Genomic DNA, 112,163 nt, shown 5'->3' on the forward strand with positions numbered 1-112,163 from the left:
TGCGGGTCGAGCGAGGTGCGGATCTCCTTGGCGCGCTCCTGGCCGTAGAAAGTCGCGATCGTGCGATACAGCTCGCGGTCGCGCACCAGCTTGACCACGACATTGGCCGCGTCGTTGTTATCGGTCATCGCGATGTCGAGATGCTGCACCTTGGTTCGGATGTCGGCAATGACCCTGGCGAGCTGGACCTTGCGGTCGGCGCGGTTGCCGTCGGCAAACACGCGCACCGGCCTGTCGTATTTGCGGATGCGGTCGACCCGGCCGGCGAGATGATATTCGGCGCCGAAGGCGGTCTTCAGAAAGCCCTCGACGATCTCGGCATCGGTGAAGACCTTCTTCTCGTTGCGCTGGCGCGAGGCGATGGCCGGAATCTCTGCGCCCGTCGCCGGAGCGATGGCGTCGGTGAGCGAGATGGTGAGCGCCGCGGCGAGCAGCAGCAGGATCGGCGAGCAAGGTTGGCGCATTCGAACCACGCTGCCGCAATGCGCGCGGCAGCGCAAGGCGGGATCAGCGATCTTGTCGGATGGAAGCGCCTGGTTCCGTTGAAATCGACGCGATCAGTTCTTCACCACCACGGTGGTGCCGACCGAGACGCGATCATAGAGGTCCTTGACGTCGTCATTGGTCATGCGGAAGCAACCCGACGAGACCGCCTGGCCGATCGTCTCGGGCTCGTTCGAGCCGTGGATACGGTACAGCGTCGAGCCGAGATACATCGCGCGCGCGCCGAGCGGGTTCTCGATGCCGCCGGCCATGTGGCGCGGCAGATCGGGGCGGCGGCGCAGCATCTGCGACGGCGGCGTCCACGACGGCCATTCCTTCTTCGCGCTGATACGGTGGACTCCGCCCCAGCGGAAGCCGTCGCGGCCGACGCCGATGCCGTAGCGCAGTGCCTGGCCGTTCGCCAGCACCAGATAAAGCCGGCGCTCGGCGGTGTTCACCACGATGGTGCCGGGGGCATAGTTGGTCGGGTAGTTGACGGTGGTGCGCGGGATCGGGCTCGCGCCGCCACCGCCGAAGAAGCTCGAGGCTTCGGTCTGGTAGCCACGGGAGTCGAAGAACTGGGCGTGGGCCTGGCCGGCACCTGCCAGGATCGTGAGCGCGGCAAAAATCACGGCAATCGGGCGCATCGTCGTCGTCCTCGCGAACAATCAAATATGCAGCCAAAAAGGCCACAATCGCCGGCCTTTCGCAAGCGACGAAGCCGTGACTTCAGGCACTTTCGAACAAGACGGTTTAAAAAGGCAACAGACCGGAAGCGATAGCTGCATTGTCCGGCCAAACCTTTGACGAAGCGGATGAAGAATGGTTGATCTGGAGCCACCTCAAGAACATCTCGAAACGGGAGCGTGAGCATGAACGGTGCGGAAAGTCTGGTGCGGACATTGGTCGCAGGCGGCGTGGACGTCTGCTTTACCAATCCCGGCACCTCGGAGATGCATTTCGTCGCAGCACTGGACAAGGTCCCCGGCATGCGCTGCGTGCTCGGCCTGTTCGAAGGTGTGGTGACCGGTGCGGCCGACGGCTATTTCCGCATGAAGGGAACGCCGGCCTCGACGCTGCTGCATCTCGGGCCCGGCCTTGCCAACGGCCTCGCCAATCTGCACAACGCCAAGAAGGCGCATTCCGGCATCGTCAACATCGTCGGCCAGCACGCGACCTACCACATCGGTTACAACGCACCGCTGACGTCCGATATCGAAGGCCTGGCGCGGCCGATGTCGTCCTGGGTGCGCACGTCACCCGATGCCAAGTCAGTCGCCGCCGATGGCGCGGCCGCGATCGCCGCGGCCAAGAGCGCGCCGCCGCAGATCGCAACCTTGATCCTGCCGGCCGACACCGCCTGGAACGAGGCCGACGGCATCGCCGAGGTGGCTGTCGATACGCAGCGCCCGAGCTATTCGCCGCAGGCGGTCGACGCCGCGGCAAAAATCCTGCATGGCGATGCCGCGCACACGCTGCTGCTGGTCACCGGCAGCGCGCTGACCGAGCAGGGGCTGGCGCTCGCCGAGCGCATCGCCGGCAAGACCGGCTGCACCGTGATGGGCCAGACCTATCACCCGCGCATGGCGCGCGGCCGCGGCCGCTTCTCGATCAACCGCATCCCCTATGTGATCGAGCAGGCGCTGCCGATCCTGAAGAATTTCCGTCACATCGTGCTGGTCGAGGCCAACGATCCGGTGGCGTTCTTCGCCTATCCGAACAAGCCGAGCATGCTGAAGGCGGAAGGCTGCGAGGTGCATCGCATGACCGCCTGGGGCGAGAATTCGGTCGCAGCCCTCGGGGCGCTCGCCAATGCGCTGCATGCGACTGCGCAGGACGTCAAGCCGCAGCAGCACCAGGAGCTGGTCAAGCCGACCGGCGCGCTGAACCACACCACGATCGCGCAGGCGATCGCGTGCGCGATCCCCGAGAACGCCATCATGGTCGATGAATCCGTCACCACCGGCCGGGGCTTCTTCCCGCCGACGGCGGCGGCCGCGCCGCACGACTGGCTGCAGAACATGGGCGGCTCGATCGGCTTCTCGACGCCGGTCGCGACCGGCGCCGCGGTTGCCTGTCCGGACCGCAAGGTGATCTGCATGGTGGGCGACGGCAGCGCGATGTACACGATCCAGTCGCTGTGGACGCAGGCGCGCGAAGGGCTCAACGTCGTGACCATCGTGTTCGCCAACCGGATTTATCAGATCCTGCGCGGCGAGTTCGACGGCGTCGGCGCCGGCGAGCCGGGCAAGCGAGCGCAGGACATGCTGAAGATCGATCGGCCGACGCTCGATTTCGTCGCGCTCGCGAAGGGCATGGGCGTGCCGGCGGTGCCGGTGACGACTGCCGACGAGTTCAACAAGGCGCTGGCTGATGCCGTCGCCGAGCCGGGCCCGCGGCTGATCGAAGTGCAGATGTAGCAGCGCGATTTGAAGAGGCCGCGGCGGCGGCCCAGTCCAGTCGGAGGCGCCAATGCAGACCGAGCTGAACAAGGTGATCGCCGCCGTGCAGGAGTTTTACGCGCAGGAAACGTTCCTGCTGGAGCGCGATCTCGGCGAGCGAACGCTTACTCACCGGTTGGGTGTCTATGTCGAGCGCCAGTTTCCCGGCTGGCAGGTCGACTGCAACTATGATCGGCTCGGCGAGCGCACGCTGCGGCTGCCGCGAGGCTCGGGGAGCTCGACCGACGACCATCTCGGCAAGTCGATCTACCCCGATATCGTCGTGCATCAGCGCGACATCCCGAACAACCTGCTGGCCATCGAGCTGCGCAAGGACAGCAACCACCAGCCGCTCGAGCACGATCAGCGCAAGCTGCAGGCGCTGACCGATCCGAATGTCTGGTTTGCCTATGCAATGGGCGTTCTGGTGATCGTCGGACGGCACGGCGTGAGTTCTTCCGAAGTCTATGCCGGCGGCGCCATCGACAGCGCCACGTCGCGCTGGTTTGCGGAGCGGCTACGCGAGAGCGGGCTAGCGGGCAGGCGCGACGATGGCGCTCAGCATTGAGCCCATCGATGAATCTTTCGACGCATCGCGGTGATAGCCCGTTTGGATCATGCGTTGCCGCTGCACCCGCGTCACAACAGAAAATGCGGGAGGTGGAGCAATTCCTGGAGCTGGTGGTCAATTTTCAGAACGATCCGATGGCGGTGCGGATTATCGGCTCTGCGCCTCTTTCGCTCCCTCTCCCGCACTTTAATTTTCTGGTTCAATTCTCACTGGTTCAATTTTGGCTTGCCCAACAATCACTGCCCCAAGCGGTCGGCGCATTTGATCGCGACGCGACGGGTGAGGCGGCATCCGCACCGAGACAGCAAGCAAAAAGGCCGCCTTCGGGGCGGCCTTTTCCGTGATCGCCAGATCCGTGATCGGCTACCGCGATTGTTTCTGTTTATTGCTTGGCCGCATCGTCGCCGGTCGTGGCGGCGCCAGCCTTGGCGTCTCCCTTGGTGCCTCCCTTGGCGCTCGATTTCTTTGCGGACTTCTTGGCTTTCTTCTTCGGCGCCATCTTGGTCGCCTCGCCCTTGGTCGCCGTGTCGCCGCTTTGCGCTGCGGGGGCCGGGCTGCTGCCGGCCTTGTCCTGCGCGAGTGCGGTGGACGAGACGAAGGCAAGCGCCGTGGCGGCGAGGATCAGTGTTCGCATCGGATGGTTCTCCCAAGTTGGTTTCCGGCGCCCCTCAACGGGACAGAATGTCGCAGGTTCCGCGACCCCGATCAGCAGTCCGTGAGCTGTGCGTGAACGGCGCAGTCGCCGCGAAAGAGCCGGAACCGGGAACCGCGAGCCGCGTTATGTCGCTGGGCAGGAGTTCCGAGGAGAGACGCCATGCGCTGGCGGTCAATGACGGAAACCACCAATACGGTGCTCGACACCGCCCCCGAGGATACTTTCTACACGGTGGGCTGGACCATCAGCGGGCTGGCGACACTGGCGACCATCGTCGCGGTCTGGATGTTCGGGATCTGAGGGCGAACGATCCGCGCAGGCAACCGGCTTGCCGGCGCCGGCGGGCGCTCGCGGCCTGCGCCGGTCAGCTATTTCCGCAAAATGGCCAGCGCTTCCCGGTAGAGCTGGGAGAAACCGAGCAAGAGCGCACTCGACAGCAGGAACGTCGCGATGCTGTCATAATCGTCGGCCGTCGGCCAGGCGAACTCGAAGTAGGGGGGCATGAACACCCACCACACGATCGGTACCGTGATGATGGTGGCAAAGGCGCCGGCCGGCGCGCCGCCCATCAGCCCGGCGATCAGGATCGCCGGCACGAAGGCCGCGAAATAGAACTGCATGCCGAAGCTTGCGAACATCTCCTGCGTCGCGGTGGCGAGCACCACGGCCAGCAGGGCGACGACGAACGTCGACAATGACCACGGCCGCAGCTTCAAAATGTAGTCGTTGCCCTTGCGCATCGAGACGTCCCGGCCTCCGCGAGTTCCGGGAAGGTAACCGAGGAAGCCTGCAAACAAAACCCCGTAGGACTCCGAGGGTCAGCGTTGTGCTCGGCACAGTGAAAAGGAACTGTCCCGGTCAAGCCGCTGCCGCATTGTCGCGCTTATTGCGTTGCGGCAGGGTGAGGGTGGGACGACACAATGGTGGAATTTGTGATTGTCGTGCTCGTCATCGGGATCGGGTTCGTATCCGGATACGGCGTGCGCGAACTGATCTCCCGCCGCAAACGGCGGTCTCCTCTCGGCGTTCACGCGCCTAAGGTTCGCGCCGCGCGGCATTGGGCACGGAGACGGCACGATGATGACGCCGACGCGCTCCTCGCCGCGAACGACGACATCTCCGCCGGTAACCTGCGACAGCCGCCTGGCACGCAGCAGCACGGTCCCGCCACCCCGCCCGACGAACTCGACGGCGCGGTTCGCGACCTGCTCGGTGAACTCAGCCGACGCACCGCCAAGCCGTCATCCGCCCCGCGCCGCCGCCGGCACTGAGCCGGGACGGCGCGGCGAACGGCGGTCAGGCGCCGCTCCGGCTTGCGTTGGCTACTTTGCATGGGGTTGTTTTCGACATTCTTGATCAGGCGCGGTCCCGAAGGGCAGCAGAATGTCGACAATCGTCCGCAACTGGCGGTTCAGGAAGGGGAATGGTGGACGCACAAGGGATCGAACCTTGGACCTCTCCCGTGTGAAGGGAACGCTCTCCCGCTGAGCTATGCGTCCGGGATGTGACGTGCCAAAAGCCGCTGGTCGGCGGCCGGTCGACAGTGGCGCTTCGTCAGAGCGTGCGATTTACGAAGTGCCGGGTAGGGGTGTCAAGCCAAACCCTGCGGGAATCAGGCGCCTTGCTGGCGGGCGCGGGAGGCGTGCGACTGCAGTGCCCGAATGCGCTCGGCGAGCGTGCCGCCGCCTTCCGGCATCCCGCTGCCCGCCGAAATGCCATTTGCGGCACCGTTGGCGGGTCTGGCGGCCGCCTTGGCCGGCACGGTCGGCTCCGCCGCCAGCATGGCCTCGATCGCCGAATTGGGGCCCTCGAGCTGGATCGCGAGCTTGGCCACCTCGGCGGCGATGTCGTTGATGCGCTCGCGCAGCAGCGCGTTCTCCATCCGCTCGGTCGCCCAGGAGCTCTCGGCCTGCTGCTGGATCGCGTTGATGTCGCGCTGCAGCTTGCCGCGCTCGTCGCGGGCGATGCGCAGCTGCTCCTCGACCGCTGCCTTCTCCTGCCGCAGCTTCTCGAGCACGGACGATTTGCCGCCGCCGGCAGCAGCGATCTCCTCGCGCAGCTCCTGCACGGTCCGCTCGGCAGCGGCGTTGGCCTGCTTGAGCTGGCCATTCTCGAATTCGCGCTCGGCGAGCAGCTTGCCCTGGGTCGCAAGCCGGGTCTCGAGGTCGGTGACGCGGTTGCCGAGCATCTCGGCTTCCTTGACCTGGACGATCAGCTGGCGGTCGAGATCGGTGACCCGCTGGCTCAGATTCTCGACCCGGCCGCGCGCGTCGGCGAGCTCGCGCGTTGCGGTTTCCGACTGGTTACGCTCCTGGGCGAGGCGGGCTTGGGTTGCAGCAAACTCCCTGGCCGCATCGCCGACACGGTTCTTCAACTCCTCGACCTGGGTCCGCACCGCGACCAGCTCGATCTGGCGGCTGTCCGCCGTCATCGAGCGGTCGTTGAGCTCGGCGTTGATCTTGCCAAGCTCGCTTTGCTTGTCGGTGAGCGCCTGCTCGGCGTTGCGCAACAGCTCGGTTTTGGCGGAAAACTCTTCCTCGGTGGCGCGAAGCTGCTCCTTCATCGCCTTCTCGCGCGCCTCCAGCGCGAAGATCGCGGCGTTCTTCTCGCCGAGCTCGATCTTCATGCGGTTGATCGCATCGGTCTTCTTGCCGAGCTCGGCGAGCTGGCTCGTGGTCTTGCTCTTGAGCTGGTCGACGCTCATCTCGAGCCGGCGGGCCGACATGGCGAACTCGGCGCGGAGCTGGTCCTTGTCGGCCTGGATCTCGGCCATCGACAGCGGGGTGGCCGCTTCCATGCGGCGCGTGGTCAGCCGCACCGCCCGGTTATGCACCAGCGGAACGATCATCAGGCCGCACAGCATCGAGATCAGGAAACCGATCGCCGCGTACATGATCGGCTCGATCATGAAGGGTCACTCCAAAGAAAGAAGGAATTTGTTAATCACAATGCCACGGCGGGCCGGCCAAAGGCCAGCCCGTTTGCCGCGTTAACCTGAATCGCTAACCGTGTCGGATCAACCGGCGCCGCGATCATCCCGTCCGGGCTCAAGACCTAGAACGGGTTCCAGGTCGCGCGCGGAGTGAATTTGAGATAGCCGACGCTGGCACCGAGCCGCAAGCCGATGCCCGAGCGAATCGGCACCAGCACGATGTTGTTGGCGGTCAGCGCCGTCATGCCGAAGCCGCCGACGATATAGGCCGAGCCGTCGATGCCGACGAAGCGCTGATAGATCGCCTGCGTCGAGGGCAGGTTGTAGACCAGCGTCATGGTGCGAGCGCCGTCGCCACCCCAGTCGAAGCCGACCGAAGGGCCTTGCCAATAGACCCGGAGGTCGCCGGCGTTCTTGGTGTAGAGCGTGCCTTCGCCATAGCGCAGCCCGGCCACGAAAGCACCGGAGCCTTCCTCGCCGAGCACGTAACCGTTGGGCAGGCCCCATTGGCTGACCGCGCGCTCGATCACCGAGGCCAGCCCGCGCGAGACGTTGCCGAAGAACTTGTGTCCGGCGCCGACCAGTTCGTCGGGCCCGTAAGTATACGGTGTCGGTTCACGCTGCGGCGGCGGATATTGCGTTGGCTGCTGCGCGGACGCCCCTGCGCTCCAGCACATCAGCGCGGCAAACGCGACCGCGGCAAGGCGTGATGCGAAAGTCATAAAGAACCCCTGCTATCGAAATCCGGGCGTTGCCCTTTAACCTGATGCCAACAGGCACGGCTCTAGGTTGCGCCCAGTGTCCCCTCGACTCGGATGTTATCGGTATCAACTATGACGGCACAACGGCAGGAAAGATATGGATCGTGCCGGGGCATGGCGTTTTTCGGCCTGTTGGCAGGCATTTTGGCGGCCATCTGGCCCTCTTTGCCTGTTCAGGCCACGACGACCGAGCGCGTGGTGACGAACCGCTACTCTGGCCTCGCGATCGAGGGATTCGATCCCGTCGCCTATTTCACCGATGCCGCCGCCACCCAGGGGCGGCCGGAATTCGAGGCTGCTGAAAGCGGCGTGGTCTGGCGTTTCCGCAACGAAGGCAACCGCGCCTCGTTCGTGGCGCATCCTGAAATCTATGGGCCGCAGTTTGGCGGTTACGATCCGACCGATCTGGTGCGGGGCGTGACCTGTGCCGGCAATCCGCGGTTCTGGGCCGTCTTCGGCAACAGGCTTTATCTGTTCAACCGGGAACACAGCCGCGACGCCTTCGCTGCCGATCCCGCGCGCTTCCTGAAGGAAGCCGCGGCGCGCTGGCCGGAATTGGAAGAAAGTCTCGCGCAGTAATCACAATGCTGCGGCCGGGTCGCCCCACGCAATGAATTCGGGCACCAGAAAGTCCTTGCGGCCGAGCCCGAAACACAACTGGCGCCCGTTCGAATCGGTCACCTTGCCGCCGGCCGCGACGACCACCGCGTGACCGGCCGCCACATCCCATTCGGACGTCGGCGAGAGGCGGGGATAGATATCGACTGCACCCTCGGCGACGCGGCCGAACTTGACGGCCGAGCCCAGCACGGCGCGGACCGCGCCGCCGCGTTCGTCGATGAAGGCCTCGGTGCGCGCGTCGCCGTGTGAGCGGCTGACCGCAACGGTCCAGGGCGCGCCGCGCGGCGGACAGGGACGGGTCTTGATCGGCACTGCCTGCGAAACCGCGCCATTCTGCAGCGTCAACCGCTCGGCGCCCTTGCCGACGATGCCGCGCCAGATCAGCCCCAGCGCGGGCGCACCGATGATGCCTAGCAGCGGCACGCCCTGCGTGACCAGCGCTACGTTGACGGTGAATTCATTGCGGCCGGCGACGAATTCCTTGGTGCCGTCGAGCGGATCGATCAGGAAGAAACTGTCCTTGTAGGGCGGCGTCGCCAGTTGGACGCGTTCCTCCGACAGCAGCAACACATGCGGCGTCAGGCGGGTCAGCCCTTCGACGATGATGGTGTCGGCGGCGAGATCGGCCTCGGTGACCGGCGAACCGTCACTCTTGCCTGTGACGTTCATGGCGGATCGGTTGACCGCAAGAATCGCCTCGCCGGCCTGAATCACCAGTTCGGTCAGCGATTCGAGCAGCGTGGCGGCGGCTTCGCAGCCGATCAGGGACGGCTTTGCCTTATTCATGGGCGGGTCTCATATCCTGTTTGTGTTCCCTGAGATCATGATGCGATGACGAGGCATCGCATCATTGATCTCATCCCCTTGTTTGAGCATGATCTTTTCGGAAAACCGGTTTCGACTTTTCCGGATCATGCGTTATCAGTCCCGCCGCAAGCTGGCAGCATCCGTCTGCGCGGTGTATCAAGCCGACAGGCATGCGTGATTCGCACTCCTCCCGCGGCGTGCGGCTTTCCAGGAAACAATTGATGTCTGGCACTTCGTCTCCCGGTCCCGCTCCCGATGCACTCGAGCTCGCGGCGCTGCTGTGTTCGCGGGTCTGTCACGATCTCATCAGTCCGGTCGGCGCGATCGTCAATGGGCTTGAGGTCCTTGACGACAATCCCAAGCCCGAAGACCGCGACTTCGCGCTCGATCTGATCCGCAAGAGCGCCAAGACCGCTTCGGCGCGGCTGCAGTTCTGCCGGCTGGCGTTCGGTGCCGCGGGTTCCTCCGGCGCGCAGATCGACCTCGGCGATGCCCAGAACATGGCGAAGGGACATATCGAGGACGGCAAGGTGACGCTGACCTGGAATTTGCCGCGGCTGCTGCTGCCCAAGAACCGGGTCAAGCTGCTGCTGAACATGCTGGTCATCGCGCAGCAGACGATCCCGCGCGGCGGCACGCTCACCATCGATCCGGTCGGCGAGGGTGAGACGATGAGCTTCCGCATCCTGGCCGCGGGCCTCAATGCGCGGGTGCCGCAGAACATCGTCGACCTGCTCAATGCAAGCTCGTCGAACACGGTCGATGCGCATGCCGTGCAGCCGCATTACACGCGCCTCTTGGCTGAAGCCTGCGGGTTGAAAGTGACGCTCGCGCTCGACGGCGACAAGGTCGTTATCTTGGCGTCCTGAACGCGGCCGCGGGAACATCATTAAGCAAAGGTTACGACTGGCCGCGCGATTCGATCGTGCGGCCTTATCTCTTTGTTGATCCCGTTCTTTTCCAATTACTCAACCAAACTTAAACGCTTTGCGGACAAGCTGACCTAAGTTCCGGCCGGCGCGTCGATGTCGCGCGCCGCAGCGTTTTCGGCGTTTTTCGAAGGTTGGTTTCATGGACGATCTGTTGCGCGAGTTCCTGACGGAGAGCAGCGAGAGCCTGGATACGGTCGACAACCAGCTGGTGCAGTTCGAGCAGGATCCGAACAACGCGAAGATCCTGGATAACATTTTCCGGCTTGTGCACACGATCAAGGGGACCTGCGGCTTCCTCGGGCTGCCGCGGCTGGAAGCGTTGGCGCATGCCGGCGAGACCCTGATGGGCAAATTCCGCGACGGCATGCCGGTGAAGGCGGAAGCCGTGACGCTGATCCTGTCCTCGATCGACCGCATCAAGGAGATCCTTGGCGGGCTCGAGGCGACCGAGGCCGAGCCTGAGGGCAACGACCGCGACCTGATCGATCAGCTGGAAGCGATGGTCGAGCACGGCATGGCGGCGATGGCTGTTGCTGAAGAAGATGTGCCCGTCGTCGAAGCCCCGTCGGTGCAACCGGCCATGACCGAAGGCACGCTGGTGGTGCAGACGCTGGAGCGTCCGCTGCGCCCGGGCGAGGTCTCGCTCGACGAGCTCGAGCGCGCCTTCCGCGAGACCGAGATCGAAGTCGCAGCACCCGCGCCGGTCGCGAAGCCCGTCGCCGCTGGCCCCGCAGCCGAGCCGGCTGAAGCTGCGAAGAAGCCGGCCCGCAAGGCCGCCACCGAGGATGTCCAGGAAGGCGACAAGATCGCCAACCAGTCGATCCGGGTCAATGTCGACACCCTCGAACACCTCATGACCATGGTCTCCGAGCTGGTCCTGACCCGCAACCAGCTGCTCGAGATCTCGAGGCGCAACGAGGACACCGAGTTCAAGGTGCCGCTGCAGCGGCTCTCCAACGTCACCGCCGAGCTGCAGGAAGGCGTCATGAAGACGCGCATGCAGCCGATCGGCAATGCCTGGCAGAAGCTGCCGCGCATCGTCCGCGATCTCTCCGGCGAACTCGGCAAGCAGATTGAACTGGAAATGCACGGCGCCGACACCGAGCTCGACCGCCAGGTGCTCGACCTGATCAAGGATCCGTTGACGCACATGGTGCGCAACTCCGCCGATCATGGCCTGGAGACCACCGCCGAGCGGGTCGCTGCCGGTAAGCCCGAACAGGGCACCATTCGCCTAAGCGCCTATCACGAGGGCGGCCACATCATCATCTGCATCGCCGACAATGGCCGCGGGCTCAACACCGAGCGGATCAAGGCCAAGGCGCTCCAGAACGGTCTCGTCACCGAGACCGAACTGGAGAAGATGACGGAAGCCCAGATCCACAAGTTCATCTTCGCGCCGGGCTTCTCGACCGCCGCGCAGGTGACCTCAGTGTCCGGCCGCGGCGTCGGCATGGACGTGGTGCGCACCAATATCGACCAGATCGGCGGCACCATCGACATCAAGAGCGTGGCGGGCGAGGGCGCTTCCGTCACCATCAAGATCCCGCTGACGCTTGCGATCGTCTCCGCCCTGATCGTGGAAGCCGGCGGCGACCGCTTTGCCATCCCGCAGCTCTCGGTGGTCGAGCTGGTGCGGGCCCGCGCCAACTCCGAGCACCGCATCGAGCGGATCAAGGATACGGCAGTGCTGCGGCTGCGCAACAAGCTGCTGCCGCTGATCCATCTGAAGAAGCTCCTGAAGATCGACGACGGCGCGACCAGCGATGCCGAGAACGGCTTCATCGTGGTGACGCAAGTGGGCAGCCAGACCTTCGGCATCGTGGTCGACGGCGTGTTCCACACCGAGGAGATCGTGGTCAAGCCGATGTCGACCAAACTGCGGCACATCGACATGTTCTCCGGCAACACCATTCTGGGCGATGGCGCTGTCATCATGATCATCGACCCCAATGGGATTGCCAAGGCGCTCGGCGCCTCCAGCGCGGCGGCCCATGACATGGCCGACGACAATGCCGCCGCGCATACCTCGAGCGGCGAGCAGCTCACCTCGCTTTTGGTGTTCCGCGCCGGTTCGAGCCAGCCCAAGGCGGTGCCGCTCGGCCTCGTCACCCGGCTGGAGGAGATCGCAACCGACAAGATCGAGCTCTCGAACGGCCGCTACATGGTGCAGTACCGCGAGCAGCTGATGCCGCTGGTGCAGATGGCCGGGGTCGAGGTGCAGACGCAGGGGTCGCAGCCGATCCTGGTGTTCGCCGACGACGGCCGCTCGATGGGGCTCGTGGTCGACGAGATCATCGACATCGTCGAGGAGCGGCTCAACATCGAGGTCGCGGGCTCGCAGGACGGCATTCTGGGCTCGGCCGTGATCAAGGGCCAGGCCACCGAGGTGATCGACGTCGGCCACTTCCTGCCGATGGCGTTCGCCGACTGGTTCTCGCGCAAGGAGATGCGCCCGTCGGCCTCGGCGCAGTCGGTGCTGCTGGTCGATGACTCGGCGTTCTTCCGCAACATGCTGGCCCCGGTCCTGAAGGCCGCCGGCTACAAGGTCAGGACCGCGGGAGGCGCGCAGGAAGGGCTCGCCGCGCTGCGCTCGGGGCAGGCTTTCGACGTCGTGCTGACCGACATCGAGATGCCCGAGATGAACGGCTTCGAGTTCGCCGAGAACATCCGCTCTGACCACAACCTCATCGGGCTGCCGATCATCGCGCTGTCGGCGATGGTGTCGCCGGCGGCGATCGAGCGCGGCCGCCAGGCCGGCTTCCACGACTATGTCGCCAAGTTCGATCGTCCCGGGCTGATCGCGGCGCTGAAAGAGCAGACCGCCGAACTGCGTCGGGCGGCATGACGGAATCCAGGGAAACAGCATCGATGAGCAGCAAGACCGAGACCAGCGAAGGCGCGATGGCCGAATACGTCACTGCCGTGATCGGCGGGCAGCTGTTCGGGCTGCCGATCTCGCGGGTGCAGGACGTGTTCATGCCGGAGCGGCTGACGCGGGTGCCGCTGGCCTCCAGCGAGATCGCCGGCGTGCTCAATCTGCGCGGCCGCATCGTCACCGTGGTCGACATGCGGGCCCGGCTCGGCCTGCCGAAGGCCGACGACGGCACGCCGCCGATGGCAGTCGGCGTCGACCAGCGCGGTGAATCCTATGGCCTGCTGATCGACCAGATCGGCGAGGTGCTGCGGCTGCCCGACGACAGCCGCCAGGACAATCCGGTCAACCTCGATCCCCGCATGGCCAGGCTCGCCGGCGGTGTTCACCGCCTCGACGGCCAGCTCATGGTCGTCCTCGATGTCGATCGCGTGCTCGAACTGGTGCCTGATGCCAAAGCGGCCTGAGACGGCCGACTGAATCGAAGAACTGAAACATCCCACCGGGGATGAGGAAGTAGAGGTCGCAGATGAGAACGTGTCTTGTTGTCGATGACTCAAGCGTCATTCGCAAGGTTGCCCGCCGTATCCTGGAAGGGCTCGATTTCCAGATCGTCGAGGCCGAGGACGGCGCCAAGGCGCTCGAGGCCTGCAAGCGCGCGATGCCCGAGGCTGTGCTGCTCGACTGGAACATGCCTGTCATGGACGGCTACGAGTTCCTCGGCAATCTCCGCCGCATGCCCGGCGGCGATCAGCCCAAGGTCGTGTTCTGCACCACCGAGAATGACGTCGCGCATATCGCACGCGCGCTGCATGCCGGTGCCAACGAATACATCATGAAGCCGTTCGACCGGGACATCGTCACCGCGAAGTTCCAGGAAGTCGGTTTGATTTAACTCTACGTTCGATCCGGCGGCAGAAGCCTTCGGCTCAACGGTTGTTGTGCGTCGTGTTGCGTCGCTGGTGAAGTCATGAGTGTTGCGTTGACAAGTACTGCGGTCCCGACATCGACCCGTTCCGACAAGGTGCGGGTGATGGTCGTCGACGATTCCGTAGTCATCCGAGGGATGATCTCGCGCTGGATCGGCGCCGAACCCGACATGGAGGTCGTGGCCTCGCTGCGCACCGGCCTCGATGCCGTCAACCAGCTCGAGCGCGTCAACCCCGACGTCGCGGTGCTCGATATCGAGATGCCCGACCTCGACGGCATCTCGGCGCTGCCGCAGCTGCTGGCGAAGAAGCGCGACCTCGTCATTATCATGGCCTCGACGCTGACCCGCCGCAACGCGGAGATCAGCCTGAAGGCGCTCTCGCTCGGCGCGTCCGACTACATTCCGAAGCCGGAGAGCACGCGTGAGGCGACCGCCGCGGAGACTTTCCGCCACGACCTGATCCAGAAGATCCGTCATCTCGGCGCCAAGGCGCGGCGCAGCACGGTGCATACGGCGGTGAGCCCGCCGCTTGCGCCCGGACACGACAAGCCGCGCCCGGGGCTGCCTCCGGCCGCCGCGCCCGCCCAGGTCGCGCGTCGTTCGTTCGGCCTGCTGCAGCCCAAGGTGCTGCTGATCGGCTCCTCCACCGGCGGTCCGCAGGCGCTGATGACGCTGGTCGCAGAGATCGGCCCTGTGATCGATCGCGTCCCGGTGCTGATCACCCAGCACATGCCGCCGACCTTCACCACCATTCTCGCCGAGCATCTGGCGCGCACCAGCAAGCGGCCGGCGCATGAGGGGATCGACGGCGAGAGCATCAAACCGGGTCAGATCTATCTGGCGCCGGGCGGACGCCACATGCGGATCGCGCGCCACGGCATCGATGCCACGATCGCGCTCGACGACGGGCCGCCGGTCAATTTCTGCAAACCCGCGGTGGATCCGATGTTCACCTCCGCGATCGATGTCTGGCAGGGCAGCATCATGTCGGTGATCCTGACCGGCATGGGCTCCGACGGCATGCGCGGCGGCAAGGACATCGTCGCCGCCGGCGGCAGCGTGATCGCCCAGGACGAAGCGAGCAGCGTGGTGTGGGGGATGCCCGGTGCGGCGGTCCATGCCGGCATCTGCGCCGCCGTGCTGCCGCTCAATCAGATCGCATCGAAGCTTGTTCGCGTGTTTGCCGGAGACCGTTCGTGACGCCGCTGGACTATGAGTATCTGCGTAAGCTGCTGAAAGAACGTTCCGGCCTCGATCTGTCGGCCGACAAGCAATATCTCGTCGAGAGCCGCCTGCTGCCCTTGGCGCGCCGGTCGAACCTCGCCGGCATTCCCGAGCTCGTCCAAAAGATGAAAGGGGGCGCCGAGATGCTGACGTCGGAGGTGGTCGAGGCGATGACCACCAACGAGACGTTCTTCTTTCGCGACAAGATCCCGTTCGACCATCTGAAGGAGGCGGTGCTGCCGGCGCTGGCACAGGCGCGCGCCGCGCGCCGCAGCTTGCGCATCTGGTGCGCGGCCTCGTCGACCGGGCAGGAGCCCTATTCGATCGCGATGCTGCTGAAGGAAATGACCGCGCTGTTCACCGGCTGGCGCATCGAGATCATCGCCACCGACCTGTCGCAGGCGGTGCTGGAAAAGTCGAAGGCCGGCCTGTTCAGCCAGTTCGAGGTGCAGCGCGGCCTGCCGATCCAGCTGCTGGTCAAGCACTTCGTGCAGAAGGGCGAGCTCTGGCAGCTCAATGCCGATATCCGCGGCATGGTGCAGCACCGCCAGCTCAATCTGCTGCAGGACATTTCGCATCTCGGCACCTTCGACGTGATCTTCTGCCGCAACGTGCTGATCTATTTCGATCAGCAGACCAAGGCAGGCATCTTCGGCAAGATCTCCCGGATGCTCGAGCCCGACGGCGTGCTGGCGCTTGGCGCGGCGGAATCCGTGGTCGGCATCACCAATCTGTTCAGGCCCTATCCCGACCGCCGCGGGCTCTATCAGCCCAGCACCGCGCCGGTCGCGCGCGCCGGCGCCGCGCATGTGCTGAAGGCGGTCGCGTCCGCGGCGCGCTAAGCTGGAGTTCTCCGATTGGCTGCGCGATACTGCTTGGTCCGTCATCCTGAGGAGGCCGCAACGCGGCCGTCTCGAAGGATCGACGGCCACCAGCCGGGCCGTTCATCCTTCGAGACGCGCTACGCGCTCCTCAGGATGACGGATGAAACCGCAACCGCGTCGACGCTCTACAAAATCGCGTGCGGCAGGAAGCGCGATGTGTTGCCGGTGATCGGGTTCTCGTCCTCGCGGATCGACAGCCCGCAGGACGTGTGATCGACCAGCCAGCTGCCGAGCACAGGATACTGCCCGGAGAAATTCGGCAGCGGCGCGAGGGCCTGCCGGATGAAGCCCTCGGCGCCGTAGGGGCCTTGCTCCGCGACCAGCGTGATGCCGGCGCTGACCAGTTCGACATTGGCGCCTTCGCGCGAATAGATCGGCTTGCGCACGAACGAGGTGCCGAGCTGCGCGGCCTGCGGGTCGTCCTCGAAATAGGCCGGCAGCAGGTTGGGGTGGTTCGGGAACATCTCCCACAGCAGCGGCAGGATGCCCTTGTTGGACAGGATCGCCTTCCAGGGCGGCTCGATCCATTGTGTCGGCGCCGTCGCGAGGTTCTTGCCGAACGCGTCGTGGAACATCCACTCCCATGGATAGAGCTTGAACGCGAGCGCGATCGGGCTTTCGTCGAGGTCGACGAACTGGCCGTCATTGCGCAGTCCGATCTGTTCGATGTCGAGCAGCGTGGTCTTCAGCCCGGCCTGCGCCGCGGTGTCCTCGAGATAGGCGAGCGTGCCGGCGTCCTCGGCGTTGCCGGTCAGCCCGGTGAGATGCAGCGGATGGGTCGCGCCGATCGTCTTCCAGGCCTCGATCAGCGCCTCGTGGATCGAGTTGAACTGGTCGGCGCGCTTCGGGATGATGTTGCGTTCGATCGCTTGTTCGAGCCAGGTCCATTGAAACACCGCCGCCTCGAAGATCGAGGTCGGCGTGTCGGCATTGTATTCGAGCAGCTTGGCCGGGCCGTTGCCGCTGAATTTGAGGTCGAGCCGGCCGTAGAGGCTCGGCTCCTTGCGGCGCCAGCTCGCCGCGATCAGATCCCAGAACGCTTCCGGTATCTTCAGCCGGCGCAGATATTGTTCATCCCTGACCGCGTGTCCGGCGAGCTCGAGGCACATCGCGTCGATCTCGCCGGTCGGCGCCTCGATATCGCGCTCGATCTCGTCGAGCGTGAAGGCGTAATAGGCGCGCTCGTCCCAGTAGCGTTCGCCGTCGATGGTGTGGAAGGTGAAGCCGGCGCTTTCGGCGGTTGCCTGCCAATCGTCGCGCTCGGAACATGCGATGCGTTGCATGAAGGGGTCCGTGATCTTCAGACGATGTGTGTCGGCTCGGTGTCAGCCGCCGCCATGCGAGGGACCGTTGTCGTAGTGGGCGATGGTGCGCGGCGCGCCGCCGAAGCCGCCGGAAGGTAACATTTGCTCGGGCTTTCGCTTCGTGTGCTCCGGATGACGGTGGTGAATGCGGGCATGGCCTGGTGCCAGGCCCATCGAGGCCGTGCCGATCGCGACGCTTCCCATCAATTTCAGCCAGACCCGTCGCGAGCGTTTCATGGACGTGATCCTTGCCTTCTGTCTTGTCGTTTGCGAGCCGCGGCGAGTCTCCATCAGCTCCGATCGCCGGGCAAGTGAAAGCGCATGACGACACGGCAAAGTGCTTGTCAGCCGCCGCCGAAGCCGAACGCGTGCGCGAACGAGCCGAAGCCGCCGCGGCTCACTGACGAGCTTGACGACGAACTCGACGAGGATGAAGAGCCGCCCGACGATGAGCTGCCGCTGTAGAAGCTGCTGTGCGACGAGCCGCCGCCGCTGCCGCCCGACCCGGACGACGAACTGCGCGGCGCGCAATCGGCGCCGGGTTGCAGGGGCGCCGGCGTGGTCACGCCCGGTGGCGTCGGCTGGATCGGCTGGCAATTCTGCCGCGGCATCAGCGCGTAGGCGCTGCCGCCGACCGCGAGCGTGCCCATCATGAGCAGCGCGACATGGCTGGAGCGCTTGGAAGGCGGATCCGGCCGCGGCGGCACCGCCGGCACCAGCGGTCGCCGTTTGCCGAATTCCGGGTTCGGTTTGCGCGCCATGGTCAGCTCTATGGCTCAATAGATCATGCAGGCGGCGTTCAGCGCGCCTGCGGCCAGCGAGGACAGCCCGAGCCAGATCGCCGCCGCCATCTCGCCGGAGGCGATCCGCGCCGACAGGTTCGGCACCGGGATCTTCACGATGTAATAGACGATGATCTGCACGATCAGCGCGATGATGCTCCAGATCAGGCAGTCCACCACATTGGCGGAATGGGCAATGGCGCTGACCACTGGCAGCACGAAGCCGAGCAGGCTCAAGCCCAGCGCAATCGCCGCCGCCGGGTCGTTATCGCGGATCAGCTGGAATTCGTCATGCGGGGTGACGCGGGTGTAGACGAAGAGGTAGGCGACCACGGCGATCAGCGCCGTGCAGAAATAGACCAGGAACGCCGGGAGGCCGGCGAGGGATTGCAGGATCATGTGATGCGCCCGAACAGCCCTAGATGGCCATCCTATAGCTGATAGGTCGCGGTTCGCGAAGCTTCGGTTCGATCCAACCTGTGGGCTCCGTTGGCCGCGGATAACCGCCGGCAAATTGCTGCGCAAGGGTGTGAGCCGCTTCACAGCGGCTGCTGCGATGGTCGCCTATACGATGTGCAACCAGAAGTGCATGTCGCGAATGGGTTCGGTGATCCCGATGACGACCAGCTTTGGCAACGACATCCTGCCGATGTTTCGACCGGGCGACATCGCCTGCATGACCCCAAAGGGCGTTCGGCTCGGCGACGCCGGCTGGATCTGCGACCCGGCCGGCAATGATGACTTTGCCGATCACGCCAATGCACGCCGCGTCTTCGCTGCGCTGTCGTCCGGCTTCATGCCGCCCGGTCACCGATGGTCGCAGGACGCGCTCGATACCTATGCGAACTGGATGGGGGACGGATTCCAACCTTGAACCCGATGTGGAGAGCAAGATGAGAAGGTCGATCGATACGCTGCTCGTCTGTGGTCTGCTTGTGCTTCCCGCGCTGCCCGCCGCGGCGCAATCGTCGCCGAATCCCGCGATGACCGCGCCGGATCAGGTCGCCTGGCAGCTCTTCATCCAGGCCAATACCCGCGCCGGCGGCAGCAATTCGACGTTCGAGACCTGGGCGAGCGATACCGATCTGTTCCAGCCCAATCCGCAGTTTCCGGCCGCCGCGACGCCGCCGTCGCTGCGTCCGCCGATCCTCCCCCAGGTGGCGCGAGAAGGTGTGCAGGAGAGCGGTGGTTTGCTGCCGGCGCTGCCGCCCGGCGCGGCGCAGGGCCAGATGGAGGAAACGCGTCACAACAAGCCGACGTTCGACTTCGTCGTCCAGAACAACCTCTACAAGCGCTCGGGCGTGAAGGCTGCATTCGGCAAGGCGCTGTCGTTTCCGGTCGACTCCATCGAGGTGAAGGGGAATTGGCTGCCGGTCAGCGACATTCCGCAATTCACCAACAACAAGGTGACGGTGGCGCAGGCGCCGGAGCTCTATCACGTCAACAGCGCGGCCGGCGTGCAGTACGCCCTGGTCTCGATGCACGTGATCAGCAAGCAGGTGCCGAACTGGACCTGGGCGACGTTCGAGCACCGGTTCAACCCGAGTCGCTGCGACATCATCGGCTGTCGTGACAATTTCGGCGCGCAGACCGCGTTCGTGCCGTCGAACCGGACTGCCGGCCAGGGCTATCCGGATTGCGTGAAGACGGCTGCACTGGCGGCGATGCTGTCGAGCGCGGATATCGATCCGGTCTACAGCAACTATTGTTTGAAGGGATCCCAGGCCGATTTCGTCGACAGTGTCGGGCTCGACGTCAGGGTCGGCAATTCCGTCACCGAGGACGGCTTCGTCGCAACATCGTCCTGCATCACCTGCCACGGCCGCGCGGCCTTCAAGGCGGACGGCACGCCGTCGTCGCAGGCGGGATTCCTGTCGTTCGGCCCGAATGGTCCGGTCGCTCCGCTCGGGCCGCTGCTGCCCGAATGGTACTGGAAGGTCTCGGGCCAGCCGCCGATCTTCGAAGGCAAGCCCGGTCTCACGCGCATCGCGACCTCGGCCGACTTCGTGTGGTCGACCCCGTTCTGCGCCTACGACGATACGCAAACTCCGGTGCAGCCGACGCCATGTGGCGGCAAGTGAGGTCGCATCGATGGCGAGCACCTCCGAGCGCAGGGTTCCGCTTGTCGGCAGCAACCGCGCCGCGCCTGATGGCGCGACGCTGGTCGGCGATGTCGATCCGGACGAGCGGATCCCCATTGTGGTCTATGTCAAGCGACGCACGCCCGACAAGTTTCCGCCGGGCAGCGCCGGGGATTTCGCCCGGCTCGCCAGGCCGATCACGCGGCACCAGCTCGCGACGCAGCGCCATCGCAGCCATGCCCGTGCCGTCGCCCGCGTGGTGCGGCTGGCGTTAGAGCGGGGCTTGACCATCGGCCGCACAGATTCTGTCGCGCGCACGGTCGAGCTGGAAGGCACGGCGCGGCAGATGGCCGAAATCTTCGGCGCGACGCTTCGCACCTACCGCGACGGCGAGCGCGCGTTTCGCGCGCGCGTCGGCGGCCTGACGGTGCCGGCCGAGATCGCGCCATGGACCCGCGCCATTCTCGGCTTCGATCAGCGGCCGCTGCGGACCAGGACGCCGCTTGTGCAGGCCCAGGCCGACATGGGCAGCGGCAGCGGGCTGTGGCCGACCGATATCGCGGTCCTCTACGGCATTCCGCTGGATCGCGACGTGTCGTCGATCTGCGTCGGTATCATAGCTCTCGGCGGCGGCTATCTCGCGAGCGATCTCGCCATGGCGGTGGCCGGCATGAACCGCTCGCCGCCGGTTGTCGTCAATGTGCCGCCGACCGGCAATGATGGCACCTTCGGCAGCAACGATGTCGCCGATCAGGAGATCGCGCTTGATCTCCAGGTGCTCGCCGGCCTGCTGCCGAAGGCCAAGATCGTCGTCTACTTTGCCGAGAACTCCGCCGCCGGTCTGACGGACGCGATCCATCGGGCGGTGTTCGATGAAGAGCATGCGCCTCAGGTGGTCTCCGTCAGCTGGGGCAGTGCCGAGAAATACTGGACCGGGCGGGGGCGCGACGCGATGCAGGCGGTGCTGGCCGATGCCGCGCGGCTGCGCGTCAGCGTGCTGTTCGCCTCCGGTGATCAGCTCGCAACGAGCGGCCTGACCGACGGCAAGGTCCATGTCTGGTTTCCCGCCTCGAGCCCCTATGCGACGAGCTGCGGCGGCACCCAGCCCGTGCTTGCCGCGGGCAATGGGCCGGCCGCAACGGAGGCGGTCTGGAATGCCGGTGCGGTCGGCACCGGCGGCGGCATCAGCGACGCGTTTCCGGTCCCCGATTATCAGTCGCATTTGACGCTGCCGAAATCGCAGAACGACGGCGCCACCCGGCGCGGCGTCCCGGATGTCGCCTGCGCGGCCGCGGCAAGCCCGGGCTACCGCATCATCGTCAACGGACAGGCGATGGCGATGAGCGGGACCAGTGCTGCGACACCGCTATGGGCCGCGCTGGTCGCGATTGCGATCGCCGCGCGCGGCGAGCAGATCGGCTTTCTCAACGCTGCGCTCTATTCCAACCGCGGCGCATTCCGTGTGGTCGAGCAGGGCAACAACCGCGTCGGCGGCAAGGGCTACGATGCCGGTCCCGGCTGGAGCGCCTGCACCGGGCTCGGTGTTCCGAAGGGCGCTGATCTGCTCGCCGCTTTGACTGCGATCCCCGTGGCGTAACATCCCAAAAACAAAAACCCCGCCATTTGCGGCGGGGCTCAAGTCGAAAGCGAAGTCGGAACGCGGCGGGCCAGAAGGTCAGGCGGGGATGCGCTCGTCGGCCTCGTGCGGCTCGCGCAGCACGTAGCCGCGGCCCCACACGGTCTCGATGAAATTGCGGCCCTCGGAGGCGTTGGCGAGCTTCTTGCGGAGCTTGCAGATGAAGACGTCGATGATCTTCAGCTCCGGCTCATCCATGCCGCCGTAGAGATGGTTGAGGAACATTTCCTTGGTGAGCGTGGTGCCCTTGCGGAGCGAGAGCAGCTCCAGCATCTGGTATTCCTTGCCGGTGAGGTGCACGCGCTGACCGCCGACCTCGACCGTCTTGGTGTCCAGATTGACCACGAGATCGCCGGTCTGGATGACCGACTGGGCGTGCCCCTTGGAGCGGCGCACGATCGCGTGGATGCGGGCGACCAGCTCGTCCTTGTGGAAGGGTTTGGTCATGTAGTCGTCGGCGCCGACGCCGAGACCCTTGACCTTGTCCTCGATGCCGGCGAGGCCGGAGAGGATCAGAATGGGAGTCTTGATCTTCGAAACCCGGAGCTGCTTGAGCACGTCGTAGCCGGACATGTCGGGCAGGTTGAGGTCGAGCAGGATGATGTCGTAGTCGTAAAGCTTGCCGAGATCGACGCCTTCTTCACCGAGATCCGTCGTGTAGACGTTGAAACTCTCGGATTTGAGCATCAATTCGATCGACTGCGCGACGGCGCTATCATCTTCAATCAGCAAAACGCGCATGCCAGTCCCCTATAGTCGCCGCTCCGGGCGTCAGGTCGGCCGCACTTGCGGCACTCACAAAACGCCTTTGAACAACTGATTCGGATCCTGACGAGATATGGTTAACAAAAACTGATTCCTCGACGCAAGCTCTAACCGTGCAATTTTTGTCGAATCGCCCTAAGATATTGCGTAGAAGAAGCTTTTCCTAACCGCGCTCGTTCAGTTTCCACATTAAGAGCCGGGCTTAACCGACTCTCGCGACTCGCCCTTCTTCTGAATGGGCGAGCGACCTCAGTCACCAAAGACAGTGACGCAATGATTAATGATGCGGGTAAACACGAAGTTAAGCGGCCGGCGCAAAATTGCGGAAACTTAAGGTTTTCGCAATGAAGGCGCTCGCGGAGCAGATCGGCGACATCGACGGCGTCAATATTTATGGCCGTGTGGTCGGCGTCCGCGGGCTCATGGTCGAGATCGCCGGCCCCATTCACGCGATGTCGGTCGGCGCCCGCATCGTGATCGACGTCGGCGCCGGCCGCTTCATCCCGGCCGAGGTGATCGGCTTCTCCGGCGAGAACGCGGTGGTGATGCCGTTCGGCGGGCTCGAGGGCGTCAGGCGCGGGTGCCGCGCCGTGATCGCCAATGCGGCGAGCCAGGTGCGGCCGTCACCGGCCTGGCTCGGCCGCGTCGTCAACGCGATGGGCGAGCCGATCGACGGCAAGGGGCCGCTGCAACAGGGCGCCTCGCCGATGTCCTACCGCAACTCGCCGCCGCCGGCGCATTCGCGCAAGCGGGTCGGTCCGCCGCTCGATCTCGGCGTGCGCGGTCTCAATACTTTCCTGACCTGCTGCCGCGGCCAGCGGCTCGGCATCTTCGCCGGCTCCGGCGTCGGCAAGTCGGTGCTGCTGTCGATGCTGGCGCGCAATGTCGATGCCGCGATCTCGGTGATCGGGCTCATCGGCGAACGCGGCCGCGAGGTGCAGGAATTCCTCCAGGAGGATCTCGGCGAGGAGGGGCTGGCGCGCTCGGTCGTGGTGGTCGCCACCTCCGACGAGCCGGCGCTGATGCGGCGCCAGGCGGCGTATCTGACGCTCGCCATCGCCGAATATTTCCGCGACGAGGACCAGGACGTGCTGTGCCTGATGGACTCGGTGACGCGCTTTGCGATGGCGCAGCGCGAGATCGGCCTCTCGGCAGGCGAGCCGCCGACCGCCAAGGGCTACACGCCGACCGTGTTCACCGAATTGCCGAAGCTGCTGGAGCGGGCAGGGCCGGGCACCGGCGTCGGCACCATCACCGCGATCTTCACCGTGCTGGTCGACGGCGACGATCACAATGAGCCGATCGCGGACGCGGTGCGCGGCATCCTCGACGGCCATATTGTAATGCAGCGCGCGATCGCCGAGCGCGGCCGCTATCCCGCGGTCAACATCCTCAAATCGGTCTCACGCACCATGCCGCGGTCCGCCGACCCCGACTTCCTGCCCTTCATCAACAAGGCGCGGCAGGTGATGGCGACCTATGCCGACATGGAGGAACTGATCCGGCTCGGGGCCTATCGACCGGGTTCCAGCCCCGAGGTCGACGAGGCGATCCGGCTGCACGAGCCGCTGGAGAGCTTCCTGCGCCAGGCCAAGGACGAGGCGACCAGCCTGGGCGACGGCTACCGGCAACTCGCTCAAATCCTGTCGGGTTTGGAAACGGAACGCTAACTTTGTCAGGCCATCATCCTCGGCACACCATAGCTATGCCGGCGGGGCCCAGGGGGGAGCCGGTTCTGTCCCGCGTTCAGAATTGGGACTTCTGGGGAGTATGAGTCGATGAAGTCACGTGAAACGCTGATCCGCCTGAAGAAGTTTCAGGTCGATGAAAAGCGCCGTCGGGTTACCCAGATCGAAGGCATGATCGCCGACTTCCAGCGCATGTCCGTCGAGCTCGAGCGCGAGATCCAGACCGAGCAGGAGCGCGCCGGGATCAATGATCCCTCGCACTTCGCCTATCCCACCTACGCCAAGGCCGCGATCCAGCGCCGCGAGAACCTGACCCGTTCGGCCGACGAACTGCGTGCCCAGCTCGACGACGCCAAGGCGCTGCTGTCGGAAGCATTCGAGGAACTGAAGAAGGTCGAGCTGCTGGACGAGCGGGACCAGGCGCGCGAACGCGCGGAGGAAAGCGCCCGCGAGCAAGCCGACATGGATTCGATCGGCCTGATGCGGGCCCGGCTCGGCGTCATCGCCTGATAACTCGTTCCCTCCGCTGACCAGATTGAGAGCCCGGGCCGACCGCCCGGGCTTTTTGTTGGGCGCTGTCCACAAGCCGGCCCCTCGTCGGCCACTTGGCGGATCGTGCTGTCCCAAAATATGCTACCACCGGTCCGGACCAGATGACGATCGGCGGCGCGGTGGCAATGGGGCGATGGGGAATGCAGGCTTGGAGGGCGCTGAATGCTGACGCCGGCTGAGCTCGTCTGGCTGATCGCCGCCGTCGCGAAGGGGGATCAGGACGCCTTTGAGCGACTGTACGCCGCAACCCGCTCGAAACTCTTTGGCGTCGTACTCCGTATCTTGCGGCGTCAGGACCTCGCCGAGGAGGTCATTCAGGAGGCTTACGTCAAGATCTGGAACAGCGCCGGGCAGTTCAACCCGGCCCTGTCGTCCCCGATCACGTGGATGGCGTCGATCGCGCGCAACCGCGCCATCGATGTCGTGCGCAAGCGAGGCGAGTCCTCGCTGGAAGATGAGCCTGCGGCGATGGAAGTCGCCGCCGACTCGCCCGATCCGCTGGCGCGACGGGAAATGACGGAAGAGTTGAAGCGGTTGCTGGAGTGCGTCGGTCGTCTCGAGCCCGATCGTCAGAAGCTCGTGCTGCTCGCCTATTACAATGGCTGGAGCCGCGAGCAGCTCGCCGCAAAGTTCGAGACACCGGTGAACACGGTGAAGACCTGGCTGCGCCGCAGCCTGATGGATATCCGGGAGTGTCTTGGACTCTGATTGATGGCCTATAGCGAAGACCATATCGCGCTCGCCGCGGAATATGCGCTCGGTACGCTCGATGCCGACGAGCGCACGCAGGTCGAGACCATGATGGCCGTCGACACCGAGTTTGCCGCGCTCGTGCAGGCCTGGGAGTTCAGGCTCGGGCCGCTGAACCAGATGGTCGGCCTGGTCGAGCCGCGCCCGGTGGTCTGGGAAAACATCAAGGCGTCGATCGGCCATGCCGGCGCGTCGCAGGCGCCGCTGGTGCTGCCCGAGACGCCGGCTGCGACGGTGACACCGCCGCCACCGATAACCGACGATCCCGAATTTGGCTCGGCGTTCGATCCGGAGCCCCCGCAGCCATCCGAGATCCGTCGGCCGGCCGAGATCCGCGAGCTACCGGTCCAGCCACCGATCGGCGCGGGCGACAGCAACGTCGTCGCGCTTGCGAGCCGCGTGAAACGCTGGCGCGGCATCGCCTCAGTCGCGACCGCGATCGCGGCCGCGCTGCTGGTCACGCTCGGCCTGCAGGTCTACCGGCCCGACGCCTTGCCGAATGCGATCCGTCCGAAGCCGCGCATCCAGACCGTGGAAGTGAAGACGCCGGCGCCGGCGCTCGCGCCGTCGGCGCAATATGTCGCGCTGTTGCAGGGACAGAACGGCGGGCCGGCCTTCATCATGACCATCGACGGCGCGACCAAGAATTTCACCGTGCGTAAGGTCGGCGCTCCGTCCGAGCCCGGCAAGAGCTTTGAGCTCTGGCTGATCTCCGACAAGCTGCCGCAGCCGCGCTCGCTCGGCGTGATCGGCGCTGATGATTTCACCGTGCGCCCGGTGCTGTCGGGCTACGATCCCGACGTGATCAACGGCGCCACCTACGCGGTGACCGTCGAGCAGGCCGGCGGTTCGCCGAATGGCCAGCCGACTTCGGCGCCGATCTTCACCGGCAAGCTGATCGAGACGGTGCCGCCTGCGTCGGGTTCGACGCCGCGTTAGACGGTGTTTCCTCATTTCTGCTCTGCGCCAGGGCTGAAAATCGTTGGAGTCCCGTAATTGCGAGGAGCGTTAGCGACGAAGCAATCCATCGTTCCGCGTGCTAAAGCGCGATGAGATTAGGTTGAATCGTCATCGCGCATTAGCTCTTTGTTTGAACATGATCTTTTCGGAAAACCGCTTCGCACTTTTCCGGATCATGCTTTAGGTGACAATGGATTGCTTCGCTTCGCTTGCAATGACGTGGAGAGCCATGGCGACGATCCACCATCCGCACAAAAAAGAAAACGCCCGTGGGGAGCGGGCGTTTTCGATAGTCAACTTGGGGTAGTTGGGGGTCTTAAATATCCACGCAGCGACTTTGGGGGGCTGTAAAGAACACTACGTGAATTCGTGAAACTCTCCTCTTAGCGGACCAGCGAGTTGCTCGTGCTCGTGATCGCGACCGGCTTGCCGGCCTTCATGATACGTGCCGTCTGGGTGTAACCCTCGTCCGACGAATTGTGCGCGGTGATGCCGAAACCAGCAACCAGGATACCGGCGACCAAGGCCACGACCACAATCTTCAGGTGCGTCGTACGATCAGCGCTGTAGATCGAGTGGTTCATGGAAGTCTCCTTCCGCCTTCCTGCTCTCAGTAAATCTGTCGGTTCGGTCTGTTGTCCGGTTCAACGTCTCGTCCCTCTCCAACGTAGGATTTGCCGATTCCGTTCCCTAGGGGGCATCACAAGGGCGTGATGAGACGTGATCGGGCGCGATCAAAAACTGTCTCCGGCTCCCAAAACCAACATTAACTGGATGTAATATCAATAGCTTGGTTGGAAGCCGGATCATGTTACCCTAGATAGGGCCGTTCCGGACAGTTCCGCATAAATCAGTTGCCTGTGGCGAGAAAGCACAGGCGAAAACGCAAATGATTTGCGACGGCTAGAGCGTTTTCGAGCGAAGTGGACGCCGGTTCGCGTGAAGAAAACGCGTCCAAACAAGAAGCTCTACACGCTGCCGACGGTCTTCAGACGGGCCCGGGGATGGATCTCGGCCTGCGACAAAACGGTGGTTTGCGAGCGGAACCGCTCCACCAGCGAGCGAACGAACGGCCGGATCGCGGCCGAGGTTACCAGCACGGGCGCCTCGCCCTCGCGCGCCGCCTGCTCGAAGGCGTTGCGCACGGCGGTCATGAATTCCGACAGCTTGGAGGGCTGCATCGCCAGGCTGCGGTCGTCGCCCTGGCCGACGATCGATTCGGCAAATGCCTGTTCCCAGCGCGCCGACAGCGCGATCAGCGGCAGATAGCCGTTCGGCGAGGTGTTCTGGGCGCAGATCTGGCGCGCCAGCCGGGCGCGGACATGCTCGACCATGGTGGCCGGATTGCGCGAGAACGCCAGCGCGTCGGCGATGCCCTCGAGGATGGTGGAAAGGTCGCGGATGGAAATCCGCTCGGCGAGCAGCAATTGCAGCACGCGCTGGATGCCCGACACCGTGACCTGGCTCGGCACGATGTCCTTGATCAGCTCGCCCTGCTCCTTCGGCAGGTCCTTCAGCAGCTTCTGCACCTCGCCGTAGGACAGCAAGTCCGACATGTTGGTCTTGAGCAACTCGGTCAGGTGCGTCGACAGCACGGTGGCGGCGTCGACCACGGTGTAGCCCTTCAGCGCGGCCTCTTCCTTCAGGCCGGCATCGACCCAGGTCGCCGGCAGGCCGAAAGTGGGCTCGATGGTGTGGATGCCGGGCAGCTGCACCTGGTTGCCGGCGGGGTCCATGACCATGAACTGGCTCGGCCAGATCTTGCCGGTGCCGGCGTCGACTTCCTTGATCTTGATGGCGTAGCTGTTGGCCTCGAGCTGCACATTGTCGAGGATGCGCACCGCCGGCATCACGAAGCCCATCTCGATCGCGAGCGAGCGCCGCAGCGCCTTGATCTGCTCGGTGAGGCGGTCGGTGCCGTCGGGACCGTTGACCAGCGGCAGCAGCGCATAGCCGAGCTCGATCTTGAGGTCGTCGATCTTCAGCGCGGCGGCGATCGGCTCCTCGGCGGCGGCGGCCGCCGCGGCAGCGGCTGCAGCGGGGGCGGCAGCGGCGGCGGCCTCGGCGGCGTTGGCGACCCGCTTCTTCTTGCGCGCGTTCCAGGCCAGCGCCGCGGCGCCGGAGCCGAGCGCCAGAAACGGCAGCGTCGGAATGCCCGGCAGCAGCGCCAGCACCAGCATGACGCCGGCCGACATGCCGAGCGCCTGCGGATAGCCGGAGAGCTGACGCATCAGCGCCTTGTCGGCGGCGCCGGTGATGCCGGCCTTGGAGACCAGGAGGCCGGCTGCGGTCGAGACGATCAGCGCCGGCACCTGGGTGACGAGGCCGTCGCCGACCGTCAGCACGGTGTAGGTGCGGGCGGCTTCACCGAACGAAAGACCCTGCTGGGCGACGCCGATGATGATGCCGCCGACGATGTTGATGCCGACGATCAAAAGCCCGGCGATGGCGTCGCCGCGGACGAATTTTGAGGCACCGTCCATCGCGCCGAAGAAGCCGCTTTCGTCTTCCAGCGCCTTGCGGCGCTCCTTGGCGGCCTTCTCGTCGATCAGGCCGGCGGACAGGTCGGCGTCGATCGCCATCTGCTTGCCGGGCATCGAGTCCAATTGGAAGCGCGCCGCGACTTCGGCGATACGGCCCGAACCCTTGGTGATGACCACGAAGTTCACGATCACCAGGATCGCGAACACGATGATGCCGATCACGAAGTTGCCGCCCATCACGAAGTTGCCGAACGCCTCGATGACGTGGCCGGCGGCCGCCGTGCCCTCGTGGCCGTGGCTCAGGATCAGCCGGGTCGAGGCCATGTTCAGCGACAGCCGCATCATGGTCGAGATCAGCAGGATGGTCGGAAAAGACGAGAATTCCAGCGGCGCCTGGATGAACAGCGAGGTCATCAGGATCAGGATCGAGATCGTGATCGAGACCGCCAGAAAGAGGTCGAGCACGATCGCGGGCAGCGGCAGGATCAGCACCACCAGGATGGTGAGGACGCCGAGCGCCAGCGCGAGATCGCCGCGCTTGAGGATGTCGCCGATCTCGCCGAGGCTCGGCAATCCGCTCTTGCCTGCCGTGCCCTGACCCGCCGTGACGTCGACCATGGTTGCCGCTCTCCCCCGCGACTGGCGGCCGCGGCCGCCAAGCGTCTGCGCGACGGCCGCAGGGCCGCCGTTCCGAAAGTGAGGCACCGCGCTGGCGTTCACGGGGATCTCCGCCCGTTAGACGCGTTCGACGACACTCGACTTCACTGGGCAATTCTTGCCGGGTGTATGGTTAGCAAAGGGTTAATAAGTGCGTTTTGCGGGGGCACGGGTCGTCGCAGGCGCCGGGCATGGGGGATTTTCGGCCGCGAGGGGCGGCGGGACCGGTCGAGGGACGTTCGCAGCCTCTATCTCAGCATACCGATCACGACGCCCGATGCGGCGATGAGGCCGAGCGTGATGACGCTGGCGCGCCACAGCAATTGCTGCCGGGCGGCGCGCTGGTCATGAAAGGCCAGCCAGTCGCGAACGAAACCCGCGGGAATGTCGAACACCACGGCAAGCTCGTCGCGATGGTGCGTCTCATGCTCGCAATACATCGTCCGGACCGTGGGCACGCCCAGCCGCTCGAGCTCGCAATGCCACTCCCAGGCATGCTTGCCGTTGGTCCAGCGATTTTCGAAGGGGATCACGTGTGATTCCATGACGAGCCTCCTGGCCCACCCTTGAACCTCACGTGACAAGTCTAGCCCAATATCCGGACCGGCGCGAGATCGGCGTCGGCTGGCCGAGACCGATCATGGCGGCGTCAATTGGCTGAGAGCATCCATCTGCGCCAATGCGTCGGCTGGATGTCGAGATGCCTGCTGCCGGCATGATCGACCCATTCGGCGCCGTCCCGGTGGCACGGGAACATCAGCGCGTGGACCATGCCGTCATAGTCGAGGACACAGACCTCGAGCTCCCGGTCCGACGGCGCTGACGCAACGGGTAACCACTCTGCTGACGACGAATGCATGACGATCCTCCGACGATGTGCGTTCCTTTACCTTGCGAGCTGCGCGCCATCCGGGCGGGATGATAGGTCCGGACCGTGAGCCGCCAATGTGAACCGGCTCGCATTGTAGCAGTTTTTCTCGTCAGCATGGATCACCGCTCGACGGACGATATTCCCGGCCGATCGGTCCGCTGCGGTGCACGATGCGGATTGAACTTTCGCGGCCCGGCCTTCGACTAAACGCCAGCAACGCCATCAGCCGCCAGAGGCATCCATGTCGAACCGGGCAGGTCGAACCATGACAGCAGGCTTTGCTGCCGCGATCGCGCTGCTGTTGGCGCCGGCGTCCGCCGTGACGCTGCCGGACGACCGGGCCTGGATGATCCGCATGATCGCCTGCAAGGGTAACGGCGTCCTGATGGAGGTCTACCTGCCGCAATCCGTTGTCTTCGCGCCGCATGGCGGCATGGTCGCGGGCAAATCGGCGGACGGCTACTACACGCTCGATCTGACCGAGCTCAACAAGGGCAAGGACCTCGAGCCGGTGCATGTGACGATGAGCGCGGACAAGAAGTCTGTGACCGTCGACCAGTACACACGCGGCTTGCCGCCGACCCGCATACCGGTCGGCGGCGGCACCGTGGATTTCGATCAGCGCTTCGGCATCGGTGCGAAGTGCGGTCCGTTCCAGGCGCAGGATCCCAACTACGGCAATTGAGCCGTCTCACGCGCCGGTGAAGGCAATGCGTCCCCTCGCTGGCGCATGCCTAATCTCTCGGCAATGTGGCTTGACCCGGAGGCAAATGCCGACGAAGTTCCGCGCGCCGTGGTAATTTCTTCTGAATTTTCCCCTGAAGCCGCAGTGTTCATTCCCGACTCGCGCCGGGCATGGCTGCGTCTTGCCGTCGCCGTGGTGATCGGCTCGCTCGGCAGCGTCGGCATGTGGTCGGTCGTGGTGGCGTTGCCGGCAGTGCAGACCGATTTCGGCGCGACCCGTGGAACGGCGTCGCTCGCCTTCACGATGGTGATGCTCGGCTTCGGGCTCGGCCAGATCGTGACCGGCAAGATCAGCGATCGCCACGGCATCGTCGCTGCCATCGGCGCCGGGATCGGCATTCTCGGCCTCGGCTATATCTGCGCCGGCTACGCGGCGTCGATCTGGGCCTTCATCCTGCTGCATTTCGCGATCGGCCTGTCGTCGGCCGCGACCTTCGGCCCTCTGATGGCGGAGGCCTCGCACTGGTTCGAGCGCTACCGCGGCCTCGCGGTCGCGATCGCCGCGAGCGGCAATTATGTCGGCGGCACGGTGTGGCCGCCGCTGGTCAATTTCGGCATGCAGAGCATCGGCTGGCGCACCACCCATATCGCGATCGGCATCTTCACCGCGATCGCGATGGCGCTTGCGCTCGTGGTGCTGCGTCTGCTGATGGGCGCGGCGACCCGGCGCAGCCATGTCAACGCCGCGCCGCCGCGGGTCGACATGCGGCTCTCCACCAACGCGCTCACCGCGATCCTGTCGCTCGCATCGATCTCCTGCTGCGTGGCGATGTCGATGCCGCAGGTTCACATCGTCGCCTATTGCGGCGATCTCGGCTACGGCGTGGCGCGCGGCGCCGAGATGCTGTCGCTGATGCTGGGCTTCGGCATCATCAGCCGGATCGGCTCCGGCTTCCTCGCCGACAGGATCGGCGGCATCCGCACGCTGCTGATCGGCTCGATCGCGCAGGGCGCGGCGCTGCTGTTCTATCTGTTCTTCGACGGCCTGACCTCGCTCTACATCATCTCGGCAATGTTCGGCCTGTTCCAGGGCGGCATCGTGCCGAGCTACGCCATCATCGTGCGCGAGGCGATGCCGGCCTCGGAAGCCGCGACCCGGATCGGCATCGTGATCTTCGCCTCGGTGTTCGGCATGTCCTTTGGCGGCTGGATCTCGGGCGTGATTTTCGACGCCACCGGCTCCTATGCCGCGGCCTTCACCAATGGCCTGGCCTGGAACCTGCTCAATGTCAGCATCATCCTGCTGCTCCTGATGCGGTCGCGGCAGCGGCTGGCGATGGCCTGACCCTCGATCATACGGCCTGACCGGCCTTCAGCAATGAGCAGCCGGTGATCTTCAAGCTGCCGTCGGCCTGCCGCTCCAGCGTATAGAGCGCCTCCCACGCCTCGCCATTGGCGTCGACGATGTGAACGCGTTGCGCGATCCGGTCGCCCGCGCTCTGTGCCTCGCCGAACTCGAAGCTCCTGTGGCGATAGACCGGCGCGTATTGGTTCTGCACCATCGACATGAAGACATCGGCCTGCGGAAAGATCTGGCGGATCGCGGGGGCGGCATAGGAATAGGCCGCCGTGGCGTCGTCGCGGCCGAAGGCCTGCTCCTGGGCGCGGATCACGTCCTGCGCGGCGCCGACATCGTCGGCCATGGCCGGCGAGGCGATGGCGAACAGAATGGCGGCAATGAGGGCGATCGCGCGCATCGGAAGGCTCCCTGGTCGATCCTTGAGCTTACGCGGCAAATCCGGCGTGGTTTCACGCGCGATCGATTCCCGTCGAAAAATTGATCTGCCGCAAGGCTTCCTCCGGCCGGCGCACTAACCCTTGTTTTGCCAACCTTGGAGGACCGCCATGACTCTGGATACCATTCTCGTCGTCATCGCCGTGACCATGATGTTCGCGACGGTCGCGTTCGTGATCGCCTATGGCGACCACCAGACCCGCAATCTGTGATGGCGCAGCCGTCCGGCCGCGCTGCTACCTGATCGAGCCCTTGAAATTGTCGATGTCGGGCGAGGGGCGGGCTGGCCGTGACATGCGGCCCTTGCGGCTTAGGTCGCGCAGCGCCTGCGCAGGGTTCAAAATGTCGGCGGCGTACAGGCCGAAATCACCTCGCACGGCTTGGCGCCGATGCAGCGGAAGCGGTGGGGGCGGCGGCTTTCGAAGTAATAGGCGTCGCCGGCGTTGAGCACCCGCCGCTCGTCGTCGACCGTGACCTCGAGCCGGCCCGAGACCACGATGCCGCCTTCCTCGCCTTCATGCACCAGCGGCACCCGGCCGGTGTCGCTGCCGGGCTCGTAGCGCTCTTTCAATATCTGCAACGCACGTCCGAACAGGCTGTCGCCGATCTGGAGGTAGGAGATCGGCTTCTTGCCGATCTCGGTCAGCTCATCGGCGCGGTAGAACGCCTTGCGCGGCCGCTCCGGCTCGATCGCGAAGAATTCCGCAAGCCCCATCGGGATGCCGTCGAGGATGCGCTTGAGCGCGCCGACCGACGGGTTCATCTGGTTGGATTCGATCAGCGAAATCGTCGAATTGGTCACGCCGGAGCGTTTGGCGAGCTCGCGCTGCGACAGCTTGTGCCGTGCGCGGATGAATCGAAGCCGACCGCCGATGTCGACGCTCATGACAGATCCCTGTTGCAGGTGTTGCGGATCGAACAAATCTTCGCAGACCGCCTCAACAAGATCAATGGCTTGCGGTGCGACAGAAAAGGACTTGTTGAGTGCCGGGAAGAGTGGTCCGACTAGGCGTAGTCAGCAATGGAGCGCCGCCGTGACCGTTCATCAGATTCCGAACACCATCAAGACCGATTCGTTCTGGATGCCCTTCACGGCCAACCGGCAGTTCAAGAAAGCGCCGCGGCTGTTCTCCTCCGCCAAGGGCATGTACTACACCTCGGTCGACGGCCGGCAGGTGATCGACGGCTCCGCCGGTCTCTGGTGCGTCAATGCCGGCCATGGCCGCCCGCAGATCGCGGCCGCCGTCGAGCGCCAGCTCTCCACGCTGGACTTCGCGCCCTCCTTCAACATGGGCCACCCGCTGGCGTTCGATTTCGCCGAGCGCCTCGCCGAGATCGCCCCGAAGGGGCTGGATCGGATCTTCTTCACCAATTCGGGCTCTGAATCGGTCGATACCGCGCTGAAGATCGCGCTGGCCTATCATCGCGCCGCCGGCCAGGCGACCCGCACCCGCTTGATCGGCCGCGAGCGCGGCTATCACGGCGTCGGCTTCGGCGGCATGTCGGTCGGCGGCATGGTCGCCAACCGCCGCCAGTTTGCGACCCATCTGCCGGGTGTCGACCATATCCGTCATACTCATGATCTCGCCCGCAACGCCTTCGCCAAGGACCAGCCGGACCACGGCGCCGAGCTCGCCGACGATGTCGAGCGGATGGTCGCGCTGCATGGTGCCGACACCATCGCGGCCGTGATCGTCGAGCCGGTGCCGGGCTCCACCGCGGTGCTGCCGGCGCCGAAGGGCTATCTGCAGCGGCTGCGCGAGCTCTGCACCAAGCACGGCATCCTGTTGATCTTCGACGAGGTCATCACCGGCTTCGGCCGCCTCGGCACGCCGTTCGCCGCCAACTTCTACGGCGTGACGCCTGACATGATGACGACCGCCAAGGGCATCACCAACGGCACCGTGCCGTGCGGCGCGGTGTTCGCCAGCCGCCAGGTCCATGATGGGCTGATGGTCGGCCCGGACAACGCCATGGAGCTGTTCCACGGCTACACCTATTCGGCGCATCCGGTGGCTTGCGCCGCAGGTCTTGCCACGCTCGACATCTACAAGGACGAGGGTCTCTTGACCCGCGGCGCCTCGCTCTCCGACTACTGGCGCGATGGCCTGCACTCGCTGAAGGGCCTGCCGAACGTGGTCGACATCCGCAATCAGGGCCTGATGGGCGCGGTCGAGCTCGCGCCGCGTGACGGGGCCGTCGGTGCGCGCGGCTACGACGTCATGGTCGATTGCTTCAATCGCGGCCTCTACTTCCGCATGAGCGGCGACTCGTTGGCGCTGTCGCCGCCCTTGATCGTCGAGAAGACGCATATCGACGACATCGTCTCGATCCTCGGCGACGCCATCAAGCGCGGGGCCTGATAATTGCTAGCTAAACTTTAGCTAGCTCTACAAATTGCTGTCGCCGTTGCGAAGCAGAGTGGTTTCGCAGCGGCGATTGCGTTTTCGCTGCAGGATGTGAGGAAAAGTGAAGGTCCTTGTTCTCGGCAGTGGCGTGATCGGCGTCACCTCGGCCTATTACCTTGCGCGTGCCGGCCATGAGGTGACGGTGATCGATCGTCAGCCGAAGCCTGCGCTCGAAACGTCGTTCGCCAATGCCGGCGAAGTCTCGCCGGGCTATTCGTCGCCCTGGGCCGGACCTGGCGTGCCGGTGAAGGCTGTGAAGTGGCTGCTGATGAAGCACGGCCCGCTGGTGATCCGCCCGAAGCTCGATCCCGTGATGTGGCTCTGGCTGCTGAAGATGCTGCGCAACTGCACCACGTCGCGCTACGCGGTGAACAAGAGCCGGATGATCCCGATCGCGGAATACAGCCGCGACTGCCTGCAGGCGCTGCGCAATGACATCGGCATCCGCTACGACGAACGAGCGCAGGGCACACTGCAGCTGTTTCGCGAGCAGGCCCAGCTCGATCACACCGGCGACGACATCGCCGTGTTGAAGCAATACGGCGTGCCGTTCGAGGTGCTCGACCGTGACGGCTGCATCAAAGCCGAGCCGGCGCTGGCCGGCGTGAAGCAGAAATTCGCCGGTGGGCTGCGGTTGCCGCATGACGAGACCGGCGACTGCCACATGTTCACGCAGGCGCTGGCGCTGGAGGCCGAGAAAATCGGCGTACGCTTCAATTTCAATGTCGGCATCGACGGACTGAACGCGGATGCCACCCGCATCACCGGCGTTGCGACCAGCGCTGGTCTGATGACGGCGGATGCCTATGTGCTGGCGCTCGGCAGCTACTCGCCGCATCTGGTGCGGCCGCTCGGCATCCGGCTTCCGGTCTATCCGGTGAAGGGCTATTCGATCACGGTGCCGATCAAGGACGCGAGCGGCGCGCCTGAGTCGACTGTGATGGACGAGAGCTACAAGGTCGCGATCACCCGGCTCGGCGACCGCATCCGGGTCGGCGGCACCGCCGAGATCTCGGGCTATTCGACCAAGCTCTACGACGCGCGGCGCGCGACGCTGGACCATTCGCTGACCGACCTGTTTCCGCGCGGCGGTGACCTTCCGAAGGCTACCTTCTGGTGCGGCCTGCGCCCGATGACGCCGGACGGCCCGCCGGTGATCGGCGCGACACGGTTCGCCAATCTGCACCTCAACACCGGCCACGGCACGCTCGGCTGGACCATGGCCTGCGGCTCGGGCCGGGTGCTGGCCGACATGCTCTCCGGCAAGAAGCCCGAGATCGACACCAAGGAGCTGTCGATCAATCGCTACGATCACCGCTTCGGGTAAGCCGCGTCGTCGCCCGCAAATGGCTATTCGGCGGCGTTCTTCACGGATGGTTCGACATCATCGGGCGTCTTCGTTGCCGTCCAGTTCGAAAGCGCGTTCGACAGCCGGTCGAGATAGAGATACACGACCGGCGTGGTGAACAGCGTCAGCGCCTGGCTCACGATCAGTCCGCCAACCATCGCATAGCCGAGCGGCTGACGAATTTCCGCCCCTGTTCCGGTGCCCAGCATCAGCGGTACGCCGCCGAGCAGGGCGGCCATCGTCGTCATCATGATCGGGCGGAAACGTAAGAGCGCCGCTTTCCGGATCGATTCACGCGGCGACAAATGCTCCTCGCGTTCGGCGGCGATCGCGAAGTCGACCATCATGATGCCGTTCTTCTTCACGATCCCGATCAGGAGGATGATGCCGATCAGCGCGATCAGGCTGAAATCGAACCCGAATGCCATCAGGATCGCCAGCGCACCGACGCCGGCCGACGGCAGCGTGGAAAGGATCGTGAGCGGATGGATGTAGCTTTCATAGAGCATGCCGAGGATCAGATAGACCACCACCAGCGCAGCCAGGATCAGGAGCGGGACCGAGCTCAGTGATTGTTGGAAGGCCTGCGCGGTGCCCTGGAAGCTTGAACTCAGCGTCGCCGGAGCGCCGAGATCGGCGACGGCGTTCTGGATGGCATCGGTGGCCTGGCCGAGCGCGACCCCTTGCGCGAGGTTGAAGCTGATCGTGGTCGCAGGAAACTGGCCCTGGTGGGCGATTGCGAGCGGGCGCACCGGAACCGTCGTCCACTTGCAGAACACCGAGAGCGGGACTTCGTCGCCCGTCGTCGGCGACTTGATGTAGAGCTTGTTCAGCGTGTCGAGCTTGCCCTGCAACTCGGGGAGGATCTCCAGGATGATGTGATAGCTGTTGAGTTGGGTGAAGTATTGGGTCACCTGGCGCTGGCCGAACGCGTCGTACAGCGTATCGTCGATCAATTGCGGCTGGATGCCGTAGCGCGACGCGGTGTCGCGATCGATGGTCATCGTCAGCGTCGTTCCCTCAGTCTGCTGGTCGGTCGCGACGTCGCGCAATTGCGGCAGCGTCTTCATCTTGGCCAGGATCTTCGGCGCCCATTCGTTCAGCTCGGCGAGATTGGCATCCTGCAGCGTGTATTCGAACTGCGTCCGCGTGGCGCGTCCGCCGAGCCGGACGTCCTGGGAGGCCTGCATGTAGAGGCGTGCACCCTCGACGGCCTCGAGCTTCGGCCGCAGCCGCGCGATGATCTGCTGCGCGTCCGCGTCGCGCTCCTCGTGCGGCTTCAGCGTGATGTACATGCGGCCGGAATTCAGCGCGGTGCCGCCGCCGCCGATGAACTCGGCCATGCTGTCGACCGCGGGATCGGCCCGGACGATCCGGCTGAGTTCTTCCTGATGCTGCTTCATGTCGGCAAACGAGATGTCCTGGGCCATCTCCGACACGGCGTTCAGGAAGCCGTTGTCCTGTTGCGGGAAAAATCCCTTGGGTATGATCACGAACAAATAGACCGACAGTGCCAGCGTCGCGAAGAAGATGCAGAGCGTGGTCCGGCTCCAGCTCAGCGCCAGATCGAGGCCACGCTCATAGCCATGCAGCATCTTGTCGAATGCCGCCTCGCTCCATTGGTAGAGCCGGCCGTGCCTGGTTTCGCCATGCGCGCGCAGGAAGCGCGATGCCATCATCGGCGTCAGCGTCAGCGACACCACCAGCGAGACGAAGATCGCCATCGCCAGGGTCACCGCAAACTCGCGGAACAGCCGGCCGATAACGCCCCCCATCAGCAGCAACGGGATCAGCACCGCGACCAGTGAAATGCTGATCGACAGGATCGTGAATCCGATTTCGCCGGCGCCTCGCAATGCCGCGGCGAGCGGCCGCTCGCCCTGCTCGACGTATCGCGTGATGTTCTCCAGCATGACGATGGCGTCGTCGACCACGAAGCCGACCGCAATCGTCAGTGCCATCAGCGAAAGGTTGTCGAGCGTATAGCCGAACACCCACATCAGCGCGCAGGCGCCTAGCAGTGCGAGCGGTACCGTGACGGCGGGAATCACCGTGGCCCAGAAGCTGCGCAGGAAGACGAAGATCACCATGACGACCAGAACGATGGTGATCAGCAGCGTGATCTGCACGTCCTCGACGGCGGCGCGGATGGTCAATGTCCGGTCGCTGATGATCTTGATCTTGATGGCGGGCGGAATCGCGGCAATCAGTCTCGGAAGCTGCGCCTTGATCCTGTCGACCGTCCCGATGACATTGGCGCCGGGTTGCTTGAAGATGACGAGGAAGACGCCGCGCTTGCCGTCCGCCCAGGCGGCCTGCTTCATGTCTTCCGGCCCGGCGACGGCCCGGCCGATGTCGCGAATCCGCAACGGGCCGCCGTTGCGGTAGGCGACGATGACGTCATTCCAGTCCTTGGCATCCGGGAGCTGATCGTTGGCGTAGATCGTGTAGGCGCGGCTCGCGCCGTCGATGTTGCCCTTCGGGCTGTCGACCGTCGTGATGGCGATCTGGCTGCGGATATCTTCCAGCGAGAGCCCCTTGGCGACCAGCTTGGCGGGATCGATCTGCACGCGGATCGCGGGCTTCTGCTGTCCGCCGATGAAGACCTGGGCGACGCCGGAAATCTGACTGATCTGCTGCCCGAGTTGGGCGTCGACCGCATCGCTCACCCTGATCAGTGGCAGGGTGTCGGAGGTCGCCGACAACAGCAGGATCGGCGAGTCCGCCGGGTTGACCTTGCGATAGGTCGGCGGCGACGGCAGGTTCTTGGGCAGCTGGCCGCCGGCGGCGTTGATCGCGGCCTGGATGTCGTTGGCGGCGCCGTCGATGTTGCGGTTCAAATCGAACTGAATGGTGACCGCGGTCGACCCGAGCGAGCTCGTCGAGGTCATCTGGGCAATGCCGGGAATCTGCGCGAATTGCCGCTCCAGCGGCTGCGCAACGGAGGAGGCCATGGTTTCGGGGCTGGCGCCCGGCAGGCTTGCCGAGATCTGGATGGTCGGAAAGTCGACCTGCGGAAGTGGTGCGACCGGCAGCAATGGATAGGCGACCATGCCGACGAACAGAATGCCGGCCATCAGCAGCGAGGTGCCGATAGGGTAGCGGATAAACGGAGATGAGATGCTCTCGTCCATTTCGGCAATCCAAATGAACGGCACGCGCACCATTTTCCCGAATGCCGGGACTCGCCCTCGAAAAGGTCGAGCGCGAACGCGCGTTTCCTCGCCATGGCCAATCGGCAGATCGCGGAGTTCGCGTCTACCCGTTTTTTGCTAGCATACTCATTCCCGGGGACGGCGCGCGAATGGAAACACCGGGTCCCTCATTCGACCTTCGTTCAATGGCCGGAATCCGCGCGCCCAAAACGTGTCCTCTTCGCGAAATATATCTTATTCCGATATATTTGTGGCAATGGGCTCGGCCGGCGAGGGGGCCCGATATCACCACCGGCAGAATGGTGCGCGGGCTTATGCCGCTCATATGCCGCGGAGCCCGCGGCGCTCTCGAATTCATATCCCGTCCTGAAGATATTGATCCCCATGCAAGCGTTCCCGCAGACGACAGGCCGCCGAGGCTCGGCCGGACGTGCGAGAGTAAACGGGTACAGGTGATGTCATGTCTTCGCTTCAGGTTGCCGCCGGCGACAGAATTATTGAACCGATGATTGCGCTGGCCGGTTGTTCGACCCAGCAGCGCATCGTCGTGGTCGGCGCGAAGAGCACGGAATTGATGTTCGAGCTGCACCGGCGCGGTTTTTCGCGCGCGGCGTCATCGGGTAATTGCGGTCGCCCGGCCGGTCAGTATGACGTCGCGCTGGTCGATTGGCGGCGGCGCACGCTTCTCGCACTCGAACCGTCGCTGGACTGGCTGACGACCTTCCTCAATGCCCGCGCGGTGCTGGTGGTCTGGGTCGATGCGCAGAAGGCCTCGGCCAACCAGAGCCTGCGGGCGTCGCTGGAGCGGCGCGGCTTCGTCGTCGAGCAGGGCATCGTGCACGAATGCGGTTGTGCGCTGTCGGCCCGCCGATCGCAGGCTCATCCGCTTCGGCTGGCGGCCTGACGCGCTGCTGATTGTGCGCAACGGCGAACGTCGCTCGTCCTGAAAGGAAATTCCCATGTCCAAGGTCCGGCGCGCCGTCATTCGCGAATGGATGTTGCTGACGCGCGAGAAGCGGTCTTCCAGCGAGCAGGCAGCGGCTTTTGCCAAGGCTGCGCTGCAGCGCCACGACTTGCCGCGCAGCCGGCGAACGCCGCACGCGATCATCATGCGGTGGCTGAGCCCACGCACGGGACGTCCCTGATTTCACTGCGGCGGTTGGCGACGGGCCTCGACGGCGGAGCCGGATGAGCCAACGGGTCGCGCGAATGCGCGCCCGATGACAGGCTCCGCGATATCCGGGGCAGTCGGTCCCGCATGTCGCTTCGCTCATCCGGGCTACTTCACACCGCTGGCTAGCGTGACGGCTTGGAGCTGGCTTTCTTTGGCGCCGGTTTTGTCTTGCGCGATTCCGTCATGTTGTCGGCCGGCTGCACCCGCAAGCCATCCACGAACACATCCAAGAGCCTGAGCGCCGTGGTCTGCCAGCCCGGCTGGTCGTGCATGTAGCACATCCCGATCAGCGCACGCAGCACGTCCTCGGCGCTGATGTCGTCGCGAATGGCGCCGGCGGCGACGGCGCGCGCGAGCAGGGTGCCGATCGCCTTGGTGAGGCGGTCGAACGAATAGGCGTGCAGCTCGGTCGAGCCGTGGGCGACCAGCGCGAGTGCGGCGACCATGCCCTTCTTGGTCGCGACGAATTCAACATTGGCGCGCAGCCAGCGCCGCAGCGCTTCGACCGGTTCGGGCGCGCATTGCAATTGCTCGGCAAGATCGCCGAGCTGCTCGACCTCGCGGCGATAGACCGCCTCATACAGCGCCTCGCGGGTCGGGAAGTGGCGATACAGCGTACCGATGCCGACGCCGGCATGGCGCGCCACGGCCTCGAGGCTCGCCTCGCTGCCGCCGGCCGAGAACACGGCCTTGGCCGCTTCCAGCACGCGCTCGCGATTGCGCACGGCGTCGGCGCGCGGCTTGCGGACAATTTCTGGTGATGAGCCGGCCATTCCTTTTTCTTTTCACCCTCCCTTGTAAACGGAGGATGCCTCCGTATATGGCGACCAGCACCGGGCCTGACAAGGCGCGCCGATCATGCATCGGCGGCCACGGGTTCGCGTTGCCTCGATTCCACCCGACCATACACGGATCGGAGCGCCTTGCATGAATCTCCCCATCAGTCTCACCATCAACGGCGTCCGCCGGGATATTGCCCTCGACGACCCCCGCGTCACCCTGCTCGACCTGTTGCGCGAGCGGCTCGACCTCACCGGAACCAAGAAGGGATGCGACCGCGGCCAGTGCGGTGCCTGCACCATCCTGGTCGACGGCCGCCGCATCAATTCCTGCCTCGCGCTCGCCGTCAGCCATGACGGCGCCGAGATCACGACCATCGAAGGCGTCGGGCGCGGCGGCGAGCTGCATCCGGTGCAGGCCGCCTTCATCGCCCATGACGGCTTCCAGTGCGGCTTCTGCACCCCGGGCCAGATCATGAGCGGCATCGGCCTGATCCAGGAAGGGCAGGCCGGCGACGATCCGGAGCGCGTGCGCGAATGCATGAGCGGCAACCTGTGCCGTTGCGGCGCCTATCAGGGGATCACCGAAGCCGTGCTCGAGGCACAATCCAACATGACCGCCAGCAAGCAGAGGCGCTCCGCATGATGAACTTCGATTATGTCAGGCCGGCCAGCGTCGCGGACGCGGTCGCGGCGGCTTCCGAAAAGGGCGCGAGCTATCTCGCCTCCGGCACCAACCTGCTCGACCTGATGAAGGGCGGCGTCAGCCGGCCGAGCCGTCTCGTCGACGTCACGCGGCTGCCCGGGCTCGATCGCATCGAGCATCTCGCTGACGGTAGCTTGCGCATCGGCGCGCTGGTGCGCAATGCCGATCTCGCCCATGACGCCGCGTTCGCGCGCAACTATCCGGCGGTCGCCGAGGCGCTGCTGTCGGGCGCATCCGCCCAGCTGCGCAATGCCGCGACCGTCGGCGGCAATCTGATGCAGCGGACGCGCTGCGCCTATTTCTACGACGCCGGCAGCGCCTGCAACCGGCGCTGGCCGGGTGCCGGCTGCGACGCGTTGAAGGGCGAGAACCGCCTGCACGCGGTGCTCGGCTGGAGCGAGGGCTGCATCGCCACGCATCCGTCCGATTTCTGCGCGCCGCTGGTCGCGCTCGATGCAATCGTCGAGATCGAGGGCAAGGCCGGCCGGCGCGAGCTGCCGCTCGAGGCGCTGCATCGTCTGCCCGGCGATACGCCGGAGCGCGAGACCGCGCTGGAGCGCGGCGACCTGATCGTCGCGCTGCGGCTGCCGACCGAGGCGCAAGGTTTCGCCAGGCATGCCCGCTACATCAAGGTGCGCGAGCGCACATCCTATGCCTTCGCCGTGGTCTCGGCCGCGGCGGCCTTACGCATCGCGGATGGCAAAATCGATGAGGCGCGGCTCGCGCTCGGCGGCGTCGCGGCAAAGCCGTGGCGTGCGCGCGAGGCCGAGCAGGTGCTCGCAGGCGCCGCGCCCGATGCGGCGGTGTATCGCGAGGCGGCGCGCGCCGCGCTCGCGGACGCAAAGCCATCCGGCGACAACGCCTTCAAGATCGAGCTCGCGCAGCGCATCGTCGTGCGCGCGCTCACCCTTGCTGCCGCAGGCACGCCGGACCGTATTGCCGCGCTGCCCGGCTCTCCCTTCTCCTCCGTTGCAGGAGCGTAACGCATGACGGTTGAACTCAGTCTGACCCGCGACCCCGCCCATATCAGGCATGGCTCGAACATCGGCCAGCCGATGACCCGCACCGACGGCGTGCTGAAGGTCACCGGCAAGGCGCGCTATGCCGCGGACAATCATCCGCCCGGCATGGTCTATGCCGTGATCGCAACCAGCTGCATCGCGCGCGGCCGTGTCACCGCGCTCGATGTTGGCGCCGCCAAGCGTCATCCCGGCGTCATCGACGTGATGACGCCGGCGCACAAGCCCGAATTGGCCGAAGATCCCGATGCCAAGGGCAATCCGTTCGCCTTCCGCATGGAGCTGTTGCAGAGCGACGAGGTGCGCTACGCCAACCAGGCGATCGCGGTCGTGATCGCCGAGACGCTGGAAGCCGCGACCGAAGGCGCGGCGCTGCTGTCGCCGCGCTACCAGGTTGAGATCGCGCGCGTCGGCCTCGACGCCGGCGAGGCCTATGCGCCACCGGTGGTCGGCATCGGCAATCCCGCCGAAGTCCGCCACGGCGATATCGATGCCGGCATGGCCGCAGCCGCGAAGCTGACAGATTCGACCTACGAGACGCCGGCGCAGTATCACAACGCGATGGAGCCGCATGCGATCGTCGCGGTGTGGGACGGCGACCGCCTGTTCATCGACACGCCGAGCCAGGGCATGGGGTTCGCCCAGATGCGCATCGCCGGGCTGTTCGGCATTCCGCCGGCGAACATCCACATCAACAGCCCGTTCCTCGGCGGCGGCTTCGGCTCCAAGGGGCTGATCTCCGGGCCGCAGGTGCTCGGCATCATGGCCGCCAGGCTGATCGGCCGTCCGGTCAAGCTCGTGCTGCGCCGCAGCCAGATGTATGGCCCGGTCGGCCATCGTCCGCCGACCCGCCAGCGCATCCGGATCGGCACCGACGATGCCGGCCAGCTGACCGTGATCAATCATGAGGCGCGCGTCACCACGTCGAGCTTCGACGATTTCTACGAGCCCGCCGCCGACGCCTCGCACACGCTCTATGCCAGCCCCGCGATCCGCACCGCGCATGAGGCGGTGCGCGTCGACACCGGCACGCCGCTGTTCATGCGCGCGCCGGGCGAGGCCACCGGATCGATCGTGCTGGAGAGCGCGATCGACGAGGCGGCGTTCGCCTGCGGCATCGATCCGCTGGAGTTTCGGCTGAAGAATTACGCCGAGGTCGAGCCGACCACCGGCAAGCCGTTTTCATCCAAGGCGCTGCGCCAGTGCTACGCAAAGGCTGCCGAACGCTTCGGCTGGGCGGGTCGTCCGTTGCAGCCAAGGCAGATGCGGGATGAGAACGGCTTTCTGGTCGGCTGGGGCATGGGGACCGCGACCTTCCCGGCCATCATGTTCCAGGGCAATGCACGCGCGGTGATCCGCGCCGATGGCAAGGGCGTGATGGAGACCGGCGCGCATGATATGGGGCAGGGCGCTTGGACCGCGCTTGCGCAGATCTCGGCCGACTCGCTCGGTCTCGATTTCGATCAGCTGACGTTCCGCTCCGGCAGCTCCGATCTGCCCGATGCCGGCATTGCCGGCGGCTCCGGGCATACCGCAACCGTCGGTGCCGCGATCCACAACGCAGGTGCGGCCGTGATCGCAAAGCTCGCCGAGCTCGCGACCTCGGATGAGCGCTCGCCGTTGTTCGGCGCCGGTAACGCCGGCGTGGTGGCGCGGGCCGGTCGGCTGCATCGCCGCGACGATGACGCGCGCAGCGAAAGCTACGCCGACATCCTGGCGCGCGCCGGCGTCGCCGAGGTCGACGCCACCGGCAGCGGCGCGGCCGATGCGGCGGCACAGTCGCAATATGCGATGCACGCGCATGGCGCCGTCGTTACCGAGGTCAAGGTCGATCCGGAACTCGGCCAGATCCGCGCCACGCGGCTGGTCGGCGCGTTCGCGGCCGGACGCATCATCAATCCGCTGATGGTGCGGAGCCAGCTCTACGGCGGCATGATCTGGGGCCTCTCGTTCGCGCTGCACGAGGAGGCGGTGATGGACCATCGTTCGGGGCGCATCCTGAATGCGAACCTCGCCGAGTATCATGTGCCCGTGAATGCCGACGTGCCGCCGATGGATGTGATCACGGTCGACGAGCATGATCCGCATGTGAACCCGCTCGGCATCAAGGGCGTCGGCGAGATCGGCATCACCGGCAGCGCCGGCGCAGTCGCCAACGCCGTCTTCCACGCCACCGGCATCCGGGTGCGGAATTTCCCGATCAAGATCGAGGAATTGGTGATGGGGTTGGGAAGTTAGCGGACGTTTCGCGAGTTATCCGCGCTGTCGTCCCGGCTTTCGCCGGGACGACGCGGGATGGTTCGGGCCTCACCCCGCCGCCGTCACGCAATTCACCCACAGCACCACGGCATTGGCGTCGCCGGCCGGATTGGAGAACCGATGCGGGCGGCGGCTGGCGAAGCGGAAGCTGTCGCCCTGCTTCAGCGTCCAGGTCTCGGTGTCCACCGTCAGCGTCATCTCCCCGGCAAGCACGAGGCCGGCCTCTTCGCCGTCATGGGTGTAGAACTCGTCGCCGGTGTTGCCGCCGGGTTCGAGATGCACCAGGAACAGATTGAGCCGGCTCTCGCTGCTCGCGGGGCTCAGCAGCTGCTTTGAAATGCCGGTGCGCCACAGTTTCAGCTCGGCGCGCTGCACCTCGCGGGTCACGACGCCGCCGGCGCCGTCATCCTTGGGCGTCGCGCCGAACAGCGCGGCGATGCCGACGCCGAGCACGTCGGCCAGCGTCGCCAGCACGCGCAGCGAGGGCGACGACAGGCCGCGCTCGATCTGGCTGATGAAGCCGATCGACAGGTCGGTACGCGCGGCAACGGTTTCCAGCGACATCTGCTTGGTGCGGCGCAGGTCGCGGATTCGGCGGCCGACCTCGAGATCCATCGCCGGCTCGGCCGGCTTTTTGGCCGCGCGGCGTGGCGTCACGGGCCGCGCTGCCGCGCCTTTGCGCATTCTCTTGCCGCCGCTCACGTCAGTCCGCTTCCTTCATGTGCATGAAAACCGCTTGCATTGGCCGCGGTTTCGTGACCACAATTTCATATTGGTGAAAATAGGCCGGAACGGCGTCGCCCGCAACATCTAGCTCGAAAAGCAGGGCGATGCGGCGCTTAGGCCAGCTTCGGGAGGTGTGCGATGTCGTTTCAGCGTCTCGTCCAGGCAGCGGTTGCGGCGCTTGCCCTTGCCTTGAGCGCGCCGTCAGGCGCGCAGCAGGTGCTCAAGGTCGGCTCGACGCCGACCGGCATCCCCTTCACCTTCCTCGACACCAAGACCAATTCGATCCAGGGCATCATGGTCGATCTCGCCACCGAGATCGGCAAGGACGCCGGCTTCTCGGTGCAGATCGAGCCGATGCAGTTCTCGGCGCTGATCCCCTCGCTGACCGCAAACAAGATCGACATCATCGCGGCCGCGATGTTCGCCACCGCCGCGCGCAAGGAGGTGATCGACTTCTCCGAGCCGGTCTACACCTATGGCGAAGGCCTCGTGGTGCCGAAGGCCGATACCAAGGCTTACGCCTCGCAAGAGGATCTGAAGGGCACCGTGGTCGGCGCCCAAGTCGGCACCGCGTTCGTCGACGCGCTGAAGAAGACCGGGCTGTTCAGCGAGGTCAAGGTCTACGACACCATTCCCGACATCCTGCGCGACGTGAATGCCGGCCGCCTCAAGGCCGGCTTCGCCGACTATCCGATCCTCGCCTACAATCTGCAGCAGGGCAATTTCGCCGACGTCCGGCTTGTCGACGGCTACAAGCCCGTCACTGTCGGCACCGTCGCGATCGGCGTCCGCAAGAGCGACACCGAGCTGTTGGCGAAGATCAACGCCTCGCTGGCGAAGCTGAAGGCAAACGGCACGATCGCGAAGATCCTGGAGAAATGGGGCCAGAAGGCCAGTGCGTCGTGAGCGCACAGTGCTCCACTGGGCTTGCCGGGCTACGCAAGTTCAATCACCCGTCATCCTGAGGAGCGCGTAGCGCGTCTCGAAGGATGCACGGCCCGGCTGGTGGCCGTCGACCCTTCGAGACGCGCTACGCGCTCCTCAGGGTGACGGAAATAATATTCGAGCACGTGACGGGACTGGATACGTTGAGCCGATGCAAAAGTTCTTCCATGACGCCGTCGAGTTCGTGCCGATCCTGTTGCAAGGTGTCTGGCTGACCATCGTCGTCACCGTCGGCTCGCTCCTGCTGTCGACCGTGCTCGGGCTGGTGTGGGCGTTGATGCGGGTGTCGGGAATTCGCATCCTCACAGGCCTCAGCGCCGCGCTGATCAATCTGATCCGCGGCATCCCGATCATCGTGCTGCTGTTCTACATCTATTTCGTGATGCCCGATTTCGGCATCGCGCTGTCGGCGCTGCAGGCCGCGATCATCGGGCTCGGCATCGCGTACTCGGCCTATCAGGCGGAGAATTTCCGCGCCGGCATCGAGGCGATCGACAAGGGGCAGATCGAGGCGGCGCAGACCATCGGGATGGGCTGGTGGCTCACCATGCGCCGCGTGGTGCTGCCGCAGGCGGTCAGGATCATCCTGCCGCCCTACGGCAACATCATGATCATGATGCTGAAGGATTCCTCGCAAGCCTCCACCATCACGGTCGCCGAGCTCGCGCTGCAGGGCAAGCTGATCGCTTCCTCGACCTTCAAGAACACCAGCGTGTTCACGCTGGTGGCGCTGATGTACCTCACCATGAGCATCCCGCTCATCCTGCTGGTTCGGCACTTCGAGAACAGGGCGAACCGCAAATGATCGAGCTGCGCGACGTCCACAAGAGCTTTGGCAAGGTCGAGGTGCTGAAGGGCATCACTGCCTCGGTCGCCAAGAGCGAGGTGGTCTGTATCATCGGCCCGTCGGGCTCCGGCAAGTCGACCATCCTGCGCTGCATCAACGGGCTCGAGAGCTACGATCGCGGCGAGATCAGCGTTGAGGGTGCGCGCGTCGATCAGGGCGACCGCTCGATCGTGGCGATCCGCACCCAGGTCTCGATGGTATTCCAGCGCTTCAACCTGTTTCCGCATCGCACCGCGCTCGAGAACGTCATCGAGGGGCCGCTCTATGTGAAGAAGGAGCCGCGCGAGCAGGCGATCGCGCGCGGCCGCGCGCTGCTCGCGCAGGTCGGTCTCGCCGACAAGGCCGAGGTGCATCCGCCAAAGCTCTCCGGCGGCCAGCAGCAGCGCGTCGCGATCGCGCGGGCGCTGGCGATGCAGCCGAAGGCGATCCTGTTCGACGAGCCGACCTCGGCGCTCGATCCCGAACTGGTCGGCGAGGTGCTCTCGGTGATGCGCAAGCTCGCCGACGACGGCATGACCATGGTCGTCGTCACCCATGAGATGGGCTTTGCCCGCGACGTCGCCGACCGCGTGCTGTTCATCGACGGCGGCGTCATCGTCGAGCAGGGCGCCGCCAAATCCGTCCTCAACCAACCGCAGCACCCGCGCACCCAGGATTTTCTGCGCCGCGTGCTGCACCCGTTGTGATCAGGTCAGCTTCAATGAACGCGCCCACCCGCCTGCCGTTGCCGCCCAGCCTTTATGCCGACACGGCCGTGGAGGCGACGCCGACGCCGCCGCTGACGTCAGACAAGAGCGTGCCGGTCGCGATCATCGGCGGCGGCTTCACCGGACTGTCGACCGCGCTGCATCTCGCCGAGCAGGGCGTGCTTGCGACCGTGCTGGAAGCACAGGAGCCGGGCTGGGGCGCCTCCGGCAACAATGGCGGCCAGACCAATCCCGGGCTGAAGCACGACCCCGATCAGATCGAACAGGATTTCGGCGCCGACCTTGGCCGCCGCATGATCGAATTCTCCTACGGCACCACGAATTTCACGCATGACCTGATCCGCCGCTACCAGATTCCCTGCGAGGCGCGGCAGAACGGCACGCTGCGCGCCGCCTACAATGAAGCCAGCGCGACCGCGATCGAGACCACGGCGAAGCAGTGCATCCGGCGCGGCATGCCGGTGAAGCTGCTCAATGCCGCCGAGATGCGCGAGATGACCGGCAGCGACCGCTATCTCTGCGCCATGCTGGATGCGCGCGGCGGCGATCTGCATCCGCTGAGTTACGCGCGCGGCCTGGCGCGCGCCGCGATCGGCGCCGGCGTTGCCGTCCATGGCGAGACGCCGGCGCTGTCGTTGCGCCGTGACGGCAGAAGCTGGCGGATCGAGACCCCGCGCGCGGTCGTGCACGCCGACAAGGTGCTGCTCGCGACCAATGGCTTTACCGATGATCTCTGGCCCGCGCTCCGCCGCACCATCGTGCCGGTGTTCTCCTCGATCGCGGCGACCGCGCCGCTGTCGGACGAGATCGCGCGTGCGATCATGCCGGGCCGTCCGGTGCTCTACGAGAGCGGCCATATCACGGTCTATTACCGCATCGACCAGCACAACCGGCTGCTGATGGGCGGCCGTGGCCCGATGCGCTGGATCAGCAAGCCGACCGACGTCGCCTATCTGATCCGCTACGCCGAGCGGCTGTGGCCGCAGCTCAAGGGCGTCGGCTGGACCCACGGCTGGAACAGCCGGCTCGCCATCACCGCCGATCACTATCCGCATGTCCATGCGCCCGCAGAGAATTTGCTGATCTCGCTCGGCTGCAACGGCCGCGGCGTCGCGCTCTCGACCGCGATGGGCGCGCAACTCGCCCGGCGCCTGATCGGAGGTCCCAAGGCCGAGATCGACATGCCCGTGACCGGCATCAAGCCGATCCCGATGCACGCCTTCTGGCGCGTCGGCGTCACCACAGCGGTGCTGACCGGCCGGGTACGCGACAAGCTCGGGGTGTAGCGGCCGCTATCGCGTCCCGGCTTCGCCAAGGTGCGTTCTGAAGAACGCGATGGCCGCGGCGTGGAAGCGCTGATGGAAGGCGAGGCGATCGAATCCCGGCGCGTCGGTGCAGATGGCAGCCATCTTCGCTGTCTCCTCCGGCGTGCAGGTTGCGAGGAAGGAGAAGTGCTTCGCATCCTGCACCAGGTGAAACTCCGGTCTTGACGGAAGCCTGTCGTTGATCGCGGCCGCACAGCACCCGGAGAGACCGTCGCCATTCTGCGCGGGGTCCGAACTCCACAGTTGAATCGGGATCGTCACGGCTTTCAGATTCTCGGCGGCAAAGAACAGCACAGGAAAGGGATCGACGATGATCGCGGCCTTGATCCGCGGATCGTGGATGACCGGTCCGCTCGGCCTCTCGCCGCCTTCGAGCTCCTTGCAGGCCCGCAAGCTCGACGTCTGGCAACTCGGCAAGCCCCGGCGGAGATCGGGCTCACCGCCAATCGCCGCGAGGCCCGTATAGCCGCCCCAGGAGAAACCAAAGAGACCGATGCGTCCGGCATCGATGCGAGCTGCATCGGGCCAGCCTCTGAGCGCATTGTCGATCGTGCGCTTGATGTCGGCGGGCCGCTCGACCGTGACGGCAAGGCTATCGGTGCCGCTGGTGTCGCGCTCGGTATCGGTCGGATGATTGATCGTCACGACGATGAAGCCGGCATCCGCAAGCGCTGCGGCCGTGTCATGGTGGCCGCCGAGCCAGCCGCGCCTTCCATGCGAGATCACGATCAGCGGCAACTTGTCTCCCACGATCGGGCAGTCGTTGACGCCGAAGAACGTTCTGCCGCCGCGGGCGTCGATCTCGTGCGGGGGCTCGGCGCAAGGGTGCCAGACCACCCCTCTGATCGCGGGCCCGTCGGGACCGGCGGGAACGTCGAAGTGCCGGAGCCCAGCCGCCTGCGCCGCCGAGACCGCGAGCAGCAACAGGGCTGACAACGCGAAGGGAGCACAACGCATGGCTATCGCTTGTCCAGAATCCGCAATTCGGCCGTGGCGCTGGCAACCGTCAAATTGTCGGCGTCGATCAGGTCGGCCTCGACGATCATGTCGGTCTGCGCGACGACCTTGGCCTTGGCCGTGATCGGACCGACGCGCGCCGGCTTGAGAAAGCGGGTGGTGAGAGCTCTGGTCACCACGGTCTTGGTTGACGGGAGTACAGCGAGGGCGCCGAGGCCCGTCGCCGAATCCAGCATCGCGGCAAGGAAGCCGCCCTGGATCGTCCCGTGCCGGTTGGTGAACAGGGGCTGCGCCACAAAGCGCATCGAGGCGATTTCGCCGTCGAAGCCCAGCCACTCGCGTCCCAGGAGCTGGGCGCCGGGCGGCACGTCTGCGCTTGCATCACTCAAGCCGTCACCTCGGTTGTTGTCCGGTTAAATGTATCAGCCCGTTCGCGGCCTGTAACGCCTGCCCACGCGCCATCGCGAAAACGCCAGTCGCTGGGTTGCCTGGCGGCCCGAGCCCCCGCGGCGATTGCATCGTCATGTCGACCGGCGTCTCGCGGAAAGACGGCGAAAAGTAGCTGAATCAAAGGCTCACGGCATCAGACGTTCACCTTTGATATAGACAGCGGTCAATGTTTCGGGCCACCTTGAGATGCTGACCATCCCCATCGTGCGCGACCCATGATCGGGCATTTTTGTTCTCGGCGTTTGCGTGGAGTAGACTCAAATTCCCGAATTGACTGCATCGGACCTGGACAAGCCGTCAGCCGCCGCGACGACAGAGCTCCCCGCTGACCTGAAGGCTGACATCCTGGCGATCGGCCGGATCGATGCAGTTCCGACCATCCTCGACGTCGTGTGCCGCAGCACAGGCATGGGCTTCGCTGCGGTGGCGAGAGTCACGGAAAGCCGCTGGATTGCCTGCGCGGTGCGGGACGACATCTCGTTCGGACTGAAGCCCGGCGGTGAGCTGAAGGTCGAGACGACGATCTGCGACGAAATCCGGGCGAGCGGACACGGCGTTGTAATCGACCATGTTGCCGAAGACCCGGCCTTTCGCGACCACCGCACGCCGGCGATGTACGGATTTCAAAGCTACATTTCGATTCCGATCGTCCTCGCCGACGGCACGTTTTTCGGGACGCTCTGCGCGATCGATCCGAACCCGTCGAAAGTGAACACGGCGGAAGTCGTCGACATGTTCAAGTTGTTCGCTTCGCTGATCGCGTTTCATCTGCAGGCGCAGGAGCGGGTCGCAACCAGCGAGGCCGCGCTGCTGAACCACCAGCATGCGGACGAGCTTCGCGAACAATTTATCGCGGTGCTCGCGCACGATTTGCGCAATCCGCTCGCCTCGATCGACGCGGGAATGAGGCTGTTGCTGAAGGAGCCGCTTAACGAAAAGTCGATGACCTATGTCGGGCTGCTTCAGAACAGCGTGAAGCGCATGGCGACCCTGATCGACGATGTCCTGGACTTCGCGCGCGCTCGTCTGGGCGGCGGCTTCAAATTGAAGCGCAGCGCCGACGCGCAACTGCTGCTGGCGCTTGAGCAAGTCGTGAACGAGTTGCGTGCGGCATGGCCTGATCGCGTGATCCAGACCGATTTCGCCATCAATCGCGGTATTGATTGCGATCCTGCCCGGATCGCGCAATTGCTGTCCAACCTGGTCGGCAATGCTCTGAAGCATGGCGATGGCAATTCGCCGATCAGGGTGTCTGCGGCAACCGACAGCGAGGGCTTTGAGTTGTCGGTCGCCAACGGCGGGGCGCCGATCGCTCCGGCGGTTATCGAGAGGTTGTTCCAGCCCTTCTTTCGCGTTGCACACCAGTCCACCTACGAAGGCCTCGGTTTGGGCCTCTACATCGCTGCGGAAATTGCGCGCGCCCACAACGGCAAGCTTGACGTGACGTCCTCCGCTGCCGAAACACGGTTCACCTTTCGGATACCGCGCTGCTGATCGAACCGTGCTCATGCGTCGCGAGAATGCCTACATATGACTCACCGGCCGTGCCACATCCTCGGTGTCGTCCCGGCTTTCGCCGGGACGACGGTGGTGCGTGAGGTGCGACCGTGAGGCGCAGCGGCCGTCTCGAAGCACCACGGTCCGCGCCGCGATCATGTGTCATTCCGAGGACGGCCACCACGGATACTGGCTCGGCATGTCCTGCGAGACCTTGCCTGGAAACGCCGGCTTCCGCTTCTCGATGAAGGACTGCACGCCTTCGCGCACGTCGGCGTGGCCGCCGCGCTCGACCGACATCGGTTTGTCGATCGCCAGCAATTCGAACGGATCGGGCGCGCCGGCGAAGCGCCAGAGCATCTGGCGGGTCAGCGCGACCGACACGGCCGACGTCTCCGCCGTCATCTCGTGGGCGATCTGCCGCGCCCGCTCGAGCAGGGCGTCCGGCTCGACCACCTCGCTGACGAGGCCGCCGGCCAGCGCCTCGTCCGCATCGAAGGTGCGGCCGGAGAGGCACCAGCGCAGCGACTGCGGTAGGCCGACGAGCTTTGGCAAGAACCACGCACTGCCGGCCTCCGGCACCAGCCCGCGGCGCGCGAAGATGAAGCCGATCTTGGCGCCGCGAGCGGCGATGCGGATATCCATCGGCAGCGTCATGGTGATGCCGACGCCGACCGCAGCGCCGTTGATCGCGGCGATCGAGGGCTTACGGCAGTTGAAGATCGCCTCGACGAAGCGGCCGCTGCGCTGGCCAGAGCTTGCAAACACGCCCGCGCCATGGCTGCCGGACGTATCGAAGCTCTTGGCGCCGCCGGAGACGTCGGCGCCGGCGCAGAACGCACGGCCCGCGCCGGTGACGACGATCGCGCGGACGCCGTCGTCCGCGTCGGCACGCTGGAACGCGTCGGCAATCTCCGCGCCCATGGTACCGGTGTAGGCATTGAGCTTGTCCGGGCGATTGAGCGTGACGATCATCAGGGAGCCGTCGATGTCGCACGTGATGTGTTCGTAGTTCATGACAGCCTCCCCGGGATGCTTGTCGTTATGCGCGCCGTGATCGATTCACGCCTCCGCGATCGCATCGCTCCACGGATGAAACGGCTCGGTGGCGCCGCTGTTTGTGGTGCCATCGCGCAGCACGATGCTGGGGCAGGCGAACTTCTTTGGCTGGGTCTGGATGCGCGCCTCCGCATAGTCGAAGCTGCCGCGCAGCACCTCACGCACGGCTTGCGGCAGGCGGACATCGCCGATCACGACAGCGCCTTCGCTGGCGTCGATGCGTGGCTGGTGGATCGCGGCGTCGAGATCCATGCCGAAATCCATCACGAAGGAAAGCAGCTGCGACACCGCGGGCAGGATGCGGCGGCCGCCGGATGCGCCGGCGGCGAGTCTGCGGCCATCGGCCGCCTCCGCCACCACAGGCGTGTAGTTGGTCAGGCAGCGCTTCCCGGGCGCGAGCGAGTTCGGTGCGCCTTGCGTCGGATCGAACCACATGATGCCGTTGTTCATGGTGAGGCCCGTGTTCGGCGTCACGAATTTGGAGCCGAAGGTCGACAGCAGCGTCTGCGTCACCGCGGCCATGTTGCCGTCGCGATCGACAGCGGAGAAATGCGTGGTGCAGCTAGGTGCGATCGCCTCCGCGCCGAGCGCACGGCGGCCGTCGACGTCGCCCATGTCCTTCAGCCGCTCGCGATAAGCGGCCTGCAGCGCTTCGGCGTAGGCGGTATAGGCGGCCGCATCCGGACCGCCCTGTGCAGGTTCGAACGCCTTCTGCAGCAGGCCGAGCGTACGCGCCATGGTCGGACCCGCGGTCAGTTCCGGCGTCGCGTAGACCGTGCCGCCGCGATAGGGAATCCTGAGCGGCTCGCGCAGATGGGCGCGGAAGGCGGCGAGATCGCGCACCGACAGCGCGCCGCCGGCGGCCTGGATATCGTCGGCGATGCTGCGCGCCAGATCGCCCTCGTAGAAATCGCGCGGCCCGGCCGCGGCAAGCTGCGCCATCGTCGCCTTCAGCCTGTCCTGCGGCATGCGGACCACCGACCTGATGCCCCATTGCGCGTTCGGCGGCAGGCCATCCAGCAGATAGGCCGCGGCGCTGGCCGGATAGCGCCGCAGATCCGCGGCCGAGCTTGCGATCATGTCGGTGGTCCACCAATCCACCAGCAGGCCTTCGCCGGCAAGCCTGACGCTCGGCGCCAGCAGGTCCTTCCACGGCATTTTGGCGTGGCGGCGATGCGCCTCCTCCATGCCGGCGACGACACCGGGCACCGCGATCGAGCCCGGGCCGTGCAGGTTGCGGTCGTCCTTGACCCGCGCCCAGGGGAACAGGTCGGAGGCGGCGCCGCCGGTCAATGGATAATCCTCCAGGCGCAGGCCATCCGGCGCGCGCATGCCGTAGTCGATCACCTCGACGCGGTTCTCCTTGGCGCGGTACAGCACCATGGCGCCGCCGCCGCCGGCGCCGCTCATCCACGGCTCAAGCACGCCCAGCGCAAAGGTGGTTGCAATCACGGCGTCGACGCAATCGCCGCCCGCTGCCAATACCTCCGCGCCGACTTCGGCCGCCTTGCGCGATTGCGCGGCGACGACGCCGCCCTTGGCACTGACGGCCGGCTTGCGGATCACTTGCGAGTTGGAGAACTGGTCGGACATGGCGTTGCTTTCGCTGTTCTTGTTGCGGGCGGGTCACGTTGGCGTAGCATGCCAAGCATGGCACTGTCAGTGCAACAAGAACCAGTTTCAGGGAGCGGAAAATGAGCAGTGTGAAGCGTGAACGGGACGGCAAGGTCGGTATTCTGACGCTGAACGATCCCGCCACCCTGAACGCCATGACGCCGGAGCTGCTCGGCGATCTCGCACGCGCCATAGGCGAAATGGGCGTCGATCCCGGCATCCGCGCGCTGGTCCTGACCGGCGAGGGGCGCGGCTTCTGCTCCGGGCAGAATCTCAAGGCGTTCAACTCGCTCGGCGACAACATCTATACCGGCGTGATGAAGCATTATTGACCGGCGATGCAGGCCTTGCGCGAGTGCCAGATGCCGGTGGTGGTCGCGGTCAACGGCGTCGCGGCCGGCGGCGGCTTCAGCCTTGCGATGTCCGGCGACATCATCCTGGCCGCGCGCTCGGCGAGCTTCATCCAGGTGTTCAGCCGGATCGGCCTGGTGCCCGATCTCGGTTCGACCTGGCTGCTGCCGCGGCTGGTCGGGCGCCAGCGCGCGCTCGACCTGATGCTGCTGAACGAGCCATTGTCGGCCGAGCGGGCCAAGGAGTGGGGACTGGTGCGCGACGTGGTCGATGACGCAAGGCTGCTCGACGAGGCGAAAGCGCTCGCCGGCCGCCTCGCCGACGGCCCGACGCGCGCGCTGGTCGCGACGCGACAGCTGCTCGAGGAGAGCGAGCACGCAAGCTACGCCGATCAGTTCCGCCGCGAAATCGAGCTGCAGATGATGATCCGCGAAAGCGCCGACGCGCAGGAAGGCCGCAAGGCATTCGTCGAGAAGCGCAAGGCCCAGTTCACGGGACGATAGAGCGAGATGGTATGCAAGTCAGCCGATCGCAATCGCGATCTTGCCGAAATGAGCGCCGCTCGCCATGTGGGCGAACGCGTCCTTGACCTCGTCGAACGCGAACACCTTGTCGATCACGGGCTTGACGCCGTGCATGCTGATGCCGTCGCACAGCGCCTGCAGATCCTCGATCGAGCCGACGGTGACGCCCTGCAGCCGCTGCTGCTGCATCACCATCAGCGGCAGCCGGGTGTCGGACGAGGCGGGACCGGCGAGCACGCCGATGAAGGCGATGGTGCCGCCGATTTTCGTCGCGCGGATCGATTCGTTCAGCGTGCCGACGCCGCCGACCTCGACGACGAGATCGACGCCGCGCCCGGTCAGCTCGCGCGCCTTCTTGCCCCAGTCGGGCGTGGTCTTGTAGTTGAGCGTCACATCGGCGCCGAGCTGCTTCAGCCGCACGATCTTGGCGTCGCTGGAAGAGGTCGCAATGACGCGGGCACCGCACATCTTGGCGAATTGCAGCGCGAACAGCGAGACGCCGCCGGTGCCCTGGGTCAGCACGGTCTGTCCCGGCTTGATGTCGCCGAGCTTGACCACCGCGCTCCACGCCGTGAGGCCGGCGCATGGCAGCGCCGCGGCCTCGATGTCGCTGAGATGGTCCGGCGTGCGCACCAGCGCGTGCGCCGGGAACACCCGGTATTGGGTCAGCACGCCGTCGACGCTGCCGCCGAGTGCCGCGCGCATCCGCGCCTCGCTCGGCTCGCCGCCGAGCCAGCTTTCGAAGAAGCCGCCGATCACCCGATCACCGACCGCGAAGCTCCCGACCCCGGCGCCCACCGCCTCAACGACACCGGCGCCGTCGGAGACCGGCACCAGCGGAAATTTCTGGCGCGAGCCATAGCCGCCCTTGACCGTGAGAAGGTCGCGATAGTTCAGCGTTGCCGCCTTCAGCCGCACCAGCACCTCGCCGGGACCGGCCTGTGGAACCGGCTTGTCGACCAGCGCAAGCGCGTCGACGCCGCCGGGGCCTTGCAACTCATAGCATTTCACGGGACGTCTCCTGCTGGCTGTTCTCGTCGTCGGCGGCGCTCCGGGCGCCGCCGCGCATGCATAGAGCATATGTCAGTCCTGCCGCGCGTGGCCATAGCGTGCAGTGCGGCCGATGGAATGGCGCCCATGTCCAACCATGTTGGCGCTGCCGGATAATATCACCAATGGGCCGTTGATGACGTGACCGAGCGGAGGTGACCATGGCTGCCTTGCTTGAGACGAAACGCAATCCGATCGCCGCGTTCGTACGTGGTGTGGTCAGGGTGGTGCTTGCCGCCGCATTCATCTGTTGCGGTGGTGCGATCGCGGCGGCGGACGACAATCTGTATCGCGCGCAGACCGTCGTCACCGGGCAGGGCGAGCCGAACCGCATCATCGGCTTCGGTGCGTGTCTGGAGGACGTCCTGATCAAGGTCTCCGGTCAGCCCATGCTGGCAAGCGACCGCCGGCTTGCAGGCTACAAATCCGGGGCCAAGGAGTTCGTCAGCAGTTACGACTATCACGACCAGTATGCCGGCAAGCCGCATCATGACGAGCAGGGCACCCGCGACCGGCCTTACGACCTGACGGTGGCTTTCGACGAGGACAAGATCGACGGCATTCTCGCCAAGCTCGGCCTCAAGCCGTGGCGATCGCAGCGGCCGACGCTCGGCGTCTTCGTCGAGATGCTGCACGGCCCGAAGGACTTTATCGTCACCTCTGACGGGACGCAGTCCGATTTGCAGCGCGATGCACTCGCGGCTGCGGCCGGCAAGCGCGGCATGCGCGTCGTGCTGCCCGATACGGCCGCGTTGACGAGCGCCAACGTCACGGCCGCCGGCCTCCCGAAGATGCCGCCCACACAGCTGAGTTCGATCGTGGCGCCGCGGGGCGGCGAGGCCATCCTGGTCGGACAGCTGGTCTGGGATGACAGGGATCTCGGCTGGACCACGCAATGGCGGATGGCGTGGCGCGGCAGGGACTACAAATGGCGGTTTCGCGGCGTCACTTTCGATGAGGCCTTCCGGCGCGGCATCGGCGGCGCCGCGCAGGTGTTGTCCGGCAATGGTGATCCGGGACGATCGAAATGAGCTTGCACGCTCTAACCGGCGTACCCGAGCGTCTGCGACGGGTACTCCCCGAACATCGCGCGGTAGTATTGCGAGAAGCGCCCGAGCTCGATGAAGCCCTGTTCGATCGCAACCTTGGAAACGGTGGTCTGCTCCGGCGTGCTTTCGCGAAGGATCGAACGGATCATGCAGAGCCGCTTGTAGCGCAGGAACGTCACCGGGCCGACGCCGAACACCTCGTGGAAGGCGCGGTGCAGGCTGCGTCGCGACACCCGAAGCTCGGTGCAGATTTCCGAGACATGGACCGGGCGGGAGCCTGCGGCGTGCAGATAGTCCTCGACCTGGCGTACCAGCTTCATCGCCGACGGCAGGTAGCTGGTTCCGTCTGATGGCAGCGATGTGATGGCCGTCGGCCTGACGCAATCGATGATCGCGCGCTTCCAGAACTCGGACGAGGCGTCCGACAGCGCGTCGGGATACCGGGCGAGATGCGAGACGATCTGCGGCAGCCTGATCGCTCCGGCCATGCCGAGCGTGGGGTCGGCGCGAAAGTGGTTCCTTGCTTGCCATGTTTCGGCATCGGCGAGCCGCGGCTCATCGCCGAATATGTCGGGCAGATCGGCCATGTCGAAGCGAATTGCGGCATAGGACGAGGCCTTGTGAAAGACGCCGTCATGCTCGACCGACGGAGGGATCACCAGCACGTCGGCCGGCTGCATGTCGAATGCCCAATGCGTGACGCGATCCGTGGCGTTCAGCAGCATTCCGATGATCAGCTTGTCGTCGGCCGAAGTACGCTGGGTGCGGACCCCGACATTGAATGCGCCGATGCTGAGCGAGAAATCGCCGATCCCGACATGGGACAATGTACCGCGCAGCTTGCCGCGCTCAAGCTGCATGACCTCGACATGCGAACCTTTGACGGCGTCGTGGAGTCCCTCGAAGCCGTCAAGCTCGCCGGTGCTGACCGTCAGGTGCTGGCCCATATCCATGCGTCCCACGGCGGAATCGTGGACGGGATTCTTGCTGGTTTTGCTCGGGAAGGCAACGCGGACGACGGCACGGGATCGATGGGTCGGGACGCCGTTTTGTCAGGACCGCGCGCCTTGGGGACGAGACTGGCACAAATTGCATATCGTCCCGCCGCATGGCGGGCAATCGTTTGATCTCAAAGCAAATTCCGCGGTCGTCAGCGGCTCTGCCCCGGTGGCTAGGCCGCCATCAGGTGCTCAAGCGCAACAGCCTGCTCGCGGGTCTGGAAAGCGATCGCGGTATGCGTGAAGCCCGACGAGGCCTGGGTCTGCGCGATGTGATTGAGGACCTCGGTGCCCTTGACCACGTGAAGGTCCATTCCGGGGCCGGCGGGGAAGATGCCGAGGACGACATCGTAGGCGTCGACGATGGCCTTCAACGCGCCACCCTTGTCTTCCGAAGCATCGATAAAGATACGAACATCCGCGGCGATACTACGAAGTTCGTCAAAGTCGATCACTGGAAGTCTCCTATACGCAACTCACTGATCGATCCTAGCTGCAACTTGCTTACTGAAACATAAATTACGCCCGGTTCCTTCGTGCACTCACCGCACCGTGACTCGAATTTCGATCCGCGCGATCGCCGCCTTCCCGGCCTGCCGCCTTCAGGCGCTGGCTGGCAATCTCCGCTTCGCAATGCGCTTGACCGGCGCAAGCGCGCCTGCATGCAGAGCGCGGCGCGTCGGGGATTTTGGTACACTTGGTGCAGTCCGACTTTTCATTCTTTCACGAGGTGAGAGCACATGATCAAGACCAGGGCGCCGCGACGAGGAGAACGCCTGCTACCACCAGCAAACCGATGGCTCGCGCGCAGGCTTACAGCGCTGAACAACAGGTCGTTTGGAGGGGAATGACGCGCTCAGGTCTTGCGTGCCGGCGCGGTCAGGATGATTCCCTCGTCGATCAGGGCGCGGCAGATCTTCTTCAAGGTTGCAATCGCTTCACGCGTTGCCCGGCTGACCGGCCGTCCACGCGGCAATGCCAGGACGCGGTCGGCGCGCATCCAAGGCAACAGCGCTGCCGATAGCGCACCGGCAGCCACTTCCTGGTGAATGCCGGAGAAGGGCAGCAATGCATAGCCGAGGCCCGCGGCCACCATGCGCTTCATCGGCGTGCTGTTGTCGACTCGTACCGCGCAGAGCATTGTCGATGGGAACGGGTTGCGGCTGAGCGGGCCCACGGCGGATGGCAGGGCGTCGAACTCCTTGCGGGTCAGTCTGCCACGCTTCAGCAGCGGATCGCGCGGCGGCCCGATCAGGAACACCTGCTCGACCATGAGCATTTCATAGTCGAGGTGATCGTTGGGGGGCGGCGTCGTCACGATCGCCAGATCGAGCTCACCGCGCAGCAGGCGTTCGGATGCGTTTTCCGTCAAGACTTCGCTGAGCTCGAGCCGCACGCGCGGAAATTGCTTCACGAATGTCTGGGCAAGCGGCGGGTAGAGGATATCGCCGAGGCTTGGCGGCGCGCCCATCCGGACCGTACCGCTGGGCTCCCGATTTTCCGTGCGCACCTCGGCCTTGATGTCGTCGATCGTGCCAAGCAGCCAGCGCCCGCGCGCGAGCAGCACCTTGCCGGATTCCGTGACCGAGACACCGCGCGCGCCGCGTTCGAGCAAGGCGCCGCCCAACTCGTCCTCGAGTTCCTTGACGTGGCGGCTGAGCGCCGACTGGGCGACGTTCAGCGTGCTCGCGGCGGCGGCAAAGCCACCACGCTCGGCGACGGCAACGAAATAGCGAATCTGCCGCAGGTCCATGATGGGCACTCCATCTCAATTCGAGATGGATACCATATCAAACATATTCTTGTGAGATACCAAGAAAGGAGCAGTCTCCTTCCCAAGGATCAAACCGAGGAGAGACGAGGATGGGCATCGCCACCGATGAGGCACGCCAGACGTCCGTATTCATCGCCGGCGGCGGGCCGGTCGGCCTTGCGATGTCGCTGCTGCTCGATCGCTTCGGCATCGACTGCGTCGTGGTCGAGAAGAGCCCGACGACGACAGATCATCCGAAGTCGCGCGGCTGCTGGGTCCGCACCATGGAGATCTTCCGGCAGTGGGGGATCGAGCAGGCGATCCGCGACCGCGGCCTGCAGGACAACTCCGACATGTTCGTGTTCCTCGACAGCATCGCGGGTCACGAGTTCGGCCGCACCCGTCCCGAACCGAATGTCGGTCACACCCCCGCCTGGAAGAGTCTGGTCGCCCAGGACGCCGTCGAGGAGGAAATTCTGCGGGTGGTCGAGAAGTCAAAACACGCCACGGTTCTGTTCAACACGGCCTGCGAATCGTTCGAGGAAACCAACAGCGGCGTCAATGTCACGACGCGTTGCGAAAAAACCGGTGCGGTGACGCAGTGGACGGCGACTTACCTGATCGCCGCCGATGGGGCGGGCAGCCAGACGCGGCGCAGCGCCGGGATCGACATGGTCGGCCCCTCTACGCTAGCGGTGATGTCGAACGAGTATTGGCGTGCCGATCTGTCGCGATTGCCGATCGCGCGCGAGGCCGCCGGTTTCATCATCGTCCCGGACAGGCCCGATCTGCCGCGCGCCGGCATCCTGAACACCAACGGTCGGGATCGCTGGCTCACCGTGACGCAAATCGGGCTGACCAAGGACGATCGCGAGCGGCCGTGGACCGACCAGGAGTTCATCGAGATCGCGCGCGGCCATGTCGGCATTCCGGACCTCGATGTCACGCTTCTGAATCGCTCGATCTGGCGCGTCAGCATGCAGGTGGCCGAGACCTTTCGAAAGGGCCGGGTGTTTCTGGTCGGCGACTGCGCCCACCGCTTTCCGCCGACCGGCGGTTTCGGCCTGAACTCCGGCGTTCAGGACGCGCACAATCTCGCCTGGAAGCTGGCCTTCGTGTTGAAGGGCCGCGCCGAAGAAAAGCTGCTCGACAGCTATTCCCGCGAGCGCCGCCCGATCGCGCAATCCAATGCCAATTTCAGTTACGGCAACAGGCTGCGATTTGGGCTGACCGACGACGCCGTACGATCGCGCAATCCGGACCGGATCAAGTTCTGGATCAATGATATGGACAATCATCTGCACAGCATCGGGCAGAACCTCGGGCACAATTACGAGGAGGGCGCGGTGATCCCTGATGGCACCGTCGCGAAGGCGCTCAACTCCCGCTACTACACGCCGACGGACCGCCCCGGCGCGCGCTTTCCGCATATGTGGCTCGAGCCTTCGCGCAAGAAATCGACGCTCGACTGGTTCGACAAGGAATTCACCGTCGTCACGGGTCCACTCGGCAGCGAGTGGCTGGAAGCAGGGAAGCAGGTATCGGAGAAGACCCGCCTGCCGCTCTCGCTCAAGCAATTGCCGTCAGCCGACCCGGCGGATGGATTCCAGTTGGGCATGCGCGGCGCCGTGCTGGTGCGCCCTGATGGACATGTGGCGTGGCGGATGCCGTGGGTGCCGTCGGATCCGGCGAAGGAATTGGCCGGCGCGCTTTCAACGCTGCTGCATTAGCGGGGCCTCCCATGCAATCGTTCGAATCTAATGGCGTCGTCACGGCGTTTGAGAAGACCGGACGCGGCGAGCCGATCGTGCTGCTGCATGGCGGAGAGGCTGATCATTCGATGTTCGACAGCCTTGCGCCCGCGCTGGCCGCGCATTTCACCGTGATCGCTTATGACCAGCGCGATTCCGGTGCCACCAGGAATCCTTCGTCGTCCTACTCGCTGGCCCACCTGGCTGATGATGCCGCGGCCTTGATCGGAGGGCTCGGCTACGATCGTACCCATGTCTTCGGGACCTCGCTCGGCGGCCTGATCGCGCAAGTGCTGGCAGCCCGCCATCCCGGTCGCATCGACCGACTGATCCTGAGCAGCACCTGGAAGGTCAACCGAAGTCCGCTGGACGTCAATGCGGACGTCTTCCGCAAACTTGCGTCCTATCGCGCGGACACCGTCGGCAACGCGCCGAAGATCGCAGAATACTTCTTCCCGCCGGACTACCTGCGTGCGCGGCCCGAACTGATCGACATCTTCCGTGGCTCGAACCGCGACGACGGCCAGAAGGCGCGACGCGGCGCCTTGCTCGCGCAGCCCGTCGCCGCCGATCTGACGGGCTTTGATCGCCCGACGCTGCTGCTGGCGGGTGCTGACGATCGGCTGATCCCGAATGCGGAGACATTTGCGCTCGCCCGCGATCTTGTGTGCGTCGAGACCAAGACAATCGCGGACGTCGGCCATGTCGCGTCGATCCAGGCCCCCGAGCGGGTGGCGGAGGCGGTGACGGCATTTCTGAATTCGAAAAAGAAGGCGGCTTGACAACAACAGGGGGAGACCATGGCTGAGCAAGCGAGCGCGGTGCCGTTCGACGAAGCGCCGGTGACGACGCGCTATTGGCTATCGATCATCATCTTCGCCATCTCCGGCGTGGTCGATTTCTTCGATTTCTTTGTGGTCGGGTTTCTGGTCTCAGTGCTGGCGCCGAAATGGCACCTGACGTTTGGGCAAACCTCGATCATGCTGATGAGCGCCGGCATTGGAGCAATGCTGGGCGCGTTCGCCGCGGGGATCCTCGCGGATCGTTTCGGGCGCAAGCCGTTGGCGGTTGCCGGCGTTCTGCTTTGTGGCCTGACCTCGGGCGCGATCGCGTTCATTCCGGAAGACGGCTGGATTGCGTTTGCGATCCTGCGCTTTTTCGTCGGCTTCGGTCTTGCCGCGGGCGCGGCGGCGGCAGTTCCTGCCATCGTCGAATTCGCACCGACCCGCCATCGCACATTGGTTACGAGCCTCGTGGTCGTTCCGGTCGCCTTCGGCGTGCTGTCGGCGTCGCTGACGGCGAGCTTCCTGTTGCCGCTGGTGGGCTGGCGCGGCCTGGCGGCGGTCGGATTCCTGCCGATCATCCTCGGAATTCTGACCATGATGATCATGCCGGAATCGCCGCGCTGGCTGATCAGCAAGGGCCGCGTGCGCGAGGCGCAGTCGAATATCCGAAAGCTCTATCAGGTCGGCGGCGAGTCATTTGTCCTGCCCACGCTGCCGCCGGCGAACCCGGCGACGTTCGCCGATCTGTTTGCCGAGCAGCGGCGCTTCTGGCTGACAGTCCTGATCTGGTTCGGCGCCAGCACGGCGAATTACGGTGTCTTCCTGTGGGGACCGACCATCGTGGCGCTGCTTGTTGGCGTCGCGCCCCAGGACGCGGCGAAGATGTTCATCTATGTCAGCCTCGCCGGCGTTGCTGGCCGGACCGGCTTTGCCTTTCTCGCGCACCGGATCGGCCGCAAGCCGTGTGGCCAGTTGATGGGCTATGGCACCGCGATCTCGCTGGCGCTGGCTGCCTATTTTCACGCTGATTTTGCCGGCTCGGTCCCGCTGTTTCTGGTCTTCCTGATCATTGGCGCCGTGTTCTTCGACGGTGGATTTTCGAACATCGGGCCGTATCCCGCGGAGATATTTCCAGTCCAGCTTTCGGGGCGCGCGGTCGGCCTTGCCCAGCTCTCGAACGGGGTCGGCAAGATCGTCGGGCCGCTGTGTCTTGCATTGATCGCCGGCGCGGACAATGTCGTGCATCCCAGCGCGACCGCCTCGGCGGTGATGCCGGCGTTTCTCTTTCTTTCCGGCGCGGGTCTCTTGATCGGACTCGCCTTTACGTTCCTCGGCGTCGAGCCGCACGGACGCCCGGTGGCTCTGTTTGGCGAAAACGCAGGCGCGAGCAGTGCATCGAAGTCACTGGCCGCGAAAACCGCAATGTGAAAGACGGAAGGTTTTACGATGGACCGTGCACCCGACACGATCGCAACGGCGACGCCGTTCGATACTGCAAAGCTCGATCGGCTGATGGATGAGGCGGGGCTCGACATCCTGGTCGTCACCTCGCGTCATAATGTGCAGTACTTGCTCGGCGGATATCGCTTCTTCTTCTTCGACGTCATGGAGGCGATCGGTACCAGCCGCTATCTGCCCGTGTACGTCTATCAGAAAGGCCACCCGGAGAATTCCGTCTACATCGGCAACCGCATGGAGAAGTTCGAGCATGAACTCGGACGGATATCGGCGCCGATCGTTAAAGCGAGCGCGTGGGGAACGATCGATGCGATCGGCCTCGCCATTGATCATGTGAGAAAGCTCGGGGGATCCGCCAAGCGCGTCGGCATCGAGGCGGCCTTCCTGCCGGCCGACGCCAGGGACCACCTGCTTGCCGGTCTTGGCAACATCGAGGTCCGCGAGGCCCATTTCACGCTGGAGCGGCTTCGTGCCGTAAAATCTCGTGCCGAACTGGATCTCATCAGGGAGGCTTCCGAACGGGTCGTCGATGCGATGCTGGCCACGCTCAAGAGCTGCGCGCCGGGCATGACCAAGAACGACGTCGTCGCCCGTCTGCGTCGTGAGGAGCAGCATCGCGATCTCGTCTTCGAATATTGTCTGATTGCCGCGGGCAAGAGCCATAACCGCGCGCCGTCGAACCAGCGTCTTGAAGAGGGCGACGTGATCTCGGTCGATTCCGGCGGAAACTACCGGGGCTACATTGGCGACCTCAGCCGCATGGGCATTCTGGGCGAGCCCGACAGCGAGCTACGCGAGTTGCTGCAACAGGTCGAGGACATCCAGCAGATGGCCCGGCGCGCGATCCGGCCGGGCGCCATGGGCGGCGACATCATTGCGGCGGGCGAGGCAGCCGTCAAGGGCTCTCCGCATCGCGCCGTGCTCGACTTCACCGCACACGGTATTGGGCTTGTCAGCCACGAAGCGCCGCGCCTCACCGCGACCGGCCCGGTACCTTACGCGGCCTATGACGCCGACCAGCCGCTCGAATGCGGGATGGTGATCTCGATCGAAACCGCGCTGCTGCATCCGGCGCGCGGCTACATCAAGCTCGAGGACACGCTGCTCGTCTCCGAGGTGGGCTGGGAAGCACCCGGCGACCACGGCAGGGGGTGGAATTCGTCGCATCTCACGGCGTGAAGCGGTCAACGCCAGGACGGCATTTTTGGCTGGGCACCGATTCCGCCGCGGTGCTGGAGGCGCTCGCCGGCAAATTTCGGAACAATAGAAATATATCCCTGAGTTGCCCGACGTGTCAAGTTGCCCGGTCAAGGCCGGCGACGCCGCCGGCTACTTTGCATGGGGTTGTTTTCGATATTTTGGCGGCGCCTGCCTGCGACGGCCCGATGACTTCATGTGTGCTCGGCCAGGCGATTGATCCGGCGGTCTTTGCTTCACTCCAGCCTCCGGTCATGCGAAGGTTCGACCTGGATGCAGCGGCCGGCTCCGTGCCGTCTGCTCGCAGGTCGGCGCCGACGATGGGCAGGTGCAACCGATATGGATTGCCTCCCCATCGACAGAAGCGACCCATGACTGCTGCCGCCAACGCGCTCCGCGACTACGCCCAAAGCATCCTGACCGCCCGTGTCTACGACGTGGCGGTCGAGACGCCGCTCGATCCGATGCCGCGGCTCTCGGAGCGCCTGTCGCGCGCCGTCCTGCTGAAGCGGGAGGACTTCCAGCCGATCTTCTCCTTCAAGCTTCGCGGCGCCTACAACAAGATCGTCAGGCTGCCGGATGCGCAGCGGAGACAGGGCGTGATCTGCGCGTCGGCGGGCAATCATGCGCAGGGGGTGGCGCTGGCGGCGCGCAAGCTCGGCATTCCCGCGACGATCGTGATGCCGCGGACGACGCCCGCGATCAAGGTCGAAGCCGTCCGGCGTTTGGGCGGCGACGTTGTGCTGCATGGCGACACCTTCGACGATGCGCAAACCAAGGCCAGGGAGATCGAGGTCGCGCGCGGCCTGACCTTTGTGCATCCGTTCGACGATCCCGACGTGATTGCCGGCCAGGGGACCGTCGGGATGGAAATCCTGCGCCAGCATCCCGATCCGATCGAGGCGATCTTCGTGCCGATCGGCGGGGGTGGGCTGGCGGCCGGCGTGGCCGCCTTCGTGAAATTCCTGAATCCGTCGATCAAGGTCGTCGGCGTGGAGCCGGCAGACGCTGCGTCGATGGCGGCCGCGCTCGCCAAGGGCAACGTTGTCGCGCTGGATCAGGTCGGACTGTTCGCCGACGGTGTTGCGGTCCGCAAGGTCGGTGCCGAGACGTTCCGGCTCTGCCGCGACCTGCTTGACGAGGTCGTCACCGTGGATACCGACGCCATGTGCGCGGCTATCAAGGATATCTTCGATGACGTCCGATCCGTGGCCGAGCCCTCCGGCGCATTGGCGCTCGCCGGCCTCAAGGCCTACGCCGAGCGCGGCGCACTGAGCGACGGGAGCCTGATTGCGGTCAACAGCGGCGCCAATCTGAATTTCGACCGGCTGCGCACCATCGCCGATCGCGCCGAGGTCGGCGAACATCGGGAAGCGCTGCTTGCGGTCACGGTTCCGGAGAAGCCGGGCAGCTATCGGCACTTCATCCGTATCCTCGGTTCGCGGGCCATCACGGAATTCAACTATCGCTTCGCCGAGACCACCGCGCCGGCGCAACTGTTCGTCGGTATCGCGCTGAGTCGCGGCGAGGCCGAGAAGCGGGAAGTCATGGAGTTGCTCCGGCGCGAGGGCTATCCGATCCTGGATCTGAGCGAGAACGAGATGGCCAAGGACCATGTGCGCTACATGGTGGGCGGCCGCGCGCCGCTTCTCAAGGACGAGGTGATCTACCGCTTCGAGTTTCCGGAGCGTCCCGGCGCGTTGCTGAAATTCCTCGAGAGCCTGGCGCCCGACTGGAACATTTCGCTGTTCCACTACCGAAATCATGGCGCCGACTACGGACGCATCCTTGCAGGCATCGAGGTCAAGCCTTCCGAGCGCGCCCGGTTCGTTCAGGCGCTCGACGCGCTCGGCTATCCCTACTGGAACGAGAGCGAAAATCCGGCCTATCGCCTGTTCCTCTCCGCCGAGAAGGGATGAAGCGGCGAGGTCCTACGCCGGTCCAGGGCAAAGAGGACGGTTGGCGGTGCATGACATCGGCGACCCGCCATGCAATCCGTGCTGAAGAGGCAATTCGTGCTGAAGAGAAAGGCAGTCCGTATGACCCGTGAGGAACGACAATTGCGCGAGGCGATCATTGCCAAGTGCCGATGGATGAATGCGTCGGGTCTCAACCAGGGGACATCAGGCAACATCTCCGCCCGCTACAAAGACAGGATGCTGATCACGCCCTCGGCGACCCCGTATGATTCGATGAAACCGGAGATGATCGCGTCGATGCCGCTCGAGGGCGCCTATGGCACATGGGAGGGGCCGCTGCAGCCGTCCACCGAATGGCGCTTTCATCTCGACATCACGCGCGCCCGGCCCGATGTCGGCGCCATCGTCCACACCCACTCGACCTACGCGACCGTGCTCGCGATCGCACGGAAGCCGATCCCGGCCTGCCACTACATGATAGCGGCATTCGGCGGCACCGACATCCGCTGCGCCGACTACGCGCGCTACGGCACCAAGGAATTGTCGGACCATGCCATCGCCGCGCTCGAAGGCCGCAATGGTTGCCTGCTCGCCAATCACGGCATGATCGCGCTCGGCGCCAATCTCGACAAGGCGATGTGGCTCGCGGTCGAGCTCGAGACCCTCGCGCGGCAATACTACCTCTCGCTTGCGCTCGACTCGCGGATCATCCTGAGCGACGAGGAGATCGCCGACACCGCAAAGGGGTTCTCCACCTACGGGTTGCAGACGCCAAAGCCGAACAAGGCCCGTGCGACGGCAAAGGCGGCACCGCGCCGCGCCGAGAAACGGCTTAGCAGCAAGCAATGACGGGCACTCGCCGGTCTAGGACGGCATGTGCAGGGAGGCGAGAAGCCTGGCTCCGATTGAATGGAGCCAGCGCGCGACGAGCCGCAGAGCTGGGCCATTTGACGGCCCCGTCAGCATAGGCAAGACTGATCGAAGTCAAACTGTGCCTGCGGGATATACCCGGTGCTCAATTCGGATTCTGATTTGCCTTGGTCGACCAGTTGGGCAGGTCTGCGCTCTGCCATGGCGGCGCTTCTCATCGCGTCGACGGTCATCTTCAGCCTACCTGCGTCCGCTCAAGTGACGTGGCAGATGGCGACGGAATATCCTCGAAGCAATATCTCGGGAGTTGGTTGGCAAAGTTCGCGGAGTTCGTGTCCGCACAGACGAGCGGATACGTCACGGTCAGCAATGCGTTCGATAACGAGTTGAAGATCAGCTCCGGCGAAATGCCGCGTGTGGCCCAAGAGGGACGGATTGCCGGTGGCGACGCATTTGCGGGGCCACTCGAAGCGTCCGATCCGGTATTTGGTCTGCCGTCGCTGCCGTTTGTCGTCCAGTCCATCGAGGCGGCGCGGACCATCAACGCACGAGCGCGGCTACTTTATGAGAAGGCGTTAGCCGCGCAGGGCCTCAAGCTTCTGTACATCACCATTTGGCCGTCCACCGGCCTCTGGAGTGTCCAGCCAATTTCGACGCCGGCCGACCTGCGATCCATTGCCGCGCGGACGTATGACCACAATTCGGCCGAGGTCATGCGCGCGGTCGGTGCAACGGCGGAGTACCTTCCGTTCAACGAGGCAATCGCCAAGGTAAGGAGTCATGCGCTGAATGCCATCCTGACGTCGGGCGACGGCGGGGCCGGCCGAAAGCTCTGGCAGGATCTGCCCCATTTCACGGCGATCAACTACGCGATCCCGATCTCGATTGCCTTTGTAAGGACCGATGCCTTTGAGGCGCTCCCGGAATCGGTTCAACGCCAGGTGATGCAGGTGGCTGCCGAGACGGAGCAAAGCCAGTTCCAGCTTCTGGCCAATCGCACAGCCGAGAATTATGCGCGCATGCGCGCCAACGGGGTTGAGATCGCAGAGCCGGCGCCGGCTCCTGTTCTCGCCGCGCTCCAGCAAGGCGCGTCGACACCAATCGCAATGTGGAAGGCCAAGGCTCCTCCGGAAGCCGTGGCTATCATTGAGTGGGCGTTGCAGCAGCAATAGACGGTGGTGTCATCGCGCCGGCGGCGATGAGCCAAGGCGCTGTGCGCAGCGTGCAGCACTAGTTCGTGCATTGGCTGCGGCCTTGCGGTGCGTGCGCATTGACGATCGATGAGCTGGCCGACACGGATGTGGTCTCGACCCGAGGGGTCGCAAGATGCAGATTGCGGCGAATGTGAAATTCGAACGTACCGGCGAGCGCCGTTTCGATGGCGGAGAGGTGTGCAGCTCCATCGTCGAGCAACGCATGGCCATGACCCGCCGAGAACAGTGCGCCCGTGACGAAAATTGGAAAATAGGCGATGCATCCGACGCCGAGCTCCCTGTTGTCGATGCGCCCGCTAAAACCGTTCGCTTCGTTCGGCTTGCGGGGGTCCCAGTTCGCCGGCGGCGCCACACCAAGGTTGCCAAAGCACGGCGACAATCTCAGCTCCCGTCCCCAAGGCAGGCGCGCGATATTGCGCGCGCGATCGAGCGGGACATGCCGGCAGCAAAAGTCCAATGAGGTTTCCCGCGCAGCGCTGGTCGAGGCTCTCATGTTCCAACCCCAGTCCGATCGCAGGCGGACATCGAGGACACGAACCTCGAGCACGTCACCCGGTTCGGCGCCCTCGATGTGGATCGGTCCGGTCAATAGCCCCGCGGTGCGGCTCCGTGGGACGCAAGGATGTCGCTGCAGCCAAGCGGTTCGAGCAGGTCGCTCACAAGATCGAACGCTTCATCCGGCTCGGCCGATAGCGTTTCGATCGTCACCCGATCACCCGACGCAATTCTGATGACGGGACTGAGCCGATCATCCCACAGTCCCCAATGAAGATGATCCGGTGTCGAGGTAAGATAATGCTCCACGGGCCATCCTTTCTCATTGGTTCTTGTTGGCGCCTCCGCGCCCGCTGCGGCACCAGGCGGTCACTTCAACGGGGTGATCGCTGTGGAAGCAGGGCGCTGCATGGCGAGGCTTTCGAAAGTGACGTTGGCTCATAAGCACGATCTGTGCCAAGAGCCGTGATGCTGGGCAGGACATCCTATCTATCGCCTTATGGTCCCAATACTCTCCGCTTCGAGCCGACGTTTTGAGCTGGCCAGGTCAACCATGCGGCAGTTCCGTCCGCTCGCGCAACGGATGGCCGGAACCGTGACAGACGGGACCGTCAAGTATAGTGCGCGCTGCTCGTCTCACGTGCAGCCGACCTGTCGTCTTCCGTCGCGGATCGTCTGAGACATGAGCGAGCTCGCGCGTTCGACTCATGACTTGCGATCGCCAAGCGGCACAATGATGCCGCAACGCTATTTCAAGTGCTTTGTCCTGCTTTCGAGTCAAGGAATGATCGGCCTTGCCGAGCTGCCTGGTGATTCGGATGTTCTCAACCGTCCGGCCAAAGGGGGCGGGCGATGACGCGCCGAGCAATTGTCGCCGGACGCAATAGCTCAATCTCCCGCAGCAAGGACTGCTGCGGTCCTTCGATGGCCGCTTACTTCGCCATGTCATCTCGCGGCTGCCCATCAGGATTGGCCGTCGCGAAAATTCTGCTAGACGTATGGGACTAACATTAGTACGATAGGTCCAATTGGCAAGAAGGGACCTGCGGTTCGCTCCGCTGCCGATTGCCGACAAGGAGGATGTTTTGCCGGATACCCTGGTGGAGCCGTATACGCGGCTCAGAGAGAAGATGGCGCAGCGCGACCGCAGCCTGCGCGAAAAGGTGGTGTCGCTCGAGGAAGCGGCAGGCTTCGTCCAAGATGGCATGAAAGTGGGTATTGGCGGGTCAACCATGTCCCGCACGCCGATGGCGATGCTCTGGGAGCTGATCCGCCAGCATCGCAAGGATCTTTCGATTTCGCGCTGCATCGTCTCGACGGACGGCGACCTCGTGTTCGGATCCGGCATCGCGAACCACGTTGTCACCAGCTGGTTCGCCCAGGGGATTCTCTGGGGTTTGTCCAAGGTGATGCGGCATCACGTGGAAAGTGGCAGCAAGCGCTATGAGGAATGGAGCCACATGGCCGTCGGCATGCGCTTTCGCGCCGGCGGCATGGGCGTTCCGTTCCTGCCGACGCGCGCCATGTTGGGGTCGGATATCGTTGGTCAGCGTCCCGAAGCCAGGCAGATCGATTGTCCGTTCACGGGCGAGAAGCTGCTGCTGGTCCCCGCGCTCAACCCCGACGTCGCGCTGATCCACGTCCAGCGCTGCGACCCCTACGGCAACGCCCAGATCGACGGCCTGCAATTCATGGACATCGATCTCGCGCTCGCTGCCAACAGCGTGATCCTCACGACCGAGCGGATCGTGTCGAACGACCAAATCCGGCGCGCGCCGGACCAGACGAAAATCCCGTTCTTCTGCGTCGACGCCGTGGTCGAGGTTCCCTACGGATCGGCGCCGCACGAGTGCTACGGCCTCTATGAGCCGATGATGCGGCACATGGAAGCCTATGTCGCGCAGGTCAACGCGGATCCCGTAAAGGGCATGCAGGAATATCTCGACCGCTATTTTTACAGCCCGAAGTCCTGGAACGAATATCTCTCGCTGATCGGCATGGATGAGGTGTTGGAGGCGACGCAGAAGGGCAGGAGCATCTATAATGACTGAGGCGCAGCGCTACACCGCAAGCGAAATTCTCGCGATCTTGAGCGCGCGCCAGCTGCAGGACGGGCAGGTGGTCTTCGCCGGCATCGGCGTGCCGCTGCTCGCTGCAACCTTGGCCCAGCGCACCCGCTGTCCAGCCCTGACCATTCTGTTCGAGGGCGGCGTGGTCGGCGCCTTCGTCGAGCCGGGCAAATTGCCGCCGTCGACCAACGACCAGCGCTGCACCAAGCGCGCCAACATGGTCCTCGGCAGCGCCGATGTCTTGCTGCTGCTCCAGCGCGGATACGTCGATGTCGGCTTCATGGGCGGCGCCCAGATCGATCAGTTCGGCAATCTGAACTCGTCGTTCATCGGCGACCCGGCGAAGCCGAAGACGCGCCTGCCGGGTACCGGTGGCGGCAATGACATCTCCAGCCTGACCAGCATGATCGTCGCGATGAAGCACGAGAAGCGTCGCTTCGTCGAAAAGGTCGACTTCATCACCAGCCCCGGGTTCATCCGCGGCGGCACCAGCCGGCGCGACTCCGGCCTGCCAAGCGGCGGCATGTGGCGCGTGATTACCGAGCTCGCCGTGTTCGGCTTCGACAACAGGACCCGGCGCATCAAGGTGCTCGCGCTCAATCCCGGCGTCAGCCGCGAGGAAGTGCAGGACAATACCGGTTTCAGGCTCGACTTCGACGAGAACCTCCACGTCACGTCGCCACCGACCGATCATGAACTCGAGACGCTGCGGATGCTCGATCCCGACCGTCTCTTCACCGCTTAAAGCTACACCAAGTCCGGAGATCTATTGATGACCACGCTTGCCAACACGTTTGGTATTGCCGCGCGCAATTTCACCGCTTATCCCGAAATGCCCAACGCCCGGGCGCTCGTCGAGTACGGCGTTCGGGTCGAGGAGCTCGGCTACGATTCGGTCTGGGTCTGGGATCACATGCTTCTCGGCGTCGATCCGAACTTCCCGATCATCGACTCGCTGACGACGCTGACGGGCATTGCCGCGCGCACGAAGCGGATCAAGATGGGCACCGGCATCCTGGTTCTGCCGCTCCGCAACGCGGTGGCTCTCGCCAAGCAGCTCTCGAGCATGGATCAGCTGTCCGAAGGCCGCCTGATCATGGGCATGGCGTCCGGATGGTACAAGCGCGAGTTCGACGCGCTCGGCATTCCCTTCGAGAAGCGCGGGAAGATCATGGATGAAAATCTCGAGATCATGCGCCGGCTGTGGACCGAAGAGTCGGTTACCGGCGAATACATGCGCCACAACATTTCCAAGGCGGTGATGTATCCGAAGCCGGCGCAGCCGCAAATTCCGCTGCTGATCGGCGGATACGCCGATCCGGTGCTGAAGCGCGCCGCCTTGAATGGGGATGGCTGGCTCACCTACTTCTATCGTCCCGCCGACTTCAAGAAGTCCTGGGACAAGATCATCAACTTCGCCAAGGAGAGCGGCAAGGATCCGTCGACTTTGAAGAACGCCTCGCAACTGCCGATCATGATCGGCAAATCGCGGCAGACGGTCGAAGCCGACATGATGGACTGGCTCAACAAGGAGTGGGACTTCCCGGCTCACAGCGACTGCAGCCGCGAGAGCGCCATCATGGGCTCGGTCGATGAGTGCGTCGCCCAGCTTCGCGAGCACATCGCTCTCGGCGTCCAGAAGATCATCTTCGTCCCGTACAAGTATCAGGCAGACCAGGTCGAGACCATCGCGCGTGAGATCGTCCCGCGCCTGCGCGCCAAGTAACGAAACCGGAAACCGCTCAACACAGGCGACAACCAGATGACTGACCCCGTACGCAAGAAGATCCTCGACAAGGTCGACGCTTCGAAAGATCACGCGATCAAGTTCCTCCAGGATATGGTCGCGATCCCGAGCGTGACCGGCGACGAAGCCGCGATCCAGAAGCATATGCACGGCTACCTGACCGAAGTCGGTCTTGAGGTCGACATGTGGGAGACCAATTGGGACGAGCTCAAGAAGCATCCCGGCTATCGCCCGGTCGACCGCGGCTATGAGAATCGCCCCAACATCGTTGCGACCCTGAAGGGTACCGGTGGCGGCCGCTCGCTGCTTCTCAACGGTCATACCGACGTGATCCCCGTCGGCAACGGCGAGGGATGGAGCGACAATCCGTGGTCCGCTTCGATCAAGAACGGGCGCATCTATGGCCGCGGTTCGTGCGACATGAAGAGCGGCGTTGCCAGCCACGTGCTCGCGGTCCAGTACCTGAAGGAGCTTGGGCTCACTCCAAAGGGCGATGTCATGATCAACATCGTCATCGACGAGGAAGTCAGCGGACACGGCACGCTCGACACCGTCATCCGCGGATACAAGGCGGATGCCGGCATTTCCGGCGAGACCAGCGACCTGTTCGTGCAGCCGGCCTGCATCGGGCGTATCTGGTTCCAGATCGACATCGAAGGCAAGCCCGCCGGTATCCAGCAGCGCTACCTTGGCATCAGCGCCATCGAGCTCGGCAACAAGATCGTGAAGGCCGTGCAGGAGCTGGAAGACGAACGCGTCGCGAACGTCAAGCACGCGCTCTACCCGAGCGCCATCGACTCCTTGCCCTGCATCATCGGCAGCTTCCAGGCCGGCAATTATCCGAGCGCCTTCCCGGCGAGCGCCGTTCTGAAGGGATCGATCGGTACGGTGCCGAGCGAGGACCACGAGGGCGTCAAGCAGAGTCTCGTCAAGAAGATCGCCGAGGTTGCGGCTCAGGATCCCTGGATGAAGGACCATCCTCCCGTGGTGAAGTTCGTCGGCTACGACGCCGAGGCTTCGGAGATTCCGGTCCAGCATCCGATCGTGCAGACCGTCTGCGACGTCTACACGGAAGTGACCGGCAAGAAGCCGACGATCTCGGGGCGTCAGGGTGCGGCGGACACGCGGTTCTTGAACAAGTACGCGAATACGCCAACCGTGATCTTCGGTCCCGGCTCGACGGCGGTCATGCATGCGAACGACGAGTACGTCTCGATCGATGATTATCTGACGGCCATCAAGGTCATGGCTCTCAGCATCTACGACTGGTGCAATTCCGCCCCAACAAAGTAATCAAGGGCCGGATCGATCGGGAAGGGGCCCATGGTTTGGGCCCCTCCTTTTTTGGCGGCGTCGGTGGTGCGAACTCGCTATTGTCGCGCGCAGAAGAGTTCTCGAGACTCGACGCTCAATCCAAGTGATGCTATCATTGTGATAATAGAATGAATCTGATGTTCGAGCCGTCGATCGCTCTGGACACGGACGACAAGAGGGGAGACGGAGTGGCAAAGCAGGGCGTTGGAGCTTCCATTTCCCGAAAGGAAGATGATCGCTTTCTCCGCGGACGGGGCGAATATGTCGGCGATATTCGCTTGCCCGGCATGCGCGACGTTGCGTTCGTCCGTAGTCCGCTTGCACATGCGCGGATCAAGGACATTCGCATCCCGCCGCATCTCCGCAGCAGCGTGTTCATTGCGTCAGATATCGCGGCCGATACGCGTCCCATTCGCGCGGTGTCCGGACTGCCGGGCTTCAAGCCTTCCGACCAGCCGATCCTCGCGTTCGAGAAGGTCCGTCAGGTCGGTGAATTGATCGCGATGTGCGTCGCCGACACCCGCGCGGAAGCCGAGGACATTGCGGCTGCCGTCGAAGTTGATTTCGAGGAATTGCCGGCCGTGCATGACATGCTGCTGGCGCGGCGTCCGGATTCGGCCCTGGTGCACGAAGAGTGGGGCGACAACGTCTTTCTCGAGACGTTTGTCGACATCAACATGGAAGCGGCCTACGACGCTCCGATCAAGATCACGCGCGAAATATCGACCGCGCGGCAGAGCATGGCGCCGATGGAAGGCCGCGGCACGGTTGCGGTCTGGCAGAAGCGGATGGACCAGCTCGTCCTCTACACCGGCAATCAGCAACCGCACATCGTGCGCAACGGCCTGTCCGAATGCCTCAATCTCGAGCAGCTGAAGATCCGCATCGTCTCGCCCGATGTCGGCGGCGGCTTCGGCTACAAGGGTATCGTGCTGACGGAGGATGTTTGTCTGGGTTGGCTGGCCATGCGCTGCGGTTATCCCGTGCGTTGGATCGAGGATCGTCGCGAGCATTTGACGGCGGGCGCGAACTGCCGCGAGCATCATTATAACATCACCGTCTATGCCGATCGCGACGGGAAGTTGCGCGGTGTCGAGTGCGAGGCCTCGGTGGATTCCGGCGCCTACTCGTCCTATCCGTTTTCGGCATGCCTGGAGGCCGCGCAGATCGCCAGTATCCTGCCCGGCCCGTACGACTTCCCATCCTATCGCTGCCGCACCTGGTCGGTGTCCACCAACAAGTGCCCGATCCTGCCTTACCGCGGCGTTGCCCGAACCGGCGTTTGCTATGCGATCGAACTGATGATGGACGCCATCGCCCACGAATGCGGTCTCGAGCCGTACGAGGTGAGGCTCAAGAACCTGGTGCGGCCGGAGCAGATGCCGTTCGACAACATCACCAAGAAGCACTTCGACAGCGGAAATTATCCGGAATCGCTGCGGCAGGCTCTGGCAAAGATTGATCTGGCCGGTCTCCGCGCACGCCAAAAGAAGGGCGAGCCGGATGGTCGGTTGATCGGGGTCGGGCTATCCGTCTACTGCGAGCAGGGCGCCCACGGCACGTCGGTCTACGCAGGCTGGGGCATCCCGATGGTTCCGGGACACGAACAGGCGACCGCCCGCATGACCCCCGACGGCGGCCTCGAGTTGCGCATCGGCGCGCATTCGCATGGTCAGAGCATGGAGACCACGCTTCTGCAGGTCGCGCACGAGATCCTTGGCATCGACGTCGCGCGCATCAAGCTGGTTCACGGCGACACCGAGTACACGCCTTACTCGACGGGCAGCTGGGGATCGCGCTGCGCGGTGATGTCCGGCGGCGCCGTCGCGACGGCCTCGCGTGAACTCGCCAAGCTCATCAAGGGCATCGGCGCGCATCTGCTGCAGACCGAGGTCGAGAACGTCAAGCTCGAGAACGGCGCGGTGGTTGGTCCATCCAACAGCGTGAAGATCGATGAAATCGCGCACACCTGGTATCGCCGGCCGCAGGATCTGCCGGCAACTGTTGATCCGAGGGGCCTGGAGGTCACCATCGGCTACAAGCCGGCGCGTGATTCCGGCACTTTCAGCTACGCGACCCATATCGCGGTGGTCGCCGTCGATCCGGAGTTGGGCGATATCGAGCTGATCGACTACGTGGTCGTCGAAGATGGCGGCCAGCTGATCAATCCCATGGTTGTCGATGGGCAAATCTATGGCGGGCTGGCGCAAGGCATCGGCACCGCAATGTATGAAGAGATGAATTTTGATACGTCGGGGCAGCCCCTGGCATCGACCTTTGCCGACTATCTGCTGCCGGGCCCGACCGAGGTGCCGGCGCCCAAGCTCGGCCACATGGAGACGTTGGCGCCGTATACGGAGTTCGGTGTCAAAGGCATCGGCGAGGGCGGTGCCATTGCGCCTCCCGGAGCAATCGGCAATGCGGTCAATGACGCATTGCGGCCTCTCGGTGCGCAGGTCTTGCACACGCCAATGACGCCGCGGCGTGTTCTCCAGGCCATTCGGGCCGCAGCCGAGAGCCGCAAGGAGAAGGCGCCCGAACTGGCGGAAGGGTTGCCGGCGTGAAACCTGTCAATTTCGACTATGCACGTCCCGATGCGGTCGATGCGGTGATCAGGCTCATCGCGGACGATAGCAGAACCGTCAAGATGATGGCCGGCAGCCAGTCGCTCGGGCCGATGTTGAACCTCAGGCTCGTGCAGCCCGATCTGATCGTCGACCTCACCGGAATCGAAGAGCTCCGCTGTTTCAGTGACGGCGCGGACGAAATCTCGATCGGGGCTTGCGTCACGCATGCCGATATCGAGGACCTCCGCGTCACCGACGTCACCCGCGGTGCGTTGCCGACGGTGGCCAACGGCATCGCGTATCGCGCGGTGCGCAATCGCGGCACGATCGGCGGAAGCTTGACGCATGCCGATCCGTCGGCCGACTGGCACTCGATCCTCGCCGCGGTTGGTGCAAAAGTCGTGCTGCGCGGCTCGGCCGGAGAGCGGACCGTGGCTGTTGAGGACTACATGGTCGGCGCTCTTGAAGCCGACCTGCGCCTTGGCGAAGTTCTCGTTCGCGTCATGGTGCCGCGACTGAGCAAATCGGCGCGCTGGGGCTATTACAAGAGCTGCCGCAAGACGGGCGAATTTGCCCATGCGATCGGCGCCTTCATGACCGACCCCGATCGCGGCATCAGCCGTGCGGTGATCGGCGCAACGGAAAGCCGTCCGATCGTCATTGCCAAGGCAAGCAATGTGATCGGCGACGGCCGCGCTCCGCGTTCGAGCGACAGTTTCGACGGCCGGGCCGTCGACGAGATTCTGGAGAAGGCAGGGATGGTCGATCCCCTGGACAAGCAAACCCATGTCGCTGCGCTGCGCCGCGCGATCGAGCAGGCACGGCCGCAATGAGCACCTGCAACCTCAACGTCAACGGGAGCGCCGTCAGCGCGGAGATCCAGCCGCGGACGCATCTTGCGGACTTTCTCCGCGAGAAGCTCAATCTGACCGGCACTCACCTGGGCTGCGAGCACGGCGTCTGCGGCGCATGCACGCTGCTTGTCGATGGTGTGCCCACGCGTTCCTGCATCACCTTCGCATTGGCCTGCCAGCAGGCCGAAGTCACGACGATCGAGGGACTCGACGACGACGAGATCACGCGCGAGCTGCGTGCGGCCTTCACAAGGGAGCACGGCCTGCAATGCGGCTATTGCACGCCGGGAATGGTTGTGTCGGCGCGCGATGTCGTGCTGCGCATGCAGGACCCCAGCGAGCGCGATATTCGCGTGGCCATGAGCGGAAACCTTTGTCGCTGCACCGGCTATGTCGGCATCGTCCGCGCCATCCAGAGTGTGATCGCAGACCGCAGGGGGCGAGGCATCGCGGCGATTCCAAACGGAAACCGGACGCGTCTTGGGCCTTCGGGCTCTGGCAATGCGACCGCGGTTGCCGCGGCCTCCGTTCGGCCCAAGGCAAACGTCGCATCAACGGCGAAAACGGCCGAAGCTCCGTCAGCGGCGGCGGCCTCGCTCAGGGATACGAGCTGGAAGCCGCAAACGACGTTCACGCAGAGCTTCACCGTCGGACATCCAGTCGATGACGTCTGGAATTTCTTCTCCGACATCGGCGCGGTCGCGGCCTGTCTGCCGGGCGCATCGTTGGCCGGAGAGCCGGTCAACGGTCACGTCGACGGTCAGATCAAGATCAAGGTCGGGCCGATCTCTGCCGAATTTCAAGGCATCGCCGATGTGACGCGCGATGATGCGACCCGCACGGGCACGATTGTCGGCGCAGGAAAGGACAAGCGCAGCAACTCCTCAACCCGCGGTATGATCGGCTATGCCGTCAAGCCGGGTGACGTGGAGAACCAAACCAGGGTCGATCTCAGCATTGGCTTCACCTTGACCGGGGCCCTGGCGCAGTTCAGCCGCTCCGGCTTGATCCAGGATGTGGCCGGACGAATCATCGCTGTCTTTGTCCAGAACCTCGAGACGCGGCTCTCCCATCGATCGGGTGGAGGCGAAGGCGAGCCGGCCATGGTCAGGGAATTCGACGCCGGCGCGCTCATGCGATCGATGGCGTTGGGTTATGTGAGGCGAGCGCTTCGATGGCTCTTGCGACGATCCTAGTTGTTCGGCGATAAAAACTCGCCTTTGGCGATGAAATGGACTATCTTACTATCATGAATAAGGTAGTCCCAAATTACGAGCGCAGCCGGGTCCCCCTCTACGTGCAGGTTGCATCGGTCATGCGTCAACGGGTCGAGTCCGGGCGATGGCAAGAGGGCGACAAGATCTCGACCATCGAGGAACTCGAAACCGAATTCGGCGTCGCGCGCGTTACGATCCGGCAGGCGATCGAGATGTTGCGCAACGAGGGGCTCCTCGATGCGCAGCAGGGACGCGGGACGTTCGTGTCCGGAAGACCCAAGAATCGTCACTGGCTGAACCTGGCCAATGATTTCGAGTCGATGGTCGATTCCGTCAGGAACAACGTCCTCAAGCGCGTCTATGTCGAGGAGAATGCGGATCCGCCCCGGCTCGCCGCGCATGAAGGACGGCCCGCCGCCGGCTACGCTTTTCTCAGAAGCGTGCAATACAACGAGGACGAGCCGTTTTCGGTCGTCAACCTCCATCTGGCGCGCAACCTCTATCTCAAGGACCGCAAGCGCTTCACCCACACGGCCGCGCTGACGAAGATCATGGAGATGGACGACATAACGCTCGCCCATGCTTATCAGGTTGTGACGATCGGCGTGGCCGATCCCGAAACGGCCGAACTGCTCAAGATCGGCCTCGGCGAGCCAACCGCCGATTGTCGCCTGGTGTTGGTCGACAGCAACGGCATCGCCGTCTATGTCGCCAATATCCATTATCATCGCAGTTGCTTCGCGCTCCGTTCCGATCTTCTCGAAAAGTCGAAGAAGCGAACGAAGGCCTGACGAAGGAGCGGGCGCAAGGCCCGCTCCGAGGCCGCGCTGGAGCGTTTTCGAGCGAAGTGGCCACCGGTTCGCGTGAAGAAAACGCGTCAAAGCAAGAATCCAGAGCTTCGGTTCTGATGCAATCAGAACCGAAAATGCTCTAGGCGAGGATGCTGGCCGGCGAAGCGCCCACGATCTCCGTGTAGCGCTTCTGGTCGGTCGCACCTTCGGTGTTGATCAGCAGCACGCGCGACGCCTGGTTCAAGCCCAGCGATACACGCGCGGCGCTGCTCTTGGCGGCACGCCAAAGGCCGGCCAATCCTGCAGCGCCACTTTCGCCGGCCACAATGGCCGGATCGTCGCCCGTCGGGTGCGCGAGGCGGCGCATCGCTGCTGCGGCGCCCTCTTCGCCGACCATCATGAACGCGTCCGCCTTCCGCGACAGGATACGCCAGGCAACCAGAGAAGGCTCGTAGCATTCGAGCATGGCCATGATCGTCGGCTCGCCGTGGGCGATCTTGATCGGCGCGCCCGCGATGGCGCTTTGATAGAGGCATGCAGCCCGTTCGGGCTCGACGACCACGAATGCCGGCCGGTTCTTGCCAAAAACGACATCAAAGTAACCCGCGACCGCGGCCGCGAGGCCGCCGACGCCGGCCTGGATGAAGACGTGGGTGGGCGCCTCCGGCTGCTGCCGGAGGATCTCGTTCAGCATCGCCGTATAACCCTGCATGACCAGTCCGGGGATGCGCTCATAGCCGGGCCAGGACGTATCCGAGACGACGATCCAATGATTGTCCTGGCAGACCTTGTCGGCGACCGCGACGGAGTCGTCGTAGGTGCCGGGTACCCGCACGATTTCCGCGCCGAAGCGGGCAATTGCCTGCACGCGCTCATCCGTAACTCCGGAATGCACGAAGATGACCGCCTTGGCTCCGACCATCTGCGCGCCGGCCGCGACCGATCGACCATGATTTCCGTCGGTGGCGCAGCCGACCGTCAGGCCGCCCGCGATCTCGCGCATGGCAGGCGTCCCGATCTCGCTGATATCCACCGCGCGGCCCAGCTTGTTGCCGGCATGCTCCAGCAGTAGCCTGACGACGGCGTAGGATCCGCCCAGAGCCTTGAAGCTGCCGAGGCCGAGCCGATGCGATTCGTCCTTGATATGGATGGACTTCACCTCGAATTCGCGGGCGAGCGCCGGCAGCGATCGCAGCGGCGTTTCCGCGTGGTTCGGCCGGAAGGCGAGAAAGCGCTCGACTTCGCTGGCTTCCTCACGCGCCAGCGTGGCGGCATCCGCCGGGTCGAGCGGTTGGTCGTGAGATGAACTTGTATTCGACAGGAACATTCGAACCGGCCTTCGCGATGAGTTGTTTGATGGGAGTTGCCGCCGCTGATCGGACGTGTCGCCATCGGGCAGCGTAGCTTGCCAGGATTGAGGATACATACTATCATTAGAACGATAGATCAATGCTGATCGCGTGAGACGGTCGCCTGCTAATCGTCGCTCCGGCGATCTTCGGAAAAACGGGAAAAATTGTTTGAAAAAGGGATTGTCTTACTAATGATGGGACATTATAGCTCGAGCAGACGAGGTGACGGATGACCATATCGATCAACTTGAACGCCGACATGGCCGAGGGGTTCGGCGCCTACGACGTCGGTGACGATGCCGGAATCCTCAAGATCATCGGATCGGCGAATATCGCCTGCGGCTTTCACGCCGGTGACCCGCGGGTAATGCGCAACGTCGTGCGGGAAGCCAAGCGCCTCGGCGTCACGATCGGTGCCCATCCCGGTTTCAACGATCTCTGGGGCTTCGGGCGTCGGCGCATCGATATGCGCCCCGATGACCTCGAATACATGGTCGCCTACCAGATTGGCGCGCTGCAGGCGATGGCGGCCTATGAAGGCGAGCGGGTCACCCACCTCAAGCCGCACGGCGCGCTCAACAACATGGCCGCCGAAGATGCCGAATACGCGCTTGCCATCGGCCGCGCCATCAAGGCCGTCGATCCGCGCATCATCTATGTGGCTCTCGCGGGGTCCGAGATGGAGAAGGCCGGCCGCAAGCTCGGACTTCCCGTCGCGATCGAAGGCTTCTGCGATCGCCAGTACGACGACGACGGCAATCTGACATCGCGCAAGATCGCGGGCTCGGTCATCAAGGATGCGGCGGTCGCCACCCGGCAGGTGCTCGATATGGTGCTGAACAACACCATCACCTCCCGCAACGGCAAGAAGATCAAATGCAAGGTCCACTCGCTGTGCGTTCATGGCGACGAGCCCACGGGCGTCGCCACGGCCCGTGCGGTGCGGGAGGGCCTCGAGAAGGCCGGCGTCAAGCTGGTGCCGCTCACCGAAATGCCCCTCGACTAATCCTGGAAAGGCCACCGAGACATGAACACGAAACCGACGATTGCCATCCTTGGAGGAACCGGTGACTTGGGATCCGGCCTCGCGAAATGCTGGCTTGCGGCCGGTTACAAGGTCATTCTCGGTTCACGCTCCGCGGAGAAGGCCAAGAGCGCGGCACGGACCATGACCGGCGACGTCGCGGGTGACGACAATTCCGCCGCGGCGCGGGCTGCCGACATCGTGGTCGTTGCCGTGCCGTTCGCGAACCATGATGCGACGCTGAACGAAGTCAAGGACGTGGTCCAGGGCAAAATCGTCGTGGATGCCGCGGTCCCGCTGGTGCCGCCGAAAGTGTCCGTCGTCCAGCTTCCGTCCGCCGGCTCGGCCGCGCAGATCGCACAGCAGTTGCTCGGACCCGGTGTGCGGGTTGTCTCCGCCTTCCACAATGTGGGTGCGACCAAGCTGCACCAGGGCAGCCGGGCGGATTGCGACGTTCTGGTCTTTGGCGACGACAAGGCGGCGCGCGACGTCGTCATCGGTCTCGCGAACGAAGTTGCATCCGCCGGCATCGACGGCGGCGTGCTGGCGAATTCGGCGGCGGCCGAGGCGCTCACATCCGTGCTGATCGGGATCAATCGGCGCTACAAGGTGCCCGGCGCCGGCATCCGCATCACCGGCCTGTCCGCTAGCCCGGGTACCTGATCCATGCCTGTGGGGACGCGAGTCGAATACATCGCCCTGCAGGACATTCGGCGCGTCGAGCCGGGCGAGGATCTTGCAGCGCTCATCAGTCAGGGCCTGGCCGGGATGTCGCTTGAGCTGCAGCGGGGCGACATCCTCGTCATTGCGCAGAAAATCGTCTCGAAGTCGGAAGGGCGGTACGTTCGGCTGAGCGACGTCGAGCCTTCCCCGCAGGCGCTCGAACTCGCGGCGACAGTCGGCAAGGACCCGCGCTTCCTCGAGGTCATGCTACGCGAGTCGGCGGAGGTCGTCAAGACGCGGCCGAACGTCGTCATCGCCGCGCACCGGCTCGGCTTCGTCATGGCCAACGCCGGCATCGATCAATCGAACATCGAACACCGTGAAGGCGAAGAGCGCGTCCTGCTGCTGCCCAAAGATCCCGACGGATCCGCGCAGAGGCTGAAGGTCACGCTGGACGCATCCGGCGACCTCAATCTTGGAATCATCATCAACGACAGCTTTGGCCGTCCCTGGCGCAATGGTGTCGTTGGCGTGGCGATCGGCGCCGCAGGCATTCCGTCGCTGCTGAGCCAAATCGGCGTCCCCGACATGTTCGGCCGGGCGATGCGCGTCACCGAGATCGCCATCGCCGATGAGATCGCCGGCGCCGCGTCGCTCCTGATGGGGCAGGCGGGCGAGGGGATGCCGATCATTCTCGTCCGTGGCCTCACGCTTGATGGACCGGTCTCACCCGCGGCCGCGCTCGCGCGAGCCAAGAGCCAGGACATGTTTCGATGAGTGGCGCTGACCTCAACGTTGTTGCGCTTTGCGGCGGAGTCGGGGGCGCCAAGCTTGCCTACGGTCTCAATCGCCTGCTGGGCGCCAAGCTTGCCGTCATCGTCAACACAGGCGACGACTTCGAGCATCTTGGTCTCACGATCTCGCCGGACATTGACACGGTCGTCTATACGCTGGGCGAGCTTGCCGACGAAGAGCGTGGCTGGGGGCGAGCCGGCGAAAGCTGGAACTTCATGGAGGCGCTCGGCGGCCTGAAGGGCGAGACGTGGTTTCGTTTGGGAGACCGCGATCTTGCCATGCACGTCCTGCGCTCGCGCGCGCTGAGCGCCGGCGTAACCTTGACCGATTTCACCGGCAGGATTGCATCGCATCTCGGCATTGAGGCGAGCATCTTGCCGATGACCGACGATCCGTTTGCGACGATCGTCGTGACGGCCGATCAGAAGCTCGCGTTTCAACGCTATTTCGTCGAGCTGCAGGCACGGCCCGAGGTGAGGAAGATCGAATTCCAGAGCCCCAGTGGTGGAACGGCGACCAGCGCCGCATTGCGGGCCATCGGTGCCGCCGATGCCGTCATTGTCTGTCCGTCGAACCCGTATCTCAGCATCGATCCGATCCTGGCTGTGCCCGGTATCCGGGCTGCCTTGGACGCGGCGAAGGCCCCCATCGTTGCAATCTCGCCGCTGGTCGGCGGCCGCGCCATCAAGGGACCGACCGCAAAGATCATGAACGAGCTCGGCGTCGCGACCAACTGCGCCTCGATTGCCAGGCACTATGGCTTCCTCGATGGTCTGGTGATGGATCGCGAAGACCAGGCCGACGCCGATGCGATCGGCATTCCCGTGCATGTGACGAACACGATCATGCACTCGAAGGATGAACGCGTTCAGCTGGCACGCGAGTGTCTCGGATTTATTGATCGACTAAACAGCTGAGCGAAGCGATGGACGATTCCGAAACCTGGGCCCTGGTGCCTGTCAAACGGTTCAGTCAAGCAAAGAGCAGGCTGGGCGACATCCTGGTGGCGACCGAGCGCACAAAACTGGCGCAAGCCATGCTGTGCGATGTTCTCGGAAACCTGCGGGATACGCGCTCGCTGGCCGGCATCGCCGTGGTGAGCGCCGATCCCGAAGCGTTTGCGATCGCCAAGCGCTTCGGCGCGGCCATGATCTTCGACGAGGTTGAAACGGGCGTCAATGCCGCGGTGCAACGTGGCCTCGATGCGTTCCAGCCGTACGGGCGGCGGGTTCTTGTCGTTCCCGCCGATATTCCGTTCGCCCGTCCGGAGGACTTCGAACACGTCATCAGGTTGCTGGACCACACGCCGATCGTGCTCGTACCGGCACTTTACGACGGCGGCACAAATGCCCTGGCGATCCGGTCGCCCGACATGCTGGATCCCCGATTTGGCGAAGACAGTTTCCGCGCGCACCGCGCCCTGGCGCGACAGCGGCAATTGAGCTGCAGCGTGTTCAAGTCCCATGGCATCGGCAAGGACATCGACTGCCCGATCGATTTTGGTCCGTATCTGATCTCGTCGCAAAACCTCGGAAATACAGGCTCGTTTCTCGATGAGCTCAAAATTGCCGAGCGCTTCGGCATCGACGACCATCCCGTTCCCGTGAGGCTGTTCTGATGACGTCCGTCTTGAATCTCCCGTTCGACCGTCGCCTGTCCCGAAGCGAAGCCTACGAGCTGATCGATCTTGCGGACATCGACCAACTCCTGACGGCCGCCGCCAGGCGAAGGGATGCCGCGCACGGCGATGTCATCACCTATTCGCCCAAGGTGTTCATCCCGCTCACCCAGCTTTGCCGCGATGTCTGTCATTACTGCACGTTCGCTCACGCGCCGCGTTCGAACGTGAAGCCGTATCTCTCGATCGAGGAGGCGGTCGCCATCGCGAAGGCAGGCAAGGAGGCCGGCTGTCACGAGGCGCTGTTCACGCTCGGCGACAAGCCGGAACTTCGCTACCGCGTCGCGCGTGAGGAGCTGACAAGGCTCGGCCACGAATCCTCGCTGTCGTATCTCGCCGAAGTCGCCAGGGCTGTCTTCGAGCAAACCGGCCTGCTCCCTCACGTCAATCCCGGGATCATGAGCGAGCTCGACCTGGCCATGCTGCGCAAGGTATCGGTCTCGCAGGGGATCATGCTGGAGTCCGCGTCCGATCGGCTTTGTGCGAAGGGCGGCCCCCACTTCGGATCGCCGGACAAGGTGCCGGCCGTCAGGCTTCAGACGATCAAGACTGCCGGTGAGCAGGCCATTCCGTTCACATCCGGAATCCTGATCGGCATCGGGGAGACCAGAGCCGAACGGATCGATGCATTGCTCGCCCTGCGGGACCTGAACGATGCGCATCGGCATCTGCAGGAGATCATCGTCCAGAACTTCCGGCCGAAGGCCGGGACGCGCATGGCCAATGCGCCGGCGCCTTCCGTGGACGATCATCTCTGGACCGTCGCTGTCGCCCGCCTGATATTCGAGCCGGAGATGAACATTCAGGCGCCGCCGAACTTGAGCCCGGCGGCCCTGGGGCGCGTCGTTGCGGCAGGGATCAACGATTGGGGCGGCGTGTCGCCTGTCACGCCGGACCACGTCAATCCCGAAGCACCATGGCCGCATCTGCGGCTCCTGGAGGCTGCAACGCGGTCAACCGGCAAGCGACTCGAGAAGCGGCTGCCGATCTATCCGAGCTTCGCACGCTATCCGTCGCGCTGGCTCGACAACAAGCTGCTGAAGTCGGTCCTCGATCGCATCGACGGCGATGGATTTCCTCGTAGCGACGACTGGCACCCCGGGCACGTCGGTGGGCTTCCATCGCGCGAGCTCGGGTGGCTGAAATCCGCACCGCGCACCGCGCACGGCAGCGAGGTCACATCCGTCATTGCCAGGGCCCAGCGCGGCGATGAGCTTTCGGAGGGCGAGATCGTCAGGCTGTTCCGCGCTCACGAGAACGACCTTACCAGCATTTGCCGGGCGGCCGACGAACTGCGGAGCAGCGTCAACGGCGACGTGGTGTCCTACGTCGTATGTCGCAACATCAACTACACCAACATCTGCTCCTTCAAATGCCAGTTCTGCGCCTTCTCAAAGGGCAAGATGAGCGAGAATCTGCGCGGCCGGCCCTACGACCTCGAGATGTCCGAAGTCGCGCAGCGGGTCACCGAGGCCTGGGACCGCGGTGCGTCCGAGGTGTGCATGCAGGGCGGCATCCATCCTTCCTATACGGGGCAGAAATATCTGGATATCTGTCGGGCCGTGAAGGGCGCCGTCCCGTCCATGCACCTCCATGCGTTCTCGCCGCTCGAGATCCATCAAGGCGCGCACACGCTGGGCATTTCGGTTGCCGAATTCCTGCAGGAGCTGAAGGCGGCCGGCCTGGGCACGCTGCCGGGAACGGCCGCCGAGATCCTCGACGACGAGGTGCGCGAGACGCTCTGCGCTGACAAGATCAGGACCCAGCAGTGGCTCGACGTCATGCGCACGGCGCATTCGATCGGGCTCCGATCGACGGCCACCATCATGTTCGGCCATATCGAGCGCTACGACCATTGGGCGCGACATCTGCTCCGGCTGCGGCGCTTGCAGGCGGAGACCGGCGGATTTACCGAGCTCGTACCGTTGCCGTTCGTCCACATGGAAGCGCCGGTCTATCTCAAGGGCCGGGCGCGACCGGGGCCGACATTCCGCGAGGCGGTCTTGATGCATGCGGTGTCGCGCCTCGTCCTCAACCCGCACATCACCAATATCCAGGCGTCCTGGGTCAAGATGGGACCGGAGGGGCTGCGGCACTGCCTTTCGGCCGGTGTCAACGACCTCGGCGGCACGCTGATGGACGAGAGCATCTCGCGGTCGGCCGGCGCCTCGCACGGCCAGGAAATGACGCCGCAGGCGCTCGAATCGATCATCATTTCGGCCGGCCGTGTGCCGCGTCAGCGCACGACGACGTATGGCGTCGCGGATGACGTTCGGAGACAGCGTTCATTTGACGCGGTCCATGAGCGGCAGACCAGCACGGGCATGCGATCCGCGGGGTGCTAAAGGACCCGGGCGAGGCCGTGAGATTCAACAGGGATGATTGGAAATGGCGTTTGTAATCGAGCCGAATGTCGTCGACAGGAAAGGCTTGCGGCAAGCCGCGGCGCAAGCGCGCAAACTTAACCTGAAGCTGCCGACCTTCTCGCAGCTCGCGCACCCGCAGCTTCCGTCGGCCAAGGTGTGGGAGGACATTGCGGCGGTCGGGCCGGACGAGCCGAGCGCCGCGAACCTCTGGCGCATGCATTGGTACAATGCGGAAGACCGCAGGGGCAGGGACCTGGTGCCGGGCCATATCGTGCTACCAAAGGAGATCTCCGGCGTCGATGCCAAGATCATCGTGTTGCTCGGCGATCGCTTTCCGATGATCGGCGCGCACAAGGTCCTGCCGGCCTATGCCGCCTTGATCGAGCAGCTCGTGACCGGGCGCTTCGATCCATCTAGGCAGAAGGCTGTCTGGCCTTCCACCGGCAATTATTGTCGCGGCGGTGTCGCCGTTTCACGGATCCTCGGCTGTCGCGGCGTTGCCGTCTTACCCGAAGGGATGAGTCGCGAGCGCTTCGAATGGCTCGAGAAGTGGGTGACGGACCCGGGCGACATCATCCGGACACCGGGCACGGAGAGCAACGTCAAGGAGATCTACGACAAGTGCGCGGAACTCAGGCGCGACGACAGCAACGTCATTCTCAACCAGTTCTCGTCATTCTCGAACTATCTCATCCACTATGAATGCACGGGGCGCGCGGCGGAAGATGCCTTCAAGGCGTTCAATCAGGACGACAACCACGAATTGGCGGCCTTCGTCTCGGCAACCGGATCGTCGGGGACGATCGCCGCGGGCGATTTTCTCAAGAGACGCTGGGGCTCGAAGGTCGTAGCCGTCGAGGCACTCGAATGCCCGACGATGCTCAACAACGGCTATGGCGAGCACAACATTCAGGGGATCGGCGACAAGCACATTCCGCTCATTCACAATGTCATGAACCTCGACTTCGTCGTCGGGGTCTCGGACCGAACCACGGACCAGCTCAATCTGCTGTTCGGCACGAAAGCGGGCCGGGATTATCTCGAGACGCGCCGTGGTCTCGAACCCGCGCTGGTCCGCGCCTTTGACCATATCGGCATCTCCGGGCTCGCCAACATCATCGCCTCGATCAAGCTGGCCAGGCAGATGAATTACGGACCCGAGAAAGCCATTGTCACCGTGGCGACGGACAGCGCTTCCATGTACGGCAGCGAACACAGGCAGTTCGAAGAGAAGCACTACGCGCGTGGCCTTGATCAGGTGAACGCCGCCGAAATCTTCGGCGCCTGCCTGCTCGGCGCCGCCTCCGATAATGTCGTTGAGCTGACGGAGCATTCGCGCCGCGCCGTCTTCAACCTCGGCTACTATACCTGGGTCGAGCAGCAAGGGGTTTCTGTCGCCGATTTTGAACGGCGCCGTTCGCAGTCCTTCTGGAGCAAAATTCAGGACAGCCTGGGCGAATGGGATCAACTCACCATCGAGTTCAACAAGGAAGCGAATTTGGCGAACGCTTGATCGGCACGCGCGGCACCGTGTCCGTCGAAGGAGTTTCGAAATCGGTCTAGGCGAAAGCAATCGCGCAAATGATGAGCGGCTGCGTCAAATGAGGGCACTGCGAAAACAAAAATAGAGCAGGCGCCTGCTTGACGACGGATTAGAAGTATCTTTAAGATACTAAGAATAGGATGATAGGATCATCCTGGCGGTGACGAATGGCCAGCACCCATAAGCTGGCGCGCTGCACTGGTGTTTCGTTCCCTAGGCACGGCTCATGCGAGCACAGGAGGAAAGATGAAGCGAGCACACGGATTGATTGCGGGCGCGGCCCTCGCCGCGGCGATGTCGACCGCACTGGCGACGGGCGCAGCGGCGCAGACCATCAAGATCGGTGTCAATGAGCCGCTCACCGGTCCGTTCGCCGCTTCCGGTACCTATGTCGTGAACGGCGCAAAGATTGCCGCCGACGAAATCAATGCCAAGGGCGGCTTGCTCGGTCGGAAGATCGAACTGGTCATCGAAGACAACAAGAGCAATCCCACGGAGGCCGCGGCCGTCGCCGAGAAGCTGATCACCGGTGACAAGGTGCCCGTGATCATGGGCGCCTGGGGCTCGAGCCTGACGCTCGCGGTGATGCCGAAGCTCATGGAATACAAGGTCCCGATGGTGGTGGAGACCTCCTCCTCGAGCAAGATCACGACGTCGGGCAATTCCTACATCTTCCGCATCTCGCCGCCGTCGTCGGTCGAAGCGACCGAGTTCAAGTCCATCATGCCGTCACTCGGTATCAAGAAGGCCGACTTCCTCGTCATCAACAATGACTGGGGTCGTGGATCAGCCGAGGACTTCGGCAAGATCATGAAGGCCCAGAACATTCAGGTCGGCCTCGTGGAGATCATGGATCAGGCCGCCCAGGACATGAGCGCGCAGCTTGCCAAGATCAAGGCAACCGACTCGGACACGATCATGGTCACGACCGCGGTTGAGCAACTCACCCTGGTCTTGAAGCAGGCCGCAGCGCTCGGCATCACCAAGCGCATCATCACCACCGGTGGTTCGCAGAATCCGGATCAGCTGATCGAGCAGGCGGGCGCCGCAGCGAACGGCTCCATGCATCTGACGACCTTCGCGCCCTGGTATCCGGACAAGACCCCGGATCCGGCAGCAACCAAGTATTTCCTCGGCGAGTGGAAAAAGCGTGGCTATGCGATCGCCGGCGCGACCGAGAGCTTCCGCGGCTACGACGGAATTCGCACGATCGCCAATGCGATCCAGCGGGCCGGCAAGGCAGAGCCCGCGGCGATCACCGATGCGCTTTGGACGACCGACTTTCCCGGCCTGAATGGTCAGATCAAGTTCCAGAGGCAAGGGCCGACCGGCAAGGAAAGCGGCCAGAGCATGCCCAACCTCTATCTGATCAAGATCGAGAACGAAAAGATCATCCTGTCGGGCTCCTGAGCTCGATGATCGCGGAAGGCGCCACCATAATTGGTGGCGCCTTGGCATTACCTCGCCCAAAACATGCTCTGAAGAGAGGATCAGCGGTCTTTCGGCCGAAAAAATCAGCATGACCGAGCTTCTGCAACACATCGTCAACACGCTTATTCTGGGCAGCACCTACGCGCTGCTGGGCATTGGGCTCACGCTCATCTTTGGCATCATGCGCGTCGTCAATTTCGCGCATGGTGAGCTTTACTCCTTCGGAGCCTATGCGCTGTATTTCGTCGGCGTGATGCTCGGCCTGAACTTCTTCCTTGCGCTGATCGTGGCGGTCGTGCTGGGCTGCTTTGCTGGTGCGCTGATCGAGGTCGTCTTGCTGCGCCCGATGCGTGGCGCGGACATCGATACGACCATGCTGGTCATGATCGGCGCCATGATCGTGATGCAGAACGGTGAGCAGTTCATCTGGGGTGGTGTCGCGAAGTCGGTTTCGACGCCGTTCCCGGAATTTCCGCTCGTGATTGGTTCGATTTCGGTGTCCTGGTTGCGTCTGTTCGTCTTCTGCGCTGCCCTTGCCCTGATCGGGGTGTCTTACCTCCTGATCAACCGCACAAAACTCGGCAAGGCGATGCGTGCCACCTTCCAGGATCGTGATGCTGCTTCGCTCATGGGCGTCAACATCCAGTTCATCTACATGGCGACGTTCGCGATCGGCTCGAGCCTCGCGGCAGCGGCGGGTGCCTTGCTCGGGCCCGTCTACGTGATCTCCCCGCAAATGGGCAATCTCGCTTCGCTGAAGGCTTTCGCCATCGTCATCCTGGGCGGTCTCGGCAGCATCGGCGGGGCCACCATCGGCGGCTTCTTGCTGGCGTTGGCAGAGGAGCTTGGTGCCGGATACGTTTCGTCGGGGTACCGCGATGCCATGGGCTTTCTGATCATCATCGTCGTTCTCCTCTTCAAGCCGACCGGCCTCTTTGCACGCGCGGAGCGGATCGGATGAAGCGATTGATCCCCTATATCGCGCTCGCCGGATTCGCATCCGTCCCGCTTTGGCTGCACGATCCGTATTTGCTGAACGCCTTCATCACGACGGGTATCCTCATTGTCGCGGCGATGAGCCTCAATCTCCTGCTCGGGTACACCGGACAGCTGAGCCTTGGTCACGTCGCGTTCTTTGGAATCGGAGCCTATACCAGCGCTCTGGTATCGCTGGGCTTCGATGTCGAGTTGATCGGCGGCATCCGCGTGGTTCACGAACCCTGGCCGGTCTGGACCGGGTTCGTGATCGGCACCCTCGTTGCAGCGCTCTGCGGCTATGCCGTCGGTAAGCTGTCCTTCAAGGTGCGAGGTGCCTACTTCGTCATCGTGACCATCAGCTTTGCGGAAGTCGTCCGGCTTGTCGCGCTGAACTGGGTCGAGTTGACCCAAGGGCCGCTCGCCTTGACCTCGATCCCACCGATGACGCTGGGGGTGCCCGGAGTTGGCTATCTCGATTTCTACAGCAAGCAATCCAACTATTATCTCGTGCTTGCCGTCCTTGTGGTGTCCTACATCGTCATCCAGCGTCTGGTTTACTCTCGCGTCGGACGCGCAATGATTGCGCTCAAGGAGAACGAGTCGCTCGCGGTCTCGGTCGGGATCGACGTGACCCGCTATTTGGTGCTGGCCGCGGTCTTTTCGGCCGGCATCGCGGGGGCCGCCGGCAGCCTTTACGCCCATTACCTCAAGATCATTGATCCCGACGTGTTTGCGTTTCTCTACACGGTCACGATGGTGATCATGGTGATCTCGGGCGGCAAGGGCACCCTTGCGGGCCCCATCGTTGGCGGCCTCATCTTCGGCTTCATTCCCGTGGCCGCCCGGTCTTTCGCTACGCCTGAGATCCAGTGGATCCTCTATGGCCTGCTGATGATCATCATCGTTTTCGTGCTGCCGAAGGGCATTGTCCCCGCCGTCGAGAAGTGGTTCGCAGCGCCTAGCAGCCGCGCCGATCCGGAGCCTCTCCAAGCCAAGATGCACGACACGCCATGAGCACCATGCCCTCCACCGCTCCGCAGCCGGTTCTGTCTGTTGAACATATCGCCGTGCACTTCGGCGGTCTGATTGCGATCACCGACATGAGCTTCGTCGTCAACCAGGGTGAGATCGTCAGCCTGATCGGACCAAACGGTGCCGGCAAGACGACGGCCTTCAACGTCATCACCGGCTTTCTGCGGCCGACCAAGGGCGAGGTGCGCTACAAGAATACCTCTCTCAGCAACCTCAAGCCGCATGAAGTTACGTCGCTCGGCCTGGCGCGGACCTTTCAGCGTACCAGCGTGTTCCAGAGCGTGACCGTCTTCGAGAATGTGATGATCGGTTTGCATCGACGGAGCCGGTCGACACTGCTGGATACGCTCCTGGCGTTGCCGCGCGAAGGGCGCGCGGAGGCGGAGTTGAGGAATCTTGCGCATGAGCTGCTCGAGATCGTCGGGATCGCGCGCCGTGCCGACGAGCTCGCCGGGTCGCTGTCTTATGGCGACCAGCGCCTGCTCGGTGTTGCGCTTGCCCTAGCTACAGACCCGTCGATGCTCTTGCTGGATGAGCCGGTGTCGGGCATGAACGCGACGGAAACCGCCCGGTTCATGGAACTGCTCAACAAGCTGCACCGCCGCGGCATGTCGATCCTGCTGGTGGAACACGATGTGCCGATGGTCATGGGCGTCTCCGATCGCATCGTCGTGCTCAACTACGGCCGCATCATCGCCGAAGGGCCGCCTGCGGCGATCCGCGGCAATCCCGAGGTCATTCGTGCCTATCTGGGTGAAGGAGCCAGCCGGCATGCTGCACATTAATGGTCTTGTTTGCCGGTATGGCAAGGTCGAGGCGCTCAAGGGCGTCACCTTGTCGATCGGGCAGGGGCAGCTGGTCGCCCTGATCGGAGCGAACGGTGCGGGCAAGAGCACGACGTTGCGGGCGATCTCGGGAATCCTGCCTTCGGCGGCCGGACGGATTACGTTCGACGGCCACGACATTACGAAGTGCTCGGCGCGGGAAATCCTGAGCAAGGGAATCGTACATTGCCCCGAGGGGCGGCGGGTGTTCCCTGACATGACCGTCGACGAAAATCTCGACATGGGCGCGTATCTGCGGTCCGACCGTCGGGAGATCGCGGCGGATCGGGAGCGGATCTTCGGGATGTTTCCGCGACTGGCCGAGCGCCGGCATCAGGTGGCGGGAACATTATCCGGCGGCGAGCAGCAGATGCTGGCGATCGGGCGTGCGATCATGTCCAAGCCCAGACTCATGATGTTCGACGAGCCATCGCTCGGCCTGGCGCCCAACATCGTTGAACAGGTGTTCTCGATCATCGATAGCATCAGGAAATCCGGGACGACGGTCTTGATGGTTGAACAGAACGCCTACTCGGCGCTCGAGATGTGCGACTACGCCTACCTTCTGGAGACCGGTTCGATCGTTCTTTCCGGCAGCGGCAAGGATCTCATCGACGATGAACATGTCCGATCCGCCTACTTGGGTGGATGACGGTAGGTGAGCAGGAATAACGAGACTCTCGTGGGCGGTGCGGCGCGAGCGAGGGACGAGGTGGGTTCCGACGAATGCCTGGTTCTTCTCGCGTCGTTCATGAGGGTGCGGGATCGCAAGGCTCGCGCCGAGATCGTCAAGTTCGCGCAACGATGCGCCGACTTCGAGCCCGGCGGAATTGTCTCCTTTGGGCTCGAGACGCCGCGCGATTGATGCGTCAGCGTTGCCAAGCCGGATAATCCTGCGACGCGGGCGGCCACCCTGGGATCGAGGACGATCTTCTGGGCAATACCGTGCTTGCGCCGCTGATTTGGTGAATGATCTCGTTGGTTCTCAAGAGTGGTGCTGTGAGTGTGAAGATCGCCGTTGCCAAGGAAATCGATGCGTCCGAGCCGCGGGTTGCGGTTTCGCCCGATACCATCAAGAAGTTCAAGGCGCTGGGCGCCGAGGTCGCGGTCGAGCCCGGTGCGGGCATCAAATCGGGGCTGCCCGATTCGGAGCTTGTGGCGGCCGGCGCCACCGTCAGCGCCGATGCGCTCAAGGACGCCGACATCATCATCAAGGTGAAGCGGCCCGAAGCGTCCGAGCTGTCGAAGTACAAGCGCGGCGCGCTCGTCATCGCGATCATGGACCCCTACGGCAACGAGGCCGCGCTGAAGGCGATGGCCGATGCCGGCGTGTCCGCCTTTGCGATGGAATTGATGCCGCGCATCACCCGCGCCCAGGTGATGGATGTGCTGTCCTCGCAGGCTAACCTTGCCGGCTACCGGGCGGTGATCGAGGGCGCCGAAGCCTTTGGCCGCGCCTTCCCGATGATGATGACCGCCGCCGGCACCATTCCGGCCGCGAAAGTGTTCGTGATGGGCGTCGGCGTCGCCGGCCTGCAGGCGATCGCGACCGCGCGGCGGCTCGGGGCCGTCGTCACCGCGACCGACGTGCGGCCCGCCACCAAGGAGCAGGTGGAGAGCTTGGGCGCGAAATTCCTCGCCGTCGAGGACGAGGAGTTCAAGAACGCGCAGACCGCCGGCGGCTACGCCAAGGAGATGTCCAGGGAGTACCAGGCCAAGCAGGCCGCGCTGACCGCCGAGCACATCAAGAAGCAGGACATCGTGATCACGACCGCGCTGATCCCGGGCCGTCCGGCGCCGAAGCTGGTCTCGGGCGAGATGGTGAAGTCGATGAAGCCGGGCTCGGTGCTGGTCGATCTCGCGGTCGAGCGTGGCGGCAATGTCGAGGGCGCGAGGCCCGGCGAGGTGGTCGAGACCGACGGCATCAAGATCGTCGGCTACACCAACGTCGCCGGCCGGGTCGCGGCCTCGGCCTCGAGCCTGTATGCGCGCAATCTGTTCTCGTTCATCGAGACGATGGTCGACAAGGCCAGCAAGGCGCTCGCGGTCAATTGGGACGACGAGCTGGTGAAGGCCACCGCGCTGACCAGGGACGGCGCCGTCATCCATCCCAACTTCCAGCCGAAGTAAGGAGAGAAGCCATGGAGCATCTCGCGCAGGCCGTCGATCCGTTCGTGTTCCGGCTGTCGATCTTCGTTCTTGCCGTGTTCGTCGGCTATTTCGTGGTGTGGTCGGTGACCCCCGCGCTGCATACCCCGCTGATGAGCGTGACCAACGCGATCTCCTCGGTGATCGTGGTCGGCGCGCTGCTCGCGGTCGGCGTCGGCATGGTGTCGAGCGGCTCGGGCTGGGCCCGCGGCTTCGGCTTCGTGGCGCTGATCTTCGCCTGCGTGAACATCTTCGGCGGCTTCCTGGTCACCCAGCGCATGCTGGCGATGTACAAGAAGAAAGCCAAGTGAGCGGCGTGCACCTCGGGGTGACGAAGACAAAGGGGGACCTGAGATGAACGCCAATCTGGCTGCTGTTCTGTACCTCGTGGCGGGGGTGCTGTTCATCCTGTCGCTGCGCGGCCTGTCGAGCCCGGCATCGTCGCGCCAGGGCAATTTCTTCGGCATGATCGGCATGGCGATCGCGGTCGCCACCACGCTGGCGAGCCATCCGCCGGCCGACGGCGTCGCCTGGCTGCTGGTGATCGTCGCGATCGCGATCGGCGGCAGCATCGGCGCGGTCATCGCGCGCCGGGTGCCGATGACCTCGATGCCCGAGCTGGTCGCCGCGTTCCACTCGCTGGTCGGCATGGCCGCGGTGCTGGTCGCCGCCGGTGCGTTCTACGCCCCCGAGGCGTTCGATATCGGCACGCCCGGCAACATCCATCCGCAGAGCCTGGTCGAGATGTCGCTCGGGGTCGCGATCGGCGCCCTGACCTTCACCGGCTCGGTGATCGCGTTCCTGAAGCTGTCGGCGCGGATGAGCGGCGCGCCGATCATCCTGCCGTTCCGCCACGTCATCAACATCGTGCTGGCCTTGGCGCTGGTGTTCTTCATCGTCGGCCTGGTGATGTCGGGCAGCGCGCTCGACTTCTGGCTGATCACCATCATCGCGCTGGCGCTCGGCGTCTTGATGATCATCCCGATCGGCGGCGCCGACATGCCGGTCGTGATCTCGATGCTGAACTCGTACTCCGGCTGGGCCGCGGCCGGCATCGGCTTCACGCTCGGCAACTCGGCGCTGATCATCACCGGCGCGCTGGTCGGCTCGTCGGGCGCGATCCTGTCCTACATCATGTGCCACGCGATGAACCGCTCGTTCATCTCGGTGATCCTCGGCGGCTTCGGCGGCGAGACCGCGGCGGCCGGCGGCGGCTCGGGCGAGCAGAAACCCGCCAAGCTCGGCTCGGCGGATGATGCGGCCTTCATCATGAAGAACGCCTCCAAGGTCATCATCGTGCCCGGCTACGGCATGGCGGTGGCGCAGGCCCAGCACGCGCTGCGCGAGATGGCCGACCTCCTGAAGAAGGAAGGCGTCGAGGTGAAGTACGCCATTCACCCGGTTGCGGGCCGCATGCCCGGCCACATGAACGTGCTGCTGGCCGAAGCCAACGTGCCCTATGACGAGGTGTTCGAGCTCGAGGACATCAACTCGGAGTTCGCCCAGGCCGACATCGCCTTTGTGATCGGCGCCAACGACGTCACCAACCCGGCGGCGGAAGAGGACAAGACCTCGCCGATCTACGGCATGCCGGTGCTGCAGGTCTGGAAGGCCGGCACCGTGATGTTCATCAAGCGCTCGCTGGCCTCAGGCTATGCCGGCATCGACAATCCGCTGTTCTACCGCGACAACACCATGATGCTGCTCGGCGACGCCAAGAAGGTCACCGAGAACATCGTCAAGGCGATGTAAGGCACGCGGCGAACGGCGCCAGCCTGCGCCAGGGCCTTGCGATTGGCTAAGCCGGAAGCAGATGACCTATGAAGCGCCGGGCCCGACCGGGTCCCGCGGCGACAGCGTGCCGCCCAGGATGAGCTCGAGGGACGGCCATGCCTCATCGGATGAGGAGCAAATCCACATCAGCAAGGCCTGAGGCACTGGCATTCGACGCTCGCCGTGCTGCGGATGACCCGCAGCCGCTGTCTCACCAAACTTATTCGGCTGGACCGGGGAGCCGCCGTCATTGAAGTGAATAACGGGCATGCCGACGGAAATCGACGCGGCCACATCGATCCGCAATGTGTCCTGGTTGCGATGCATCGTTGTCGTCGTCCTCATCAAGAGCGAGCAAACCAGCGAATACTCCATAGTCCCATACATCGTACTATGTGATGGACGACCGACAAGTTCAAAGTTTCGACGTCCTGTGCCTAAGATCGCAGCGTCGTCCGACGGCCTAGTGATATGTGGGAGCGCAGTAAAGAGAGCGGCCCGCTTCGGCAACGAAGCGGACCGCCACGGATTTGTGCAAGGGAAGTGCTGGTCGACTAGGGCCGCTCGAGCATCCCGCCGCCGAACAGCGTCGGGATGTAACGTGGTGCCTCGATCGCAGCCATGAAGCGTTGTTTTGTCGCGACCGGATCGAGCGAGATCGGCGGCCGCACGACTTCGATGTCGGGCTCCGTCGCCAGAACCAGGACTCCGACGCCATCGCGCTCTTCGGCCGCGGCGATGCCGGCGGCGAGTGCGCTCGGCGCATTCAGGTTCTCGGCGTGCTTGATTCCCGAGGCGCGCGCCAGCTGTGCCAGATCGAGCGTCGCGTTGGTCAAGGCTTGGCCACCCGAAGCTGCGTGAACGCCGTTCTGGATCAGGAGGATGGTGAGATTTGACGGGTTCATCGCGCCAATCGTGACGAGCGCGCCCATATGCATGAGCAGGGCGCCATCGCCTTCGACAGCAATGACCGGACGATCCGGTTGAGCGAGCGCCAGGCCCAGCGCCAGGGGGAGTGTCAGTCCCATGGCGTCTTCGAAGTAGAAGTTCTCCGGTGCGTGATGCAGCGATGCCCACAAATACGAAGCATTGCCGAGTGACGTCACGACGAGCGTGCGGGACGGCAGACTGCCGGCAAGCGCTCTGTAGTAATCCGCCCGGATCGGTCGTGCATTGGTCACCACTGGATATCCTCCCGACCCATGAGCAGGGCAAACGGACATGAGGCTTCTTCCGCATAGGTTGCGGCATGTTCGATCTGGGGACCGATCGGGCGGCATCGGTCGATGCAGGCATGGGCGAGGCCGATGCCGCGGAAGACCGGCTCCGTCGCTCGGCCCTTCGGCACATGATAGAAGACCGGATCATCGGGCGTGCCCCGGTAGGACACCAGCATCAGAAGCGGAAATTGATAACGCTGCGCGAGCGACACCATGCCCGCACCCATGCTGAGCACGCCGGCATTCTGCACAAGCAGGGCGGTGCGAACGCCACCGAGCCGGCTTCCACAAGCGATCGCAAGCGCCTCCTCTTCATGCGTTGCGCGCACCAGCGTCATGCCCGGCTCCTGGTCGATGCGAATAAGGATTTCGCCGAGCCAGCTGTCGGGGACGGAGACGACGGTGCCGAAACCTAGACGCTTGAGCGTATCGAGAACGGCAGACGGCCGATGGGCCTCTAAAGCTTCCGTCGATGTCGTCATCGACTGCCTCCGTGATTTCAACCAACGTGGCGCGCAGGCTAATCGCAAAAGGTACTATTGTCGATAAGATAAACCTATTGCAGGTCGGTGAGGCGCCTGATAAAAGGTACTATTAAGCAGATGATAAGTTTAATTTCATGACCGAGGATTGCAGCTGGAGCCGGGCGCTGCATTCCCTCGCTGGAGGGAGACTGCAAATATGCTTCGCCTTTGGTTCGTGTTGATCGCTGTTCTGATTGCATTGCCGGCTCACGCACAAGACAAGCTCGTTGTCAGTATCTGGGGCGGCAGTTGGCGCGATCTGGTGGCCGAGACGGTTGCCAGGAAATTCACGGCCGAAACCGGCGTCCCTGTCGAATTCATCACCGGCGGCACCATCGATCGGCTGAACAAGGAAAAGCTCGCCAAGGGAAATCCCGAAAGCGACGTGACGTTCACCACGTCGCATGTCGGGTGGCTCTATGCCAATGACGGGCTGTTCGAGACGATCGACACCTCGAAGATCCTCAATGCGAAGAACCTCGCGGACGAGGCGCGGATCAGTCCCTACCATCTCGGCGCCTGGGCCTATGTCTACACGATCGGCTACCGCCCCGATCTCATCAAGGACACCAAGTTCGAGAGCTGGAATGATCTCTGGAAGCCGGAGCTGAAGGACAAGCTCGCCGCTCCGGATTTCGATCCCGGTCACATCATTGCGGTCTCCGCCATTCTTGCCGGCGCCGACCCGGCCCATTGGGAAAACGGCGAGGAGAAGCTCAAGGCGCTCAAGCCGAACTTCAAGGCGTTCTACACCAATGACGCCAACAGCCAGCAATTGCTCGCGAGCGGCGAGACGCCGGTGCAGATCGTGCTTTCGATGAACGCCTACTACATGATCGGGCAGGGCATTCCGATCACGCTCGCGATGCCGAAAGAGGGCGCTGTGCTGGGAATCGACACCGTCGCGATCATGAAGGGGTCGAAGAAGGTCGATCTCGCGTACAAGTTCATCAACGCGCTCTACGACCCCGAAATTCAGGCCGAGATCTCGAAGCAGAAGAAAGGAAGCCCGGCAGTCCTCAACGCGAAGATCGATCCTGAAATCGCCAAGCTTCCGGGCGTATTCACGTCGGCTGAGCAGTGGAAGCAGCAGATCAACATCGACGCCAAGCTGCGCGCCAGCAAGACGGCGGAATGGCGCAAATGGTTCGCTGAAAACATCATGAACTGATCCGTTGCCAGATCGACCCCGCATCATGAATCAGCAGCCATTTCTGCGCATCTTCACGGCGCCGGCGACGTTGTGTGCCATCGGATTCCTTGCGGCGATGGTAGCGGTTCTGCAATACAGCCTCAGGGCCTACGTGCCGGGATCGCTCGACCCTGGCGGATTTACGCTGGGGAATTTCGCCGACCTGCTGAAACCGCTCTACGCGCGCGTGTTTCTCGATACCGTCATCGTATGCGCGATGACCGCGGTCGTGACGTTGATCGTTGGATATCCGCTGGCCTATGCGCTTGTGCGCGTCGAACAGCCGATCCTGCGTTCCATTCTCCTCGTGATTGTCGTGACGCCGCTGTTTCTGGGTGAGGTCGTTCGCACCTATGCGTGGATCATCGTCCTGGGCAACAATGGTTTCATCAATTCCTTGCTGATGTCCCTCGGCTTCATCGGCAAGCCGCTCCAACTGATGTTCACGCCGTTCGGCGTTGTGATTGCTCTCGTGCACGTCACGCTGCCGGTCATGGTCATCATGCTGGCTGCTGGATTGTCCCATATCGACCGCGGCTATTCCCGGGCGGCCGAGAGCCTGGGAGCCGGTCCCATTCGCGTGTTCCTGACCGTGACATTGCCGCTGTCCTTGCCCGGCGTGGTCGCCGGCACCACGACGGCATTCGCCTGGACGTTCTCGGCATTCGCCACGCCGCAGCTCATCGGCGGCGGCCGCGTCAATATGATCTCCAATCTGGTCTACCAGCTTGGATTTTCGAGCTTCAACTTTCCCTTCGCCGCGACATTGTGCGTGGCCGGGCTGGCTTTGACGGCCCTGGTGCTTGGGCTGCTTCAGCTTGCCTCCCGGCCGCTTCAGAAGATCGAGGTGCATTGATGATCCCGCGCTCGACCTATCAGAGAGTGCTCGGCTGGGTCGGATTGTTGACGGTGCTCGTCATCGTCGCGTTTCTTGTGCTGCCGGCGGCAGTCGTGACGATCGCCGCGTTCAACGACAAGCCAATCCTGTCATTCCCGCCGCAGACCTGGTCGTGGCGATGGTTTGGTCGGGCCCTCGCCTACGAGGATTTCCGGCAAGGTTTCTTCAACGGCCTGATCGTCACGGCCTGGAGCTCGACGATCGCGCTGTGCGTTGGCGGCATGTTCGCTTTTGTCATCGACCGGTACAAGTTTCCGCTCAAGTCCGCCATCGAGGGAATCCTGATTTCGCCGTTGGTGATTCCGCACTTCACGGTAGGGCTCGGCTTTCTCATCCTCGCGGCGCAAGTCGGCCTGAGCCGCGGTTTTGCGGTCGTAGTGATCTGCCACGTTATCCTGGTGCTGCCGTTCGTGCTGCGCAGCGTGTATGTGTCGCTGAGGAATCTCGATCAGAGTTATGAACACGCTGCTGCGAGCCTCGGCGCCGGACCGCTTCGCGTCCTGACCACCGTCACCCTGCCACTGCTGCTGCCCGGGCTCGTCAGCGGCTGGCTGTTCGCAGCGATCCTCTCGTTCAACGAGTTCACGGCCTCGCTGTTCGTGACTTCGCAGCGTACCCAGACGCTTCCTGTCGCGATGTACAATTACGTGCGCGAGTTCGCCGATCCGTCGATGGCGGCATTATCGGTTATGTATATCGTCGGCACCGCCGCCTTGATCGCCTTTGCCAATGCGTTCCTGGGCCTCGGCAAGGTCCTCAATATCGAGCAGTCTCACTAGGGAGCACGGATCTTGAAGCCATCTGCGAATGTTGAAGGGGAACAAGCGGCGGTCCATTTCGACGCCGTGACCAAGCGATTTGACGATGTCGTGGCCCTGAACGCCGTTACGCTCGGCGTTGGCCGCAGCGAGTTCGTGACGCTGCTTGGTCCATCGGGATGCGGCAAGACCACGCTGCTCAAGCTGGCCGCGGGCTTTCTGGGGCCGGACGGCGGTTCGATCTCGATCGAAGGCAAGCGCGTGAATGACATTCCAACCTACCAGCGCGGCATCGGCATGATGTTTCAGAACTACGCGCTGTTTCCGCACATGAGCGTGGCGGAAAACGTCGCCTATGGTCTGAAGACCCGGCGCGTCCCCGGGGGTGAGCGGGACAAGCGCGTCGCCGATGCGCTGGCGCTGGTCAAGCTGAAGGGCATGGAGAACCGCAAGCCCCGGCAATTGTCCGGCGGCCAGCAGCAGCGCGTTGCGCTCGCGCGTGCTCTCGTCATCAATCCGACCGTCCTGCTGCTCGACGAGCCGTTCTCGGCGCTGGACAAGAGTCTGCGGACCTCGATGCAGGTGGAGCTGCGGGAAATTCAGCGCAAGCTGGGTCTGACCACGATCTTTGTGACGCATGACCAAGGCGAGGCCTTGAGCATGTCCGATCGTGTGGCTGTCATGTCCGAGGGCCGTATCAGGCAACTCGGAAGCCCTGTCGACGTTTACCGCAGCCCGGCGGATCCATTCGTGGCCGGCTTTGTCGGCGACAACAACAGGCTGCGCGGCCAGCTTGTGAGCGTGCAGGCCAAGCAAGCGATCGTCGCGCTCGGCGATGCCCTGGTGCAGGTGCCGGGCGAGAGCCTGTCCGGGCTCGAGAAGTCCGCGGCGGTCGACCTGTTCGTCCGCCCCGAGCAGTTCAGCGTTGTGGCGCCCGAGGAGCCGTGCGCCATCAAGGGGAGCGTTGTTGCCCAGATCTACCAGGGTGGCCACGTCGATCTCCAGATCGAGTGCGCCGGGGAGCGGTTGCTGGTGCGATCCCCGGGCGAGCAGGCCGTTCTGCGCTGGCCAATGGGGTCTCCTGTCGGCATTGCCATTCAGGCAGATCGGTGCTCGGCATTTCCGGCAGCTTGATCGCAATCGTCTTTCGCAGCGGCGTGAGGGTGAAGGAATCAAGCCTGCGGTATATTGTGAGGCCTGGTTTAGCGGCGCCTACCGCGCTGTTTCCCGCGGCATCGTTGGCACCGCTGTCACCTGGCATCTGATCGCGCAACTCTGGAGAGAATGTTGAGTCAGCCCCAATCGATTTCAGCAGCCGAGGCGGTCAGCATGTACATCGAGGCAAAGGACCGAAACCTGCCCCAGCTCATGAGGCGCGCGTTCGTGCAGGAGTGTGAGCTCCAGATGCAGCTCCTGACCGACGCAATCTCGTTTCCCAGCTCCGCTCGCGGATTGGAGGGCGTCACCGACGTTCTCGTACGAAACTTTGGATTGCAGTATGAGAATGTGCGCACTTTCTGCCTCTCGCGCCCTGAGTCCAATCGCCTTCCACGGTTTCAATGCGACTGGCTGGTGGGGATGTCGAACAAGTCCGACGGCGACGTTCGCGTCGGTTGCGGTGAGTACATCTGGGATTTTGATGCCGCCGGAGACGGTCGCGTCAAGCGGCTGCTCATCAAGATTGAGTTCATGTGTGTGCTGCCGGCTGGCTATCAGACGTCTGTCCTGCAATGGCTTTCGGCTATCCCCTATCCCTGGTCGTCATACGGTGAGGCGCGCGCAGGTTTGCCCTCGATCGACGCCTTGATGCCGATTGCTCAATTTCTTCGGCGGGAAGCGCGCAACTGACTTCGGCAGTTGAGCTGGACGGCGGTCTATCGAATTCAGGCTTCGACGGCGAAGGCCCGCCTGACGCAGCCCAAGAGACGTCGCTCGCCACCTGCATACGGGGCGATGGCGGACGATGGTGTTTGCCACTGTCCGCCTGCGTCGTCACTGCGAGACCAGCTCGCAGCCACCCTCGCCGAGCGTGCGGAAGGCCTGCTCGGCGGGAATCGCCGCGACGATGTCGTAGTAGTCCCATCGTCGGCTCGATGCCGCCGGTGTCTTGACGCGCGCCAGGTACATGTCGTGCACGAACTGGCCGTCTGTGCGGACCGTGCCGCGAGCAAACGAATCGACAACCGGCAATTCGCGTATCTTGGCTGCGACAGCGAGGCCATCGTCGGAATTTGCGGCCTGCACCGCGCGCAAGTAGTGCCGCACGGCTGAATAGACGCCGGCCTGGGTCATGGTCGGCATCCGCCCAACCTTCTCAAGGAACTTGTTGGCCCACGCCCGCGACTCGGCATCGCGGTCCCAGTAGTATGCGGTGACGAACTGCAGGTTCTGCGCGGCGGCAAGGCCCATCGCGTCGACGTCTGTGAGGAACACGGTCGGCGCCACCAGCGCCTGCCCGCGGGTGATGCCGAACTCGGCCGCCTGCTTCACCGCGTTGGTCATGTCGGCGCCGGCGTTGGCCAGCGCGATCACCTTGGCGCCGGACGCCTGCGCCTGCAGCAGCACCGAACTGAAGTCGGCGGTGTTGAGCGGGTGGCGCACCTCGCCGATCACCTTGCCGCCGCCGTTCTCGACCGCGCGGCGCATGTCGGCGGCGAAGGCGTGGCCGAACGAATAGTCCACCGTGATCAGGAACCAGCTGTCGAGCTTTTGCGCGGTAAGCGCGCGCGCGAGGCCGTAGCCGTTGGTATAGCTCGTGTAGACCCACTGGAACGAGGTGCGGGTACAGGCCTTGCCGGTGAAGTCCGAGGAGGCCGACGCGTTCAGCACGATCTTGTTGCGTTCCTTGGCGAGAGCGGTCACCGCAAAACCCACGCCCGAATTGGAAATGTCGGCAACGGCATCGACTTTCTCCGTGTCGAACCAGCGCCGCACGATGCCAAGTCCGATGTCCGGCTTGTTCTGGTGATCGGCCGAGACGATCTCGACTGGCACGCCGCCGATGCTGTAGCCGAACTCCTCCGCCGCCATCTTGGCCGCGACGACCGAGCCTTCGCCGCCGAGGTCGGCATAGGCGCCGGAGCGGTCGTTGAGGACCCCGATGCGGATCGCATTGTCGGACATCGCGGCGTGCGCGACGTGAACGTGCAGCAGCGTCGCGGTCATCGCCGCGCATAAGGCCCTGAGAGTGGTTGTCATGGTCGGGTGCTCCTCCGGAGGTCGTGTTTGTTTGCCGTTTGGTTGTGTTGCGTGATACGCAATTCGATTGTGCATCGATGCGGAGAACTGCTGGCATTCCTCGCAATTTCAACATCAGGCACAAAGAAAATTGTTTGTAGAGCAATTTTTATTGACAAGAAAGCAAATTAAGGAGAGGGTCGGAGCAATGAAAACGCAGGACGAGACGGTGGCGAGGCTTGGAGCACGCATTCGCTCGCTGCGGGAGGAGCGTGGCATGAAGCTGAAGGATCTGGCCGACACCACCGGGCTGTCCGACGCCTTCGTGTCTCGCCTCGAGCGCGGGCAGGTGTCGAGCTCCGTTGCCAATCTGATCCAGATCGCGCAGGCGCTCGACATTGGCGTCAGCGAATTGTTTGCCGCGCCGCAGGACCAGTCGCGCAGCCACGTCACGCTACATCGCCATGGCGACGATGGTGAAGACCAGAGCATTCCGAGCACCGGCTATCGCTGGCGATTGTTCGCAGGCGGCATGCCGAACGACGATCTGGAGGTGTTTCACCTCTCGTTCCCGCGCAAGAACCGGATGGACCTGATGGTGTCGCATCCGGGACAGGAATACTGCTACGTGATCAGTGGGCGCATCCGCTTCCACGTCGGCGCCGAGGTGTTCGATCTCTCGCCCGGTGAAGGCATTTTCCTCAATTCCGAGTTGCCGCACCGGGCCGACAACCTCAGCGAGGACGAAGCGCGCATCCTGATGGTGGTCGCGAAGTCGCCGCAGAAGGCCGAGCATTTCGACTGGTGGCGCGTGCCGAGCGCCGCCGCCCCACCTCGATCACCCAAGAGCAAGCCCCAAGGAGACTGATCCATGCAGACCGCAACCGTGACCGGCAGGCACCTGCCGTATGAGGCGAAGCACATCGACGATGTCGAGTGGGAGACGATCCGCTGGCCTGGCGAGACCGGCAAGATGCTGTTCCACCCGCGGCCGGAGCGGCCGACCGAGCCGAACGCGGGCATCCTGCGGCTGGAGCCGGGTGCACATCATCCGATCCACAATCACGAGTTCGCGCAGGTCTGGTACATCCTCAGCGGTGAATTCAGGATCGACGACAATTTCTATACACCGGGCACGATGATCTTTCATCCGGATCCGCATTTCGAAGGCAAGTTCGAGACCGCGACCGGCGGCGATATCCTGATCGTGCAATATCCCGGTCCGAGCACCGGCGGGCGGCCGATCTATGCGGGACGCTTCAACATGGAGCAGCGGCGCGACATCGCCGAAGAACGCACCGATCTCTGATCGATCGACGCAACGGACGACAGACTTTGATTCGAATGGTGGGCCCGGCAGGACTCGAACCTGCAACCAGACCGTTATGAGCGGGAAGGGGTGGCCGAACGACGCGGAAAGCACTGATGAATTTGGTGACGATTGGTAGCGTTTGTTCGCGTTTGGTTGCGGTGTAGCATTGGTTATCGATTGGTTGTTGCTTTGGCGGCAGCAGTAAATCGCGGTGCGGTCGCATATTCTAGAGCGTGATCGTTTTGGTCTGAATCGATTGGGGATTCCCAAATCGGCGGGGGTCTGATTCAAGATGCTGGCTGGGGTGGAGGCCAGCATCCGATGGGACGGTCCTATTCTCTCGATTTACGCGAGCGCGTTGTTGCCGCGGTAGCGGCGGGAGAAAGCTGCCGGTCGGTGGCGGCCACCTTCAAGGTCAGCGTTGCCAGCGTGGTGAAGTGGTCGCAGCGGTTTCGTGCGACCGGAAGCGCGGCAGCGCGGCAGATGGGCGGCAATCGTCCCTACGCGCTGTCTTCCGAACGCGACTGGCTGCTCAAGCGGCTTGCCGAACAGCCGGACGTGACGTTGCGCGCGCTGCTGGCGGAACTGGCCGAGCGCGGGATCAAGGTCAGCTATTACGCGGTGTGGCACTTCTTCGAACACGAAGGCATCAGCTTCAAAAGCCTGCACGCCAGCGAGCAGGATCGTCCCGACGTCGCCCGGCGGCGGGCGCAATGGCGAAAGTATCAAGGACGGCTTGACCCTTCCCGGCTGGTCTTCATCGACGAAACCTGGGCCAAAACCAACATGACGCGCACCCACGGCCGTGCGCCACATGGCGAGCGACTGGTCGCCAAGGCCCCGTACGGCCGCTGGCGGACGCTGACCTTCCTAGCCGCCCTGCGCCATGATCGCATCGACGCGCCCTGCGTGATCGATGGTCCGATCAACGGTGAGAACTTCCTGGCTTACGTCGAGCAGATGCTGGTTCCGACGCTCAAGCCTGGTGACATTGTCATCATCGACAACCTCGGCAGTCACAAAGGCAAGACCGTCCGTCGCGCCATCCGCGCCGCTGGCGCAAAGCTGTTCTTCCTGCCGCCCTACAGCCCATATCTCAATCCGATCGAGCAGGTCTTCGCCAAGCTCAAGACCTTGCTCCGAAAGGCTGCCGAGCGAACCGTCGAAGCAACCTGGATGCGCATCGGCGCTCTACTGGACTGCTTCACGCCGGAGGAATGCGCCAATTGCATCGCGAAAGCCGGATACGCTTCAACTGGATGCCCTCGACCTGTCAGGATTACTTCTCGAACTCTTGAGTGGCATGTCCGATTTTGGAGAGCAAAGGGACAGGGCTGAGGTCGCTGCGGCTGACGGCTAGCAGGGTTTGATGTCGGCACTGCTTCGCAGATACTCTGCCTCTTGGAGGTCGTCGCCTTGTCAAATCGCCTGTGCCGTTTGCCAATTTTTCCGGTGTCCTCCCGGTGAGTGTGCCATGGCCACGATCGCAATGGCCACAGTCAGCGAGCTCGTTGATGAGCCGCGTGAGCTGGCTGAGTGTGAATCGGCGTTGAACCGATAAGGGTGACAAAATGAGAGCCCAGCTAACAAAATGGCCGGAGATCTATATCGATTTCTACCTCGTTCATTTCTAACTCTATAAGATCGCCGCGCGTTGGAGCGCAAGATCCCGCCTTTATGGCCGCTATTGAACCCCGTTTCACGCCGCTAAAAACGTAAAAACCCGCAGCGTCGGTAACCGTTTGTCTTTCTAAACCATCAAAATCCCCAGTGACGGTCACTCCAGCAGCTGCCTTGCCGGCAAGTCCCGTCACACGACCAGCGGCCACGACAGTTTGGTTCTGGGAAACACCGTTCGCGCTGGGTCGAAGTGTCTTCAAGTCGCCAACTTCCAAAATGTCGCCGGGGCGAGCATCCTTCAATTGAACCTCGACGCTTTCGATTCTTCCGAGAACAAGGGGTAGGCGCCGCCCAACCCAATCCTCAGACCATCGCAAGCTATGCTGAGGAATCGTCGTCGACTGCCATTGCTGGCCAGAATTGTGCTGATCAAAAATTGCATAGGAATTACCGGGTGCCAGTGCAGGCGGAATAACGTCGGTAAACTCCACATGTGTTGCGTCCGCACGCTTAAAAACAATCGAGGCGTGGCCTGATGGAGCGGCCCCGTCATCCCTTCGTATGCGGTAGGAAAACGCAATATGCGTGGCGTTAAACACCGACAGCGAGTTCATGCCAAAGCTAACCGAGGCGACGTTTGATTGCGCAATTAATTTGGCAAATGCGGAGGGGCCGGAAGATTCTTGCCCCGAGATCCATTCGTATTGTCCCCCAGTCGAGGAGATGCGAGCAGAATGCTCCGGCGCTACCTTTCCCAGAATAATTGTTGGCGTATTGTCGTCTACGACGGTGATCGATTGGCGCCCTGACTCGTCGGCCGGATTGCGGACGAAATAACTAATCGGTTCGCCATCGATGGACACCGTGGCGACGCCGGAATCTTTCACAAAAACAGTAAGTCCGTTCAGGTCGCGCGTGCTCGCAGCACGATCAGGAAAAACGGTTTCAAGTACCGGGTCAAAATAAGATCTAATTTGAATGGCAGACGTGTGCGGATCGACGGTAAGATGGTCACCGATGCCGGTGCGAAGAATATTGTAATTTGCCCATACGCCTGCCGCTGGAACCCAGACCCGCTGTCCGAACGGGTGCTTTGCGGTGGGATCGTAGTAGTGCATTGAGAGCTCTGCGAAAGCGGCCATGGTCGCCGGACCGAAAGGCGACTCCGTCGTTGCGTGGAATGTCGGATCGAAGCGCGTGGTTCCAAAATGGGTATACCAATTGTGCTCGACTGTACGACCCTTATTGACCAGGGCCAAGCTCAACGCAATGAGCCCGCCGCTCGTTGATCCCTGGTCTGCTTGCCGGCAGTAGACATTTTCGCGACACAAAAAACGCTGCGCGTCGAAGTCGGCCATAGCGGGGTCGAGTTCGGCCAGCATCTTCGGAACATCCGAGAGGGGGCTGCCTAAAGCGCCGAAATCGCCATGTGTTTTTACAAGCGCGTAGAACCCGGCGAAGCTTTCGAATGCGGCAGGAATTTGCGAAGAAAAATTGACGGTTTCCTGATGGGGAGGGTTGTAGATCGCCGTGACACTGCGAATCCCCAATTTTTTCAGGATGTCCGCGTGATAGGCGTCGCTTCCTTTTCTGGCGGCCAATCCTTCCATGTCGCGGCGCACGACATCTTTCCCCGGCCCCTGATCGAGAAGGTCGCCGCGGCGGTAGTGTGGTCCGGGACCTTCAAAGTCTGGATGGTACGTGACCCCGCCGTGTCCAGTGGCTATTGATGGTCTTATGTTCATGTATTCAAGAAATGGAATTTGCGCCAAGACCGAATAG

Annotated in this window: 109 protein-coding genes, 1 tRNA gene and 2 pseudogenes (2 of these 112 running past the window's edge); 75 read left to right on the plus strand and 37 right to left on the minus strand. The window is 64.0% G+C overall.

Annotated elements, in window-relative coordinates; genetic code table 11:
• Together HAP47_RS10700 and HAP47_RS10705 are read right to left on the minus strand one after the other, a co-directional pair.
• On the minus strand, positions 1 to 464 hold the 5' portion of the coding sequence (locus HAP47_RS10700; RefSeq protein ID WP_173638272.1) for a DUF2927 domain-containing protein. 337 nt of this gene lie to the left of the window's left edge; 464 of the gene's 801 nt are visible here — the first part of the coding sequence; the start codon lies at positions 462 to 464; the stop codon falls past the left edge of the window.
• Between the two features lie 93 nt (positions 465 to 557).
• Complete coding sequence (locus HAP47_RS10705) at positions 558 to 1,130, minus strand: L,D-transpeptidase (protein WP_173638271.1); 573 nt, start codon at positions 1,128 to 1,130, stop codon at positions 558 to 560.
• Positions 1,131 to 1,355: 225 nt separating this feature from the next.
• Here HAP47_RS10705 and HAP47_RS10710 point away from each other — a divergent pair, with 225 nt between their 5' ends.
• The 3 genes from HAP47_RS10710 to HAP47_RS10720 are packed head-to-tail and all read left to right on the plus strand — an operon-like array spanning position 1,356 to position 3,839.
• Complete coding sequence (locus HAP47_RS10710) at positions 1,356 to 2,903, plus strand: acetolactate synthase large subunit (protein WP_173638270.1); 1,548 nt, start codon at positions 1,356 to 1,358, stop codon at positions 2,901 to 2,903.
• 52 nt (positions 2,904 to 2,955) lie between these two features.
• Positions 2,956 to 3,492, plus strand: a complete 537-nt coding sequence (locus HAP47_RS10715) for a hypothetical protein (protein WP_173638269.1) — start codon at positions 2,956 to 2,958, stop codon at positions 3,490 to 3,492.
• 8 nt (positions 3,493 to 3,500) lie between these two features.
• Positions 3,501 to 3,839, plus strand: a complete 339-nt coding sequence (locus HAP47_RS10720) for a hypothetical protein (protein ID WP_173638268.1) — start codon at positions 3,501 to 3,503, stop codon at positions 3,837 to 3,839.
• 38 nt (positions 3,840 to 3,877) lie between these two features.
• Here the strand turns inward: HAP47_RS10720 and HAP47_RS10725 are convergent, their stop codons facing one another.
• Entirely contained in the window at positions 3,878 to 4,129 is a 252-nt protein-coding gene (locus tag HAP47_RS10725; RefSeq protein WP_173638267.1) for a hypothetical protein, read from the minus strand.
• A 180-nt stretch (positions 4,130 to 4,309) separates the two neighbouring features.
• Here HAP47_RS10725 and HAP47_RS10730 point away from each other — a divergent pair, with 180 nt between their 5' ends.
• The gene (locus tag HAP47_RS10730) at positions 4,310 to 4,450 is read left to right on the plus strand and encodes a hypothetical protein (protein WP_171947715.1); all 141 of its coding nucleotides are present in this window, start codon (positions 4,310 to 4,312) and stop codon (positions 4,448 to 4,450) included.
• Positions 4,451 to 4,518: 68 nt separating this feature from the next.
• Here the strand turns inward: HAP47_RS10730 and HAP47_RS10735 are convergent, their stop codons facing one another.
• The gene (locus HAP47_RS10735; protein ID WP_097677242.1) at positions 4,519 to 4,890 is read right to left on the minus strand and encodes a DUF4118 domain-containing protein; all 372 of its coding nucleotides are present in this window, start codon (positions 4,888 to 4,890) and stop codon (positions 4,519 to 4,521) included.
• Positions 4,891 to 5,070: 180 nt separating this feature from the next.
• On the opposite strand from HAP47_RS10735, the gene HAP47_RS10740 reads away from it, so the two are divergent.
• Complete coding sequence (locus tag HAP47_RS10740) at positions 5,071 to 5,421, plus strand: hypothetical protein (RefSeq protein ID WP_173638266.1); 351 nt, start codon at positions 5,071 to 5,073, stop codon at positions 5,419 to 5,421.
• 153 nt (positions 5,422 to 5,574) lie between these two features.
• Here the strand turns inward: HAP47_RS10740 and HAP47_RS10745 are convergent.
• From HAP47_RS10745 to HAP47_RS10755, 3 genes are all read right to left on the minus strand, one after another.
• Positions 5,575 to 5,649 (minus strand) — tRNA-Val (locus HAP47_RS10745).
• A gap of 113 nt (positions 5,650 to 5,762) precedes the next feature.
• Positions 5,763 to 7,058 carry a hypothetical protein gene (locus HAP47_RS10750; protein ID WP_173638265.1) on the minus strand — a complete coding sequence of 432 codons (1,296 nt, stop codon included), beginning with the start codon at positions 7,056 to 7,058 and terminating at the stop codon, positions 5,763 to 5,765.
• Between the two features lie 146 nt (positions 7,059 to 7,204).
• Positions 7,205 to 7,804, minus strand: coding sequence for a DUF1134 domain-containing protein (locus HAP47_RS10755; protein WP_173638264.1), 600 nt, complete (start codon positions 7,802 to 7,804; stop codon positions 7,205 to 7,207).
• Between the two features lie 153 nt (positions 7,805 to 7,957).
• Between HAP47_RS10755 and HAP47_RS10760 the strand changes: the two genes are divergently transcribed.
• Positions 7,958 to 8,422: a YHS domain-containing (seleno)protein gene (locus HAP47_RS10760; RefSeq protein WP_173638263.1), complete on the plus strand. Its 465-nt coding sequence runs from the start codon at positions 7,958 to 7,960 to the stop codon at positions 8,420 to 8,422.
• Here the strand turns inward: HAP47_RS10760 and cysQ are convergent, their stop codons facing one another.
• Complete coding sequence (gene cysQ, locus HAP47_RS10765; RefSeq protein ID WP_173638262.1) at positions 8,423 to 9,250, minus strand: 3'(2'),5'-bisphosphate nucleotidase CysQ; 828 nt, start codon at positions 9,248 to 9,250, stop codon at positions 8,423 to 8,425. It lies immediately after the preceding gene.
• Positions 9,251 to 9,492: 242 nt separating this feature from the next.
• Between cysQ and chpT the strand changes: the two genes are divergently transcribed.
• From chpT to HAP47_RS10795, 6 genes are all read left to right on the plus strand, one after another.
• The gene (chpT, locus tag HAP47_RS10770; RefSeq protein WP_173638261.1) at positions 9,493 to 10,140 is read left to right on the plus strand and encodes a histidine phosphotransferase ChpT; all 648 of its coding nucleotides are present in this window, start codon (positions 9,493 to 9,495) and stop codon (positions 10,138 to 10,140) included.
• A gap of 202 nt (positions 10,141 to 10,342) precedes the next feature.
• Complete coding sequence (locus tag HAP47_RS10775; protein WP_173638260.1) at positions 10,343 to 13,051, plus strand: hybrid sensor histidine kinase/response regulator; 2,709 nt, start codon at positions 10,343 to 10,345, stop codon at positions 13,049 to 13,051.
• 23 nt (positions 13,052 to 13,074) lie between these two features.
• Entirely contained in the window at positions 13,075 to 13,545 is a 471-nt protein-coding gene (locus HAP47_RS10780; protein WP_173638259.1) for a chemotaxis protein CheW, read from the plus strand.
• A gap of 62 nt (positions 13,546 to 13,607) precedes the next feature.
• Positions 13,608 to 13,973 (plus strand): response regulator, encoded by a 366-nt coding sequence (locus tag HAP47_RS10785; protein WP_018273268.1) that lies wholly within the window; start codon positions 13,608 to 13,610, stop codon positions 13,971 to 13,973.
• Positions 13,974 to 14,048: 75 nt separating this feature from the next.
• Entirely contained in the window at positions 14,049 to 15,209 is a 1,161-nt protein-coding gene (locus HAP47_RS10790) for a protein-glutamate methylesterase/protein-glutamine glutaminase (RefSeq protein WP_173638258.1), read from the plus strand.
• On the plus strand, positions 15,206 to 16,075 hold the full coding sequence (locus tag HAP47_RS10795; RefSeq protein ID WP_173638257.1) for a CheR family methyltransferase: 870 nt from the start codon (positions 15,206 to 15,208) through the stop codon (positions 16,073 to 16,075). The genes HAP47_RS10790 and HAP47_RS10795 overlap by 4 nt, the downstream gene beginning before the upstream one ends.
• 167 nt (positions 16,076 to 16,242) lie before the next feature.
• Here HAP47_RS10795 and HAP47_RS10800 read toward each other — a convergent pair whose 3' ends face one another.
• From HAP47_RS10800 to HAP47_RS10815, 4 genes are all read right to left on the minus strand, one after another.
• Entirely contained in the window at positions 16,243 to 17,400 is a 1,158-nt protein-coding gene (locus HAP47_RS10800; protein WP_173638256.1) for a glutathionylspermidine synthase family protein, read from the minus strand.
• A gap of 42 nt (positions 17,401 to 17,442) precedes the next feature.
• Entirely contained in the window at positions 17,443 to 17,658 is a 216-nt protein-coding gene (locus tag HAP47_RS10805) for a hypothetical protein (protein WP_173638255.1), read from the minus strand.
• Between the two features lie 107 nt (positions 17,659 to 17,765).
• The gene (locus HAP47_RS10810; protein WP_173638254.1) at positions 17,766 to 18,182 is read right to left on the minus strand and encodes a hypothetical protein; all 417 of its coding nucleotides are present in this window, start codon (positions 18,180 to 18,182) and stop codon (positions 17,766 to 17,768) included.
• Between the two features lie 15 nt (positions 18,183 to 18,197).
• Positions 18,198 to 18,602: a DUF350 domain-containing protein gene (locus tag HAP47_RS10815; protein ID WP_024583958.1), complete on the minus strand. Its 405-nt coding sequence runs from the start codon at positions 18,600 to 18,602 to the stop codon at positions 18,198 to 18,200.
• 130 nt (positions 18,603 to 18,732) lie between these two features.
• Between HAP47_RS10815 and HAP47_RS10820 the strand changes: the two genes are divergently transcribed.
• Genes HAP47_RS10820 through HAP47_RS10830 form a run of 3 tightly spaced genes read left to right on the plus strand, consistent with a single transcriptional unit; the run spans position 18,733 to position 21,881 of the window.
• Positions 18,733 to 19,077 carry a hypothetical protein gene (locus HAP47_RS10820; RefSeq protein WP_173638253.1) on the plus strand — a complete coding sequence of 115 codons (345 nt, stop codon included), beginning with the start codon at positions 18,733 to 18,735 and terminating at the stop codon, positions 19,075 to 19,077.
• A 19-nt stretch (positions 19,078 to 19,096) separates the two neighbouring features.
• Positions 19,097 to 20,284 (plus strand): hypothetical protein, encoded by a 1,188-nt coding sequence (locus HAP47_RS10825; protein ID WP_173638252.1) that lies wholly within the window; start codon positions 19,097 to 19,099, stop codon positions 20,282 to 20,284.
• Positions 20,285 to 20,294: 10 nt separating this feature from the next.
• The gene (locus tag HAP47_RS10830; RefSeq protein ID WP_173638251.1) at positions 20,295 to 21,881 is read left to right on the plus strand and encodes a S53 family peptidase; all 1,587 of its coding nucleotides are present in this window, start codon (positions 20,295 to 20,297) and stop codon (positions 21,879 to 21,881) included.
• A 78-nt stretch (positions 21,882 to 21,959) separates the two neighbouring features.
• Here HAP47_RS10830 and ctrA read toward each other — a convergent pair whose 3' ends face one another.
• Positions 21,960 to 22,661, minus strand: coding sequence for a response regulator transcription factor CtrA (gene ctrA, locus HAP47_RS10835; protein WP_016848562.1), 702 nt, complete (start codon positions 22,659 to 22,661; stop codon positions 21,960 to 21,962).
• A gap of 368 nt (positions 22,662 to 23,029) precedes the next feature.
• On the opposite strand from ctrA, the gene fliI reads away from it, so the two are divergent.
• The 4 genes from fliI to HAP47_RS10855 all read left to right on the plus strand — a co-directional run bounded on the left by fliI (position 23,030) and on the right by HAP47_RS10855 (position 26,614).
• Complete coding sequence (gene fliI, locus HAP47_RS10840; protein ID WP_173638250.1) at positions 23,030 to 24,355, plus strand: flagellar protein export ATPase FliI; 1,326 nt, start codon at positions 23,030 to 23,032, stop codon at positions 24,353 to 24,355.
• A gap of 108 nt (positions 24,356 to 24,463) precedes the next feature.
• Positions 24,464 to 24,883 (plus strand): flagellar export protein FliJ, encoded by a 420-nt coding sequence (gene fliJ / locus HAP47_RS10845; protein WP_021081901.1) that lies wholly within the window; start codon positions 24,464 to 24,466, stop codon positions 24,881 to 24,883.
• Between the two features lie 204 nt (positions 24,884 to 25,087).
• Complete coding sequence (locus tag HAP47_RS10850) at positions 25,088 to 25,633, plus strand: sigma-70 family RNA polymerase sigma factor (protein WP_173638249.1); 546 nt, start codon at positions 25,088 to 25,090, stop codon at positions 25,631 to 25,633.
• Between the two features lie 3 nt (positions 25,634 to 25,636).
• Positions 25,637 to 26,614 carry an anti-sigma factor gene (locus HAP47_RS10855; RefSeq protein ID WP_173638248.1) on the plus strand — a complete coding sequence of 326 codons (978 nt, stop codon included), beginning with the start codon at positions 25,637 to 25,639 and terminating at the stop codon, positions 26,612 to 26,614.
• A 404-nt stretch (positions 26,615 to 27,018) separates the two neighbouring features.
• Here the strand turns inward: HAP47_RS10855 and HAP47_RS10860 are convergent, their stop codons facing one another.
• From HAP47_RS10860 to HAP47_RS10875, 4 genes are all read right to left on the minus strand, one after another.
• A complete protein-coding gene (locus tag HAP47_RS10860) occupies positions 27,019 to 27,219 on the minus strand; it encodes a hypothetical protein (protein WP_173638247.1) in 201 nt (66 codons plus the stop codon).
• 384 nt (positions 27,220 to 27,603) lie between these two features.
• Positions 27,604 to 29,736 carry a flagellar biosynthesis protein FlhA gene (gene flhA, locus HAP47_RS10865; RefSeq protein ID WP_210285457.1) on the minus strand — a complete coding sequence of 711 codons (2,133 nt, stop codon included), beginning with the start codon at positions 29,734 to 29,736 and terminating at the stop codon, positions 27,604 to 27,606.
• 287 nt (positions 29,737 to 30,023) lie between these two features.
• Positions 30,024 to 30,320: a hypothetical protein gene (locus tag HAP47_RS10870; RefSeq protein WP_173638245.1), complete on the minus strand. Its 297-nt coding sequence runs from the start codon at positions 30,318 to 30,320 to the stop codon at positions 30,024 to 30,026.
• A gap of 104 nt (positions 30,321 to 30,424) precedes the next feature.
• On the minus strand, positions 30,425 to 30,634 hold the full coding sequence (locus HAP47_RS10875) for a hypothetical protein (RefSeq protein WP_173638244.1): 210 nt from the start codon (positions 30,632 to 30,634) through the stop codon (positions 30,425 to 30,427).
• 277 nt (positions 30,635 to 30,911) lie between these two features.
• Between HAP47_RS10875 and HAP47_RS10880 the strand changes: the two genes are divergently transcribed.
• On the plus strand, positions 30,912 to 31,331 hold the full coding sequence (locus tag HAP47_RS10880) for a hypothetical protein (protein WP_231168834.1): 420 nt from the start codon (positions 30,912 to 30,914) through the stop codon (positions 31,329 to 31,331).
• A gap of 144 nt (positions 31,332 to 31,475) precedes the next feature.
• Positions 31,476 to 32,675 carry an MFS transporter gene (locus HAP47_RS10885; RefSeq protein ID WP_231168835.1) on the plus strand — a complete coding sequence of 400 codons (1,200 nt, stop codon included), beginning with the start codon at positions 31,476 to 31,478 and terminating at the stop codon, positions 32,673 to 32,675.
• A 7-nt stretch (positions 32,676 to 32,682) separates the two neighbouring features.
• Here the strand turns inward: HAP47_RS10885 and HAP47_RS10890 are convergent, their stop codons facing one another.
• Both HAP47_RS10890 and HAP47_RS10895 read right to left on the minus strand, forming a co-directional pair.
• Complete coding sequence (locus tag HAP47_RS10890; RefSeq protein ID WP_173638241.1) at positions 32,683 to 33,087, minus strand: DUF4864 domain-containing protein; 405 nt, start codon at positions 33,085 to 33,087, stop codon at positions 32,683 to 32,685.
• Positions 33,088 to 33,462: 375 nt separating this feature from the next.
• The gene (locus HAP47_RS10895) at positions 33,463 to 34,011 is read right to left on the minus strand and encodes a cupin domain-containing protein (protein ID WP_018273259.1); all 549 of its coding nucleotides are present in this window, start codon (positions 34,009 to 34,011) and stop codon (positions 33,463 to 33,465) included.
• 148 nt (positions 34,012 to 34,159) lie between these two features.
• Here HAP47_RS10895 and HAP47_RS10900 point away from each other — a divergent pair, with 148 nt between their 5' ends.
• Positions 34,160 to 35,488 carry an aspartate aminotransferase family protein gene (locus HAP47_RS10900; protein ID WP_173638240.1) on the plus strand — a complete coding sequence of 443 codons (1,329 nt, stop codon included), beginning with the start codon at positions 34,160 to 34,162 and terminating at the stop codon, positions 35,486 to 35,488.
• Between the two features lie 106 nt (positions 35,489 to 35,594).
• The gene (locus HAP47_RS10905; RefSeq protein ID WP_173638239.1) at positions 35,595 to 36,860 is read left to right on the plus strand and encodes a D-amino acid dehydrogenase; all 1,266 of its coding nucleotides are present in this window, start codon (positions 35,595 to 35,597) and stop codon (positions 36,858 to 36,860) included.
• A 23-nt stretch (positions 36,861 to 36,883) separates the two neighbouring features.
• Here HAP47_RS10905 and HAP47_RS10910 read toward each other — a convergent pair whose 3' ends face one another.
• Positions 36,884 to 40,015 carry a multidrug efflux RND transporter permease subunit gene (locus HAP47_RS10910; protein WP_173638238.1) on the minus strand — a complete coding sequence of 1,044 codons (3,132 nt, stop codon included), beginning with the start codon at positions 40,013 to 40,015 and terminating at the stop codon, positions 36,884 to 36,886.
• A gap of 481 nt (positions 40,016 to 40,496) precedes the next feature.
• On the opposite strand from HAP47_RS10910, the gene HAP47_RS10915 reads away from it, so the two are divergent.
• Together HAP47_RS10915 and HAP47_RS10920 are read left to right on the plus strand one after the other, a co-directional pair.
• Positions 40,497 to 40,940: a hypothetical protein gene (locus HAP47_RS10915; protein WP_173638237.1), complete on the plus strand. Its 444-nt coding sequence runs from the start codon at positions 40,497 to 40,499 to the stop codon at positions 40,938 to 40,940.
• Between the two features lie 55 nt (positions 40,941 to 40,995).
• Positions 40,996 to 41,181 carry a hypothetical protein gene (locus HAP47_RS10920; RefSeq protein WP_173638236.1) on the plus strand — a complete coding sequence of 62 codons (186 nt, stop codon included), beginning with the start codon at positions 40,996 to 40,998 and terminating at the stop codon, positions 41,179 to 41,181.
• Positions 41,182 to 41,332: 151 nt separating this feature from the next.
• On the opposite strand, the gene HAP47_RS10925 is transcribed toward HAP47_RS10920, so the two are convergent.
• Positions 41,333 to 41,983: a TetR/AcrR family transcriptional regulator gene (locus HAP47_RS10925; RefSeq protein WP_231168836.1), complete on the minus strand. Its 651-nt coding sequence runs from the start codon at positions 41,981 to 41,983 to the stop codon at positions 41,333 to 41,335.
• A 154-nt stretch (positions 41,984 to 42,137) separates the two neighbouring features.
• Between HAP47_RS10925 and HAP47_RS10930 the strand changes: the two genes are divergently transcribed.
• The 3 genes from HAP47_RS10930 to HAP47_RS10940 are packed head-to-tail and all read left to right on the plus strand — an operon-like array spanning position 42,138 to position 45,952.
• A complete protein-coding gene (locus tag HAP47_RS10930; protein ID WP_092116377.1) occupies positions 42,138 to 42,635 on the plus strand; it encodes a (2Fe-2S)-binding protein in 498 nt (165 codons plus the stop codon).
• On the plus strand, positions 42,632 to 43,678 hold the full coding sequence (locus tag HAP47_RS10935) for an FAD binding domain-containing protein (RefSeq protein WP_173638235.1): 1,047 nt from the start codon (positions 42,632 to 42,634) through the stop codon (positions 43,676 to 43,678). Before HAP47_RS10930 ends, HAP47_RS10935 begins: the two co-directional genes overlap by 4 nt.
• A gap of 3 nt (positions 43,679 to 43,681) precedes the next feature.
• The gene (locus HAP47_RS10940; protein WP_173638234.1) at positions 43,682 to 45,952 is read left to right on the plus strand and encodes a xanthine dehydrogenase family protein molybdopterin-binding subunit; all 2,271 of its coding nucleotides are present in this window, start codon (positions 43,682 to 43,684) and stop codon (positions 45,950 to 45,952) included.
• Between the two features lie 69 nt (positions 45,953 to 46,021).
• On the opposite strand, the gene HAP47_RS10945 is transcribed toward HAP47_RS10940, so the two are convergent.
• Positions 46,022 to 46,657, minus strand: a complete 636-nt coding sequence (locus HAP47_RS10945) for a cupin domain-containing protein (protein ID WP_210285235.1) — start codon at positions 46,655 to 46,657, stop codon at positions 46,022 to 46,024.
• A 180-nt stretch (positions 46,658 to 46,837) separates the two neighbouring features.
• Here HAP47_RS10945 and HAP47_RS10950 point away from each other — a divergent pair, with 180 nt between their 5' ends.
• The 4 genes from HAP47_RS10950 (at position 46,838) to HAP47_RS10965 (ending at position 50,484) form a co-directional block, all read left to right on the plus strand.
• Positions 46,838 to 47,605 carry an ABC transporter substrate-binding protein gene (locus HAP47_RS10950; protein ID WP_173638232.1) on the plus strand — a complete coding sequence of 256 codons (768 nt, stop codon included), beginning with the start codon at positions 46,838 to 46,840 and terminating at the stop codon, positions 47,603 to 47,605.
• Between the two features lie 190 nt (positions 47,606 to 47,795).
• A complete protein-coding gene (locus tag HAP47_RS10955) occupies positions 47,796 to 48,449 on the plus strand; it encodes an amino acid ABC transporter permease (RefSeq protein ID WP_173638231.1) in 654 nt (217 codons plus the stop codon).
• Positions 48,446 to 49,177, plus strand: coding sequence for an amino acid ABC transporter ATP-binding protein (locus tag HAP47_RS10960; protein WP_173638230.1), 732 nt, complete (start codon positions 48,446 to 48,448; stop codon positions 49,175 to 49,177). Before HAP47_RS10955 ends, HAP47_RS10960 begins: the two co-directional genes overlap by 4 nt.
• Positions 49,178 to 49,191: 14 nt before the next feature.
• Positions 49,192 to 50,484, plus strand: a complete 1,293-nt coding sequence (locus HAP47_RS10965; RefSeq protein WP_173638229.1) for an NAD(P)/FAD-dependent oxidoreductase — start codon at positions 49,192 to 49,194, stop codon at positions 50,482 to 50,484.
• Positions 50,485 to 50,490: 6 nt separating this feature from the next.
• Here HAP47_RS10965 and HAP47_RS10970 read toward each other — a convergent pair whose 3' ends face one another.
• Positions 50,491 to 51,480 (minus strand): alpha/beta hydrolase family protein, encoded by a 990-nt coding sequence (locus HAP47_RS10970; protein ID WP_173638228.1) that lies wholly within the window; start codon positions 51,478 to 51,480, stop codon positions 50,491 to 50,493.
• A gap of 2 nt (positions 51,481 to 51,482) precedes the next feature.
• Complete coding sequence (locus HAP47_RS10975) at positions 51,483 to 51,869, minus strand: PaaI family thioesterase (protein ID WP_210285234.1); 387 nt, start codon at positions 51,867 to 51,869, stop codon at positions 51,483 to 51,485.
• A 469-nt stretch (positions 51,870 to 52,338) separates the two neighbouring features.
• Here HAP47_RS10975 and HAP47_RS10980 point away from each other — a divergent pair, with 469 nt between their 5' ends.
• Entirely contained in the window at positions 52,339 to 53,424 is a 1,086-nt protein-coding gene (locus HAP47_RS10980) for a GAF domain-containing sensor histidine kinase (RefSeq protein WP_173638227.1), read from the plus strand.
• A 165-nt stretch (positions 53,425 to 53,589) separates the two neighbouring features.
• On the opposite strand, the gene HAP47_RS10985 is transcribed toward HAP47_RS10980, so the two are convergent.
• Both HAP47_RS10985 and HAP47_RS10990 read right to left on the minus strand, forming a co-directional pair.
• Entirely contained in the window at positions 53,590 to 54,444 is an 855-nt protein-coding gene (locus tag HAP47_RS10985) for an enoyl-CoA hydratase-related protein (protein ID WP_173638226.1), read from the minus strand.
• 45 nt (positions 54,445 to 54,489) lie between these two features.
• On the minus strand, positions 54,490 to 56,079 hold the full coding sequence (locus HAP47_RS10990; protein ID WP_173638225.1) for a gamma-glutamyltransferase: 1,590 nt from the start codon (positions 56,077 to 56,079) through the stop codon (positions 54,490 to 54,492).
• Positions 56,080 to 56,255: 176 nt separating this feature from the next.
• On the opposite strand from HAP47_RS10990, the pseudogene HAP47_RS10995 reads away from it, so the two are divergent.
• Positions 56,256 to 56,954, plus strand: a pseudogene (locus HAP47_RS10995) (enoyl-CoA hydratase-related protein).
• 18 nt (positions 56,955 to 56,972) lie between these two features.
• Here the strand turns inward: HAP47_RS10995 and HAP47_RS11000 are convergent.
• Positions 56,973 to 57,986, minus strand: a complete 1,014-nt coding sequence (locus HAP47_RS11000; protein WP_173638224.1) for a zinc-dependent alcohol dehydrogenase family protein — start codon at positions 57,984 to 57,986, stop codon at positions 56,973 to 56,975.
• 200 nt (positions 57,987 to 58,186) lie between these two features.
• On the opposite strand from HAP47_RS11000, the gene HAP47_RS11005 reads away from it, so the two are divergent.
• Positions 58,187 to 59,056 (plus strand): DUF2066 domain-containing protein, encoded by an 870-nt coding sequence (locus tag HAP47_RS11005; protein ID WP_173638223.1) that lies wholly within the window; start codon positions 58,187 to 58,189, stop codon positions 59,054 to 59,056.
• 11 nt (positions 59,057 to 59,067) lie between these two features.
• Here the strand turns inward: HAP47_RS11005 and HAP47_RS11010 are convergent, their stop codons facing one another.
• From HAP47_RS11010 to HAP47_RS11020, 3 genes are all read right to left on the minus strand, one after another.
• Entirely contained in the window at positions 59,068 to 60,021 is a 954-nt protein-coding gene (locus HAP47_RS11010) for a helix-turn-helix domain-containing protein (RefSeq protein ID WP_173640552.1), read from the minus strand.
• A 224-nt stretch (positions 60,022 to 60,245) separates the two neighbouring features.
• Positions 60,246 to 60,527, minus strand: a complete 282-nt coding sequence (locus tag HAP47_RS11015) for a hypothetical protein (RefSeq protein WP_050401090.1) — start codon at positions 60,525 to 60,527, stop codon at positions 60,246 to 60,248.
• A gap of 401 nt (positions 60,528 to 60,928) precedes the next feature.
• On the minus strand, positions 60,929 to 61,825 hold the full coding sequence (locus HAP47_RS11020; protein ID WP_173638222.1) for a LysR family transcriptional regulator: 897 nt from the start codon (positions 61,823 to 61,825) through the stop codon (positions 60,929 to 60,931).
• 110 nt (positions 61,826 to 61,935) lie between these two features.
• On the opposite strand from HAP47_RS11020, the gene HAP47_RS11025 reads away from it, so the two are divergent.
• The 7 genes from HAP47_RS11025 (at position 61,936) to HAP47_RS11055 (ending at position 70,977) form a co-directional block, all read left to right on the plus strand.
• Complete coding sequence (locus HAP47_RS11025; RefSeq protein ID WP_173638221.1) at positions 61,936 to 63,555, plus strand: FAD-dependent monooxygenase; 1,620 nt, start codon at positions 61,936 to 61,938, stop codon at positions 63,553 to 63,555.
• An 11-nt stretch (positions 63,556 to 63,566) separates the two neighbouring features.
• Positions 63,567 to 64,358: an alpha/beta fold hydrolase gene (locus tag HAP47_RS11030; protein ID WP_173638220.1), complete on the plus strand. Its 792-nt coding sequence runs from the start codon at positions 63,567 to 63,569 to the stop codon at positions 64,356 to 64,358.
• Positions 64,359 to 64,376: 18 nt separating this feature from the next.
• Positions 64,377 to 65,789, plus strand: a complete 1,413-nt coding sequence (locus HAP47_RS11035) for an MFS transporter (RefSeq protein ID WP_173638219.1) — start codon at positions 64,377 to 64,379, stop codon at positions 65,787 to 65,789.
• Positions 65,790 to 65,807: 18 nt separating this feature from the next.
• Positions 65,808 to 66,998 (plus strand): M24 family metallopeptidase, encoded by a 1,191-nt coding sequence (locus HAP47_RS11040; protein ID WP_173638218.1) that lies wholly within the window; start codon positions 65,808 to 65,810, stop codon positions 66,996 to 66,998.
• A gap of 389 nt (positions 66,999 to 67,387) precedes the next feature.
• Positions 67,388 to 68,935, plus strand: coding sequence for a threonine ammonia-lyase, biosynthetic (gene ilvA, locus HAP47_RS11045; protein WP_173638217.1), 1,548 nt, complete (start codon positions 67,388 to 67,390; stop codon positions 68,933 to 68,935).
• Between the two features lie 120 nt (positions 68,936 to 69,055).
• Entirely contained in the window at positions 69,056 to 69,784 is a 729-nt protein-coding gene (locus HAP47_RS11050; protein ID WP_173638216.1) for a class II aldolase/adducin family protein, read from the plus strand.
• A 332-nt stretch (positions 69,785 to 70,116) separates the two neighbouring features.
• Positions 70,117 to 70,977: a TRAP transporter substrate-binding protein gene (locus tag HAP47_RS11055; RefSeq protein ID WP_371821755.1), complete on the plus strand. Its 861-nt coding sequence runs from the start codon at positions 70,117 to 70,119 to the stop codon at positions 70,975 to 70,977.
• Positions 70,978 to 71,035: 58 nt separating this feature from the next.
• Here HAP47_RS11055 and HAP47_RS11060 read toward each other — a convergent pair whose 3' ends face one another.
• A complete protein-coding gene (locus HAP47_RS11060; protein WP_231168837.1) occupies positions 71,036 to 71,608 on the minus strand; it encodes an acetamidase/formamidase family protein in 573 nt (190 codons plus the stop codon).
• A 588-nt stretch (positions 71,609 to 72,196) separates the two neighbouring features.
• Between HAP47_RS11060 and HAP47_RS11065 the strand changes: the two genes are divergently transcribed.
• From HAP47_RS11065 to HAP47_RS11105, 9 genes are all read left to right on the plus strand, one after another.
• Positions 72,197 to 72,370: a hypothetical protein gene (locus tag HAP47_RS11065; protein ID WP_173638215.1), complete on the plus strand. Its 174-nt coding sequence runs from the start codon at positions 72,197 to 72,199 to the stop codon at positions 72,368 to 72,370.
• A gap of 274 nt (positions 72,371 to 72,644) precedes the next feature.
• Positions 72,645 to 73,565, plus strand: coding sequence for a CoA transferase subunit A (locus HAP47_RS11070; RefSeq protein ID WP_173640551.1), 921 nt, complete (start codon positions 72,645 to 72,647; stop codon positions 73,563 to 73,565).
• Positions 73,558 to 74,328 carry a CoA-transferase subunit beta gene (locus HAP47_RS11075; protein ID WP_173638214.1) on the plus strand — a complete coding sequence of 257 codons (771 nt, stop codon included), beginning with the start codon at positions 73,558 to 73,560 and terminating at the stop codon, positions 74,326 to 74,328. Before HAP47_RS11070 ends, HAP47_RS11075 begins: the two co-directional genes overlap by 8 nt.
• Positions 74,329 to 74,355: 27 nt before the next feature.
• A complete protein-coding gene (locus HAP47_RS11080; RefSeq protein ID WP_173638213.1) occupies positions 74,356 to 75,309 on the plus strand; it encodes an LLM class flavin-dependent oxidoreductase in 954 nt (317 codons plus the stop codon).
• A gap of 36 nt (positions 75,310 to 75,345) precedes the next feature.
• Positions 75,346 to 76,623, plus strand: a complete 1,278-nt coding sequence (locus HAP47_RS11085; protein ID WP_092116306.1) for an ArgE/DapE family deacylase — start codon at positions 75,346 to 75,348, stop codon at positions 76,621 to 76,623.
• A 158-nt stretch (positions 76,624 to 76,781) separates the two neighbouring features.
• Complete coding sequence (locus HAP47_RS11090; protein ID WP_173640550.1) at positions 76,782 to 79,208, plus strand: xanthine dehydrogenase family protein molybdopterin-binding subunit; 2,427 nt, start codon at positions 76,782 to 76,784, stop codon at positions 79,206 to 79,208.
• On the plus strand, positions 79,205 to 80,044 hold the full coding sequence (locus HAP47_RS11095; RefSeq protein WP_173638212.1) for an FAD binding domain-containing protein: 840 nt from the start codon (positions 79,205 to 79,207) through the stop codon (positions 80,042 to 80,044). Before HAP47_RS11090 ends, HAP47_RS11095 begins: the two co-directional genes overlap by 4 nt.
• Positions 80,041 to 81,261, plus strand: coding sequence for a xanthine dehydrogenase family Fe-S subunit (locus HAP47_RS11100; RefSeq protein ID WP_173638211.1), 1,221 nt, complete (start codon positions 80,041 to 80,043; stop codon positions 81,259 to 81,261). Before HAP47_RS11095 ends, HAP47_RS11100 begins: the two co-directional genes overlap by 4 nt.
• Before the next feature lie 53 nt (positions 81,262 to 81,314).
• Positions 81,315 to 82,073, plus strand: coding sequence for a GntR family transcriptional regulator (locus HAP47_RS11105; RefSeq protein WP_173638210.1), 759 nt, complete (start codon positions 81,315 to 81,317; stop codon positions 82,071 to 82,073).
• Positions 82,074 to 82,212: 139 nt separating this feature from the next.
• Here the strand turns inward: HAP47_RS11105 and HAP47_RS11110 are convergent, their stop codons facing one another.
• A complete protein-coding gene (locus HAP47_RS11110) occupies positions 82,213 to 83,400 on the minus strand; it encodes a diaminopropionate ammonia-lyase (protein WP_173640549.1) in 1,188 nt (395 codons plus the stop codon).
• 254 nt (positions 83,401 to 83,654) lie between these two features.
• Between HAP47_RS11110 and HAP47_RS11115 the strand changes: the two genes are divergently transcribed.
• From HAP47_RS11115 to HAP47_RS11190, 16 genes are all read left to right on the plus strand, one after another.
• Positions 83,655 to 84,431 (plus strand): LamB/YcsF family protein, encoded by a 777-nt coding sequence (locus HAP47_RS11115; protein ID WP_173638209.1) that lies wholly within the window; start codon positions 83,655 to 83,657, stop codon positions 84,429 to 84,431.
• Positions 84,432 to 84,452: 21 nt separating this feature from the next.
• A complete protein-coding gene (npdG, locus tag HAP47_RS11120; RefSeq protein WP_173638208.1) occupies positions 84,453 to 85,112 on the plus strand; it encodes an NADPH-dependent F420 reductase in 660 nt (219 codons plus the stop codon).
• Between the two features lie 3 nt (positions 85,113 to 85,115).
• A complete protein-coding gene (gene cofE / locus HAP47_RS11125) occupies positions 85,116 to 85,889 on the plus strand; it encodes a coenzyme F420-0:L-glutamate ligase (RefSeq protein ID WP_173638207.1) in 774 nt (257 codons plus the stop codon).
• Positions 85,886 to 86,824, plus strand: a complete 939-nt coding sequence (gene cofD / locus HAP47_RS11130) for a 2-phospho-L-lactate transferase (RefSeq protein ID WP_173638206.1) — start codon at positions 85,886 to 85,888, stop codon at positions 86,822 to 86,824. The genes cofE and cofD overlap by 4 nt, the downstream gene beginning before the upstream one ends.
• Before the next feature lie 8 nt (positions 86,825 to 86,832).
• Entirely contained in the window at positions 86,833 to 87,525 is a 693-nt protein-coding gene (gene cofC, locus HAP47_RS11135; protein WP_173638205.1) for a 2-phospho-L-lactate guanylyltransferase, read from the plus strand.
• Positions 87,525 to 89,930 (plus strand): 5-amino-6-(D-ribitylamino)uracil--L-tyrosine 4-hydroxyphenyl transferase CofH, encoded by a 2,406-nt coding sequence (gene cofH, locus HAP47_RS11140; protein ID WP_173638204.1) that lies wholly within the window; start codon positions 87,525 to 87,527, stop codon positions 89,928 to 89,930. Before cofC ends, cofH begins: the two co-directional genes overlap by 1 nt.
• A 358-nt stretch (positions 89,931 to 90,288) precedes the next feature.
• On the plus strand, positions 90,289 to 91,464 hold the full coding sequence (locus HAP47_RS11145) for a pyridoxal-phosphate dependent enzyme (protein WP_231168838.1): 1,176 nt from the start codon (positions 90,289 to 90,291) through the stop codon (positions 91,462 to 91,464).
• A gap of 276 nt (positions 91,465 to 91,740) precedes the next feature.
• Positions 91,741 to 92,904: an ABC transporter substrate-binding protein gene (locus tag HAP47_RS11150; protein WP_173638202.1), complete on the plus strand. Its 1,164-nt coding sequence runs from the start codon at positions 91,741 to 91,743 to the stop codon at positions 92,902 to 92,904.
• Between the two features lie 109 nt (positions 92,905 to 93,013).
• Positions 93,014 to 93,886 carry a branched-chain amino acid ABC transporter permease gene (locus HAP47_RS11155; RefSeq protein ID WP_173638201.1) on the plus strand — a complete coding sequence of 291 codons (873 nt, stop codon included), beginning with the start codon at positions 93,014 to 93,016 and terminating at the stop codon, positions 93,884 to 93,886.
• Positions 93,883 to 94,917: a branched-chain amino acid ABC transporter permease gene (locus tag HAP47_RS11160; protein ID WP_173638200.1), complete on the plus strand. Its 1,035-nt coding sequence runs from the start codon at positions 93,883 to 93,885 to the stop codon at positions 94,915 to 94,917. The genes HAP47_RS11155 and HAP47_RS11160 overlap by 4 nt, the downstream gene beginning before the upstream one ends.
• Entirely contained in the window at positions 94,914 to 95,720 is an 807-nt protein-coding gene (locus tag HAP47_RS11165; protein ID WP_231168839.1) for an ABC transporter ATP-binding protein, read from the plus strand. The genes HAP47_RS11160 and HAP47_RS11165 overlap by 4 nt, the downstream gene beginning before the upstream one ends.
• Positions 95,707 to 96,411 carry an ABC transporter ATP-binding protein gene (locus HAP47_RS11170; RefSeq protein WP_173638199.1) on the plus strand — a complete coding sequence of 235 codons (705 nt, stop codon included), beginning with the start codon at positions 95,707 to 95,709 and terminating at the stop codon, positions 96,409 to 96,411. Before HAP47_RS11165 ends, HAP47_RS11170 begins: the two co-directional genes overlap by 14 nt.
• A 30-nt stretch (positions 96,412 to 96,441) precedes the next feature.
• A complete protein-coding gene (locus tag HAP47_RS11175; RefSeq protein ID WP_143046662.1) occupies positions 96,442 to 96,624 on the plus strand; it encodes a hypothetical protein in 183 nt (60 codons plus the stop codon).
• A 140-nt stretch (positions 96,625 to 96,764) separates the two neighbouring features.
• Complete coding sequence (locus HAP47_RS11180) at positions 96,765 to 97,889, plus strand: Re/Si-specific NAD(P)(+) transhydrogenase subunit alpha (RefSeq protein ID WP_173640547.1); 1,125 nt, start codon at positions 96,765 to 96,767, stop codon at positions 97,887 to 97,889.
• Between the two features lie 11 nt (positions 97,890 to 97,900).
• Positions 97,901 to 98,218, plus strand: coding sequence for a proton-translocating transhydrogenase family protein (locus HAP47_RS11185; protein ID WP_016841609.1), 318 nt, complete (start codon positions 97,901 to 97,903; stop codon positions 98,216 to 98,218).
• A 43-nt stretch (positions 98,219 to 98,261) separates the two neighbouring features.
• A complete protein-coding gene (locus HAP47_RS11190) occupies positions 98,262 to 99,659 on the plus strand; it encodes an NAD(P)(+) transhydrogenase (Re/Si-specific) subunit beta (RefSeq protein ID WP_173638198.1) in 1,398 nt (465 codons plus the stop codon).
• Between the two features lie 66 nt (positions 99,660 to 99,725).
• On the opposite strand, the gene HAP47_RS11195 is transcribed toward HAP47_RS11190, so the two are convergent.
• The 3 genes from HAP47_RS11195 to HAP47_RS11205 all read right to left on the minus strand — a co-directional run bounded on the left by HAP47_RS11195 (position 99,726) and on the right by HAP47_RS11205 (position 101,382).
• Positions 99,726 to 100,007, minus strand: coding sequence for a hypothetical protein (locus HAP47_RS11195; protein WP_173638197.1), 282 nt, complete (start codon positions 100,005 to 100,007; stop codon positions 99,726 to 99,728).
• 227 nt (positions 100,008 to 100,234) lie between these two features.
• Entirely contained in the window at positions 100,235 to 100,861 is a 627-nt protein-coding gene (locus HAP47_RS11200; protein ID WP_173638196.1) for a thiamine pyrophosphate-dependent enzyme, read from the minus strand.
• Entirely contained in the window at positions 100,858 to 101,382 is a 525-nt protein-coding gene (locus HAP47_RS11205; RefSeq protein ID WP_173638195.1) for a thiamine pyrophosphate-binding protein, read from the minus strand. The genes HAP47_RS11200 and HAP47_RS11205 overlap by 4 nt, the downstream gene beginning before the upstream one ends.
• A gap of 199 nt (positions 101,383 to 101,581) precedes the next feature.
• Here HAP47_RS11205 and HAP47_RS11210 point away from each other — a divergent pair, with 199 nt between their 5' ends.
• The 5 genes from HAP47_RS11210 to HAP47_RS11230 all read left to right on the plus strand — a co-directional run bounded on the left by HAP47_RS11210 (position 101,582) and on the right by HAP47_RS11230 (position 106,120).
• Complete coding sequence (locus HAP47_RS11210) at positions 101,582 to 102,595, plus strand: ABC transporter substrate-binding protein (protein WP_173638194.1); 1,014 nt, start codon at positions 101,582 to 101,584, stop codon at positions 102,593 to 102,595.
• Positions 102,596 to 102,620: 25 nt separating this feature from the next.
• Positions 102,621 to 103,472, plus strand: a complete 852-nt coding sequence (locus HAP47_RS11215; RefSeq protein ID WP_173638193.1) for an ABC transporter permease — start codon at positions 102,621 to 102,623, stop codon at positions 103,470 to 103,472.
• Positions 103,472 to 104,293, plus strand: coding sequence for an ABC transporter permease (locus HAP47_RS11220; protein WP_173638192.1), 822 nt, complete (start codon positions 103,472 to 103,474; stop codon positions 104,291 to 104,293). Before HAP47_RS11215 ends, HAP47_RS11220 begins: the two co-directional genes overlap by 1 nt.
• Positions 104,294 to 104,305: 12 nt before the next feature.
• On the plus strand, positions 104,306 to 105,406 hold the full coding sequence (locus tag HAP47_RS11225; RefSeq protein ID WP_210285232.1) for an ABC transporter ATP-binding protein: 1,101 nt from the start codon (positions 104,306 to 104,308) through the stop codon (positions 105,404 to 105,406).
• Positions 105,407 to 105,556: 150 nt separating this feature from the next.
• The gene (locus HAP47_RS11230) at positions 105,557 to 106,120 is read left to right on the plus strand and encodes a hypothetical protein (RefSeq protein WP_173638191.1); all 564 of its coding nucleotides are present in this window, start codon (positions 105,557 to 105,559) and stop codon (positions 106,118 to 106,120) included.
• A 144-nt stretch (positions 106,121 to 106,264) separates the two neighbouring features.
• On the opposite strand, the gene HAP47_RS11235 is transcribed toward HAP47_RS11230, so the two are convergent.
• Positions 106,265 to 107,470, minus strand: coding sequence for an ABC transporter substrate-binding protein (locus HAP47_RS11235; RefSeq protein WP_173638190.1), 1,206 nt, complete (start codon positions 107,468 to 107,470; stop codon positions 106,265 to 106,267).
• 67 nt (positions 107,471 to 107,537) lie between these two features.
• Between HAP47_RS11235 and HAP47_RS11240 the strand changes: the two genes are divergently transcribed.
• The 3 genes and pseudogenes from HAP47_RS11240 to HAP47_RS11250 form a co-directional block, all read left to right on the plus strand.
• Positions 107,538 to 108,317 (plus strand): helix-turn-helix domain-containing protein, encoded by a 780-nt coding sequence (locus tag HAP47_RS11240; RefSeq protein ID WP_173638189.1) that lies wholly within the window; start codon positions 107,538 to 107,540, stop codon positions 108,315 to 108,317.
• A 3-nt stretch (positions 108,318 to 108,320) separates the two neighbouring features.
• Positions 108,321 to 108,758 (plus strand): cupin domain-containing protein, encoded by a 438-nt coding sequence (locus tag HAP47_RS11245; protein ID WP_173638188.1) that lies wholly within the window; start codon positions 108,321 to 108,323, stop codon positions 108,756 to 108,758.
• Between the two features lie 324 nt (positions 108,759 to 109,082).
• Positions 109,083 to 110,015 (plus strand): annotated as a pseudogene (locus HAP47_RS11250) (IS630 family transposase); the annotation flags it as partial.
• A 329-nt stretch (positions 110,016 to 110,344) separates the two neighbouring features.
• Here HAP47_RS11250 and HAP47_RS11255 read toward each other — a convergent pair.
• A protein-coding gene (locus HAP47_RS11255) for a carboxypeptidase-like regulatory domain-containing protein (protein ID WP_173638187.1) crosses the window boundary here: on the minus strand, positions 110,345 to 112,163 show its 3' portion. 695 nt of this gene lie beyond the right edge of the window; 1,819 of the gene's 2,514 nt are visible here — the last part of the coding sequence; its start codon lies off the right edge, out of view; it ends in the stop codon at positions 110,345 to 110,347.

It is taken from the genome of Bradyrhizobium sp. 41S5, from assembly GCF_011516665.3.
GTDB lineage: Bacteria > Pseudomonadota > Alphaproteobacteria > Rhizobiales > Xanthobacteraceae > Bradyrhizobium > Bradyrhizobium quebecense.

Excerpts from the sequence above, each read along its gene's own strand:
- HAP47_RS10755 (WP_173638264.1), bottom strand. The coding sequence starts at position 7,804 with ATGACTTTCGCATCACGCCTTGCCGCGGTCGCGTTTGCCGCGCTGATG.
- fliJ (WP_021081901.1), top strand. The coding sequence starts at position 24,464 with ATGAAGTCACGTGAAACGCTGATCCGCCTGAAGAAGTTTCAGGTCGAT.
- HAP47_RS10780 (WP_173638259.1), top strand. The coding sequence starts at position 13,075 with ATGAGCAGCAAGACCGAGACCAGCGAAGGCGCGATGGCCGAATACGTC.
- HAP47_RS10960 (WP_173638230.1), top strand. The coding sequence starts at position 48,446 with ATGATCGAGCTGCGCGACGTCCACAAGAGCTTTGGCAAGGTCGAGGTG.
- HAP47_RS11100 (WP_173638211.1), top strand. The coding sequence starts at position 80,041 with ATGAGCACCTGCAACCTCAACGTCAACGGGAGCGCCGTCAGCGCGGAG.
- HAP47_RS11160 (WP_173638200.1), top strand. The coding sequence starts at position 93,883 with ATGAAGCGATTGATCCCCTATATCGCGCTCGCCGGATTCGCATCCGTC.
- HAP47_RS10930 (WP_092116377.1), top strand. The coding sequence starts at position 42,138 with ATGAATCTCCCCATCAGTCTCACCATCAACGGCGTCCGCCGGGATATT.
- HAP47_RS11065 (WP_173638215.1), top strand. The coding sequence starts at position 72,197 with ATGAGCGAGCTCGCGCGTTCGACTCATGACTTGCGATCGCCAAGCGGC.
- cofC (WP_173638205.1), top strand. The coding sequence starts at position 86,833 with ATGGACGATTCCGAAACCTGGGCCCTGGTGCCTGTCAAACGGTTCAGT.
- HAP47_RS11085 (WP_092116306.1), top strand. The coding sequence starts at position 75,346 with ATGACTGACCCCGTACGCAAGAAGATCCTCGACAAGGTCGACGCTTCG.
- HAP47_RS10945 (WP_210285235.1), bottom strand. The coding sequence starts at position 46,657 with ATGCGCAAAGGCGCGGCAGCGCGGCCCGTGACGCCACGCCGCGCGGCC.
- HAP47_RS11020 (WP_173638222.1), bottom strand. The coding sequence starts at position 61,825 with ATGGACCTGCGGCAGATTCGCTATTTCGTTGCCGTCGCCGAGCGTGGT.
- HAP47_RS11155 (WP_173638201.1), top strand. The coding sequence starts at position 93,014 with ATGACCGAGCTTCTGCAACACATCGTCAACACGCTTATTCTGGGCAGC.
- HAP47_RS11185 (WP_016841609.1), top strand. The coding sequence starts at position 97,901 with ATGGAGCATCTCGCGCAGGCCGTCGATCCGTTCGTGTTCCGGCTGTCG.
- HAP47_RS10950 (WP_173638232.1), top strand. The coding sequence starts at position 46,838 with ATGTCGTTTCAGCGTCTCGTCCAGGCAGCGGTTGCGGCGCTTGCCCTT.
- HAP47_RS10715 (WP_173638269.1), top strand. The coding sequence starts at position 2,956 with ATGCAGACCGAGCTGAACAAGGTGATCGCCGCCGTGCAGGAGTTTTAC.
- HAP47_RS10825 (WP_173638252.1), top strand. The coding sequence starts at position 19,097 with ATGAGAAGGTCGATCGATACGCTGCTCGTCTGTGGTCTGCTTGTGCTT.
- HAP47_RS11190 (WP_173638198.1), top strand. The coding sequence starts at position 98,262 with ATGAACGCCAATCTGGCTGCTGTTCTGTACCTCGTGGCGGGGGTGCTG.
- cofD (WP_173638206.1), top strand. The coding sequence starts at position 85,886 with ATGAGTGGCGCTGACCTCAACGTTGTTGCGCTTTGCGGCGGAGTCGGG.
- HAP47_RS10915 (WP_173638237.1), top strand. The coding sequence starts at position 40,497 with ATGTCTTCGCTTCAGGTTGCCGCCGGCGACAGAATTATTGAACCGATG.
- HAP47_RS11010 (WP_173640552.1), bottom strand. The coding sequence starts at position 60,021 with ATGGGCCAGCACCTGACGGTCAGCACCGGCGAGCTTGACGGCTTCGAG.
- HAP47_RS11070 (WP_173640551.1), top strand. The coding sequence starts at position 72,645 with ATGGCGCAGCGCGACCGCAGCCTGCGCGAAAAGGTGGTGTCGCTCGAG.
- HAP47_RS10925 (WP_231168836.1), bottom strand. The coding sequence starts at position 41,983 with ATGGCCGGCTCATCACCAGAAATTGTCCGCAAGCCGCGCGCCGACGCC.
- HAP47_RS11215 (WP_173638193.1), top strand. The coding sequence starts at position 102,621 with ATGAATCAGCAGCCATTTCTGCGCATCTTCACGGCGCCGGCGACGTTG.
- HAP47_RS10860 (WP_173638247.1), bottom strand. The coding sequence starts at position 27,219 with ATGAACCACTCGATCTACAGCGCTGATCGTACGACGCACCTGAAGATT.
- HAP47_RS11035 (WP_173638219.1), top strand. The coding sequence starts at position 64,377 with ATGGCTGAGCAAGCGAGCGCGGTGCCGTTCGACGAAGCGCCGGTGACG.
- cysQ (WP_173638262.1), bottom strand. The coding sequence starts at position 9,250 with ATGAATAAGGCAAAGCCGTCCCTGATCGGCTGCGAAGCCGCCGCCACG.
- chpT (WP_173638261.1), top strand. The coding sequence starts at position 9,493 with ATGTCTGGCACTTCGTCTCCCGGTCCCGCTCCCGATGCACTCGAGCTC.
- HAP47_RS10760 (WP_173638263.1), top strand. The coding sequence starts at position 7,958 with ATGGCGTTTTTCGGCCTGTTGGCAGGCATTTTGGCGGCCATCTGGCCC.
- HAP47_RS10910 (WP_173638238.1), bottom strand. The coding sequence starts at position 40,015 with ATGGACGAGAGCATCTCATCTCCGTTTATCCGCTACCCTATCGGCACC.
- HAP47_RS10990 (WP_173638225.1), bottom strand. The coding sequence starts at position 56,079 with ATGTCCGACCAGTTCTCCAACTCGCAAGTGATCCGCAAGCCGGCCGTC.
- HAP47_RS10850 (WP_173638249.1), top strand. The coding sequence starts at position 25,088 with ATGCTGACGCCGGCTGAGCTCGTCTGGCTGATCGCCGCCGTCGCGAAG.
- HAP47_RS11145 (WP_231168838.1), top strand. The coding sequence starts at position 90,289 with ATGATCGGCGCGCACAAGGTCCTGCCGGCCTATGCCGCCTTGATCGAG.
- HAP47_RS10870 (WP_173638245.1), bottom strand. The coding sequence starts at position 30,320 with ATGGAATCACACGTGATCCCCTTCGAAAATCGCTGGACCAACGGCAAG.
- HAP47_RS11005 (WP_173638223.1), top strand. The coding sequence starts at position 58,187 with ATGGCTGCCTTGCTTGAGACGAAACGCAATCCGATCGCCGCGTTCGTA.
- HAP47_RS11195 (WP_173638197.1), bottom strand. The coding sequence starts at position 100,007 with ATGCATCGCAACCAGGACACATTGCGGATCGATGTGGCCGCGTCGATT.
- HAP47_RS10920 (WP_173638236.1), top strand. The coding sequence starts at position 40,996 with ATGTCCAAGGTCCGGCGCGCCGTCATTCGCGAATGGATGTTGCTGACG.
- HAP47_RS10855 (WP_173638248.1), top strand. The coding sequence starts at position 25,637 with ATGGCCTATAGCGAAGACCATATCGCGCTCGCCGCGGAATATGCGCTC.
- HAP47_RS11030 (WP_173638220.1), top strand. The coding sequence starts at position 63,567 with ATGCAATCGTTCGAATCTAATGGCGTCGTCACGGCGTTTGAGAAGACC.
- HAP47_RS10750 (WP_173638265.1), bottom strand. The coding sequence starts at position 7,058 with ATGATCGAGCCGATCATGTACGCGGCGATCGGTTTCCTGATCTCGATG.
- HAP47_RS10880 (WP_231168834.1), top strand. The coding sequence starts at position 30,912 with ATGACAGCAGGCTTTGCTGCCGCGATCGCGCTGCTGTTGGCGCCGGCG.
- HAP47_RS10775 (WP_173638260.1), top strand. The coding sequence starts at position 10,343 with ATGGACGATCTGTTGCGCGAGTTCCTGACGGAGAGCAGCGAGAGCCTG.
- HAP47_RS10735 (WP_097677242.1), bottom strand. The coding sequence starts at position 4,890 with ATGCGCAAGGGCAACGACTACATTTTGAAGCTGCGGCCGTGGTCATTG.
- HAP47_RS10710 (WP_173638270.1), top strand. The coding sequence starts at position 1,356 with ATGAACGGTGCGGAAAGTCTGGTGCGGACATTGGTCGCAGGCGGCGTG.
- ilvA (WP_173638217.1), top strand. The coding sequence starts at position 67,388 with ATGACTGCTGCCGCCAACGCGCTCCGCGACTACGCCCAAAGCATCCTG.
- HAP47_RS11170 (WP_173638199.1), top strand. The coding sequence starts at position 95,707 with ATGCTGCACATTAATGGTCTTGTTTGCCGGTATGGCAAGGTCGAGGCG.
- HAP47_RS10895 (WP_018273259.1), bottom strand. The coding sequence starts at position 34,011 with ATGAGCGTCGACATCGGCGGTCGGCTTCGATTCATCCGCGCACGGCAC.
- HAP47_RS10730 (WP_171947715.1), top strand. The coding sequence starts at position 4,310 with ATGCGCTGGCGGTCAATGACGGAAACCACCAATACGGTGCTCGACACC.
- HAP47_RS10830 (WP_173638251.1), top strand. The coding sequence starts at position 20,295 with ATGGCGAGCACCTCCGAGCGCAGGGTTCCGCTTGTCGGCAGCAACCGC.
- HAP47_RS10800 (WP_173638256.1), bottom strand. The coding sequence starts at position 17,400 with ATGCAACGCATCGCATGTTCCGAGCGCGACGATTGGCAGGCAACCGCC.
- HAP47_RS11115 (WP_173638209.1), top strand. The coding sequence starts at position 83,655 with ATGACCATATCGATCAACTTGAACGCCGACATGGCCGAGGGGTTCGGC.
- HAP47_RS11080 (WP_173638213.1), top strand. The coding sequence starts at position 74,356 with ATGACCACGCTTGCCAACACGTTTGGTATTGCCGCGCGCAATTTCACC.
- flhA (WP_210285457.1), bottom strand. The coding sequence starts at position 29,736 with ATGGTCGACGTCACGGCGGGTCAGGGCACGGCAGGCAAGAGCGGATTG.
- HAP47_RS11075 (WP_173638214.1), top strand. The coding sequence starts at position 73,558 with ATGACTGAGGCGCAGCGCTACACCGCAAGCGAAATTCTCGCGATCTTG.
- HAP47_RS10705 (WP_173638271.1), bottom strand. The coding sequence starts at position 1,130 with ATGCGCCCGATTGCCGTGATTTTTGCCGCGCTCACGATCCTGGCAGGT.
- HAP47_RS11220 (WP_173638192.1), top strand. The coding sequence starts at position 103,472 with ATGATCCCGCGCTCGACCTATCAGAGAGTGCTCGGCTGGGTCGGATTG.
- HAP47_RS10875 (WP_173638244.1), bottom strand. The coding sequence starts at position 30,634 with ATGCATTCGTCGTCAGCAGAGTGGTTACCCGTTGCGTCAGCGCCGTCG.
- HAP47_RS11205 (WP_173638195.1), bottom strand. The coding sequence starts at position 101,382 with ATGACGACATCGACGGAAGCTTTAGAGGCCCATCGGCCGTCTGCCGTT.
- HAP47_RS11050 (WP_173638216.1), top strand. The coding sequence starts at position 69,056 with ATGACCCGTGAGGAACGACAATTGCGCGAGGCGATCATTGCCAAGTGC.
- HAP47_RS11105 (WP_173638210.1), top strand. The coding sequence starts at position 81,315 with ATGAATAAGGTAGTCCCAAATTACGAGCGCAGCCGGGTCCCCCTCTAC.
- HAP47_RS11040 (WP_173638218.1), top strand. The coding sequence starts at position 65,808 with ATGGACCGTGCACCCGACACGATCGCAACGGCGACGCCGTTCGATACT.
- ctrA (WP_016848562.1), bottom strand. The coding sequence starts at position 22,661 with ATGCGCGTTTTGCTGATTGAAGATGATAGCGCCGTCGCGCAGTCGATC.
- HAP47_RS11245 (WP_173638188.1), top strand. The coding sequence starts at position 108,321 with ATGCAGACCGCAACCGTGACCGGCAGGCACCTGCCGTATGAGGCGAAG.
- HAP47_RS10955 (WP_173638231.1), top strand. The coding sequence starts at position 47,796 with ATGCAAAAGTTCTTCCATGACGCCGTCGAGTTCGTGCCGATCCTGTTG.
- HAP47_RS10725 (WP_173638267.1), bottom strand. The coding sequence starts at position 4,129 with ATGCGAACACTGATCCTCGCCGCCACGGCGCTTGCCTTCGTCTCGTCC.
- HAP47_RS10720 (WP_173638268.1), top strand. The coding sequence starts at position 3,501 with ATGAATCTTTCGACGCATCGCGGTGATAGCCCGTTTGGATCATGCGTT.
- HAP47_RS10785 (WP_018273268.1), top strand. The coding sequence starts at position 13,608 with ATGAGAACGTGTCTTGTTGTCGATGACTCAAGCGTCATTCGCAAGGTT.
- HAP47_RS10935 (WP_173638235.1), top strand. The coding sequence starts at position 42,632 with ATGATGAACTTCGATTATGTCAGGCCGGCCAGCGTCGCGGACGCGGTC.
- HAP47_RS10970 (WP_173638228.1), bottom strand. The coding sequence starts at position 51,480 with ATGCGTTGTGCTCCCTTCGCGTTGTCAGCCCTGTTGCTGCTCGCGGTC.
- fliI (WP_173638250.1), top strand. The coding sequence starts at position 23,030 with ATGAAGGCGCTCGCGGAGCAGATCGGCGACATCGACGGCGTCAATATT.
- HAP47_RS10790 (WP_173638258.1), top strand. The coding sequence starts at position 14,049 with ATGAGTGTTGCGTTGACAAGTACTGCGGTCCCGACATCGACCCGTTCC.
- HAP47_RS11210 (WP_173638194.1), top strand. The coding sequence starts at position 101,582 with ATGCTTCGCCTTTGGTTCGTGTTGATCGCTGTTCTGATTGCATTGCCG.
- HAP47_RS11150 (WP_173638202.1), top strand. The coding sequence starts at position 91,741 with ATGAAGCGAGCACACGGATTGATTGCGGGCGCGGCCCTCGCCGCGGCG.
- HAP47_RS10965 (WP_173638229.1), top strand. The coding sequence starts at position 49,192 with ATGAACGCGCCCACCCGCCTGCCGTTGCCGCCCAGCCTTTATGCCGAC.
- npdG (WP_173638208.1), top strand. The coding sequence starts at position 84,453 with ATGAACACGAAACCGACGATTGCCATCCTTGGAGGAACCGGTGACTTG.
- HAP47_RS11110 (WP_173640549.1), bottom strand. The coding sequence starts at position 83,400 with ATGTTCCTGTCGAATACAAGTTCATCTCACGACCAACCGCTCGACCCG.
- HAP47_RS11090 (WP_173640550.1), top strand. The coding sequence starts at position 76,782 with ATGTTCGAGCCGTCGATCGCTCTGGACACGGACGACAAGAGGGGAGAC.
- HAP47_RS10815 (WP_024583958.1), bottom strand. The coding sequence starts at position 18,602 with ATGATCCTGCAATCCCTCGCCGGCCTCCCGGCGTTCCTGGTCTATTTC.
- HAP47_RS11230 (WP_173638191.1), top strand. The coding sequence starts at position 105,557 with ATGTTGAGTCAGCCCCAATCGATTTCAGCAGCCGAGGCGGTCAGCATG.
- HAP47_RS10740 (WP_173638266.1), top strand. The coding sequence starts at position 5,071 with ATGGTGGAATTTGTGATTGTCGTGCTCGTCATCGGGATCGGGTTCGTA.
- HAP47_RS11235 (WP_173638190.1), bottom strand. The coding sequence starts at position 107,470 with ATGACAACCACTCTCAGGGCCTTATGCGCGGCGATGACCGCGACGCTG.
- HAP47_RS10805 (WP_173638255.1), bottom strand. The coding sequence starts at position 17,658 with ATGAAACGCTCGCGACGGGTCTGGCTGAAATTGATGGGAAGCGTCGCG.
- HAP47_RS10980 (WP_173638227.1), top strand. The coding sequence starts at position 52,339 with ATGGGCTTCGCTGCGGTGGCGAGAGTCACGGAAAGCCGCTGGATTGCC.
- HAP47_RS11165 (WP_231168839.1), top strand. The coding sequence starts at position 94,914 with ATGAGCACCATGCCCTCCACCGCTCCGCAGCCGGTTCTGTCTGTTGAA.
- HAP47_RS10810 (WP_173638254.1), bottom strand. The coding sequence starts at position 18,182 with ATGGCGCGCAAACCGAACCCGGAATTCGGCAAACGGCGACCGCTGGTG.
- HAP47_RS11025 (WP_173638221.1), top strand. The coding sequence starts at position 61,936 with ATGGGCATCGCCACCGATGAGGCACGCCAGACGTCCGTATTCATCGCC.
- cofH (WP_173638204.1), top strand. The coding sequence starts at position 87,525 with ATGACGTCCGTCTTGAATCTCCCGTTCGACCGTCGCCTGTCCCGAAGC.
- HAP47_RS10985 (WP_173638226.1), bottom strand. The coding sequence starts at position 54,444 with ATGAACTACGAACACATCACGTGCGACATCGACGGCTCCCTGATGATC.
- HAP47_RS10890 (WP_173638241.1), bottom strand. The coding sequence starts at position 33,087 with ATGCGCGCGATCGCCCTCATTGCCGCCATTCTGTTCGCCATCGCCTCG.
- HAP47_RS10940 (WP_173638234.1), top strand. The coding sequence starts at position 43,682 with ATGACGGTTGAACTCAGTCTGACCCGCGACCCCGCCCATATCAGGCAT.
- cofE (WP_173638207.1), top strand. The coding sequence starts at position 85,116 with ATGCCTGTGGGGACGCGAGTCGAATACATCGCCCTGCAGGACATTCGG.